Raw genomic sequence first — 111483 nt, forward strand, 5'->3', positions numbered from 1 at the left:
CTCCAACGCGGGTGGTAAGCCGTTCACCACGGGAACTCAGGTCGGCAAGGACTGGCAGCAGTTCGACAAGGTGATCGCCGCGGACTACAGCGGTGACGGGCACGCCGACCTGGTCGCCGTGAAGCCTGACGGCACGATGCACTACTACCCCAACAACATGGACTCCAACCCGAACCACATGCCCTTCACCACGGGTACGGGCATTGGTTACGGCTGGGAGATCTACAGCAAGATCGCCTGACGACGACTGCACGCCTCACCCGAGCGGGTGTGTGGAGGAGGTGGCTCTCGACGAAGGGCTAGGGTCTCCGGTTGTGGGCGAGGCTGAACGCCGCGCCGGCAACCGGAGGCCCCGTGCTTGTGGGGGAGTCACCTCCGCGGTCGCCGTCAGCTCCGCGTGCACCGTCGAGCAGGCCTCACGGCCGTTCCCGGATCCGCAGGGCCACCCGAGCGTGTGGCCACCCGCCGGCCAGCACCGACCGCCTTGACCACCGAGATCGGCCACCAAATCGACCCTCCCGGCTGAGTACCCCGGAGGTGCTTCCAGCTAGTGTCGTACGAGGTGGCAGATCGAACGGATGAGATGTGCGAGGCTTCGCGTCGCCCCGGGCGGCCTGCTCTGAGCAGCGATTTCGCTCACGGACGTAGACGCCGACACCCGCCCGCGATCAGGGAGGCGACGTTCGGTGGGCAACCGCAGACCGACCATGGCTGATAAGTTGGACCGGTTATTCAAGACGGTCCGCCCAGGAGGTCGTGAGTACTCATACGAGGAAGTCGCGACGAAGATTCGCGCCACCGGTGTCATGATTTCGCACACGTACATCTGGCAGCTCCGTAAGGGGCACCGTGATAACCCCACCATTCGACACATCGAAGCCCTAGCACGTTTTTTCGGGGTCTCCCCGGTCTACTTCCTCGACGATGACGCTGCCCGTCAGATTGACGAGCAGCTCGAGCTGCTCGCGGCGCTCAGCGACAAGTCGGTGCGCCAGGTAGCTCTCCGCGTAGCTGGCCTCTCCGCCCCGAGCCTCGAGGCGATCAACGGCATCATCGAACACGCCCGCCGGATCGATCGGCTGACCGAGTCCGGGGACGACCAGCCTCGCCAACCCCCTGCCCCAGCGCCTGACGACACGCAATGACCTGAGGAGCCTCACATGCGGCTGCGTCGGCTTGAGCGGAGAGCCGCACGCCTCCTCGACGAGCTGTCTCTGCCCCGGGTTATCACCACGTCAGCCCTCTGCGCGCACATCTCCATGGCCAGGCGACGTCCGCTGCACCTGCACCCACTCTCCTTGATGGGGATCCCGGGGACGCCGGGCGGAATGTGGATCGAAACCGAAGCCGCCGACCACATCTTCTACAATGCGGACACCAGGCCACTACACCAGCAACACATCATCCTGCACGAGATCGGGCACATGCTCTGCCGTCATCGCAACACGGATACCGATGCGCTTGCCGTCATCATGCCCGATCTCGATGTTGACATGATTCGTTCCGTTCTCGCGAGGTCGACCTACTCCCTTGTGGCCGAGCAGGAAGCGGAGATGATCGCAACGCTGCTCGCGCAGCGTATGCAAGCACCAGAAATCGCTCTCCAGCCGGCCAACATTCTCGAAGAGTTCAGTAGCCGGGCGTCCCGCGATGTCCGCCGCTGACCTGCTCGAACTCATCGCCATCGGGGCGCTCTGGCTGGTGCTCATCATCCAGCTGAGCCGGAGCAGGCACTGTCCGCGGGACAGACCGGCCTTTCTGCTGCAGGCTGGGCTCACCGTCGCGGCAACCCTCAACCTGGCCCCGGTCAGCCGTGTCATCGATGCGACGACCGGTCTGGTGGACCTGAGCGTGTTGGTGAAGAACCTCGCAGGTCTGACCGTGGCATATCTCGCTTCCAGCCTCGCGGCCGCCATGGCCGCCAGCACGCCTGGGGCGACCTGCCGGTCGAGGGTCGATCTCCTGCTGCCGGGTGGCGCGGCGATCGGCATGTGTTTCCTGTTCGCGGCGGCGCCGCGCCATCCCGGCGACGAGGACTTCGTCACCGAGTCCGCCCAATCGGCGTACACGGTCTGGTACGGGGTTCTCTACCAGTCCGCAATCGTGCTCGCTGTCGCGCGAGCGTCGCTGACAGTGTGGAAACTCGCGTTGAAACGCTCTGGCGGCAGAGGCAACCGGAGCATCGTGGTGACGGCCCTGGGCGGCACGGTCCTGCTGGCCTACATCCTCAATCGAATTGTCTTCATCCTCAGCCACGCGGCTCATCTGGACGTCCTGGAAGGTCCAGGTTACGTCTTCTTCTCGAAGTCGCTCTTCGGCATCGGGTTGACACTGCTCGCGATCGGCGCGGCGGTGCCGGTCAGCAGGCCGGTGCGGCGATACATTCGTGACAGTGTCCGGCTGCACCGCCTCTATCGGTTGTGGCACACCTTGCAACTGGCCGTACCTGGCGTGGTCCTGGGTGCACCGCAAAGCCGAATCGCCGACGTCGCCAACGTCCTGCAGGTGCGACTGCGCCTCTACCGGAGGGTGATCGAGATCCGCGACGCGCAATCCGAGTTGGCCGCTTTCGTCGGTGGGTCAACGATCTCCGCCGCCGAAGCTCTCGTTGGCCAACTTGGGCTCGCCGGGGATTCCGCCGAGGCCGCAGTTGAGGCGTGCTGGACCGCCGCCGGACTGCGTGCCAAGTCCGAACGTTCCGTCGAGGGTGGCGGCACCTTCGCCTTCGCCGGGGGCGCCGCCGTGCCCGATCTGGACGGTGATGTCGAGTCACTTCTCCGAGTGAGGGCCTTCTACTTCTCTCCGGCGATCCAGAAGTTCGTCGGGCCACCGACACCCGCCGAACGTGCGCGGCCCGCGCCGGTTGTCGACGAGCGCGTGTGACCGGCCGGGCGCGGGCGGACGGAATCCCGACGCAGGGAGCTCGCCGGCCCTCGCGTGTCCCACTCTTGTAGTCGGCTCACCGCCGGGGGTGACCGAACACAAGGGACAGTGGAGGTCGGCATGCTGATCATCGCCGCGGACAGGGCGACCTACCCGCCCAACGGCCAGATCCCCAACCTCGAAGACGACGAGAAGGCCTACGCGGAGATCGCCAAACGAATCGCGTCACTTCTGCCGGAGGGATTCGAGGAGAATGCCTTCGGGCAGCTGGTCACCTGGTCGGCGAGCGCCCTGGGACGCCCCCAGAGCTTCGCAACGTGGGCCGAGGCCGTCACGGCCGCGACCGCCTACGCGCGGGGCGAGTTCGCCGGCAACACCGACCAGCGGCAGCGCGACCAGCCCTTGGAGGGCAACGCACTGGACCGGCTCGGCACGGCGTTGCTGAGCGCGGGGCAGACCGACGACCCGCAGATCAAGCTGCGCGAGAAGAGCCGCAGGTGGGCCAACTGCGGGCTGGCCGCGTTCCAGATCCGCGAGCAGTTGCAGGCCAAGGGTGGCAAACTGGCCAGCCAGTCCCGCGAGGCCTACGGCGTCGGCAAAGATGCGGATCTGAAGAGTGACCTGCTCGTCCTGCCCAGCGCGACCACAGTCGTGCTGCTCGACTGTCAGTTCCCGCAGGTGCACAACTTCGTCATCGAGGTACACAACGACGGGTCGCGCTTCCTCGCCCAGGGCTACCAGGGCTTCTACTTCGCGCAGTGGTGGCTCGGATTGGACCAGAGCTATTCCGGCACGCCCAGCGCCGAGATCCTCGCCCTGCGCGAGCGATACGGGTTGGGCCGGCGCATCAACACGCCAAACTACGAGAGCCTGCTCGACGGCCTGGTCGCGGCCATCGCGTCCGGCTGGCCGGAGACCGCGGACCAGTGGAGGACGTTGCCGTTCAACCCGGACTCGCAGGAGATCGACGGGATCCGCCATCGGTCCGGCTCGCCGACGTTTCTCGTGGAGGCGTTCGAGGTGGGCCAGCCGGCGGTGGCTCGCGCGAAGCTCGGTGGTGACGCCCGCGCGTCGCTCAGCGAGCTGGCGACGCGCAGTCTGACCACCGACTGACGGCTGAACCGGCGCCGGAGTCAGCGTGACCCCTCAACGCTGGTGGCTGAGGCGGCGGCGACACCCGGGCGTGTCGTCTTTCTGGCGACGGCCACCATGATGATGGTGCTGACCAGCGCGGCGACGGGGGCGAGGGCCAGGCCGAGGCGGACGCCGTTCGCCACCACCAGACCGGTGACCGCCGAGCCGGCGGCGCTGCCGATGGTGAACGCGGTGGCGACCCAGGCGAACGCCTCGGCCACGGTGCCCGGCGCCGCGAGCTGATCCACCAGAAGGAAGATGGCGGTCAGCGCCGGCGGTAGGGCCAGACCGCTGACCGCAAGCAACACCGCCATCAGGGTGGGGCGCGGTGTCAGCAGCAGCGGCACGAAGCCGACGGTCAGCCCGGCGGTGAGCAGCGGCAGCCGCCATGCTCCCGCCGGCGCGGCCCGGGTGTAGAGCAGGCCGCCGACCAGGGCGCCGGTTGCCTGCGCGGCGAGCAACCAGCCGGCCAGGCGCCGGTCGCCGGCCTCCTCCGCGTACGCGGTGATCGCCACCGCGATGCCGCCGACCGCCATCCCCGTGCCGGCCACCCCCACCAGCAGGGCCGTGAACCGGGGCACCCGCAGCGGTCCGGCCCAGTGCCGTGCCGCCGGCACTCCCCGCCAGGCCCGCACGGCGGGCGCGCGGACGAACGCGGCGGTGCCGGCGAGCTGCAGCAGCGCGGCCACCACCAACCCGGCGACCGGCCCGCCGAGCGCCACCGCGAGCAGCGTCGTGAGCGGGCCCACCACGAAGATCACTTCCTGTACGGCGACATCCAACGCGTACGCGGCCGGCACCGCCGCCGGGGGCAGCAGATCCGGCCACAGCGAGCGAAGGCACGCCTCCAACGGGGGAGCGCCGAGCCCGGCGACCACGGCGCCGACGGCCGCACCTGTCACGCCGAAGGCGCCGCTGGCCACGAAGACGAAGCCGGCGCCGGACAGCACCGCCGCGAGGCACAGCACCGGTGGCTGACGCCAGCGGTCCACCGCGCGGGCGAGCAGCGGCGTACCCACCGCCACCCCGGCGGTGTACGCGGCGACGAGCAACCCGGCCGCGGCCAGGCTGAACGACTCCCGCGCGAACAGCAGGAGGGCGAGCGGCCCGGAGGCCGACGGCAGCCGGCCCACCTGGGCGGCGAGCAGGACCCAGAGCACCTGCGGGGCACGCAGGACCACCCGGATACCGGATGAGGACATGAGACATCGCTCCCGATGCGATGGAAGGAACCACAAGGACCCACGGGCACCTGCCGGCGTGGGTCAGGGAGCGAAGTCGGACCGCTCGTGGTCGTTGCCGTACAACGGCAGAGCGGGCGTGGCCCACCGGGCGTACGACGCCGCGACAGCCTCAACCGGAACCACGAACCGACCGTATCGCACGGCGGCGGTCCACGGGGGGCGCCCTACCCGTCCGCGGCGGCCCGATGTTCCAGGATCTTCTCCACCTCATCGACCCGCCACCGACGCCCATCCGTGGGACTCATCTGGGAACCCGTCTCGCGCAGCACCTCGAGGCCGTGCTGATCCTCGCGTATCGCGAGGCCGATGGCAGCGTTGAGCCTCGCGTACAGGTAGTCGTCGGTCAGGTGCGCGGTCAACAGGGCGAGAACCGCCGGGGTGTCCAGGCCCGATTCCGCCAAGCTGAGCAGGGCGTTGGCGCGGACGCGGCCGTCGCGGTCAGCCGCGAGGTGGATCAGCGCCGCCACCACGCCCGGCGGCGTGTCGAACGGGTGGGGAGGCAGATTCATATACATACCCAGGCGTGGGTGCTCGCCGATGGCGTAGCCGAGCACGCCGGCGACGTGCCCGCGGATGTCCGGGTCAGGATGAACGGCATGGTGCAGGACGTCCGTCAGGTCACCACGACCGGTGTACTCGGCGAATGCGCCGATCACATTGCCCAGCGCGATCGGATCGTCCTCGGCGCGCAAGCGTGGCCTGAGCACCTCCGCCGCCTGCGCCTTCAGGGGTTGCTCATCGCAGCCCAGGTAGTGCAACAACTGGGTCGCGAACCTCCTGGTGTCGACCGAAGGGTGTGCCACCAGGTTGGCAGCCCACCGGAACCGGTCCTCGGCGGACAGGTGATCCGCCATGCCGACCTGAGCCTGGCCCCAGTCGCAGGACTGCGGGTCCGCGTGGAACAGGGCGCGTGCCAACAACTCGTCGGGGGTGACGGGTATGTCGAATTGGTGTTCCAGATAGGTGACGATCGCCCGATGATCGAGCTGCGTCTCGGCCTGCCGCCCGTCGGCCAGGGTCAACCGGATCCTCGTCGCGTGTTCCGGCTCCTGCTCCCTGGTCAGGATCCGTATCCGCTCGACGGCGGCCGGCTCGTCCGGGTGCGCGCCGAGCCGACGACGCAGTTCGACCTCCGGGTCGAGACCCAGCCACAGCCGTGCGATGTCCAGCGCACCGCGCTCCAGATGCTGCGGCACCTGCTTCCGCCAGTACGGGACGTGGTGCACCATCTCCCGCAGGACCTCGTACGCCCCGAAGTCGGCCGCCCAGGACACCGGATCGACACCGTCGTCCCACGGGCGGGCCGGATCGGCTCCGGCCTGGAGCAGGCTGGCGACGACATCGGCGTTACCCCCGAACACCGCCGCACGCAGCAGCCCGCTGCCCTCGTCACCCGCGAGCGCGTCCGCCGACGCCGTCCGTAACAGCCGGTCGAGAGACGACGTGTCACCGGCCCGCACCGCCGCGAGCAACTGCGCATCCACCCGGCCACCCTGCCCGAGCGAACGCCGGCGGTCGAGCGGTTATCGAGGCGCCACCTCATCCACGCCGTTTCGTCTGGCGATCGCCGCGACCGACGTCGGTGATGAGTTTTCGCGCCGGCACCCGTCACACCTACGACAGGACGTGCCGAGGCGGAAGGATGACGCGATGAGTGCGGACACACGGCTGGACGGGTTGGGCGAGGTCGACGAGCTGACGTTCTCGGGGCTGGCGGCTCGGCACCGGCGGGAGCTGCACGTGCACTGCTACCGGATGCTCGGGTCGTTCGAGGACGCCGAGGACGCCGTGCAGGAGACGTTGCTGCGGGCCTGGCGGCGGCGGGAGACCTTCGAGGGGCGGTCGACGTTCCGGGCCTGGCTGTACCGGATCGCCACGAACGCCTGCCTGGACCTGCTGGCCAAACGCAGACCGGAACCCGCGACCGGCGGTGAGGTGCGCTGGCTACAGCCGTACCCGGATCGGTTGCTCGACGAACTGCCCGCCGGTGGCGCGGACGAGCCGGAGGCGCTCGCCGTCGCGCGGGAAACGATCGAGCTGGCGTACGTGGTCGCGGTCCAACACCTCGCGCCGCGTCCACGGGCGGTGCTGATCCTGCGTGACGTGCTCGGTTGGCCGGCGAAGGACGTCGCGGACCTCCTCGGGGACTCCGTCAACTCGGTGAACAGCGCGCTGCAACGGGCCCGTGCCGGCATGCGGGAGCACCTGCCCGCCGAGCGGCAGGACTGGACCGGCGGCGAGGAGGACGCCGACACCCGCGAGTTGGTACGCCGCTTCACCGACGCCGCCGTGGCCACCGACGTCGACGGGCTCGCGGCCATGCTGCGCGACGACGTGCGCTGCTCGATGCCGCCCACGCCGGGCCTGTCCGTCGGCCGCGACGCGGTGGTCGACGGCTGGGTCCAGGACGGGTTCGCCGACCTTCGGGGCATGCGCGCGGTCCCCACCTCGGTCAACCGGCAGCCCGCCGTCGCCTTCTACCTGTGGCGCGCGCAGGAGGACGCGTACCTGCCGCTGACGATCGACGTCCTGCGCGTCACCGGCGGAGCGATCACCGAGATCGTCACCTTCCACGACGACCAGTTCCCGCGGCTCGGGCTGCCCGAGCGCCTGCCGGCCGACGACGCCGAATAGGCACGCCACCCGGCGGCGCACGTGGCGCGCCGGCCGCACCCCTGTCGAAGAGTGGAGGAACGTCGTGCACAGCAGGTATGACTCCGGGGCCATCGCGGTCCCGGTAGCGGGCCAGACCAGCCACACCCGGCGACTCGGCGGGCTCGTCGGCACCGGCGGCGTGGCCGCGCTCGCGGCGACGACGGCCACCACCCTGGCCGCCGCGCTCGCGACGGCCGTCGGCGTCGACTTCGAGATCCCCGATGGTGGGGCGATGATCCCGTTGGCCGGGTTCGCCGTGGTGACGGGCTTCTTCTCGGTCGTGGGCGTCGTCATCGCCGTCGCTCTGCTTCGGTGGAGCGCTCGCCCGGCGCGGCGATTCGTGTGGACCGCCGGGTCGTTGACCGCGATCTTGCTGGTTCCGCCCCTGCTCTGCGGGGCCGCCCCGGCCACCGTCGCCGCGCTGCTCGGGCTGCACCTCGTGCCCGCGACGGTCATGATCACCGTGCTGGCGCGCGGCCTCCACGCCCGGACCGGTTGACGCCACGCACACCCCCGGCGGCTGGCGTCCCGCTCAGAGTTGGGCGGCGACCACCCTGGTGGCCTGGGCGATGAGGGCGTCGTCGGGGGTGGCGTCCCTCGTGCCGCGCGCGGTCAGTCGTGGGGGAGCCGGCGCGGCTCGATCCGCAGCCCTCGGCTGAGCTGCCAGGAGGCGGTGGGCCACGCCGCGATGAAGCCGGCGATCAGCCCCAACTGGCCCGCGAACCAGAAGATGGGGCCGTCGGGACGCAGGGTTGGCTCCGGAAAGACCACCCGGTGCGCGAGCGTCAGCCACACGAACAGCGCCATCTCGAACGCGGTGATCGTCAGCAGTTCGACCTTGGCGACCGTGGACAGGGCGTGCCAGATCTTCGTGACGCCGCGGCCCGGTGCGCCGACGTACCGGAAGAGCACCGCTATCGTCACCGCCGCCAGGTAGTCCCCGGCGTAGTCGACCCAGAGCGTCTCCTGCGCCGGGTCGGACCTGACGACGTACAGGGCGACCTCGGCGACGACGAAACCGAGCGCGCAGTGGGCGCCGCAGCGGGACACGCGGGTGACGACGACGCCGCGCCGGGGCCGTCGCGGCTGGTCCTCCCGCCGCCGTCGGGAGTACGTCTCGGGCCTACCCCAGTTCCAGTAGAGGCGGACGGCGGCCGGGCCGACGTAGAGGACTGTCACCAGCCAGACGATCTCCATGACCCGGACGGGCTGACGGTGCCCACGAAGATAGGTGTCGGCGACGACGACCGCGCAGCTGACGACCCCGACCGTGAGCGACACCCAGGACAGCGTCAGGAGCCAGGTGGGTTGCATCCACGCCCCTTCCGCCGCGCGGGACGCCGACGCGCCTCCCGCTGCCGCATCCGAAGGGGGGCGGCACCGACCGAGGGCACCTCGCAGTGTTCCATGCCCCACCCGCAGGCAGCGGGAGATCGGGTGTTCCCGCCGGCCGCAGGCGGATGGTTGCTGCTGCCCTCGTCCTCAGTGATGCTCGACCCCCCAGCTAGCTGGCGAAGTCGACGCCGCTGAGGGAGACGCCGCGGTGCGCGGCGAGGTGTTCGGCTTGCGCGGCGATGGCCTTGCGGGTGGAGTCCGACAGCCGGTGCCAGGGTTGGACACTGACCGTCATCGTGCGGCCGGACTTGCGGGGACGCCAGGCGCCGACCAGGTTGCCGTCGACCAGGACGCCGCCGGGGCGACCCAACACCGGCCACATCTGCTTGGCGTGGGCGGCGTCCGGCGCCAGCGTCGCCCGGTCCTTGGCCTGGAGGAAGAGGTCGAACGGGCCGAGCAGGCGGGTGCCGCAGCCGTCGGCCGACTCCAGCGCCTCCTCGTCGTCGGCCAGCAGCGAGCGCGCCTCGCCGTCGACCGTCACCTCGATCACGTCGTCGGGCCAGTGTGCCTTCACGTCCTTCACCGGGGCGTCGAGATAGTCCGCCACGTGCTTCGGTGTGGCCGGGCCGAGCAGGCGGAGATAGGCGCGGACGAGGTCGAAGCGCTCGCCCGGGGCGGCGGCCCTCCGGAACCCGGTGATGCGCCGCAGGACCGGAGGTGAGGTGTCGAGCTGCAACTCCAGCCCGGCCCGCGCGGCGGCGAGCCGGAAGGGCATCTCGTAGACGTGCGTGGCGTCGCACGGTCGGCAGAACCGCAGGTACGGCTCGGGCAGCACCGCGGCCAGGCGGCCGGAGACGTCTCCCTTGACCGTCGGCGTGGTGACGATGGCCCGCATGCGGGCGGCCACCTCGTCCAGGGCGGCGAGGTTGTGGATGCCGGCGGCCTTCAACGGCTTGGCGGCGTCGTAGATGCGCTTGCCCGCGTCGGCGTCGGAGAAGGGTTCGACAGCGGCCACCACGGCGCCGGCGTCGGCCCGGCGGTAGAGGTGGGGAGCGCCGCGCACGGTCCACAGCACGATCACCTCCGTGTCGGACAACGCGGTCACGTCGACGCCGCGCGCGGCCAGTGCCCACCGGGCGCCGTCCGGGCCGGTGTTCTGCACTCCGATGTCCAGGATGGCGGTGTCGGCGAGCGTGCCCTGAGCCCGGTCGAGCTGCTGGGCGCGGACGCGGAAGTTGAGCACCTGGCGTCGGTCGACCATTCCCGCACCCTAGACGAGTAGGACCGGACGGCCCCGGAGCCGCGTCGTTCCGCAAGAGTGGCATTACGCAGAGCGTTCACTTTGTCGCGTACAGCAATGATCCTGCCCTGAGTGCGCAGTCGCGAACATTTCGGCTGCGCGAATCGGTTGGTAATGCGCAGGCCTCTTGCGCGATGAGATATCGTCGGGCTTTCTGGCCGACCGAGGCCGTCCGACGCGACGGCCGTCCGACGTGAGGGGTATGCATGTGCGGGATCGCCGCAGCGCTGCCGGACTATGACTGTGACCTGGCAGCGGTTTCCGATCGGCAACTGCTGGACGTGCTGCCGGAACTGCCGCACGTCGACCTGACCGCCGATCGGCCCAGCGGAATGGACCTGCACCCCGCGTTCGACGGCCTGGTCAAGGAACTCGCGGCCGCGTTGGATCTGTACACGGCCCCCACCGCCGTGCACCGCTTGGCGTGCGAGAAGAGCCTGCGCGAGGCTGTCGTGGCGCGGACGTCGGCGCTGGACTCATGGCTCACCGTCGCCGAGCGCGCACTCGACGACCCCGGCGCCGGCTGGGACGCCGACCTCCTGGAGCAGGTCCAGCAGCGCGCGGTGGCCGCTCGGGACCTGCTCTGGTCGATCGAGCAGGACAGGATCGGCGCCGCGGTGCGGATCGCCGAGCTCGCGCGGCAACAGATGATCACCCTGAACCAGGCGCGCAGCTACCTCGCCGTCGACGCGGTCCTGGACGCGATCGATCGGCTGGAGGTGCGCGGCCGGGACTCGGCGGGCATCCAGGTGTGGGTCACGCTCGACGACGCCGACCTCGCGCGGGTGCCGGCCACGCTGCGGGACCGGGTGGACGGCGAGTTCCGCCACTGCGCGGCGGCGCAGTTCCGGGGTGGCATCTCACTCGTGTACAAGCGCGCCTCGGTCATCGGCCGGCTCGGCGACAACGTCGCGTACCTGCGCGCGGCGATGACCGCCGACGACGACCTGCACACGGTCCTCGATCTGCCCAGCGCCCGCGTCGTGATCGTCGCGCACACCCGTTGGGCCAGCGTCGGCCGGATCAGCGAGGCCAACGCCCACCCGCTGGACAGCACCACGCCGGCCGGCGACGATCCGTGCTTCGCGATCGCCGCTCTCAACGGCGACATCGACAACCACGTCGCGCTGCGCGACCAGTTGAACCTGCCGGCCTCGTCCACCGGAATCAGCACCGACGCCAAGCTGATCCCGGTGATGCTCGCCCAGCAGATGGCCGCCGGCCACTCGCCCGAACAGGCGATGGCCGCCTCCGCGCGCAACTATCACGGTTCGTTCGCGATCGCGGCACAGGGCGACCTCGCCGCCGACCAACTGATGCTCGTCGTCAAGGGCAGCGGCCAGGGCCTGTACGTCGGGTTCGCCCTCGGCTGCTTCCTGGTCGCCAGCGAGGTGTACGGCCTGGTCGGCTGGACCGATCGGTACCTGCGGTTGGACGGTAGGCACTCCGACGACGGCGAGGTCGGCACGGTGGTCGTCCTCGACCGGAAGCACGCCGGCACCCTCGCCGGCCTGCGCCGGACGACGATGCGCGGCCGGTCCCTGCCGGTCGCCGAGGCGGACATCGCCACCGCGGAGATCACCACGCGGGACGTCGCGCGCGGCGAGTTCGACCACTACCTGGAGAAGGAGATCACCGAGGCGCCGTCCTCGTTCCGCAAGAGCCTGCGGGGTCGCATCGCCGACGACGGCCAGCGGCTCTCCGTCGCGCTCGGCGAATCCGCACTGCCGCAGAGCATCCGGGAGCGCTTCGTCGACCGGGACATCCGCGAGATCCTCTTCGTCGGTCAGGGCACGGCCGCGGTCGCCTGCGAGGGCATCGCCAAGGTGGCCGACGATCTGCTGCACCCGCACATCACCGTCGCCGCGATGCCGGCCACGGAGCTGTCCGCCTGGAAGCTGCGGGCGGACATGTCGTCGGTCTGTGTCGTCGCGGTCAGCCAGTCCGGCTCGACCACCGACACGAACCGCGCCATCGACATGGCGCGCGCACGGGGCGCTGCCGTGCTCGCCATCGTCAACCGCCGGGACAGCGACCTGAGCCACAAGGCCGACGGTGTGCTGTACACGTCGGACGGCCGCGACGTGGAGATGGCGGTCGCCTCGACGAAGGCGTTCTACTCGCAGGCGGCCACCGGTACGCTGCTCGCGCTGCAGATCGCGAGACTGTGCGAGCTGCTCTCGCCGGAGCTGGAAGACCTGATGCTGCACGCGTTGCAGGAGATGCCGCAACAGCTGCAGACGCTGCGCGACCTCGGCCCGAGGATGGCCGAGATCGCGCAGGTGGCGATCCGGCACCCGCACTGGGCGGTGGTCGGCTCCGGCCCGAACCGCGTCGCGGCCGACGAGACCCGCATCAAACTCTCCGAGCTGTGCTACAAGACCGTCTCCACCGACGCCGTCGAGGACAAGAAGCACGTCGACCTGTCGGCGGAGGCGTTCGTCCTGGTCTGCGCGGCCGGCACCCCGCCGGGGCAGCTGCGCGACCTCACCAAAGAGGTCGACATCTTCGCCGCCCACCGCAACCAACCGGTCGTCATCGTCGACGAGGGCATCGAGCTGCCGTGGGCTACCGACTGGGTGATCCGGGTGCCGGCGGCGCACCCCGCCTTCGCCTGGATCCTCAGCACGGCTGCCGGGCACCTCTTCTCCTACCACGCCGCCCGGGCGATCGACGCCACCGCCGATCCGCTGCGCGAGGCGCTCGCGGGGCTGGAGGCGTCGGTCGACGCCGGTCGCGTCGCGCGTGACGAGCTGGACGCCGCGTGCGGCGGCATCCACCAGTTCCTCGCCGAGGCCGCCCAGGGCAGCGTTCGCGGCGTTCTTCCCAGCGACGTCGCGCTGCGCCTGCACCAGGCCGCGTCGCTGCTGCGGCACGGCGCAGCGGTCGTGCCGGAGCTGCCGGTAGCGGTCGCCGATCCGGTCGACTTCGTGCGTACCCAGCTCACGGCCTCCGCCGACGAGCTGACGCGCTCGATCGACTCGGTCAAGCACCAGGCGAAGACGGTGACCGTCGGCACCTCGCGTGGCGACTCCGACCTGCTGGACAACGCGCTCGCCACGGCCGTCGTCGAGGCCGGTGGCGATCTGTCCGTGCTGAGCTATCCCGTCCTGCTGGCGCTCCGTGCGTTCGCCCGGGTGACCGAGGGCGTCACCGGCACGATCCGGTACCAGCTCAGTCAGTCGCCGGGCCACGCCACCCTGCGCGTCCTGCGCAAGACCGGCGTCGCCGAGGACCTGACCAGCCGCGCGGACAGCGGTGCCGAGCTGAGCGGCTCGAAGCAACTCGCCGTCGCCTCGCGCATGGTGCGGCTGGTCCGCGGCGTACGCGACGGCCGGTTGGTGCTCATGGTCCCGGAGCAGACCGGGGCGCGCGTGCACTCGCTCACGCTCGCGCACGTGACACTTGTCGAGCGGGCCGAGCCCGCGCACCTGACCGAGGTGCTCGAGCTGACCGGCACGCGACTGGCGGAGATCAGGGCTGCGGTCACCGAGACCGACACGCCGTTCGCCGTGGAGAGCCTCACGCACGTACCGGTGGAGACGGTTCTCCTGGGTTCGGTGGACGACGTGGTCCGGCTCCTGAGCCGGTAGCCGGTCGATGGTTTCCGCGGTGCTGCCGGCGTTTGTGTCGCCGGCAGCACCGCTCGCCAGCCCTCCGCGCCGCAGGCTGACACGTGCGGTGCGCGACGCTGCCCAGTGCGGTTCGCCTTGACCTTGACACGGTGACAAGGTCTTCGGTGGGGTCGAGGAGGTGGTCTCGATGACCGGACCGGAAAAGGACGCGAACACCATGCGGGCGCTCCAGGCGCTGGAAAGCGGCGACTCGTCGGTGCGGCTGCGCGCGGCGCTGGCGGTCGGCACAGCCCCGGACCCGCGGTTCGTCGACACGCTCGTCGAACGATGCGCGATCGAGCCCGAGTTCTTCGTACGCGAGATGGTCACCTGGGCGCTGCTCCGTCACCCATCCGCGCTGACCGTCGCGAAGCTCACCGGCCAACTCCGCTCGGAGCGGGCGCAGGCCCGGAGCCAGGCGTTGCACACGTTGTCCAAGATCGGCGATCGGCGGGCCTGGCCGGCGGTGACACGGGCGCTCCTGACCGACCCGGACGAGGAGGTGGCGCGAAGCGCCTGGCGAGCCGCGGTCGCCCTGGTGCCTCCCGGTGACGAGCCCGAGTTGGCCGAGGTGTTGGCGACGCAGCTCGGGCGCGGCACGCGGGACACGCGGTTGAGCCTCAGCCGGGCGTTCGTCGCGCTCGGTGCGGTGGCGATGCCGATCCTGCGCGTCGCGATGACGGCTCTCGACCCACAGGTACGCGCGCACGCGATCGCGACGCAACGGCTGGCGCGGGACCCGGATGTCGGTGTCGAGTCCTCGATCGAGGAGGCGAAGCGTGTGCTGGCCCTCGGCGCGATCGGCGAGGAGGGATGATGCGCAGGTGTTGATCGGTGACGTGGCGCGCCGGTCCGGGGTCAGCGCCCGCATGCTCCGGCACTACGACTCGCTCGGCCTGGTCCGGCCGACCGGCCGTAGCGGCGTCGGCTACCGGGAGTACTCCGACGAGGACATCCGGCTGATCTTCCAGGTCGAGAGCCTGCGGTCCCTGGGCCTGTCGCTGCGTGACGTCCGGCGGGCGCTCGACGATCCCGGCTTCACGCCCTCCGGCCTCGTCGACGACCTGATCCAGCGGACGCGACAACGCATCGCGGATGAGCGGGACCTGCTCACCCGACTGCGTCGGATCGCCGCCGCCGACCCCGCCGACTGGGAGGACGTCCTCCAGGTCGTCGCGCTCCTGCAGGCACTGGGCTCACCGAGCGCGGGCAGGCGTCAGCGCGCCGCCCTGTCCTCGGTCGACGGGGCTCCGCTGCCCGTGGAGGCGCTCGTCGAGGCGGCGCTCGACGAGACCGACCCGAACGTCGCCGGAGCCCTGCGGTGGGCGCTGGCACAGTCGGGGGACGACGGCCTGGCGCTGCTCGCGGACGGCCTACGCTCACCACGGGCCGAGGTACGCGAGCGTGCCGTCCGGACCATCGCCGAGATCCCGCACGACGCGGCGACCGACGTGCTGCGCGACGCCCTCGCGAACTCCGACGTCGTGGTCCGCGGGCACGCGGCGCTGGCGCTCGGGGCGCGGCGGGTGGCGGACGCGGTCCCGACGCTTGTCGACATGGTCGTCGAGGAGACGAAGGACGCCGAGGCAGCCGACGTGTTGGGCGTGCTGGCGACCGAACCCGAGGTGGCGGCACTGATCGCCACCAGGCTCGTCGGCTGCCTCGCCCGGGGGACCGTGGCGCCGTCGGCGCGTCGGCGGCTGACCGAGGCGCTGGCGGACATCCCGGGTGACACCGCGGCACGGGCCCTGGTGGACCTGTCCCGAGACGACGACCGCGCCGTCGCGCTGACGGCGACATCCATCCTCACGCTCCGCGGTGGGGCCGGGAAGCTCCGCACCGGGATCGGGGAGCCGCGCAACGGGACCGGGCCGGACACGATGCCGGACGACCCCCTCGCCTGAGCGAGAGGGTCGTCCGGTGGCAACCGTGGGGGCGTGCCGGTCAGCCGCCGGCGAACGTGACCTCGGTGCCGCACTTGGCGTTCTGGTTGAGGCAGGACTTCACCAGGGCGCCGAGGCGTGCCGGCTCCCAGGCGTTCATGAAGTCGCCGTGCATGGAGGACGGCTTGCCGGAGGAGAGCGTGAGACCGTCACCGCCCAGCGACTGGTAGTTGACCATGAAGGACAGGTCCGGCACGGCCACCGGGTACTTGCCGGTGCAGACGCCGTTCACCGGGTCACCCATGTGCGACTTGTGGTCGGGTGAGTCGATGTTCTTGCCGTCCCAGCAGTCCTTGAACACCAGTTGGAAGATCAGGTTGCCGCCGGGTGCGCAGACCGGCCAGTTGCCGTCGGCGCTGCGGCCGATCTCGGCGCTGCCGGCGCACCAGAACTGGTTGCTACCGGCGTTCTTCGGGGTGTCCACCTGCCGCTTGGCGTCGCCTTCGACCACCCGCAGGCCCGGCGGGAAGGGCTTCACGGTCGACGGGTCCTTGACCCGCGAGCCGTAGTAGACGCGCATGCTCTTGATCGGGACCGGCTGACCGTCCTTGCGCAACTCCGGGGTCCAGTAGGCGCTGTTGTCACCCGGGGCGTTGCAGTTGGTCGTCGCGGAGAGCAGCTTGTCGGTCGTGGTGAAGGCGTCGATCTTCGGACCGAAGAAGGTGTGCATGTGTGAGGCGCCCGGCAGGGCGGGCACGACGATCGGGTCGTCCGGCGCCGAGTTGGCGACCTCGCAGTCGGTGTGGAACTCGGGCACCCGGGTGGTCCCCGGCGTCACCGCCTTCGGCGTGAGGGCGTCGAAGGCGGCCAGTTCCCTGCTCCACCGGGCCTGGTCGACCGGGACCCAACCGCCGGCGGGTGCGCTCGGCGGGACGGACGTGGAGGCGGACGCCGACGGGGTGGGGCTCGGCGCGGACGAGGCGGTGGGCGTCGCCGAGGCGCTCGCCGGCGCGCTCGGCGACGAGCCCGCCGCGGGGCCGAACGTGAACCAGTTCAGGTTCACGAAGTCCGACGTCGAGGTGCTCTTCAGGACGGCGAAGACGGTCTGCGGGCCGGCCGGCACGGCGGACGCCTTCGCCGTGACCGTCGTCCACTTCTGCCAGCCGCCGGTCTGCGCGATCGGGAAGGTGGCGAGCAGGTGACCGTCCGGCGCGGCGAGGCGCAGTTCGACCGTGCCGCCGGTGGCGTTGTGCGAGGAAACCCGGGCCGTGAGGTTGGCCCCGGTGATCGATACGCCGTCGTAGCGCAGCCAGTCGCCGCTGGCCAGCCAGCCGACGTTCCGGCCGCCGTCGGCATCGCCGGTGTCCTCGGTCTGCGCCCCGGAGTGTGCCGCGAAGGCCTCGGCCTGGATTCGGCCGGGCACGGCGACCTCTTCGGCCTGGGCGCCGGCGATGTAGATGCCGCTGGCGCCCAGTGCGGCCACGACGGCGGCGGCGAGCGAGATGCGGGTGCGGCGGCGACGCTTTCGCGCCCGGTCCGCCGGTGCGACGTGCGCGGGGGTGGTCCGCATTACCAGTGTTGTCCTTTGCGTCGGCGACAAAGCTTTTGACGAAAGGAATTATGGGCGTACGCAGAGCTGACAACAACTCGCGGAAGAAGAATTAAGAACAGTGGTCGGAAGGTCTCCTGGTCGCCGTCTTCGCCGTGCCGGATAACGGTTTTTCGGTCGCGCATTCTTAAGTCTTCGTTAAGTGTTCGAGGTGTTGGGCGCGTGTCTTCGGCGATTGCGTGATTACATTTTTTGGAGAAAAATCTTGCTCCGATTTGCCGTGTGGGCCGCGTGGCGTCGCTGGTGGCGGAGCGGTGGCGTGGAGCCGTCGCGCACCGGCGGACACGACACACCGGGCACCGGGCCATCGGAGCGGCCGACGGTTGACCGTGACCCTAGCGGCATACCTCGGGTATTAATACGACTCTGAGGTATACCGCTCACCACCGCATAGGCCCACCCAGGTGAGCGGCGGCCGTCGGCTGCGCCCTCCGCCGCATCCAGGGTGCGGAATTGCGCCTCTAGGGTTGGTCGGGGCGGTGCCGGGCGAAGGCGTCGGCCATGCCCCAGCGGCCGGGGATGTCCAGCAGCGCGACCCGTCCGAAGGCCGACGGCAGCGAGGGGTCGACGGCCAGGTGGTCCTCGTGCGGGTTGAGGCCGAGCATGGTGCGCAGGAGCAGGATGGACGCTCCGCTGGACCAGGCCTGTGGGCTGCCGGCGGTGGGATACCGGACCGGGTAGCGGGTGGTGTTGCGGTCGAACCCGCCGAAGGCCTCGGGCAGCCGACCCTCGAAGTAGGTGGCGGCGGACAGGATGCTCTCCGCGATGCGGCCGGCCTCGCTGGCGAACCCGTACCGGCGCAGACCCCAGGCGATGAACGAGTTGTCGAACGGCCAGACCGTGCCGTTGTGGTAGCCGAGGGGGTTGTAGCGGCGCTGCCCCTCGGCGAAGGTCCGCACGCCCCAACCGGAGAAGAGCGCCCGGCCCATCAGGTGTTCGACGACCTGCGGGGCCCGCTCCGGCGGCACGATGCCACTCCACAGCAGATGCCCGATGTTCGACGACAGGCTGTCGACGGGTGTGCCGTCGTGGTCCAGCGCGAGGGCGTAGTAACCCCGGTCGGCCAACCAGAAGTCCCGGTTGAACCGGTCGTACAGCGCCGCCGCGTCGCGTTCCAGCCGCTCGGCGTAGTCGGGGTCGCCCCAGACGGTACGGGCCAGCCGAGCCCCGCGGATCTTCGCGTCGTAGGCGTACCCCTGGGTTTCGCAGGTGGCCCTCGGGAAGCCCGGCAGCCTGCCGTCGGCGTAGGAGATGCTGTCCCAGGAGTCCTTCCAGCACTGGTTGTCCAGGCCGGTGGCGCGGTTGCGTCGCTCGTACCAGACGTAGCCGGTGGACGTGAGGTCCGCGTAGTTGTCGATCCACGCCAGGGCGGCTCGCGCCTCCTGCTCCAACTCCCGCACCAGCGCGGTGTCGCCGCTCCACCGCTCGTACTCGTCGAGCAGCACCACGAACAGTGGCGAGGCGTCTACGGTGCCGTAGTAGGGGGAGTGCGGCTGTTCCTCGAACGCGGCCGACTCCCCGTAGCGCAGCTCGTGCAGGATCCGGCCGGGATCCTCCTCCAGCACGTCGTCGGTGCGGACGCCCTGCAGAGAGGCGAGGATCCGCAACGTCGGCGGGGTCAACGACGGGGTGACGGGCAGGGTCTGCAGGCAGGTCAGCAGGCTGTCGCGGCCGAACAGCGTCATGAACCAGGGCAGCCCGGCGGCGGGTACGGCCGCGCCGCTGAGCGAGAGCGGGGCGAAGCGCAGCGCCGCCAGGTCCACCAGGCTGCGGTGGTACACCTGTTGCAGCGCGGCGCTCTCGGTGTCCAGGGTCGGTGCCGCCGCGACCCAGGCCCGCAGGCTGGTGGGCAGCGTGGAGTCGTCGGGCCGCTGGGCCCGCAGCGCGGAGCGCAGGTCGACGCCGTCGGGACGCAGCGCCAGCATGGCGACCTGCAATCGTGTCGACCACTGTTGCCCGGGGCCCAGTCGGATCGTGAAGCGCAGGCCGTCCGGGTCGAACTCGGCGGGCTCGCTCGCCGACAGGACGACCTCACGTCGGTAGGTGCCGCGCCGGTAGCCCAGGCGCAACTCGTCGGGGCCCACGTGTGTGTAGTGCGTGCCGGTCTTCTCCCCGATGTCGAACTTGATCTCGAAGATGTCGGCGAAGTCGGCCGCCACCTCCAGCCGGATGTCGAGATCCCTCTCCTGCTCGCCGTAGTTGAAGATCGTCAGGGACTCGGTCAGGTCCGGACCGATGCGCCGGCGCCGGATGGCCGACACGTCGGCCTGCACGTAGTCGACCGCCGCGCCCGGCACCACGAAGAAGGTGACCTCGTAGTACTGGCTGTCGTCCACCGACAGGGCGGTCATGCACTCGCCGTTGACGAAGAGCATCCAGCGGGACAGGAAGCGGGTGTCGGCGGCGAACAGCCCGACCGGCGTGGCGGGGGACGAGTCGACGTCGCCACTGGCGTCGGACACCATGAAGGTGTTCCCGTCGATACACGACACGGTCTCCGCGATGTCCCTCATCGGCTACGTCCCACTGTCCGGGCCGCCCCTCTGCAACGGCCCCGGCTCACGCGGAAACAGCCGTCCGAGCCGCAACGCCAGGCCGAGGTCGCCGTCGACCATGATCTCGCCCCGGGTGATCGCCGCCAGGCCGTTCACCTCACCGCGCGCCATCGCCTCCGCGACAGGCGCCGACACCGTGATCACGGTGGTGGCGGGGTCGGCGCTGCGCCGCACCCGCATCTGGCCATGATCGATCTCCAGGAGCCACTGCTCCAGGTTGCCGCCGTCCCCGATGTCGAACCGCACGCTCCCGCACACCTTGCTGAACCGCGGATCCTGGCCGGCGACTGTCAACCGCTCGAAAAAGGCACTTGTCGCCGTCATCCCACCTCCCCGGGTGCTGGTAGAAGCGGATGCCGGCTACCCGGTGCGGGCCGCCGTTAACTCCCGGCGGCCCGTCTCGTTCAGTCAGCCCAGGTCGAAGTCCACCACCGTCGGCGTCCGCCGGACCCTCGCCGAGGGTGACCGCGCCAACGTCGCGGCCTCCACGACGAGCGGTGCGACGGCGACGGCGGCCGCCCGCAACGGACCTTCTACCGCGAAGCGGGCGCGGGGGCCACGCTCAGGACATAGCGTCAGGGTCGCGGCCTCGCCGCCGCGCCGGCCCGCCGCCGGCTGCGCCGACCGGAGGGGGACCGGACATGGACCGGGTCGACACTGTGCTCCTGCCGGAGCTGGACGGGCCCGTGCCGGCGACGTTGCCGAGCGCGCTCGGCCTGCTGAGCCTGGCCCTGGGCGTCGGCGCCCTGGTCGCGCCGGGCCGTCTCGCGCGACTGGCCGGGGTGGACGACTCCCCGGCCGCGCGCGCGGTGCTCCCGGCCGTCGGGGTACGGGAGTTGGGCAGCGCCGCCGGCCTGCTCGGCGGTCGTCGCCCGGCGGGCTGGGCGTGGAGCCGGGTGGCCGGCGACGCCATGGACCTGACCCTGCTCGTCCGCGCCCTCGCCGACCGCCGCGGTGAACGACGGCGCCGCGTCGCCCTGACCACAGTCGCGATCGCCGGCATCGCGGCCGTCGACGTGGTCAGCGCCGTGCGGATCAGCCGAGCGCGACGCGCACGGGCTCGGATGATCCGGATGGAGATCGCGGTGACCGTGAACCGGTCACCTGCCGAGGCGTACCGGTTCTGGCGCGACGTGGAGAACCTGCCCCGGTTCATGACGCACCTGGAGTCGGTGCGCGCCGACGACCTGCGCCGCTCGCACTGGGTCGCGCGCGGCCCGGCCGGCCATCGCGTCGAGTGGGACGCCGAGATCATCCACGACCAGCCGAACACGTCGATCACCTGGCGATCGCTGGCGGGGACCGGGGTGCCCAACGCCGGCCGGGTCCGCTTCGTGCCCGCACCCGGCGACCGGGGCACCGAGGTCCGGGTGGAGTTGCGCTACGCGCCGCCGGCCGGTGCGCTCGGCCGGGCGGTGGCGAAGCTCTTCGGCGAGGAACCCGAGCAGCAGGTCCGTGACGACCTGCGCCGGTTCAAGCAGGTGCTGGAGACCGGCGAGGTGGTCCGCTCCGAGGGCAGCCCCAACGGCATCTCCGTACGCCAACAGGCCATGCAGCGTCCCGCCCAGCCGCTGCCGCCGTCGCGCCGCTGACCGCCCACTGTCGAAAGGGACCGAGGATGAAGGCCACCGCCTGGATGGGCACCGACACCGTCAAGGTCATCGACGTACCCGATCCGAAGATCATGAACGCCCGGGACGCGATCGTCCGGATCAGCACCACCGCGATCTGCGGCTCCGACCTGCACCTCTACCACGGCTACATCCCCGCGATGCGCAAGGGCGACATCCTCGGCCACGAGTTCATGGGTGAGGTGGTCGAGGTCGGCCCGCAGGTGCGCAACCTCAAGCCCGGCGACCGGGTGGTGGTGCCCTTCCCGATCGCCTGCGGGCACTGCTCGTCGTGCCAACGCGGCCTCTACTCGGTCTGCGAGAACTCCAACCCGAACGCCGGCATCGCCGAGAAGATCATGGGCCACTCGCCGGCCGGCATCTTCGGCTACTCCCACCTCCTCGGCGGGTACGCCGGCGGCCAGGCCGAGTACGCCCGGGTGCCGTTCGCCGACGTCGGCCCGCTCAAGGTGCCCGACGAGGTCCGCGACGACCAGGCGGTCATGCTCGCCGACGTGTTCCCCACCGGCTACATGGGCGCCGAGATGTGCGACATCAAACCCGGGCAGGTGATCGCCGTCTGGGGCGCCGGCCCGGTCGGACTGCTCGCCGCGGCCAGCGCCCGGCTGCTCGGCGCGGAACGGGTGATCGTCATCGACCGGTACCCGTACCGGCTGCGGCTCGCCGAGGAGCACGTCGAGGCCGAGACGATCAACTACGAGGAGGTGGACGTGTTGGACACCCTCAACGAGCTGACCGCCGGCCGGGGGCCCGACGCGTGCATCGACGCGGTCGGCCTGGAGGGCCACCACGGCAACGCCGCCATGTACGCGTACGACCGGGTGAAGCAGGCCGCCCGGGTCGAGACGGAGCGGCCGTTCGCGCTGCGCCAGGCGATCCTCGCCTGCCGCTCGGGTGGGGTGGTCTCGGTCGTCGGCGCGTACGGCGGTTTCGTCGACAAGTTCCCCATGGGCGCGTTCATGAACCGGTCGCTCGTCATGCGGACCGGTCAGTGCCACGTCCAGCGCTACACCCGGCCCCTGCTGGAGCGGATCCAGCGTGGCGAGATCGACCCGAGCTTCATCGTCAGCCACCGGCTGCCGCTGCGCGACGCCCCGAAGGGCTACAAGATCTTCCAGAAGAAGCAGGACGACTGTACGAAGGTGCTGCTGACGGTCTGACCGACGCGCGGGGACCACCGGCTAACGCGGCCGGACCCCGGGCTCCACCGTCAGGGTCCCCGCCTCGGCGTCGATCGTGGCCCGCGCGCCGAGCGGCACGGTGAGCTGCCCGTTGCCGTGCCCCAGCCGCAGACCACCCAGGACCGGCACGCCCAGGTCGTACAGGCGGTCCTTGAGGACCGCTGCCGCGTCCCACTCGCCGGGTTCGCCGACACTGTTGGTGATCTGGCCGATGACCACCCCGGCAACCCTGGACAGGACGCCCACCCGGCGCAGCTCGGTCAGCATCATGTCGATGCTGTACGGGGCCTCGTCCACGTCCTCGAAGAACAGGATCGCGCCGTCGAACCTCGGGGCGTCGCTCGCGCCGAGCGAGGTGGAGAGCAGGGTGAGGCAGCCGCCCAGCAGCGGCCCCGACGCCCGGCCGGGCACCAGCACGGGGGCTGCCGTCTCGGCCGGATCCCGCACGATCGTGACGGGTGCGGTCGTCATCACGGCCCGGCGCAGGGCCTCGGCCGACTCGGGGCCGGTGCGGCTGTCGCTCCAGTTGACCATCGGTCCGTAGAAGGTGACCAGGCCGACCTCGCGCCAGAGCTTGCCGTGGATGCTGGTGATGTCACTGAAGCCGACGACCACCCGCGGGTCCCGGCGCAGACCGGAGACGTCGAGATCGTCGACGATCCGCTGGGTGCCGTAACCGCCACGGGCGGCGAAGACCGCACGGATCCCCGGGTCGTTGAGCGCGGCGTTGAGGTCGGCCAGCCGCTGCGCGTCGGTGCCGGCCAGATAGCCGTACTTGGCGAAGACGTGCGTGCCCAGCTCGACCTCCAGGCCCCAACCGCGCAGGATCTCGATGCCGCGGGCCATGTTCGTGGGGTCGGGGGTGCTGCCGGGCGACACGACCCGGACCCGATCGCCGGGCGCCAGCGCCGGCGCCCGCAGCACACGCTTCGCGGCCTCCGGCGCGGCCTGCGCGGGTCCGGCCTCCAACCCGCCGGCGAGCACCGCGCCGCCGACGGCCGCCGCTCCCGCCCGCAGCATGTGCCGACGGGTCAGGGGCACCCGCGGGGACCTCTGCGTCGAAGCTGGGTCTGGTCCAGAAGTGGCCACCTGCATCCCCCGTCGTGATCAGACGATATGCGAGCCGCCACAGCCTACGACACTCATGAATGCCGCGCAGGGTCCACAGGGGATGCCGTCCACCCCGGCGAATGGTGCCCCGATGCCAGCGGGCGGGCTCCCGCACGGCCCGACCCGGCTCGGCCGGCAACCCGATGGGACTGGGGCTTTCTGAGGCCGCCGCCCGTTCCGGGCAGGAAAGTCCAGATCCGCGCGTGACCCCGTTTGTGGCCAGGGAGCCTGGGAACTCGCCCCGTTCGTCCGCAGGCAGCCCCGACGGAAGTTCGGGGAGAAGCAAAGGAGCGGGTCATGGAGTACGAGCAGATGATTTCCACGGTACGACAGCGAGCGGGCCTCGGTGAGAACGAGGCGGTGCGCTCCGTACAGGCCGTCCTGTCCGTGCTCGGTGAACGGCTCGCCGGGCAGGAGGCCGACAACCTGGCGGCACAGCTACCGGACCGGTTGAACGGGTCGGTCACCCGCAATCCGCAGGGCCGCCGGTGGGACGTCGGCGAGTTCCTGAAGAACGTCGGGGACCGCGAACAGGTCGCGAACGCGGACCACGTGCGTCAACACGCCCAGGCGGTGTTGCGTACCGTCGCCGAGGCGCTCGACGACGACGAGCGACACGACCTGCTCGCCCAGCTCCCCGGCGGCATCACCGATCTCTTCGGTGTGCCCACCCCGCGAGGCTGAGCCCCGGCGGATCACCGGGTCGTCGAGCCCGGCGGTCGGGTCGACCCGGGGCGCCTACGGGATCGGCCACTCGTGCACCGGCCGGTTGCTGTGCATCAGGTCGACGTAGTGGCGGACCACCTCCCGTAGTGCCTCCGGCCGGTCCAGGTGGTCGGCGGACTCCAACCGGTGCAGCGTCTCCACCTGCCAGGTCGCGCCGTTGCGGCTGGTCAGGCAGCGCTGCTCGATGATGCCGAGCAGCCGGTCGCGTTCACCCGGGTCGAGCCCCCACCGGTCCAGGCCGTGGTGTGCCATCGGCAGCAGCCGGCGCAGCACCAGCTCGGTGACGGGCAGATAGCCCAGGCCGGGCCAGAACACCTGCGCGTCGATGCCGTGCCGGGCGCAGTTGGTGAAGTTCTCCTCGGCGGCGCTGAACGACATCTGCGACCACAGTGGCCGGTCGGACTCGGCCAGGGCGCGGACCAGTCCGAAGTAGAACGCGCCGTTGGCGATGGTGTCCAGCACGGTCGGACCGGCGGGCAGCACCCGATTTTCCACCCGAAGATGCGGTCGGCCCCGGGACACGTCGTACACCGGGCGGTTCCACCGGTAGACGGTGCCGTTGTGCAGGCGCAGCTCGGCGAGATTGGGCACCTCACCGGCCGCGAGGGCCTGCGCCGGGTCCTCCTGGTCGCAGACCGGCAGCAGCGCCGGGAAGTAGCGCACGTTCTCCTCGAAAAGGTCGAACACGCTCGTGATCCAGCGTTCGCCGAACCAGACCCGGGGTCGTACCCCCTGGGCTTTGATCTCCTCCGACCGGGTGTCGGTGGCCTGCTGGAACAGGGGGATGCGGGTCTCGCGCCACAGCTCCCGGCCGAAGAACAGCGGCGAGTTCGCGCCGACGGCGACCTGGATGCCGGCGACCGCCTGGGCGGCGTTCCAGTAGTCGGCGAACTGGGGCGGGCTGACCTGTAGGTGGAACTGGGTGCTGGTGCAGGCCGCCTCCGGGGTGATCGTGTCGGCGGTGACCGCCAGGCGTTCGACGCCACTGATGGCGATCGGCAGATCCTCACCGCGCGCCGCGAAGATCTGCTCGTTGAGCAGCTTGTAGCGCGGGTTGGCGGAGAGCGTCTCGGCGGTCAGGTGCTCGGGGCGCAGCGTCGGCAGGATCCCGATCATGACCATGTGCGCGCCGATCGCCCGCGCCTTGACCTCGGCGGCGTTCAGGCTGGCCCGGACGTACTCCTCGAAGTCCGCCGTGCCGGTGCCGGTCAGTCGCCGTGGCGGCACGTTGATCTCGACGTTGAACTGGCCCAGCTCGGTCTGGAAGCTCTCATCGGCGATGGCCGCCAGCACGTCGGCGTTGCGCATCGCCGGGTTCGACGCCTCGTCGACCAGGTTCAGCTCGATCTCCACGCCGGTCATCGGCCGGTCGACGTCGAAGCGCGACTCGCGCAGCATCTCGGCGAAGACATCCAGGCAGCGGCGGACCTTGTCGCGGTAGCGGGCCCGATCCTCTCGACTGAAGGTTCGTACGCCGACGTCCTCGCCCATCGTCACCACCCTGTCACCGCTGGTCCCCCTAACCTCGCACGTCCTCGTCGGGCAGGGGAATACCTGAGGCTCCTTTCCTACCCACTGACGGGTCCGGTGATCCCTGTCCCGGTGAAAGTGGCGGCGTGCCCGCACCGATACCATTGCCGCCCGAGAGGTGGAGGCGTGGCGATGCGCGACAAGGTGACCCGGCTGTTCGTTGCGGCGGCGATCGCCGAGGCCTACTCCTGGCTGGCCCTGCTGATCGGCATGCTCGTCAAGTACGGGCCGCCGGAGAACGAGCTGGGTGTCAAGATCTTCGGGCCGATCCACGGCGGCCTGTTCGTCGCGTACGTCCTGCTGGTGCTCGCGGTGGCCCGCCTGCGCCGGTGGAGCCTGCTGGCCACCGTCGTGGCGCTGGCCTGCGCCGTGCCGCCGTTCGCCACCCTGGTCTTCGAGCGCTGGGCCCGCCGCCGCGGCATGCTCGACACCGTCGCCGCCGGCCGGCCGACCCGCGACGCCGCCCCGGTCGGCTGACCCGCGACGCCGCCTGGGCTGGCCGAACCGCCGACCGGTCCCGAGGGCCCGCCGGCCTCGCGGTCAGGTCAGTGCGGAGCAGGCCGTGACGCCGGCGACCAGCAGCGCGCCCAGGAACGCCTGCAACAGCAGCGGCGGACCGAGGTGCGACCAGAGCGTCGCGGTACGCGGGGTGAGCAACTGCCCGGTGGTGAGGTTGACGATCCGCTCGATGCGCGGCGGCAGCTCCGGGTCGCGTTGCGGGCGCAGGGTGAGCTGCACCTGGTCCGCCGGGTGCAGGGCGCTCTGCGGCAGGTGCCCGTGCAGCTCCACCTCGCAGAGCTGGCCGGCGGTGTCGCGCAGGCGCACCGGGACGACCAGGTACTCCGGGCCCTGCTTCAGCTCCTTCCACCGCCGGCGGGTGCCGCCACCGCCGAAGGAGAACAGCGAGCGCAGCAGCAGGGCGGGTAGCCGGGCGAACGCCGCCGCGGCGAGCACCGCCACCAGCACCGGCTGACCGATGCGCACCTCGCGGGTGTAGCCGTCGAGCAGGCGTACCAACCGCCCGGTGACGATCTTCTCCGTCGGGTGCACGATCCGTCGGCTTTCGAGTCCGCTGTCCATTCCCACCACCGAGAGTCCGCTTGTGTGCACAGATCGTATCGACGTCCTGGGTTGAACGACGTGAATGAAACCTGGTCACGGGCTCACGGCTGCGAGGTGACATCCCGGGCGACAGGGGTAAGCGGGGGGCCGAGCTGGAAAGGGGTCGAGCATGCAGCTGTCCTTCCTGCGCCCGCTCTACGACCGTCCCGGGCCGTGGTGCTCGGTGTACCTGGACGCCTCCGCCGACACGGAGGACGCCCATCCCGCGCTGGACCTGCGCTGGCGTGCCCTGGAACGTCGCCTGACCGAACAGGGCGCGGACGAGGCGAGCATCGCCGCGTTGGACCGGGTGATCCGTGGCCACGACCCGATGGTCGGGGACTACGGTCTCGCGGTCTTCGCGAGTCACGGGCGGGTGGTGCTCTCCGAGTACCTGTCCGCGCCACCACTGCGTGACCTGGCCAGTTTCGCGCCGCTGCCGCACGTGATGCCGCTGCTCGCCCAACGGGGCGAACAGGTGGCCTGGGTACGGGTGATCGCCGACCGCCTGGGCGCGGATGCGATGGCGGTCAGCGCCGGCGGGGTGCCCCGGCGGGCGCACGTCGCCGGGCGGGACGAGTTCCCGCTGCGGCGGACGAAGCCCGGTGGCTGGTCCCAGTCGCGCTACCAGCGGGCCGCCATGGAGGCCTGGCACCAGAATGCCGGTGACGTCACCGCCGCGACGGTGCAGCTGGCCGACCGGGTCGGCGCGGACGTCGTGGTGGTCGCCGGTGACGTCCGGGCCACCGGCATGATCGCCGCCCAGATGCCGGAGCGCTGGCAGGACCTGGTGGTCCGTACCGATGCCGGGTCGCGGGCCGGCGGCGCCGACCAGACGATGCTCGACGACCTCACCGTGCAGACCATCGCCGAGGTCGCCGACCAGCGGATCAGCGCCGCCCTGGACCGGTTCGGGGTGCAGGAGGACGTGGGCGCCGGCCTCGACGCGGTCGTCTCGGCCCTGCAACGCAACCAGGTCGACACCATGATCATCGTGGACGACCCGTCGGCCGACGGCGAGCTGTGGATCGGATCGGAGCCCACCGAGATCGCCGTCGACGCGGGGCAGTTGGCCGCGATGTCGGTGGCCGAACCCCAGCGGGTACGCGCCGACGCCGCGCTGGTCCGCGCCCTGGTCGGCACCGACGCGGCACTGACCGTGCTGGGCCCGGAGGAGGCTCCCGAGCTCACCGACGGCGTCGGCGCGGTGCTGCGCTACGTCGACCCCAGCACACCGGGGCGCGGCAATGGCTGAGCGCCGGGTGGCGGATCTCGTGGTGGAGCGGCTCCTGGCCTGGCGGGTGCCCCGCGCCTTCGGCTATCCGGGCGAGGCGATCGCCCCGCTTGTCGAGGCGTTGGACCGCGCCGGCGGCGAACCGGCGTTCGTCCCGGCCCGGCACGAGGAGACCGCCTCGTTCATGGCCACCGGGCACGCCAAGTTCACCGGCGGCATCGGGGTCTGCCTCGCCACCCAGGGGCCCAGCGCCGTCCAACTGCTCAACGGCCTCTACGACGCCAAGCTGGACAGCAAGCCGGTGGTGGCGATCGTCGGGGAGGACATCTCCGGGCCGCTCGGGGGCGCGCACCAGGAGATCGGGTTGAGCCGGCTCTTCGGCGACGTGTGCAACCAGTTCGTCCGCTACGGCCGCAACCCCGAGGACGTGGCCGCGCTGCTGGACCAGGCGTTCCGGACGGCGGCGGCGACCCGCAGCCCGACCTGCGTCGTGCTGCCCCGGGAGTTGCAGGAGGCGGTGGTGCCCGACGTGCAGGCGTCCGCCGTCGGGGTGGTCTCGGCCACCCCCGGTGAGCCGCTGGCCCGGGTGCTGCCGCACGAGGCGGACCTCGACGCCGCCGCGCAACTGCTCGGTGGCGGCCAGCGCGTCGCGATCCTGGTGGGACAGGGCGGGCGGGACGCGGCCACCGAGATCGTCGAGGTCGCCGACCGGCTCGGCGCCGGGGTGGCCAGCTCACTGCTGGGCAAGCCGGTGCTCGACGAGCGGCTGCCGTTTCACACCGGGGTGCTCGGCGAGGTCGGCACCCCGGCCGCCGCCGAGCTGATGGGTGGCTGCGACACCCTGCTGATGGTCGGCACCAACGACCCGTGGACCGACTACTTCCCGATGCCCGAGCAGGCCCGTACGGTGCAGATCGACATCGACGGCCGCCGGATCGGCACCCGCTACCCGGCCGACGTGCCGCTGGTCGGCGACGCCGCCGAGACGTTGCGGGCGTTGCTGACCCGGCTTCGTGGTCGATCCGACCAGGGGTGGCGCGCCACCGTGGAGAGCTCGGTGGACCGGTGGCGGCAGGTCGCCGCCGAGCGGGTGGCCGCGCCCGCCGACCCGGTCAACCCGCAACTCGTCCTCCAGGAGCTGTCGGCCCGCCTGCCGAGCGCCGGGGCGGTCGCGGTCGACGTCGGCTCGGTCCTCTACTGGTACGCCCGGCACCTCACCCTGCCGCCGGGGGTGAACGCGCAGCTCTGCGGCACCCTGGGCTCGATGGGCTGTGCGCTGCCGTACGCGGTGGCCGCCAAGCTGGCCGCCCCCGACCAACCGGTGATCGCGCTTGTCGGCGACGGGGCGATGCAGCTCAACGGGCTGGCCGAGCTGATCACCGTGTCGCACCACTGGCAGCGGTGGTCCGATCCTCGGCTGGTGGTGCTGGTGCTCAACAACCGCGACCAGAACGGCATGGGTGGCGGGCGGCAGCCGTCGTCCGACCCGGCCCACCGCCGCCCCGACGTGCCGTACGCCGGTTGGGCCCGCCTGCTGGGCCTGCACGGTGTGCGGGTGGACCGTCCGGAGTTGGTCGGCGCGGCCTGGGACGAGGCCCTCGCCGCGGACCGTCCCTGCGTCCTGGAGGCGGTCGTCGACCCGATGGTGTCGCTGGCGCCGCCGGAGCCGGCGTTCGCCGACCTGCGGGGCCTGTACGCCGATGGCGCTCCGGCCCGGAAGGTTCGGGAGCAGGTGGAGGTCACCGCGAACGCCGATGACCTCGTTTAACCGCTCTCGGCCAGGGCATCAGTAGCGGCCCGACGACGCTGGAGGTCCCATGTCCGAGCCCGCTGACCGCCGTTACGGTCCGGCGACCCTGCCCCGGTCGCGCGGCCCGGTCTCCGCCGCGGTGCTCGACGCCTTCCGTCGCCCGCCGCACGACCTGCCGGCGGGCCTCGGCGCCGACCTCGATCCCGTCGACGCGATCACGGACGAGGACCTTCAGCTCACCCTGTTCCTCTGCTACGAGCTGCACTACCGGGGTTGGTGCGGGGTGGACGAGGCGTGGGAGTGGCAGCCGACGCTGCTCGCGCTGCGAGCCGAAGCCGAACGGCCCTTCGAGGCGGCGCTGCGCCGGCTGGTCGGCGCGCCGCGGGTGCCGGCCGCCGGGGTGGCGGCCGGCCTGGCCGAGGTGGTCGCGGCCGACGACGGCCCGCCGCTGGCCGCGACGCTGCAACGCCGCGCCGACCTCTCCCAGTTCCGCGAGTTCGTCACCCACCGCTCCGTCTACCACCTGCGCGAGGCGGACCCACACAGTTGGGCGCTGCCCCGCCTCGGCGGGCCGGCCAAGGCCGCCCTCGTGGAGATCCAGACCGACGAGTACGGCAACGGCCGGCTGGACCGGATGCACGCCGAGCTGTTCCGGAGCACCCTCGAACGACTGGGGCTGGACACCGCGTACGGCGCACACCTGGACGCGGCACCCGCGGTGACGCTGGCGACCAACAACCTGATGTCGCTGTTCGGGCTGCACCGGCGGTGGCGCGGCGCGCTGCTGGGGCACCTGGCCGCGTTCGAGATGACCTCCTCGCTGCCGAACCGCCGCTACGGCAACGGGCTACGCCGGCTCGGCCTCGACGAGGTGGCCACCCGCTTCTACGACGAGCACGTCGAGGCCGACGCGGTCCACGAGCAGATCGCCGCCCACGACATGTGCGGCGGCCTGATCCGCGTCGAACCGGCCCTCGCCCCCGACGTGCTCTTCGGGGCGGCCGCCGGGCTCGCGGTGGACCGGTTGTTCGCCGGACACCTGCTGGACAGCTGGGCCGCCGGCCGCAGCTCCCTGCGGTCACCCGCCCCGCCCACCGTTCCGCCGACCGTCTCGCTCACCGCGTTGCCCGCGGTCGCTCCGCCGGCCCCGCCCGCGCTCGTCTGATCCGACGGGCTCGGCACGTCCGGAAGTCGAAGGGCTCGCCGGACGCGGATGGGGCCGGCGGGGATTGACCGCGGGCGTGTGGGTCGCGGGCCTGCCAGGTGGGTTGCTTGCCCCCTTTGCTCTGCACCCGTCCGCGCGCCAGTCACGGAGCGTGCGTGGTGCGCGGACGGGTGCAAAGCAAAGGGGGCGTGAAGATGGGTACGGCCCGTTCCCGCGCGCTCTCGCTGCGGGACGCGACGGCCTGGGGTCACCCCTCGCGGGTGGTCCCGGCGCGGAAGTTGATCGCCTTGTGGGTGCCGTCGCAGAACGGTTTGAGCGCCGACTTGCCGCACCTGCACAACGCCACGGTGCCCCGGCGCGCGTCGATGTGCTCGCCGTCCGGCGTGACGAGCGCGAAGTCGCCCCGGACCAGCAGCGGTCCGTCCTCGTACGGGGTGATCGTGGCGGCGGCTGATTCGCTCGTGTCGTCGGTGCGCATGGCCCGGAAGTGCCCGCCCTGACCCTACCGAAACCCGTGCCGACCGCCGTCGAAGAGGCGACTCCGGCGGATCGTCGCCGAACGGCGGTGATGACCGGCGCACCCCGCTGACCAGCGGAATGTACTGCCGGGTGGGTGATGCCCCGTTTGAACCCCATCGGTACGGGAAGCCGGGCCGCGTGGTGAGCGAACGAGGCAAGGTGGGGCCGGTGCACAAGGTGCACAAGGGGCTCACGGCCGATGGCGCCGGTCTCGCCGGCGACCGGGTCGTGGCCGAGGGCAGCGCCGCCCGGGTGTTGGTCGCCGCCACCGCCCGGGCGTTGCGCGGGGTGGACTGCGCCGACCTCGGGCACACCGGGCCGACGTCGCGCTTCCCGGGCGCGCCGGAGCCGGTACGCCGCGCCGCGGTCACCCGCGCCGCCGGTCGGGTCGCGCTCACCGTGGCCCAGGTCGACGAGGTGGACGCCGCCCGGGTGGCCCGCTGGTTCGTCGACCAGTATCCCCGCCGGCGCTACCCCGGGGTGCTGATCGGCTCGCCGCACGGCGCGACGGCACACCTCGCGGTGGCCCTCGGCGTGCCGTGGTTGCCGGCCGGCTTCGAGATGTCCGTGCACTGGTCCGACGGCGCGGTGGACCGCCCGGCGGACGCGCTCGAGCACGGCGCGACACTCGCCGCCCGGCTGCTCGCCGGCAACGCCGACCTGCACCTGCGTCAGGTGCACTGCCCGGCCAGCCGGGGCCCGCTGACCGGGGCCACGGTGTCGCTGACCGCCGCGTGGCGGGCCCTGCCGGCCGCGTACGCGCAGTTTCTGGCCGACCGGCTGCTCCCGGGCGCCCCCGTGCTGCTGGTCCGCGACGCGCGCACCTGGCCGGTGCTGGAGCACGGTCCCGGCCACAGTTTCCAGGTCGGCTGCCCGGCCAGCGGGCTGGACCCGGTCGACTTCCACCCGGACAGCCACGCGCTGCGGCAGGTGCTGCGCTCCGTCGGCGGCGACGCGGCCCGCTGGGAGCCACCGGCGGTCTCCGTCCCGTCGGGCTACGCCGAGTACGACGTCGACCCGGCCTTCGAACCGGCCGTGCGGAACTGGACCGCCCAGCACCAACACCCGCTGCACCGGGTGTTGGCGCCCCGGCCGGGTGCGCTGAGCGCGGGCGTGGCCGACCTGTACCGGCGGTGGCTGCGCGGCGCCGGCAAGACCGGTGACCGGTTGGTGGTGGAGTGCGGCCGGCTGCTCGACCCGTGGCAGGTGGTGCGGGCGGGGCTGGTGCCGTACTGGTGTGAGAACGCCACCCGGCGCAGCGTCGACGAGGCCGAGTGGTGGCTGGCCGGCAGCGAGGCGTTCACCTCCGTGGACGTGCTGCCCGAGCCTCCCGGGATGCGCTCACCGGCGCTGGCCGGGCTGCCGCAGTGGCTGGCGGTGGCCGGGTTCGGGCGGCGCCGTCGGGCGTTGGATCGGACCGCCGCCCGGGGCTACCCGGTCACCTCGGTGCCGACCCGTCGGGCCACCGAGGTGCTGCGGGCCCAGCCGTACGACCTGCCCGTGCCGCCCCCGCTGGGGGCCGCAGAGGCGCTGGCCGTGCTCCGCGACAGCGGCGGCCACCAGGGGTTGCTGGTCTCCTGAGGCGGAGCACGCCGAAACTTCCTCGCGAACCCGGGGTCCCGTGATTGAGTACCTACGGAGCGGGAACATCGCTGGCTGCGACGGCCTGATTGCGCTGCGTAGACGCGGTGTTGCCCGCTGGCATCCCAGTCACTTACCCACTTTTCCGGCCCGGTGCGTGGCTCGACCACGCGCACGACCGGTTTCCCGATCCGGGCGGGGGACCTTCCTGAGGGAGGCGCGGATGTTCGGACAGACGAGCACGACCACGACCACACCACCACCACCACCCAACGACCGAGGTCTGGAGGACCTCGACGCGGCGGCACTGGCGTACGCGGCCCGGATCGCCGGGCTTCCGCCGGAGCGGCGGGGGGAGGCCCGCGACGACCTGGTGCGCTTCGCGCTGCCGTTCGCCGGGCGGCTGGCCCGCCGGTACCGGGGTCGTGGGGAGCCGCTGGAGGACCTGGAACAGGTCGCCCGGCTGGGGCTGGTCAACGCCGTCGACAGGTATGACCCGGAACGGGGCTCGTTCACGGCGTACGCCGCGATCACCATCGTGGGGGAGATCAAACGCCATTTCCGGGACCGCACCTGGGGCGTGCACGTGCCCCGCCGACTGCGGGACCTGATCCTCGAGGTCGGACAGGCCACCGCCGCGCTGACGAGCGAACTGTCCCGGGCGCCGTCGGTGGCCGAACTGTCGGCCCGCCTGGAGACGCCGCAGGAGGAGATCCTCGCCGCGCTGGAGTCGGCGGCCGGCTACAGCCCTGCCTCGCTCAACGCCCCGGTGGGTGGTGAGAGCTCCGCGGAGTTCGGCGACCTGGTCGGCGAGTCGGACAACGCCCTGGAGTCGGTCGACGACCGGGTCACGGTGAGCGGCCTTTTGCACCGACTGCCCTGGCGTGAGCGGCGCATCCTGGCGATGCGCTTCTACGGCAACCAGACCCAGGCCGAGATCGCCGCCCGGTTCGGCATCTCGCAGATGCACGTGTCCCGGCTGCTGTCGCGGGCGCTGACCTGGCTGCGTCAGGCGATGCTCGCCGACGCGCCGCCGCCCTGGCAGAACGGCGCCGCCGAACCGGACCCGGGCAAGACCCGGATCTCGGTGAAGCAGAACGGCGACCGCGTGGTGGTCGAGGTCGGCGGCGAGATCGACCGCGACGGCGCGGACCAGTTGCGCCGGGCCATGCTGGAGGCGGTCACCGGCCAGCCCAGCGAGGTGGTCGTCGACCTGGTCGGCGCGGGTGGGTTCGACGCCGGGGGGATCGCCGCGCTGATGGCCGGGCACGAGGCGGCGGAGCGGACCGGCGTACCGCTGCGGCTGACCCGGGTCCAACCCGCGGTACGCCGCTCGCTCACCGCCGCCGGCCTGGCACCCGTGCGGGACTGAGCCACGCCACTGGCGCGGCGGCTCCCTCCCGTCCCGCGAGATCGGGGCGGCACGCGCGCACCGACCGACACGACGAGGGCCGACACCATCGGGTGTCGGCCCTGCGCGCGTACGCCGATCAGTGGTTTTCGGGGTTGCCGTCGCTGTGCGGGTGCCGCCAGCGTTCGTGCGGCTTCGGCGCGTCCTCGGCGTCCTTGGGCGCGTCGCTCTGCTCGAAGCTCGGCCGACGGACGCCCTCGGGCTCCGGCACGTCCACCGGCCGGGCGCCGGACCGCGGCGCCGGCTGGAAGTCGGTCGCGTCCCGGGCGCCGTGCGCGCCCTCGGCGGCCGGCGACTCCGGCGTGTGGTGCTCCGTCCGCAGCTCCTCGGCGAAGTGCTGCGGCGGCTTCGTGGTGCGCTGCGGCAGGTCCCGGCCCAGGTCGGCGACGAGCGGGCCGTACTTCAGGTCGAAGGCGGGGCGCTCGGAGCGGATCCGGGGCATCCGGTCGAAGTTGCGCAGCGGCGGCGGGCAGCTGGTCGCCCATTCGAGGGAGTTGCCGAAGCCCCACGGGTCGTCGACAGTCACCACCGCCCCGTACCGCCAGGACTTCCACGCGTTGTAGATGAAGAACAACGTGGACAGGCCAAGGATGAACGCGAAGATGCTGGAGATCGTGTTCAGCGTGGTGAAGCCGTCGCTGGGCAGGTAGTCGGCGTACCGGCGCGGCATGCCCTCGGCGCCCAGCCAGTGGTGCACCAGGAAGGTGCCGTGGAAGCCGATGAACATCGTCCAGAAGTGCGCCTTGCCGAGCCGCTCGTCGAGCAGCCGCCCGGTCATCTTCGGCCACCAGAAGTAGTAGCCGCCGAAGAGGGCGAAGACCACGGTGCCGAAGACCACGTAGTGGAAGTGCGCCACCACGAAGTAGCTGTCGTGGGTGTGCCAGTCGACCGGCGGGCTGGCCAGCAGCACGCCGGTGAGGCCGCCGAGCAGGAAGGTGACCAGGAAGCCGATGGCGAACAGCATCGGCGTCTCGAAGGTGAGCTGCCCCTTCCACATGGTGCCGATCCAGTTGAAGAACTTCACGCCGGTGGGCACGGCGATCAGGTAGCTCAGGATGCTGAAGAACGGCAGCAGCACCTGGCCGGTGGCGAACATGTGGTGCGCCCAGACCGTCATGGACAGCACGGTGATCGCGATGGTGGCCAGCACGATCCCGGTGTAGCCGAAGAGCGGCTTGCGGGAGAAGACCGGGATGATCTCGGTGATGATGCCGAAGAACGGCAACGCGATGATGTACACCTCGGGGTGGCCGAAGAACCAGAACAGGTGCTGCCAGAGCATCGGGCCGCCGGTGGCCGCGTCGTACACGTGCGCGTTGAGCAGCCGGTCGGCGGACAGCGCCAGCAGCGCGGCGGCCAGCAGCGGGAAGACGAGGATCACCAGCACGCTCGTGAACAGCATGTTCCAGGTGAAGATCGGCATCCGGAACATGGTCATCCCGGGCGCGCGCAGGGTGAGGATCGTGGTGATCAGGTTGACCGCGCCGAGGATGGTGCCGAGCCCGGAGACGACCAGGCCGAGCACCCACATGTTCGCGCCCACCCCGGGGCTGTTCTCGACGCTGCTCAGTGGGTTGTACGCGGTCCACCCGAAGTCCGCCGAGCCGCCGGGGGCGAGGAACCCGCCGACCACCATCAGCCCACCGAACAGGTACAGCCAGTAGGCCAGCGCGTTGAGGCGGGGGAACGACACGTCCGGTGCGCCGATCTGGATCGGCACGATGAAGTTGGCGAACCCGAACGCCGCCGGCGTGGCGAACAGCAGCAGCATCACCGCGCCGTGCGAGGTGAAGAGCTGGTTGTACTGCTCGGAGGAGAGGAACTGCATCCCCGGGCGGGCCAGCTCGGCGCGCATCAGCATCGCCTGCAGCCCGGCCAGCAGGAAGAACCCGAAGGACGTCAGCAGATACAGCAGGCCGATCTGTTTGTGGTCGGTGGTCGCGAGAAATTTGATCAACGAGCTGCCGGGGACCGGTGCTCGTACCGCTCCGGGGAACCCCCCGAAGCGGGCCGGCGCCAGGATCGCCGGGCCCCGATCGCGACCGGGTTCCGTGGTTACCCGCTTGGGCATGGCTGCTCACCCCGTCGTGACGGCAGAAAGGACGGGCGTGCCTACCCGACCCGTGCACCATGTAACCAGCCCAGAGCGGGAATTTCGGTCAGATCGCCAGTACCGGCGCGAGCACCTCGAACGCTCAGGTCGCCGGCAGCATCGCCCAGACGGCCTTGCCCGGACCGGCCGGCACGCTGCCCCAGCGCTGGGTCAGCTCCCGTACCAGCAGCAGGCCCCGCCCACCCTCGGCGTGCAGATCCGTCCCGCCCGCCCGGGCCTGGGCGCTGCTGCCGTCCACCACGGCGAGGTGCAGGTACGGCCGGCGCAGGGTCACCGTCACCTGCATCGGCGTGCCGGCGTGCCGGACCACGTTGCCGACCAGTTCGCTGAGCACCAACGCGGCCGGGCCGGACGCGTCCGGCAGGTTCCACCGCGCGCAGGCGTCGGTCACCAGGTCCCGGGCCCGACGGCAGGCCCCGGCCACCGGCTCCAGCCGGGCCCGCATCCGCAACGTGGACGACGTGCCGGCCACCCGGGTCGCCTCGGCGCAGTCCGGCGACGTCGGGACCACCCGGCAGGTGGTCGACTCGGCCAGCCACCGCGCGGCCAACGGCGTCGGGGAGCAGAGCACGACCGGCACGGACGGCCACTCCTCGGCCCGGCGCGCGGTCGCGGCGAAGACCGACAGCGCCAGCCGGTCGCGAACGTCGACCTCGGCCATGTCGACCACGAGCGCCTCGGTCTGTTCGACGAGAGCGCCGTTGAGCGCCTGGTGCACCGAGCGCATGGTGCCCAGGTCCAGTGCGCCACTGAGCCGGACGACCGCCACCGGTGCCGTGGTGCGCACGTCGCAGGTGATCCGGCTGGACATCGGCGCCCTCGCTTCGCTTCGTGGGTCGGGATCTGCCAACTACCCGACGCCGTCCCGCGCCAAACGGAATCGGCCGCGAGGCGAGCCAGGTCACGCCGCGAAACGGGCAGGTCACGAACGGTGCCGGCCGGTGCCGATCCCCAGCGCGATCAGGCCGGCGCCGAGCCCGAGGTGCAGCCAGCCGTCGGCGTCGTTGACCGGCAGGACGTTCGCCCCGGTGTCGTGGTCCACCGCCAGCCCGTACAACCACAACACCAGGTAGACGGCGCCGCCGCCGATCAGGAACGTCCGGGCGCCGCTGACCGTCCGGGCCAGCACCAGACCGGCCACCCCGAAGGCCAGGTGTACGAGGTTGTGCAGCACCGACACCTGGAAGACGCCGAACAGGTACGCCCCCGAGCCGTGGCCGGCGAAGCGTAGGGCGTCCATGCCGCTGGTGATCCCCGGCACGAAGCCGAGCGCGCCGACAAGCAGGAACAGCACCCCCGCCGAGGCCGCGGCGCGACGCACCGGCGGCCTGCCGTCGGCCGGGTTGGGGCGCGCCCGGGAGTGCGCCATCGGACCGACCATCACCGGCTCCTTGCTGCGCGGCGGGCATGAGGCTGCGGGCCTACCCGCTGCCGCCCCCGCCAAACCGGGTCGCCGGCCGTGCCGGGTCGCTGCGCTGGTCTGGTCTGGTCGGCGGTCAGGCGGGGAGCAGCCTCGGTGCGGTGGCCAGGTGGCGGACCCGCTCGTACAGCTCGACGTAGCGCTGCGCCATCACCGCGGGGGTGAACCGCTGCGCGGCGACCCGCCGGCACTCGTCGGGGTCGAGCAGGTCGGCTCCGAGTACGAGGTCGCCCAGCTCCTCCTCGTCGGTGGTGAGCAGCCCGGTGCGGCCGTGCTCGATCAGCTCCGGCAGGCAGCCCCGGGCGGTGGCCACCACAGGCGTGCCCAGGGCCAGCGACTCGACGACCGCCGTGCCGCCCGGCTCCTCCCAGCGCAGCGGGAACAGCGACGCGCGGGCGCTGGCGAGCAGGTCGTCGCGCTCCTGACCGGCCACGGTGCCGACCCAGCGGACCAGGTCGCCGTCGACGTGGGGCGCCACCTCGTCGAGGAAGAAGCGCACGTCCGGGTTCTGCCGGGCCTCGTCGCCGGCCGCGGCGAGATCGGCGGGCCGGTGATACGGGCCGACCGGCCCCGCCAGGACCAGCGGGAAACCGACGCGGTGCGCGAGTCGGGCACCCACGTCCTGCCCCTTGCCCGGGTTGATCCGGCCCAGGATGAGCAGGTGCTCGCCCTTCTCGGGTCGGGGCCGCCGGTCGGCGTCGACGGCGAGCGGGGTGGACAGGTGCACGTGGCCCACCGAGTGCTCCCGCAACGCCAGCGGCGCGCGGGCCAGCTGCGACGCGGAGACGCCGTTGACCCGGACCCGGTCGCCGCCGTCCAGGGCGCCGTAGAGCGCCGGATGCTTGGCCAGGTCCCAGTGCAGGGTGTGCAGGGTCGGCGGGCCGGCCGGTCCCATCGCCGCGAGAGTGGCCAGCCCGACCGCCTCCACGTGGTCGTGCACCAGGTCGATGTCGTCGCGGGAGTGCAGCTCCCGTACCACCCCGGCCAGGTGCGCCTGGGCGATCCCGCAGACCTGGTTGTACGGCCGCTGCAACGCGGCGAACTGCCCGTCGGCGAAGACCGACACCTGTTCGTCCACCGGCAGGGTGCTGCTGCCCACCGAGGCGAGCACCACCCGTACGCCGAGTCGCCGCAGCTCCGGCACCAGCGTGGCGATCACGTTCTCGATGCCGCCGTAACCGGGCGGCGGCACGGACAGCCACGGGCCGGCGTTCATCAGCACGGTCAGGCTCATCGTGCCCGTCCCTTCCCGGCGGCTGCGCTTCCGGTCCCCGACTGCGGGGCTCGCACGATCGGCTCGCTCCTCGCGCTCACGCGGCGGCCACCCGGCGACGGGGCACCCGGTGGCGCAGCTCGGCCAGTGGTGGGCGCTCCTCGATGGACACGTCGCTGACCACGATCTCGCGGTCGAGGTTGGGCAGCGTGTCGGAGCCACCGCGACGGAACTGCGTCAGCAACGCCTCCGGCGTCAGCCCGGGGGTCGCCCAGCCACGCCGCTGCAAGCGGGACCAGGCGGTCAGCATGATCTGCGCGGACATCCGGCCGAGGGCGGCCGTGTCCTGGTGCCGGTGCTTGCGCTCACCGAGGTCGACCTGCGCCATCGCGTCCAGGCCGACCAGGTCGAGCAGGTCGATCATCATGGCCGTCTCCACCCCGTACCCGGAGACGAACGGCACCCGGGCCAACACGTCCCGGCGGCCCGCGTACTCGCCGGCGAGCGGCTGCACGAAGCCGGCCAGCTCGGGCCAGAACAGGTTGAGCAGCGGCCGGGCCATCAGCTCGGTCACCCGGCCTCCGCCGTCCTGCTCCAGGTTGGCGGCGCCCACCAGTGGGCGGTGATAGAAGCCCTTCACGAAATCGACCGACGGGTCGGTCAGCAGCGGGCCGAGCAGCCCGCTGACGAAGTGCGGGCGAAACTCCCGCAGATCGGCGTCGATAAATGCCACCACGTCACCCTCGGCGGCGGCCAGACCGGCCCAGAGCGCGTCGCCCTTGCCGGCCAGTCGGGGCAGCCCCCGGGTCATCGCGTCCTGGCTGACCACCTCCGCGCCGGCGGCGCGGGCCACCTGCGCGGTCCGGTCGGTCGACCGGGAATCCACCACGATCAACTCGTCGACCAGGGCGACCCGATCCATCAGGTGCTCCCGGATTGTCGACACGATCGCGCCGACGGTGGCCTCCTCGTTGCGGGCCGGCAACACCACACTGACCCGCGTCGCTCCCTTGGCACGCAGCAGCCGACGTGCCGGCCAATCCCCCGCCGACGTCGTCCGGTACGTGGCCCAGGCCTCCACCACCGGTGACACGTTCGCTGTCGTATCCCGCACGGGCACCCCTCCGTTCGTGCGTGGAAAAACCGAAAGTAGTTGTTCCCATTCGGCATCACGCTCTAACCGCTTTCCTGGCAACAGCTTGATCACAAAGGTGACATGTCAGCGTTCCCAGGTGATGAACGTTTGATTGCGCGCACCCCAGGGGACTGCTCCCGGCGCAGGATGAAAGGTCTTCGAAGGGATGTCGAATGCGTGTATGCCGGGTGGGTCTGGTCGGAGCCGGTGGAGTGGCACAACGGCACGCGCGGGTGCTGGCCGGCTTCGACGACGTCGAGCTGGTAGCTGTCACCGACGTCACACCGGAGGCGGCGTCCGCGCTGGTCGGGCGGCACGGCGGGCGAGCCTGCGCCGACGTCGCCGAGGTACTGGCCACCGGCCCGGACGCGGTCTACATCTGTGTGCCGCCGTTCGCGCACGGTCCGGCGGAGGAAGCCGTGATCGAGGCCGGCGTGCCGATGTTCGTGGAAAAACCCGTATCGGTCGACCTGAGTACCGCCGAGCGGATCGCCGACCTGGTCGCCCGCAGCGGGCTGCGTACCGCCGTCGGCCACCACTGGCGTTACCTGACGGTGCTCGACGAGGCCCGCGAACTGCTCGCCGACCGTCCGGTGCGGATGGTCAGCGGCGCCTGGCTGGACAAGGTGCCGCCGGTGGCGTGGTGGTCGCGGCGGGACCGCTCCGGTGGCCCGGTGGTCGAGCAGGCCGCGCACGTGCTCGACCTGATCCGCGTGCTGGCGGGGGAGGTCACCGAGGTCACCGCGTACGGCAACGGCACCCCGCCGCCTGTCGACGGCGCCGACATCGACTCGGTGACCACCGCCGCCCTGCGCTTCGCCGACGGCGCGGTCGGCACACTCAGCGCCGCCTGCGTGCTGGGCTGGAAGCACCGCGCCGGCCTGGAGATCCTCGCCGACGGGCTGGCCCTGGCGCTGAGCGAGGACGGCCTGTCGATCCGGGACGCCGACGGGGAACGACACGTCCCCGCCGACCCGGACGCCGCCCGGGTGGCGGTGGACCGCGCCTTCGTCGACGCCGTCCGGGGCGTCGGCGACGACGTGCGCGTCCCGTACGCCGAGGCCCTGGCCACCCAACGGCTGGCCCTCGCGGTGGCCGACTCGGCCCGTACCGGCGCGACCGTCCGACTCGCCGCCCCGGGCCTGCCGGCGGCCGTCGGCACGGGGGTGACCGTCGATGCGTGACACGGTCGTGGTGGTCACCGGCCCGGGCCGCGTGGAGCTGGTGGAGCAGGACGCCGCCCCGCTGCGCCCCGGCACGTTCCGGGTCGAGACGCTGTTCAGCGGCGTCTCGGCCGGCACCGAGCTGAGCTACGTCAAGGGCACCAACCCCTACCTCAACGTCACCTGGAACGCCGACCTGGGGCTGTTCCAACCGGGAGCGGCGAGCACGCCGTACCCGGTGACCCGACTGGGCTACATGCAGGTCGGCCGGGTGGTGGAGAGCGAAACCCCGGCCGTCGCGGTGGGCACGGTCGGCGCGATGACCTACGGGCACCGCACCGGCTGGCTGGCCGACCCGGTCGCCGAGCGGTTCGTGGAGCTGCCCGACGACCTGGACCCGCTGCTCGGCGTCTACGTCGCGCACATGGGCCCGATCTGCGCCAACGGCCTGCTGCACGCCGCCGCCGACCTGCACGGCGTCGACGTGCGCGCGCTCGGCGACGGGGTCCGCGGCCGGCGCGTCGCCGTGGTCGGCGCGGGAGTGGTGGCGCTGCTGACGGCGCTGTTCGCCCGACGCAACGGCGCTGCCTCGGTGGTGGTGCTCGACCCCACCCCGCACCGCCGGCAGATCGCCGAGGCGCTCGGTCTGGAGACCCTCGACCCGGACGCGGACGACCCGGCGGTCGTGCTCAAGACCCGGTGGGCGCACACCGCCGGCGACCGGGGCGCCGACGTGGTGTTCCAGTGCCGGGGGCAGGCGTGGGCGTTGCAACTCGCCCTGCGGCTGCTGCGGCCCCAGGGCACCGTCATCGACCTCGCCTTCTACCAGGGCGGGGCGGACGCGGTCCGGCTCGGTGAGGAGTTCCACCACAACGGCCTGTCGCTGCGCTGCGCGCAGATCGGCCGGGTGCCGCGCGGACTCGCCCCCACCTGGGACCGGGAGCGGCTCTCCGCCGAGACCGTCGATCTGCTCCGCGCCTACGGAGACGTGATCCGTAAGCACGTCGTCTCCGCGGTGGTGCCGTTCGACGAGGCGCCGACCCTGCTCACCGACCTGGCCGAGCGTCGCCGCCAGGAGCTACAGGTGGTGCTCTCCACCTGAGCGGCCGCGCCGGACCGGGCACCGCGGGGTGACCGGGCCGGTTACCGTTCGCGGGATGAGCGCCTCAACGCACCGGTCGGCCGGTGGCACCTCGACGGACCGGTCGGCCGGTGGCACCGCCGGGGGTCGCCCGGCCGGTCTGACCGCGATGCTGCCGTACCTGCGGGAGCATCGCGGCACCCTGGTCGTGGTGGGTGTGCTGTCGCTCGTCGGCGCGGCGGCGTCGCTGGCCCAACCGCTGCTCACCCGGTCGGTGCTCGACCGGATCAGCGCCGACGAGTCGGTCTCCGACCTGGTGGCGGTGCTGGTGTCCCTCGTGGTGCTCGCCGCGGCGATCGGCGGGCTGCGCGACTATCTCCTGCAACGCACCGCCGAAGGGCTGGTGCTGGGCACCCGGCGGCGGCTGGCCGGGCACCTGCTGCGGTTGCCCATCGCCGAATACGACAGCAGGCGCACCGGTGACCTGCTCTCCCGGGTCGGCTCGGACACCACCCTGCTGCGGGCGGTCGTCACCGCCGGGCTCTTCGAGACGGTCACCGGAACGGTGATGGTGGTCGGTGCCGGCACCGCCATGGTGCTGCTCGACCCGCTGCTGTTCGGCGTCACCCTGCTCGGGGTGGGGCTCGGGTTGGGCTTCGCGGCCACCTTCGCCCGGCGGGTCCGGGCGTTGGCCCGCACCGCCCAGGAGCGGATCGGGGAGATGACCTCGGCGGTGGAGCGGGCCATCTCGGCGGCCCGGACCATCCGGGCCAGCCGGGCCGAGGCCCGGGAGACGGAGGCCGTCACCGGCAGCGCCCGGGAGGCGTACGAGGCGGGGCTGCGGGTGGCCCGGGTGCAGTCGCTGATCGGGCCGATCGGCTCGCTCACCGTGCAGGGCGCGTTCCTGCTGGTGCTCGCCATCGGCGGCGCTCGGGTGGCCGCCGGGGCGATCACCGTGGGTGACCTGGTCGCCTTCGTCATGTACCTGTTCTTCCTGGCCCTGCCGCTGGCCCAGGTGCTGCGGGCGTACACCCAGTTGCAGTCCGGCCTGGGCGCCCTGCAGCGGATCGAGGAGATCCTGGCCGTGCCGGCGGAGGGCGCGGCGGACCAGCCGGCGTCGGCCGTCGTGACGGCGACCCCGCGCGTCCCCGCCCCCATGATCGAGTTCGACCGGGTGGGGTTCGGCTACCCGGGCGGCGAGCCGGTGCTGCGCGAGGTCAGCTTCGCGGTGCCCGCCGGCACCCGTACCGCGCTGGTCGGGCCCTCGGGCGCCGGCAAGTCGACGCTGCTCGCGCTCGTCGAGCGCTTCTACGAGGTGAGCGCCGGGGCGGTCCGGATCGACGGCAGCGACGTGCGGGACCTGCCCCGCGACGCGCTGCGCGCCCGGCTCGGCTACGTGGAGCAGGAGGCCCCCGTGTTGGCCGGCACGCTGCGGGAGAACCTCCTGATCACCACCCCCGACGCCACCGACGACAGGTTGCGCGGGGTCCTCGACGAGGTCAACCTGAGCCACCTGGCGGACCGCACCGCCGAGGGCCTGGACGTCCAGGTGGGCGAGGGTGGGGTGCTGCTCTCCGGGGGTGAGCGGCAGCGGCTGGCCATCGCCCGCGCGCTGCTCGCCAGCCCGCCGGTGCTGCTGCTCGACGAGCCGACGAGCAACCTCGACTCGCGCAACGAGGTCGCGCTGCGCCGCGCCATCGACGCGGTGGCCGTCCGTCGCACCCTGTTGATCGTGGCGCACCGGCTCGCCACGGTGGTCGACGCCGACCAGATCGTCGTCCTCGACGGCGGTCGGGTGGTGGCCGTCGGCACCCACGCCGAGCTGGCCGCCACCGACCCGCTCTACCGGGAATTCGCAGCCCATCAGCTGCTCGTCGGCTGACACCGTCGGATCGGAGTCAACTTGCCGGCGGCCGGGCCGCGCAAGCCGCTTCGAATCGCGTACCGTTGCCGCTCATGGGTGTGTCGCAACGGTTCAAGAGCAAGTTCCGGCGGTTCCTCCAGCGCCCCGGCTCGACCGTGGATCTTGCTCCGCTGGAGAAGCTGCTGCCGACGATCGAGGCGCGCGAGGATGACCTGGCCGCGCTCGACGACGCCGAGTTGACCGAGGCCGCGGGCGCCGCCGTCGGCTACGAGGAGATCTGCGCCGTCGGCCGTGAGGCCGCCCGGCGGGGCCTCGACCAGCGGCCGTACGACGTGCAGCTGCTCGGCGCGATGGCGCTGCTCTCCGGCAAGGTCGCCGAGATGGCCACCGGTGAGGGCAAGACGCTGACCGCCACGATCGCCGCGTACGGGCACGTCCGGCTCGGCAACGGGCCGGTCCACGTGCTCACCATCAACGACTACCTGGCCCGCCGCGACGCCCAGTGGATGGAGCCGGTCTACACCCTGCTCGGCCTGACCGTGGGCTGGGTCAACGAGGCCTCCACCCCGCAGGAGCGGCGCGACGCGTACGCCTGCGACGTCACCTACGTCTCGGTCAGCGAGGCCGGCTTCGACTATCTGCGCGACCAGCTCGTCACCGACGTCGACGACCGGGTGCAGCCGGCGCTGAGCACCGCCATCGTCGACGAGGCCGACTCGATCATGATCGACGAGGCCCGGGTGCCGATGGTCCTCGCCGGCGCGGTGCCGGGCGAGCAGGACCCGGTGCACGCCGCCGCCGCGCTGGTCCGCGGGCTGCGGAAGGGCAAGCACTACACGGTCGCCGAGGACGGGCGCAGCGTGGCGTTCACCTCCGCCGGCCTGGCCGCCGTCGAGGCCAAGCTCGGCATCGACCTGTACGACGAGGAGCACGTCACCCAGCTCTCCGCGGTCCACGTGGCGCTGCACGCGCACGCCCTGCTCAACCGTGACGTGGATTACATCGTCCGGGACGGTTCGGTCGAGCTGGTCGACGAGATGCGCGGCCGGGTGGCCCAGCGCCGCCGCTGGCCGGACGGGCTCCAGGCCGCGGTCGAGGCCAAGGAGGGCCTGGACGCCACCGCCGAGGGCGAGGTGCTCGGCACGATCGCCGTGCAGGCGTACATCGCGCTCTACCCGAAGGTCTGCGGGATGACCGCCACGGCCGTGCTGGTCGGCGACCAGTTGCGGGAGTTCTTCGACCTCGAGGTCGCGGTGATCCCGCCGAACACCCCGTGCATCCGCGAGGACGAGCCGGACCGCATCTACGCCACCCGGGCGGAGCGGGACGAGGCGCTGATCGACGAGATCCAGCGCTGGCACGCCAAGGGGCGTCCGATGCTGATCGGCACGCTCGACGTCAAGGAGTCCGAGAGCCTGGCCGCCGGGCTCAACGCGGCCGGGGTGCCCTGCGTGGTGCTGAACGCCAAGAATGACGACGAGGAAGCGGCGATCATCGCCGAGGCCGGCGCGTACGGTGCGGTGACCGTCTCCACCCAGATGGCCGGCCGCGGCGTCGACATCCGGCTCGGCGGCAGCGACCAGAGCGACCAGGAGCGGGTCACCGAGCTGGGTGGGCTCTACGTGATCGGCAGCGGCCGACACGACAGCCGCCGGGTGGACGACCAGTTGCGCGGTCGGGCCGGCCGGCAGGGCGACCCGGGCGGCTCGGTCTTCCTCGTCAGCCTGGAGGACGACCTGGTCGTCCGGCACGCCGCCGACGCGGTTCCGCCGTCGCCGCGGATGAACGCCGACGGCCTGGTCACCGACGAGCAGGTGGACTACGCGGTGGAGCACGCCCAGCGGGTCGCCGAGGGCGTCAACCACGAGATCCACCGCAACACCTGGCGCTACAGCGTGGTGATCGAGCAGCAGCGCAAGGCCCTCGCCGCACGGCGGGAGCGGCTGCTGACCAGCGACGTGGCCGCGGTGATGCTGCTGGAGAAGGAGCCCGAGAAGGCCGGCGAGATGGACGAGGACCTGCTCGCCAAGGCGGCCCGGTCGATCGCGCTCTACCACCTGGACCGGCTCTGGGCCGAGCACCTGGCCGAGCTGTCGGAGGTCCGCGAGGGCGTGCACCTGCGCGCGCTGGGCCGCCTCGACCCGCTCGACGAGTTCCACCGGGCCGCCGTGCCGGCGTTCAACGACCTCGTTCCGGAGATCGAGGCCCGCACCATCGCCACCTTCAACGAGACCGAATTCGACGAGGACTGGCAGCCCGACGACGGCACCCTGGTCCGGCCCACCGCCACCTGGACCTACCTGGTGCACGACAACCCGTTCGGTTCGGAACTCGACAGGTTGATCGCCTCGATCGGTAGGCGACTCAGCGGCGCCTCGCGCTGACGTCCGCAGTCGGGCCCCTGTCACCGCGCGTCCGGGTGGCAGGGGCTCCGATTTGCGTCGTTTCGACCCTGGTTTCGCCGGGTAGTAGCACTGATCGGTTGAGGCGGAAGAGAGCAGACGATGACACAGGTGACGATGCCCGCTGGGCAGGCGCGAGGGTGCACGGAGGCTGCGAACCGGTGAACCTCGACACGCGGGAACCGGTGGTGCAGAGTCTCGGCGTCCTGGAAACCGCCGCACTGTTGCGGGAACTGACCGCCGGCCTCATCGCGCTTAACGACTTCGACGAGGCGTTGCTGGCGTTGGTCCGGGTCACCCGGGACGCGGTCGCCGGTGTGCGCTGGTGCGGGTTCACCGCCCTGCGTGCCGGCGAACCGGCCGGCGTGGCCGCCTCCGACGAGCGGCTGGCCGGCCTGGACGACCTGCGGCACGGGCCGGATTCGCCGGCGATGAGCGCGATCCACCGCCGGGAGATGATCCTCGCCGTCGACCTGGCCGCTGAGCAGCGCTGGCCGGTCTGGACGGCGCGCGCCCGCGACCTCGGCGTACACGGGGTGATCTCGGCCCCGGTCGACATCGACGACCAGGTGATCGGGGCGATCAACCTCTACGCGGGTTCGCCCCACGTGCTCACTCCGCAGCACCAGTTGACCGCGATGCTGCTCGCCGAACACGCCGGCCTGCTGCTGGCCGCCGTCCGCGACCGCGGCCGACAAACCGCTCTCGCCGGGGAACGCGACGCCGCGCTGCTCCAGGACGGGGTGGTGGGCCAGGCCATCGGCGTGATCATGACGCAGCGCGGGTGCCCATCGGTCGAGGCCCTGGAGGTGCTGCGTACCGCCGCGTCGTCCTTGGACATCCCGCTGCGCGAGGTGGCCGAGCGACTGATCCGAACGGTCTCGCGCCAGCGCGACACCTGACCGCCCACCGCCCGCTTGCTGCGGCCGCCGCCGCCCGCTCGCGTGCGCCGCCCGCCCGCGTGCCGCGGCCGTCCGCCGGGCCATCGTCTGCTTGCGGGCGCTGATCGACTCGGGTTCCTTGATGTCGGGGTGTCCGGGGCTCGCCGATGGGCCGGTTTCCCGGAACCCGAGTCGATCATCCGTTCCGGCCGCGACGGGGTGGGCCAGGGATGCCCGTTCTCCCCGCCAGCGGCGAGTCGGGCGGCATCGTTTCACGGTGAGTGCTCTCGGGTAGCACTCTGGGTCAGGTGCGGTGCGCCGACCCGGGGGAGGACCGATGCAGAGTCGTCTACGGGTGCGGGGCCACCCGATCCAACCGATGCTTGTGACGTTCCCGCTCGGGCTCTTCGTGAGCGCCGCCGTCTTCGACCTCACCGACGTCCTCGGCGGGCCGGCGTTCCTGGGTGAGGTCGGCTACTGGACGGCCGTCGCCGCCCTCGTCGCCGCGGCGCTGACCGCCGTGGCCGGCATGGTCGACCTGTGGGACGTGCCGGGTGACCGCACCCGCCGCATTGCGGTCACCTTCAATCTGGTCAACACCGCGATGGCCGCCATGTTCCTCCTCGCCTGCCTGGTCCGGTCGCACTCCCCGCAGCGCGGCGCGTCAGCCGCGATCCTGATCACCGAGCTGGTCGCGTTGGCTGTCGGCGGGGTCGGCGTGCACCTGGGCGCCCAGCTGATGCGCCAGTTCGACACCGGCCGCGCCGAGGCCGGCGGCCTGGACACGCTCGCCGGCTCCACGGTGGAGATGACCCGCCCACGCCCCTGACCGGACCGGGCCCAAGCTCCTGACCGGATCGGGTCCACCTCCCTGACCGGGATCGGGTCCCGCCGCCCCCTGGCCGGATCCGGCCCGCCGCGGCGCGCCGGTCGTGTCGGAGGTGCTCATTACTATCCGCGAATGACCTCGCCGCTGGACACACTTCCGAAGATCGGCGCGCCCGCGACGCGCGCCCTGCACGGTGCCGGTTACACCACCCTGCGCCAGCTCGCCGGCGTCCCCCGGTCGGACCTGGCCAAGCTGCACGGCATGGGGCCGAAGGCGCTCGGCATCCTCCAGGCCGCCCTCGAAGAGCACAACCTCGGGCTCGGCTGAGACCCGCCCCTGCCAGTCGACACCCGTGACGCCCGCCAACGCCGCGCTACCGCCGGCCCGCCGCGATCGAGAGACGTAGCCCGGGCCGGACCAGCCCCCGTCCGCCCGGCTCCCGCAACGCCGCCATTGCCGTCGCCCGCTGCGGCTGCGTCGTGATCGCTGAACCTGCCCGGCCTCCGTCCGGCTCCCGCAACGCCGCCATTGCCGTCGCCCGCTGCGGCTGCGTCGTGACCGCTGAACCTGCCGGCTCGGCTCGGCCTGCCGCGCTTGCCCGGTCCGGCGAGGCCTGTTCGGCCGGGCCGTGGGCAATTGGGTTGCCGGCTGGGTGGCCGGCCGGCGAGGCTGATCGCCGTGAACGCCAAGGATGATGCCGAGGAGTTGATCGCGCAGGGCGCGGCCGCGCCGGTCGAGGGTTGGGGGTTCGGGTGGCTTGCCGGCCGGGCCACCGAGGAGCGTCCACCCTGGGGGTACGCGCGGCTGGTCGCTGACCGGATGGCGCGCGCCGACGCGGCACTGGACGTGGACACCGGCGGTGGGGAGGTGCTCGCCGAGGTACCGCGTCCGCCGAGGCTGCTGGCGGCCACCGAGGGCTGGCCGCCGAACGTGGAGGTTGCCCGGCGGACGCTGCGCCGGGTGGGCGCCACGGTGGTGGCGGTCGCTCAGGAGGGGCCGTTGCCGTTTCGCGACGCCTCCTTCGACCTGGTGGTCAGCCGGCACCCGGTGCGTACCGACTGGGCGCAGACGGCGCGGGTGCTGCGACCGGGTGGCACGTTCCTGTCGCAGCAGATCGGGGCGGGCACCATGCGGGAGTTGAGTGAGGCGATCCTCGGCCCGCTGCCGCCGCCGGCCCTACGGCACCCCGAGCACGCGGTTGCCGCTGCCGAGGCCGCCGGCCTGCGGGTGGTGGATCTGCGTCGGGCCACCCTGCGCGCGACCTTCGCCGACGTCGGGGCGGTGGTGTGGTTTCTGCGCAAGGTGATCTGGACGGTGCCCGGGTTCACGGTCGACCGCTACCGCGACCAACTGCGCGCCCTGCACGACCGCATGGTCAGCGAGGGCCCTTTCGTGGCTCACGCCCAGCGCTTCCTCATCGAGGCCACCCGCCCCTGACCCCAAAGCCCCGTCGATCATGGAGTTGTGCTGCCGAACGGAAGCCGCGCACCGGGCAAGCCACCCACCACAACTCCGTGATCGACGCCAGGTGAGGGCTGTTAGTGGGGTTGGGTCCGGTGGTGGGTGGCCAGGATGTCGGCGCCGAAGTCGCTGGCGGGGCGGCGCAGCACGGTGTGCGCGTGGTTGCCGTCGGCGCTTGTGTTGTCGTACTCGATCAGCAGGTCGTCGCCCTGTACGCGGTAGTAGTGCCGTTGGCCCGGGGTTGTCGGGCCGGCCCAGGCGAAGTGCAGGTGGCCGGCGTCCAGTCGGGCCGCCTCGCGGATGGCCAGTTCGGGTGGCAACCGGTCCAGGTAGACCGCGACCACCTGGTCGAGCAACGCGCGGCCGGTCGGCCCCAACCGGTCCGCCGGCACGCCGAGCGGTTCCAGCAGCCCGTCGACCCGTCCACGGGTGGCGCTGATGATGTCCGCCGGGGCCTCGTCGGCGATGATCGCGGCGCCCCGCTCGGCCGGCCCCAGGGCGTCGAGCAGTGCCCGGGCCAGATCCTCTTCGACACCCAGCGGCCGGGAGACCGGGCGGCCGGCGTACCGGACCGCGGCCGGGTTGGCGCCGAAGAAGATCGGTGCGGGGGAGACCTGGTCGTCCACCACCGTCATGGTGACCGACAGGTGGTGTCCTTCCAGCCGCCACCCCCAGCGGTCGTCGCGCGCCGGATCGCCGAAGACGGCCACCCAGTAGTCGCCGCTGTGCCGCCCGCGCTGCCAGTCCTCGGCCCGGTCGAGCACCTCCTCCAGGGAGATGATCGCCATCGCCTGCGCGTACGCCGAGGGGCTGAGCGCGGTGGCCAGCAGCCGGTGCGCGGCCTTGCGGCCGGCGACGTCGAGTGCGGCGAGGCAGACACCGGGCCGGGGCCGGGGCCGGTATTCCAGCCAGCGTCGGGCCGACTCGTCGTCGAACGGGTGCACGGCGCTGTCGCGGGCGGCGGGGTCGAGCGCGGCCAGCAGCGCGGTGCCGGCGGTGCGCATCTGCTCGGGCAGAGGATCTTCCACCGACCCTGTATACCGGCCGGCCGGCGTCGCTGTCAGCCGGCGCGCAGCAGCCGCGTCATCTCCGGCAGGTCGAAGAACGCCGCGGTGTCCAGGGCCGACGGGTTACCGTGGGCCGGGTCGGCGCCGGCGGCGAGGAGCGCGCGGACCGCCTCGGTGCTGCTGCGGAAGACCGCGGCGGCCAGCGCGGTCTGACCCCGGTCGTTGGCCCGGGTGTGGTCGGCGCCGCGACTGAGCAGGGCGGCCACCGTGTCCGGGTGGGCGTGGTACGCGGCCAGGATCAGCAGCGTGTCGCCCTTGTCGTTGGTGAGGTTGACGGGCAGGCCGGCGTCCAGTTGCGCGGCCAGCTCCTCGGTGGAGCCGGCCCGGGCCAGGTCGAACATCCGGTGGGCGAACGCGAGCGTCTCGGCGTCGAGGTGGTCGGTCACCGGTCCAGGCTAAGGCATGTTTCATCAGAACTGGCCGGCCTGCGGCGGGCCCGGACGACGACCGGCGGCGTTGCGGTTTCGCCCGGATACAACACCGGTATCCGAACGAAACCGCGCCTTGCCGGATCGCCGCCCGGACTCCGCCTCGGCTCGACCGCCCTCATGAAACAGGCCTTGGTCGCCGTGGTCCTGATAGGTTGCTCGGCCGGCGCGCTGGGGAGGGTCCGATGGCGGAGACGGTGTATGTGGGCAACGCGGGTGTCGACGGCGCCGCCGACGCCGGTTGGCTGCTGGGGTACTTCGTGCCGCCGGGGGAGATCCGGCACAGCACCGAGGTCGAGGTGAAGTGGGGTGTGCATCCGCCCGGGCAGGCCCGGTCGCGGTGGGCCACCGGCGAGCGGCGAACCACTCTGCTCGTCCTCGTCGAGGGGTGTTTCCGGGTGGAGTTGCCGGACCGGACGGTACGGCTGGCCGCGCCCGGCGACTACGTGGTGTGGGCCCGCGGGGTGGACCACTCCTGGTTCGCCGAGCGGGCGTCGGTGGTGCTGACCGTGCGGTGGCCCTCCCTGCCCGGTTACCGGGTGGATCCTCCGGTGCTGCGCTGATCCTCGGAGGTGGACCGGCGTCCCACCAGTCGGTATTACCTACTAAACCTATAGGCTTTACCGTCTAGAGTACGAGGGCACCCCGCCGAACGACCCGCGAGGAACCGCCATGACGCACCGCCGCCCGGAGCCCGACCTGCGCACCGTCGCCGCCCGGTGGGCCGACCCGGCCGGCTGGCCGGTCGCGCTGCGCTTCGACCCCGCCGAGCGCTGGTACGCGCGCCTCGACGTCGGCGACGACCACGAGGTGTGGGCGCTGAGTTGGCTGCCCGGGCAGGGCACCGACCTGCACGACCACGGCGGCTCCGCCGGGGCGTTCCGGGTCGTCGACGGCGCGCTCACCGAGGAGACGATCAGCGACGGTCGGCTGCGCCCACGGCTGCTGCCCGCCGGCACCGGTCGCCGCTTCGGCCCCCGACACGTGCACCAGGTGACCAACCGGGGGTCGGTGCCGGCGGTCAGCGTGCACGTCTACCGGCCGGCGCTGCTGCGGATGACCCGCTATCACCTGATCGACGGACGGCTGCGGGTCGCCGAGGTCGCCGAGGCCGGCCGGTCCTGGTGACCGCCGGCCAGCCACGATCCATACCTGTCACCGGAGGGAACCCATAATGCAGCTAACCGCCGAGCACCGCCCGGCCCCCGTGCCGCCGCCGGGCTCTCGGGGCATCGACGAGATCCTGGGCGCCGCGCGTGCCCGCCTCCACCGGCTGGACCCGGAGCGGGCGCACCTGGCGTACCGGGCCGGAGCGCTGCTCGTCGACATCCGTCCGGCCGCGCAGCGGGCCGCGCACGGCATGGTGCCGGGCTCGCTCGTGGTCGAGCGCAACGTGCTGGAGTGGCGCTTCGACCCGCGCTGTCCGGCCCGCCTGCCAGAGGCTGTCGACTACGACGTGCCGGTGGTGGTCCTCTGCCAGGAGGGCTACACCTCGTCGCTGGCCGCCGCCGCCCTGCAGGACATCGGCCTGCACCGGGCCACCGACGTGGCGGGTGGGTTCGCCGCCTGGCGGATCGCCGGCCTGCCGGCCCTCGGGCCGACCCCGCTGCACCGCACCACCCCTCTCGCGCCCCCGGTCAACACCGGGCGAGCCCGCCACTGACCGCCACGCCGTACCCGGCGTGGCGGGCGTACCGCCACTCAGGAGGCACTATGTCCGTCGTCGCCATCCCCACGCGCCGTCACCCCGGGCTGCGCCCCACGCGGCCGCGCACCGCTCCGACCCTGACCATCACCCTCGACCTCGTCCCCGGGCCGTTGAGCCCGCGGCTGGCCCGGCTCGTGCAGTTGCTCGGTGAGCTGGCCGAGTCGGGGGAGGGGGAGCTGCGTACCGTCGAGAACGTCGCACCGGGGCCGCGACCGGCCCCGAGTCCGGTCATCGCCGAGCCGCCCGCCGAGGCGGACCACGTCGACATCCTGGCCGGCTCGCGGCTGGTCCGCCGCGGCGGCCGGGTGGTCCCGCTGACCCGCATCGAGTACGAGCTGCTGCTGTTCCTTGCCGAGCGCCCGCGCCGGGTCTTCACCCGCCTGCAGTTGTTGTCGAGCGTCTGGGGTTACGAGCACGCGGTGGCCCGGACCGTGGACGTGCACGTCCGCCGGCTGCGCGCCAAGCTGCCCGGATCGGAGCTGATCACCACGGTCTACGGGGTCGGCTACCGGCTGGCCGAAGACGCGCGGATCAACGTGGACCACAACCGCTGAGCCCAACTCCGGCGGTCCGGTGAACGCCCCGTTGAACAGGACGGGGACCCCCGTATCGGGGCATCGCGTGGGCTCTGCTGTAATCATCTGACCTCACACGCAGAGCGAGCACCTGGCTCCTATGTGTAAGTCAATTGTCACAGTCATGCAACGCGGCCGCCTCTTGACCCTCGCCCAAGCGCCGGGAAACATCGATGAAGCGGCGTCCCGGGCCGTGGGGAGATACCCGGATCAGCCCAAGGAGGACCATGTCGGTCAGCCCTGCCTCGTCGCGCGCCGGATGGCATACGTCCCAACCTCCGGTGCCCGGTCGACCTCCCGGCGGCCAGCGTCGCCCGGCGAACACCGCCGCGCCCGTGCTCACCGTGACGCTGTCCATCCCGCTGGCCTGTGAGGAGTCGCTGACCCCGGCGGCACGCCGGCTGCTCGAAGCCGCCCGCGAGATGCTGGAACGGGGCGAGGGCGTGATCATCGGGGCCGTCCCGGCCGAGCGCCGCCCCGACCAGGCCTCCACCAACAGGTCGCCGACCCGGGCGCTCAGCCCGACCATCCCGGCGCTGCACATCCTCGCGTCGTCCCGCTCGGTGCTGCGCGACGACGAGCCGCTGCCGCTGACCCGGCTGGAGTTCGACCTGCTGCTGCACCTGGTCGCCCATCCGCGCCGGGTGTTCACCAGGCTGCAACTGCTCAACGCCGTCTGGGGCTACGAGCACGCCGGCGTGCGTACCGTCGACGTGCACGTGCGTCGGCTGCGCGGCAAGGTCGGGGTGGACGTGCCACTTGTCACCACCGTCTACGGCGTGGGTTACCGGCTGGCCGACGACGCCCGCGTCACCGTCGACCGCACCGGCTGACCGGCGTCACCGACCCGCCCGGCGCGGGGCAGGATGGTCCGGTGCGCATCCGCCCCATCTCGCCCGACCTGCTCGTCGACGAGCTGACCGGCCGGCTGGCCGACGCCGCGACACGCGCCGCGACCGACACCGCCGGGCCCGCGCGCCTGCGGGTGGCGGTGGACGGCGCTCCCGCCGCCGGTGCCGACGACCTGGCCGCCGCGCTCGTCGACCCGCTGCGCGCCCGGGGTCGTCCGGTGCTGCACGTCCGCGCCACCGACTTCCTGCGCCCCGCGTCGCTGCGCTTCGAGTTGGGCCGCACCAACCCGGACTCCTTCTACGAGAACTGGGTCGACGAGGTCGGGCTCCGCCGTGAGGTGCTCGACCCGGCCGGTCCGGGCGGCACCGGCCTGCTGCTCCCGTCGCTCTGGGACGCCGACGCCGACCGGGCCAGCCGCGCCCGCTACGTCCACCTGCCGCCCGGAGGCGTCGTCCTGGTCAGCGGCCCGCTGCTGCTCGGCGGTGGCCTGCCCTTCGACGTCACCGTCCACCTGCAGCTGTCCTCGGCGGCGCTGCGCCGGCGTACCGAAGCCGCACAGGCGTGGGCGCTGCCGGCCTTCGACAGGTACGCCGAGGAGGTCGTTCCGGCGAGCTTCGCCGACGTGGTGGTACGGGCCGACGACCCCCGCCACCCGGCGCTCGTGGAGGCCGACGGCGACGCCTGAGAACCGCCGAGAAATCCTCGGTTTGCGCGGCTCGTCCGGCGGGTACTCGCCCGGCTCACAGAGCGCGGGTGACCGCCCGCGTACCGAGTGCGACCGTGACCGGGGCGCGACGCCGCCGGCATCCGGTTCACCGTGAGCCACAGGACCAGGAGAGGCAGGCAGCGATGCTCGTTCACGACACGGTCGGTACGACCCGTCCGCAGGCGGAGATCGACCAGATCCGGCTCTCCCTGCAGGCGCGCTACGACGAGCTGACCGCCGAGTACGACCAGGCCGTGCTCCAGAGCCACGTGCTGCGGCTGGTGGAGGTCGGTGACACCGCCGGCGACGACCAGGCCGACAGTGGCACCAAGACGGCCGAGCGGGACACCGCGCAGTCGCTGTTGCGCACGATCCTCGACCGCCGCGCCCAGTACGAGCACGCCCTCGGCCGGCTCGAGGAGGGCACCTACGGATGGTGCGAGGGATGCGCGGCGGCGATCCCGGTGGAGCGGCTGGAGATCTTCCCGGCCGCCACCACATGTGTGTCCTGCAAGCAGACCCGTGAACGGCGGGCGGCCTGAGCGACGCCAGCGGTTGCCGGTCGGTCCACAACGCGATGGACTTCACCCATGGGTGACATCCTGGTGGGCACCGCGTCCTGGACCGACCGCACCTTGCTGGACTCGGGTTGGTATCCGCAGACCGCGGACACCCCGGAGAAACGGCTGGCCTACTACGCCCGAACGTTTCCGCTCGTCGAGGTGGACGCCACCTACTACTCCCCGCCCGCCGAGGCGACCGCGAAGCTGTGGGCCGAGCGCACCCCGGAGGGCTTCACCTTCAACATCAAGGCGTTCAGCCTGCTGACCGGGCATCCCACCCGGGTCAGCGCGCTCTACAAGGACCTGCGGCCGGAGACCGACAAGAAGAACGTCTACCCCGACGACCTGCCGGCGCAGGCGTACGAGGAGGTCTGGACGCGGTTCCTCTCCGCGCTGGACCCGCTCGTCGAGGCGGGCAAGTTGGGCGCGCTGCTGTTCCAGTTCCCGCCCTGGTTCACCATCAAGCGAGCCAACAAGGATTACCTGCTGGAGGTGGCGAAGCGCTGCGCCCCGCTGCGCCCGGTGTACGAGTTCCGGCACGCCTCCTGGTTCGACGGCGACAACGCCGACGAGACCCTCACCTTCCTGCGCGAGCACAACCTGCCGTACGTCTGCGTGGACATGCCGCAGGGCCACCGCTCGTCGCTGCCCCCGGTGCTGGCCGCCACCGCGGACCTCGCGGTCGTGCGTTTCCACGGCCACAGCGACAAGTGGACGAGCAAGGACATCCACGAGAAGTTCGGCTACCACTACTCCAAGCGGGAGCTGGCCGAATGGGCGCCGAAGCTGCGTGAGCTGGCCGACCAGGCCGGCCAGACCCACGTGCTCATGAACAACTGCTACCGCGACTACGCGCAGACAAACGCGACGACACTGGCCGGGCTGCTCGGCACCGACTGACCGGCCCGCGGCGTCCGTGGTTCACCCGATCGGGGTGGTGCCGGCTCACCCGCCCCGCCGGCAGTGTGGAGACGGTGGGCGGGCGCCCCGAGGGTGGCCGACGCCGGAGACGACACGGAGGTGACGGGGGATGACGGTTCGAGTGGTGACGGATCGACGGCGGGGAGCCGTCCTGCACGTGGTCGGCACGCCCGACAACGCCCGGAGCGCCCCGCAGGGCAGCCCGGTGCGGGCCCGACGCGGCCCGGTGGGGCCGCCACGTCGCACCGACGACCGACGGTGGGACACCACGGAACGGGGGGCCACCGATGGCTGACGCGATGATCTCAGCGTTCGAATCCTCGCTGGACAAGACCAACCTGATCCTGAAGGACATCGAGAACGCCTACGGCTGGCCCAAGGATCGGCGCAACCAGTCGTACGCGGCGCTGCGTACGGTGTTGCACCTGTTGCGCGACCGGCTGCCGGTGGACGAGAGCGTGGAGTTCGCCCAGCAGTTGCCGGTGCTGGTGCGGGGCATCTACTTCGACGGGTGGGTCCCGTCGGACGTGCCGATCAAGCTCAACCGGGACGACTTCCTCTACGAGGTCCGCCAGGGCTTCCCGTACGACGCGGAGGGCGGCCCGGAACGGGTGACGCAGGTGGTGCTCGACACCCTGCGCCGACACGTCACCCAGGGCGAGTGGCAGGACGTGAAGGACACCATGCCGGCCGACCTGGCCACGATGATGCCCTGACGACCTGATGTGCCGCAGAGCCCGTCCGACGACCCGTCGGGCGGGCTCTCAGCCGTCGGTGGGATCCGCCTCGGCGGCGCTCGGCACCCGGGACACCGGATGCCCGGTCCGGCGGGCCAACGCGGCGAACGCGACGGCATCCACGATCGCGGCGCCACCCGGATCGTTGTTGAAGTAGACGTACGCCGGTTCGTCCGCGCCGAACGTGTCGGCCAGCCGGTGCGCCCAGGACCGCAGCGCCGCCCGACCGTACCGGGGCCAGGGTCGGGCGCGGCCCTCGTGCAGCCGCAGGTAGCCGAAGTCGGTGGTACGCCAGAGCGGGGCGACCGGTCGTCCGAGCCGGTCGGCCCAGACCAGCGCCGCCCGACGCCGTTCCAGCACCGCCCGGGTGGCGTCGGTCCACCAGGAGGGGTGCCGGGGCTCCACCGCGACCCGCACGTCCGCCGGAAACAGCCGCAGCGTCGCGTCGAGCGCCGCCACGTCCACCCGCAGGTTCGGTGGCAGTTGCAGCAGCACCGGGCCGAGCCGGTCACCGAGGGCGGTGGCACGACCGAGGAACCGGGCCACCGGCTCGGCCGGCTCACGCAGTCGCTTGATGTGGGTGAGGTAGCGGCTCATCTTCACCGCCACGCAGAAGTCCGCCGGGGTCCGTGCCCGCCAGGCGGCGAAGGTGTCCCGCTCCGGCAGCCGGTAGAAGGCGTTGTTGACCTCCACCGTGGCGAAGCCCTCCGCGAAGTGCTCCAGCCAGAGCCGCTGCGGCACCTGCCGCGGATAGAAGCGGCCCCGCCAGTCCCGATACTGCCAGCCGGACGTACCCACCAGGATCACCGTCCCATCGTGACACTCTGCGCCACCGCTCGTGAACCGCCCGTGTCGCCGCGCTTCGACGTCTACGGTGAGGGTTAGAGAAGATCGCGCGTGGGGTACCACCCGCAGCACGACGGACCCCGGCGTACGGCGGGGCGGCACACCCGAGGGAGTACCGATGGCACTCAACGACGACGACATGCAGACCACGGGCGGCGGCGGCCTGGAGGGCCCGGCCGACGGTGGCGCGACCCCCGGTCACCAGGACGGTGGCGCGGACGGTGGCGCGGAGGGCCCGGCCGACGGTGGCGCGACCCCCGGTCACCAGGACGGCGGCGCCGATGGTGGCGCGGAGGGCCCGGCCGACGGTGGCGCGACCCCCGGTCACCAGGACGGCGGCGCGGACGGTGGCGCGGAAGGCCCCGCCGACGGCGGCGCGACGCCGGGTCAGCAGGACGGCGGCGCCGACGGCAGCGCGCGGTAGCGGCTCACCATGACGCATCTCGACCCGCCGGGCGGCCACGGCCGCCCGGCGGTCTCGTCCGCATCCGCCGCCGCGGCTCTGGCCCGTTGCGTCTCGGTCGAGCCGGCCAAGTTCGCCGCCGCGCACTGGGGCCACACGCCGCTGCTGTCCCGCGCCGCCGAGCTGCCCGACCCGGCCGGCTTCACCGACCTGCTCAGCCCCGCCGACGCCGACGAGCTGCTGAGCCGGCGCGGTCTGCGTACCCCGTTTTTGCGGGTCGCCAGGGACGGCCAGTTGGTGCCCGCGGCCCGCTGGACCGGCGGCGGCGGCGCCGGCGCCGAGATCGGCGACCAGGTGCTCGACGAGCGGGTCCTGGAGCAGTACGCCGCCGGCGCGACGCTTGTGTTGCAGGGTCTGCACCGGATCTGGCCGCCGCTGGTCGACTTCGCCCGCGATCTGGGCCTCGCGCTCAACCAGCCGCTCCAGATCAACGCCTACCTCACCCCGGCCGGCAGTCAGGGCTTCGCCACCCACTACGACACGCACGACGTGTTCGTCCTCCAGGTCGACGGCCGCAAACACTGGCGGATCCACCCGCCGGTGCTGCCCGACCCGTTGGAGAAGCAGCCGTGGGGTGGCCGGGCCGACGAGGTCGGGGCGACCGCGCAGGGCCCCGCCGCGCTGGACGTGGTGCTCGCCCCCGGCGACGCCCTCTACCTGCCCCGGGGTTGGCTGCACAGCGCGCAGGCCCAGGACGCCAGCTCGCTGCACCTGACCGTGGGCATCCGGGCGCTGACCCGGTACGCCCTGGTCGAGGAGTTGCTCGCGCTTGCCGCCGAGGACCAGCGGCTGCGGGCGAGCCTGCCGTTCGGCACCGACGTCGCCGACCCGGACGCCATCGAGCCGGAGCTGACCGAGACGGTGGAGGCGCTGCGCGACTGGCTGCTGCGCGCCGACCCGGGCGCGGTCGCCGCGCGGCTGCGCCAGCGGGCCTGGCCGGCGGCCCGTCCGGCACCCATCCGGCCGCTCGCCCAGGCCGACGCGGTGGCCGCGCTGGACGCCGACGCCCGGGTCACCCTGCGGCCCGGCCTGCGCTGGCAGCTCGTGTCGCAGGGGTCGGACACGGTGGCGTTGCGGCTGTTCGACCGCACCATCACCCTGCCCGCCGAGTGCGAGGCGGCGGCTCGTGTCCTGCTCAGCGGCGCGGTCGCCCGGGTTGGTGACCTGCCCGGCCTGCCCGACGACGCCGACCGGGTCACCCTGACCCGCCGCCTGCTCCGCGAGGCCGTCCTGGTCCCGGCGAGCTAGCCGGCGGTGGCCGCGACCAGCTCGATCTTGAGCGTGTTCGTGATCTCGTCGGTCAGTTCGCCCTCCGCGCCGACCGAGATCGTGCCCTGATCGGTGACGCCGAAGACGAGTTCCACGGTGCCGGCCCTCAGCACCAGCGGGTCGTCACCGCCGCTGCCGGCGGCGACCACGGCGCGGATCGTGGTGATCGCGTCCACCAGGGTCGCCGCGACCGCGCTGTGGCGAAGCTCGTGCCGATCCTGGAGATCCTCGGCGACGAGCGTGATGTCGATCGTGTGGGTCTTCTGGTGGGAGCGGCTGCCGCCCACCTTCACCTTCCAGCCGATCACCGGCACCCGGAAGTCCAGGCCACCGCCGGCCTTCGTGGTGGCGACCGCGCTCAGGATCAGTTGAACGGAGGCGACCCGCAGGTCCCGGCCCTCGTCGGTCGTGGAGATGCCGGCCTGCTCCACCGCGTCCTTCACCGCCGACACCAGTTCCTCGACGGGCACGCTGTAGTCGCTCACGTCCATGCCGTACCTCTTCTTCCGGGGGAGTTGGGTGGCCGACCGGTCAGACGGCGGCGGTGGCGAACGGGTCGCCGTACACGGTGTAGGCCAGCCAGGTCGGGTCGAGCGGGTCGTCCTGCTGCTCGACCCGTGCCGCGAGGGCCGCCGCGCCGAGCGTGGCGCCGTCGGCGAGGGAACTGTAGAACGCGGTCGCGAAGCGCGCCGAGCTGTCCGAGCGCACCGCCCAGAGCGTGCCGACGAAGGCGCCCGCCCCGGACGACATGAACTGCTGCGCCCAGCCGAGCATCTTGGTGTACGTCGGGGCCACGCCGGCGCTCCGGCACGCGTTGATGAACACCAGGGGACCGGTTTCCGCCAGCAGTTTGCGGATGCTGGCCTCGGCGAGCAGGTTCGGCTTGAACCGGCCGCCGTCCATGTCGATGAACGAGCCGTCCGCCGAGAACGTATTGTGGCAGGCGAAGTGGGTCGCTCCCAGCGTCCCCGAATTGATCAGGGTGAGGAGTTCGTCGGCCCTGGTGATGGGCTCGCTGTGGGCCGCGCCGAGGATCGCGCGGATGGCGGCGATCTCGTCGTGCGCGCCGGTGGGGGCCTTCGGCGGCACCACGAAGCGCGGGTTGCGCAGGCCGACGGTCGCGTTCCGGTGTTGACCGTAGGTGCGGCGGACCACGGGGACCTGCTCGACGAGGAAACCGGCATCGCGTTCGGCGCTGAGCGGGTAGAGCAACTCCCACGGGACCACGTCGTGGTCGGTGGCGATCGTGAAGGCGCTCATGTCGGCGCCGACCTGCCAGAACTGGTCCCGCACGTCGGCCGGCACCAGCTCGGACCACAGGTGGATGCCCGCCGACCGGATGACCTCGCGGATCATCGTGGCCGTGTAGCGGGAACCACCGCCGGCCAACTGCTGCATCTCCCGGATGGCGTTCTCCACCGCCGCGTTCGGCGTGTTCGTGACCGACTCGACGACCGGGGCGAACAGCGCCGCGTCGGAGCGCAACTGGAACGTGTACCGGCTGCCGTCGAACCGGACCTCCATGGTGACCTCGCCCGGCCGAGCCCGCGGGGCACCCATCGGCGCCGTCTTCGGCTGGCCGTCGCGGAACGGCCCACCGTCCGCGACCGAGACCTCCACCGACACCTCGCCGAGGAACGTGCCGCCGGCCCAGGCGGTCACGTCGACGCGATGCAGACCGGGGGTACGCGCCCCGAACCCGAACCGGATCGGATCCGGATCGTCGTCCGGCGTGACCAGCACCGTCTGCTGGAGTGGACCCTCGGCGTGCAGGCCGGCGGGCGCGTGGACGGTCACGGTCACCGGTGTGCCGGCCTCGGCGACGAGAAAGCTCCGCATGCGTGCCGACACGGCGTCGGCAGGAACCGATCGTCCCTCGGAAACCAGCCGGACCTCGACGCTCAGGTCCTGCCCCGCCGGGACCTGGGTGGGCGCGCGCGCCACCAACAGCCGCTCCGGCGCCGGGGTGACACCCCGGGAGGACGTGGCCGGCGACCCGTTGAACGTCGTTGTCAACCTCCTGCTGAGCAACACCGGAAAGTCAGCCTCATCGTCGAGCGGGGCCGGTCGAAGCCGTGCCCCCCGGAACGAGACTTGTTCCTCCAGGTCGTCTCGTTGCCGCTTCAGTTCACGCTCGCGCACGTAGCGAAGGGTGCGTTCGTCGAGGGACAGCCGGGTGCTGCTCCGCTGAAGGGTGATGCCGCCGAGCGCGGAGGTCTGCTCAGCAAGCCGTTGGTCGATGGCGACCTCGGCGTGGAAAACCTCTTCGATGGCGTACCGCGACGTGATCGGCCGGCAGGTGTCCAGCAGGAACTCGCGGACCAGGACCCCGGCGTCCGTGATCGTGTGTCGGACGATCCGCGCCGGGTCGGTCACCCGGAAGCCGACGGTGATCGACGCCTCGAAGTGGTACGCGCCGCTCTTGGTCGGCAGTTGGAGGTTGACGACGACCGAGTGGTCGCTGGTGTCCACCTCGTAGCGCGTCGAGTAGCGGGCCACGAGCCCGGGGTGCCGCCACCACATCGGACGGTCACTGTCGGCGGCCTCCAGACCACCCCGGCGGGTCGAGTAGACGATCGCCGCCGAGGGCCCGTGGCTGGGCGGCGGCATGAGCCATCGCATCGGCTCGACGCTGAGGATCAGGGGGATCGGCGGCCCGGCCGGTGCGGTCTGCGGGCCGAAGGTCGTCGCGAGGTCGTCGACCAGGTGGCCGATGTCCGCCTGGACGCTGTCCGTGTGGATCCGCCGGTAGTGCTGCTGGCGAAGCGATGTGAGCACGTCGGGCAGGTGCCTCTCGCGGGGCAGCTCGGCGTTGTCCACAAGCACCGGGATGATCGGGACGTGCTGTCCGAGGGCGGCGGCGATCGTCCGGCGGTTGAACCCCGGTAGGCGCTCCGCGGGGATCGCCGACTCGCCGGGTGGGTGAGGTTCGATCACGACGATGAGCGCCGCCGAGGCGGACAGGCGGCGTCGAAGCTCGGCGACGGGCAGGATCGCGGGGGGATCGTCGCGAACGACGCTGTCGCCGCCGAATCGCGCGGTCAGCGCGTCATCGAGCAGGCGCGCGACGGCGTGATCGTCGTCGGAGCGGTAACTCATGAGGAAGCTGACCATTTGACGTACCGTATCGAAGATCGCGCGCTGATTTCCGCCGCGCCGACGGTCGGCTTCTCGACAACCCTTTGTGGACGCGCCGACCGGCTCAGCGGCCAAGTGCCAGGAGCAGCGCGGTGGTCAGCAGGCCCGCGCCGAGCACCACGATGATCGGCCGGGGGCCGAGCACCGCGTGTCTCCGGTCGGCAAGCACGCGCGCCGGCGCCAGCCCGACCAACGGCCCGATCAGGGTCACCACAAGCGCCAGCACCGGCATCCCGACCGCCAGGTCGCCGCCGTACCCGACGCCCAACGCCCTTGCCCCGAGCCCCAGCGCGTACGCGAGCACCGCGCCGGCAACCCCGCAGAGCGCCAGCAGAGGGTTGACCGAGCCCGGCAGCTCACCCGGCTGCCCGGCCCGGTCGAGCAGGTCCCGGGCCCGGGTGAGCAGCACCACCGCGTCGGTGCCCCCGCCGCTGGCCGCGGGCGCGGGCGGGCCGCCGAGACGACGGGCGCCGAGGCGGGTACGCACCTGCTGCCACAGGTGCGCCACCTCCGCGTCGACCCGTTCCTGCTGCTCGCGCGCCTCGACGAGTTCCACCTCGGCGTCCTGGACCTGCTCGGTGGCGTCGGCGACGGCCCGCTCGGCGGCCGCGCACTGCCGCTCGTACCAGGTGTGCGCCTCGGCGCGCTGCTCACCCACCCGCGCGGTCAGGTCGGCCAGTCGCCGCAACTGCGCCGCGTACGTCTCACTGGCCACTGGTTCGTTCACCGCGACGGTCCATAGGGGATGATCACCTGTCCGGTGCGGTGGACCGCCCGGTCGAAGAAGAGCCCGCGCCAGGGGCGGGGATACCAGTCCGGGCCGCCGGTGCCCGGGTACAGCGACGAACCCAGCTCGCCGCCGTGCGCGTCCAACGCCACCCAGGCGCCGATCTGGTCGGTGCGGGCGGCCGGCCCACCGAGGTCGGCGCGCATCCGGGCCACGCCCCGCCACCAGGCCAGCACGTGCGTCCGTCGTTCCGGCCCGTCGTGCATGATGCGGCGTAGCTGCTCCAGGCCGGTGCGCCGCCCCGCGCGGGCGGCCAGCGCGCCGGCCGCCGCGTCGACAGCGAACAGCAACAGGTAGTGCGGGCTGCCCGGCCCGGTCAGCCCGTCGGCCGTCTCGGCCATCAGCTCGCCGACGGTCTCCTCGTCGTACCAGGCGGCGTCGTCGGCCAGGTCGTCGTACAGGGCGCGGGCCATCGGGTCGGCGTCCGCGTCGAGGCAGGCGATGGAGAACCGGGCGGTGCCGGGCGGATGCTGGCGGGCCAGTGACCGGGCCGCCGCGTCGAGCACCGCGCACGCCTCGTCCACCCGGGTGCCCAGCACCGCGAGGTTGCGCCCCGGGGCGCGCGGCAGGCGCAGCGCCGCCGAGCGGGACTGCACGTCGATGATCTCGCCGAGCAGGGCCACCGGGCTGCGCGGCACGCTCCCGTCCGGGGGCGCGGTGAGCGACCGGAAGTCCGGGGCGTCCGGCAGCCGGGGGATCGCGTCGCCGTCGAAGAGTCGGGCCGGCGCCGCGTCGGGTGGGCGCATCCGCCACAGCCGGTGCTGCAACCCGCTCCACGTCTCCCAGTCGCTCGCCGACGGGATCCGGGCGACCTCGTTGCCCTCCACCATGCCCGACTCGGCGTTGACCACCGCGTGCCAGCGGGGCAGCGACTGCGCCGCGTCGTTGCGTTCGGCGAGGATCCGCAGCGCCTTGGGCAGCGCGATGCGCAGGGTGAACTGGGCGACGAGCGCGGGGCGGCCCCACAGCGCCTCGATGCCCCGCACGTCCTGCGAGGCGAGCACCAGGTGGATGCCCTGCGACCGGCCGCGCCGGGCCAGGTCCTCCAGCAGGTCGGCCGCCTCCCGGGCGACCACGTCCCGACCGGCCAGCAGCATCTGGAACTCGTCGACCACCGCGACGATGCGGGGCCAGTGCCCGGTCGGGTCGACCGCGCGCAGTTCGGCCAGCTTGGTCACCTCGTGCTTCTTGGCCGCGTCGGCCCGCCGGCGCAGCTCCTCGGCGAGGAACCGCAGCAGCGCCAGCCCGAACTCCCGGTCGGTGTTGACGTTGATGCCGACCAGGCGCATGTGCGGCAACCAGCTCGGGTCACGCCGGCCCTGCGCGAACCGCGCGAAGGACACCCCCTCCTTGAAGTCCAGCAGGTAGAACTCCAGCTCGGCGGGGGAGTAGCGGGCGGCGAGGGCACCGATCCACGCGAAGATCAGGTTGGTCTTGCCGGTGCCGGACGGCCCACCGATGAGCGCGTGCGGCGGGTAGTCGCCCAACGACAGCCGCACCGGCCGGCCCTGCGGCCCCTCACCGATCGGCGCGGTCAACCCGTCGGCGGAGTCCTCGCGCCACATCAGCTCGGGCGGAGGCAGCAGGTCCGCGAACGGGGTCGGCGGCGGGCCGGCGTTCACCTGGGCGGCGATCTCCCGGCAGGTCTCGGTGACAAGCGTCGCCGGTGGCGGTGGGTCCAACCGGATCGGCAGCCCGGCCGACCCGCCGATCCGCGCGCCGGACGTCCCGGCCACCACCCGGGTCACCGTCGGGTCCTCCGGCACCGGCACACCGTGCACCACCAGGTGCACCCCGCAGGCCGCGCCGGCGCGGACCACCCGGTCGAGCTGGCCGCGCTCGTGCCGGCTGAGCTCGTCGCCGCCGAGCAGTACCGCCACCCGCCACGGTTCGGGGCGTCGGCCGGTCGCCGCGGCCAGCTCACGCAGCGAGGCGTACTCGCCGGCGAGCACCGTCTCGTTGATCCGGCGGATCTGCTCCACCAGGTCGTCGAGCAGGGGACCCAGTCCGCCGGGGCCGACGAACGTCAGCAGCCCCGCGGTGCCCAGCGGCGCGAACCCGGCCAGGCCGCCGCCGAGCTGCTCCGGGTCGTACCCGACCAGCCGTACCGCCCCGGGGTCGGCGCGGCCGGCGGCCCGCAGCAGCAACGCGGACACCACCGCGTCGCAGCCGGCCCGGTCGTTCCCGGAGAGGTGGACGTGGCCGGCGTCGAGCAGCGGCACCAGCGCGGGCACCGGGTCGACGCCGTCGATCCGGACCGTGCCGACCCGCAGCGCGCCGGGCGGCTCCGCGCGCCGGGTCGGCGTCGGTGCCCACCCCGCCCAGTCGGCCCCCGCGCAACCGGGCGCCTCCTGCCGGGCCGCCTCGGCGGCACGCCGGGCCAGCTCGGCGATCCGCGCGGAGTAACGGGCGTCGATCTCGGCGATGCGCCGGTCCCGCTGCGCGCCCACCCGCTCCGGGACGGCGGCCGCGGCCCGCTGGACCCGGGCCAACCGTTCCCGCCCGGAGGTCAGCTCCGCCTGGGCGGCGGACAGCCGGGTACGGGTGGCGCCCAACGCCTCGGCCAGGGTGTCCCGGATCCGCCCGGCCAGCTGACCACGCCGGTCAGCCATCGGAGCCCCGACGGATCGGCGCGTCCCGCCACGGGCTGCCCGAACGCGGTGGCAGCCCACCGGAGTGCTGTCCTCCCGCGTCCCCCGGCCGGCGGACCGCACCACCGGGGCGGCCACCCGCCCCGCCTGGCTGGCCCGCTTGGTGACCCGCGCCGCGTTGTTGACCCGCTCCGCCCGGTTGGCCCGCGCCCCGTTGGCCCGTGCCGGCTGGTTGGCCCGCGCCGCGTTGGCCCGTGCCGGCTGGTTGACCCGGGCCCGCTGGTTGGGCCCGGTCGCCGGAGGGCAGGTCCCGGCCGAGGCGGGCGAGCAGCAGCCCGGTCGCCACACCTGCGGTCACCGCGGAGTCGGCGGCGTGCGTGGGTTCGCCGGAGGTGCGCGGCGGCGGCATCCGGCACACCCGGGTCAGCAGCGTCTCCAGCACCGGTGGCGGCAGCCCGGGCAGCAGGTCGCGCACGCGCCCGTCCAACTCTCCGCGCAGTCGAGGAAGGTCTGCGGCGCGCGGCGGGTGCCCCAGCAGCTCACCGGCCAGCTCGCGCAACAGCGGTGGCGCCAGCGCCGCCATTCCCAGCCCCACGTCGGCCGGCGCCCGGCGCAGCTCCTTGCGGAGCCGGTCCCGGTCGCCGGAGCGGACACCACCCACCACTCGGCGCAGCAACTCCTGGGAGTCGTCCACCCGCCCGTCCGGCTCGTCGTCGGTGCCCTCGCGCCCGCCGGTCAGCTCGGCCACCCGCACCGACCACCAGCGGCTCATTCGCACCTTCTCGGCCGACTCCGGGGCGACTGCGGTGGGCCCGGAGGGCGGCGGCGTGTCGTGTCGGGGAGCGCGTTGCTCAGGGCGGGGCGCCGGAGCGCCGTCCGCGCCCAACCCGATCGCCGTCAGGTACGCCGAGAGTTGTTCCTGGGCCACCCGCAACGCGTAGCCGGCGCTCTCGGCGTGCTCGGTCGCGGCGGACAACTCGGGCACCCCCATCGGGTTCGCCGACTCCTGGCGGACCCAACGCAGTCGCTCGGCGGCCAGGCCGAACTTCTCCAGCGCCTGCCCGAGCAGGGCCAGCGGGAACTCCTCGCTGGCGGCGCGGACCTGCCCCCCGACGTCCTCGATGATGGACACGGCGGCCTACAGGGTCGCGACGTAGAGCTGCGCCTGCTCGACCGCGACAAGTGTCGCGGCGAGACACTCCTCCAGCTCCTGGCTGGCCTGTGTCAGCGACGCCTGGGCCGCCTCCACCGTCTCGTGTCCGCTGCCCTCCAGCGCGCCGGCCAGGGTCTGCTGCGCCTCGGCCAGTTTCTCGCCGGCCGCCTGCACGGCTGTCTGCCCGTCACCGATCTGTTGGAGGGCGACATCGATGGCAGCCTTCAGCTCGGCGACGCTCGCCACGGCGGAACCTCCTGGGGGCGGGGAGATCTCCATTAGAGCCTATCGGCCGCCGCGAAAGAACATCCGCCCTGTCGGTGTTCCTGCCCGCCTGTCCGGTAGGCCCCTGGAAGTGCCGGGAGTCCGTTCTGTGGGACTCCCAGTGCGAGAACTTCTCAATTATCTCGGAGCCAGCGGGGCCCGTACACCTCCGCGCCCAGGGCGGTGACCCGCTCGCGCAGCTCCCGGTCCGCGGTGACCACCAACCGGCGTCGCTGCGGAGCGCCCGCGACCAGGTCGACCACGCTGTCGTCGCCGGAGCCGGGGGCGGAGACCACCCGCACGCCGTCGGTCCCGGGCACGTCCCGCGCGGCTCCCTCGACCACGAGCACCACCTCCACCGGGGCGGGCAGCCGGGCCGGCAGCCCGACGGTCGCCACCGGCGCGAGCGAGTCGCGCAGGCGGGCCGCCGCCCCGGCACGGTCACGCCACCACCCGTTCGGGCGGGAGCCCACCACGTTGGCGCCATCCACGATCAGCAGCGGGGTCTCATCCATCCGGTCAGCCTGCCACCAACGGCCGGCCCCGACCCCACGCCACTCCCGGGATACCGGTACGCCGTCTCCCGGGGCGTTTGTCGGGGCGCGCGCCGGGTAGCCCCTGCCGACCGTGCCGCGCCCGACTGCGGAGGACAGACATGATGGGACCCGGTGACACCGGCTCCGACCCGTGGGACGAATTCCTGGCCAGGTACTTCGGTCGGGGCGAGGGAGGACGCCGACCGCCGCACCGGGTCGACATCACCCGACTGATGACCGCGGACGCCCGGGAAATGCTTGCCGACGCCGCCCGGCGGGCCGCGCAACGCCACAGCAACGACCTGGACACCGACCACCTGCTCTGGGCGGCGCTGCAACGCGAACAGCTCCGTGACCTGGTACGCCGGGCCGGCGCCGACCCGGACACCCTGCTCAACGCGCTCGGCGGCAAGGGCGACGGGGCGCCCCGCGGAGAGGTGCCGCCCAACCTGTCGCTGACCCCAGCCGCGAAGCGGGCGCTGCTCGACGCCCACCAGCTCTCCCGGGCGATGGGCGCCAACTACATCGGCCCCGAGCACATCCTGATGGCGCTGCCGCTCAACCCGGAGTCGCCGGCCGGTCGGATGCTGGCCGCCGGCCGGATCCAACCCGAGTCGTTGCAGGCCGCCAACGCCGAGCGCGGGCCGATGACCGGACCGAAACCGGATCGCGGCACGCCCACCCTCGACCAGTACGGGCAGGACCTCACCGACCTGGCGCGGATGGACCAGATCGACCCGGTGGTCGGCCGCGCCGACGAGATCGAGCAGGCCATCGAGATCCTGTCGCGGCGTACCAAGAACAACCCGGTGCTGATCGGCGAGGCCGGTGTCGGCAAGACCGCCATCGTCGAGGGGCTCGCCGAACGGATCTGCGACGGTGACGTGCCGCAGACCCTGCTCGGCAAGCGGGTCGTCCAACTCGACCTGGCCGGCCTCGTCGCCGGCACCCGGTACCGGGGGGACTTCGAGGAACGGCTCAAGAAGGTGATCGACGAGATCCGGGCGCACCGGGACGAGCTGATCATCTTCATGGACGAGATCCACACCCTGGTCGGAGCGGGCGGCGCCGGCAGCGAGGGCGGAATGGACGCGTCCAACATGCTCAAACCCGCCCTCGCCCGCGGTGAGCTGCGGGTAATCGGCGCGACCACGCTCGACGAGTACCGCAAGAGCATCGAGAAGGACGCCGCGCTGGCCCGGCGCTTCCAACCGGTGCTGGTGCCCGAGCCCAGCGTCGACGACACCATCGCGATCCTGCGCGGGCTGCGCGACCGCTACGAGGCCCACCACCAGGTGCGCTTCACCGACGAGGCGCTTGTCGCCGCCGCCGAGCTGTCCGACCGGTACGTCACCGACCGGTTCCTGCCCGACAAGGCCATCGACCTGATCGACCAGGCCGGCGCCCGGGTGCGGTTGCGGACCCGCACGCCCGCCGCCGGCGTGCGGGAGCTGGAACAGGAGCTCGACGAGGTACGCCGGGACAAGGAACAGGCCGTCACCGACGAGCAGTACGAGCGCGCGTCCGCGCTGCGTGACCGGATCTCCGAGCTGGAGGAGGAGATCCGGCGGGCCAACGGCGACGACGGCTCGTCCTCGTCGCAGGTGCCCGAGGTGGGTCCGCAGGAGATCGCCGAGGTGGTCTCCCGGGCCACCGGCATCCCGGTCAGCCAGCTCACCGAGGAGGAACGGGACCGGCTGCTGCGCCTGGAGGGGCACCTGCACCAGAAGGTGGTCGGTCAGGACGACGCCGTCACCGCTGTCGCCGAGGCCGTCCGGCGCTCCCGGGCCGGGCTGGCCGACCCGGAACGCCCGATGGGCAGCTTCCTGTTCCTCGGCCCGACCGGCGTCGGCAAGACCGAGTTGGCCCGCGCCCTGGCCGAGGCGTTGTTCGGCGAGGCGGACCGGATGGTCCGGGTGGACATGAGCGAGTTCCAGGAACGGCACACGGTCAGCCGACTCGTCGGCGCGCCACCCGGATACGTCGGGTACGAGGAGGCCGGCCAGCTCACCGAGGCGGTGCGTCGCCGCCCGTACGCGGTGGTGCTGCTCGACGAGATCGAGAAGGCCCACCCGGACGTGTTCAACATCCTGCTCCAGGTACTCGACGACGGGCGGCTGACCGACAGTCAGGGCCGCACGGTGAACTTCAAGAACACCGTACTGATCATGACCAGCAACCTCGGTTCGGAGCTGATCACCGGCGCCCAGCGCTCGGTCGGCTTCGGCAGCGGGGACGTGGGCAGCGAGCAGGAGAACGACGAGCTGCGGGAGCGGCTGATGCGCCGTCTGCAGGAGAACTTCCGTCCGGAGTTCCTCAACCGCATCGACGAGGTCATCATCTTCCGCCGGCTGGAGGCCGAGCAGTTGCGCGACATCACCGCGCTGCTGCTGGAGGAGACCCGCCGCCGCATGCACGCCCAGGATCTCCAGGTGGAGTTCACCACCGCCGGCATCGACTGGCTCGCCGAACACGGCTACCAACCGGAGTTCGGCGCCCGTCCGCTGCGTCGGGTCATCCAACGGGAGGTCGACAACCACCTGTCCCGGATGCTGCTGGAGTCGGCGATCTCACCGGGGCAGAAGGTCACGGTGGACGTCCGGGACGGGGCGCTCACCTTCGACGTGTCCGCGGGCGAGCGGGGGTACACCGCCGCCACGACCACCCACCCGCGATGAGTGGGCCGGCGCGACGAGACGAGCACGAGGACCCGCACGAGTCCGAGAGGTCCCGGGACGAGGACGACCATCCCGACCCGATCCTGGCGCCGCCCACCGCGAACCCCCGCCGGACGCGGGTGCCCGCGGAGGGCCTGCACCCCAAGCCCGACAAGGACGACCCGGAGACGTCCGGGAAACCGCCCGGAGAGGAGACCTGATGGTACGCGAAGCGCGGCTCGACCCCGAGGTGGAAGTGCTCTGGGAGGACTTCCACGCCGAGGTCAACGTCCCGTCGGAGCAGCTACGGACGTGGCTGCTGACCCGGGGTTCCGGGGAGGAGTCGTTCAGCCCGAACCCGAACCTCGACCTGCCCCAGCCGGGCCGGGAGATCCTCAAGGTGCTGAACAAGCGCAAGGTCGACCTCACCGGAGAGGACATCGAGGTGATGCGGGAGGCGGTCGAGCGGATCCGCGAGCTGATGGACGCCAAGCCGTCGCGCGGCAACGCCGACGACGACTGGCGGCACTCGCTGCTCGACCTGGGGCACGACCCGCTCGTCGAACGCTGAACGACGCCACGCGCGAACGGTGCCGTCCCGGACGGGGACGGCACCGTTCGCGTCTGCGCTACTGGCCCTGGTCCGGTTCCAGGCTGGCGATGGTCAGCCCCGCCGCGTCGGCGGCGGCGTCACGGTCGGCACGGGTCTGGTCCTCCCGGGTGAGCAGGTTGGCGTACTCGGTGACGGCGGCCGGGTCGGGCACCTCCGGCAGGCGGCGCAGGAACGCCTCCACCGCACGGGTGGCGGCGGTGTGCGCGGCGGCCGCCGCACGGAGCAACTCGCGGTCGTCGGCGGGCGGGTAGAGGTCGGTCATGTCCGCCAGATACCCGGCCAACGGCGGTTCGCACCGCCACCGGCCGGTTACCTCCCGCTCAGCCCGGTCGGCTGCCGGACGCCGAACGCCGGGTGGCGCAACAGCCAGTCCAGGTACGCGGGATGCGGCGCCAACGAGTCGACGTACGCCGCCTTCGCCGTCTGCACCATCAGGTCGGCCTCCCGGGCGGCGGGGGAGTCCGGGTGCCAGCCGAGAAGGAGCCGCCAGCGCAGCGGTATGCCGGCGAGGCGGCGGGTGACCAGACCGCCCACCGGACGGAACGTCGCCTGGCACAGGGCCACCGCCACGCCGGCCTCCACCAGGTCGACGCAGCCGCGGATGTCGGTCTCGTACACCTTGCGGGGGGTGAAACCGGCGCGGGCGCAGGCGGCGGCGAAGCAGTCGGCGAAGCAGCCGTCGCCCGGGGCGGCCACCCACTGCGCGTGTCGCAGGTCGGCCAGGCGCACCTCGTCCTGCGTCGCGAGGGGGTGAGTCTCGGGCAGCAGCACCAGCACCGGGTCGATGGCCACTTCCTGCCAGCTCAACCCGAACCCGGCCGACGGACTGGCGTCGCCGCACACCCCGGTGAGCGCGAAGTCCAGTCGCCCGCCCGCCACCAACTGCGCCAACTCGTCCACCGACCAGGAGGCGAGCGTGGTGATCTGGGCGGGCGGCTGCCGGGCCGCCAGGCGGTGCACCATCCGGCCCAGGATCGGGCTGTTCACCCCGCCGAACCGGTAGCACGGCGGCGCGTCGCCGGCCCCGGCCAACCGGGCCGCCTCGTCCTGCAACCCCTTCATCGCCGGCAGCAGCACCCGGGCCCGGGCCAGCACCAGCTCACCGAGAGCGGTGGGCCGGGCGCCGCGCCGGTCCCGGTCGAACAACGGGCCGCCCAGGGTCCGCTCGATGCGCTGGAGCTGGGCGGTCAGCGCCGGCTGCGCCAGGCCGAGCGCCGACGCCGCCTTCGTCACACTCCCCGTCTCCGCGATCGCGCAGACCACCCGCAGGTGACGCAGCTCCAGGTTCATACCGTGACGGTAGGACTACGCGTCGGCCGGCGGAATAGCCCGAGCGGATCGGTGATAATGAATGCACTTGGGATCGTCGCCGTCGGTCAGTCCCGCGGCGACTCCGGCAGGTCCGCCAGGTACGTCGGCCGGCGGGTCACCGCGTCGAGCATCTTGTCCACCACCCCGACCGCCGGCTCGACGATCCGGTTCCACGGAGGGGTCGCCGGGGTGCCCGGGTGCGGTCGGGTCGGTGCCGCCTCCTCGGCGATCTCCAACCGGTTACCCAGCCGGATCAGCTCCTCCTCGGTCGCGACCGCGCGCAGCTCGGTGACGAGCGCACCCACCCCGTCGACGTGCCGGCGGACCCGCTCGGCGACCTCGGTCAACGCCTCGTCGGTCAGGCCCTTCAGGGCGCTGAGCAGGCTGGCGTCGGCGCTGATCTCGGCGTCCACCCGCTCGCCGGCGGCCGGCAGTGCGGCGCGTACCGCCGGCAGCAGGTACTGCTCCTCGGCGGAGAGGTGCCGCGACAACGCGGCGGTGAGCACCGGGAACCCCTCCTGCGGCGTGGCGCCCGGGCCGGTCAGCTGGTCCAGCAGCGCCACCAGTTGACGGTGCTCCCGGTCGACGATGTCGGCGATGTTGCGGCCACCGGGTCGGTAGCCCTCCGCGGGCGCGGGTGCGGGCGGCAGCGGCGGCAGGGGAACGGCGGACATGGTGCCCTCCTCGACTGGCGGGCGGAAGCTCCGACAGGGATGTGCGGTCGTGGGCGGCGGTACCCGAACCCGGTCCCGGCGAAACCGGGCCCGTCGATGCGCCGGTCCCCGCGCACCGGTGCGCCGGCGCGTCCGTGCCGGTGCGCCGGCCGGCCGGCCGACGCCGACTGGTATGAAGAGGCGATGACGAGCGATGCGGCCTCCGCCCGACCCGACCCCAGCGCAGAGGTCGTGGACCTCTGCCGCGACCTGCTGCGCATCGACACCACGAACACCGGGGACAACGACACGAGCGTCGGCGAGCGCCGCGCCGCCGAGTACGTGGCGGAGAAGCTCGCCGAGGTGGGCGTGGAGTCCGTCCTGCACGAGTCCGCGCCGGGCCGGGCGAACGTGGTGGCCCGCATCCCCGGCACCGACCCGAGCCGGGGCGCGCTGCTGGTGCACGGCCACCTGGACGTGGTGCCCGCCGACGCCGACGAGTGGTCGGTGCACCCGTTCTCCGGCGAGCTGCGCGACGGTTACCTCTGGGGCCGCGGCGCGATCGACATGAAGGACTTCGACGCGATGGTGCTCGCCGTGGTGCGGCACTGGCAGCGCACCGGCGTACGGCCACCGCGCGACATCGTGCTCGCGTACACCGCCGACGAGGAGGCGGGCAGCGACTACGGCGCGCGGTTCCTGGTGGAGAACCACAGTGGCCTCTTCGACGGCTGCACGGAGGCGATCGGTGAGGTCGGCGGCTTCTCCTACTCGGTGAACGACAGCCAGCGGCTCTACCTCATCGAGACCGCCGAGAAGGGCATCGACTGGCTGCGACTGCACGCCAAGGGCCGCCCCGGGCACGGCTCGATGGTGCACGACGACAACGCGGTCACCGCGCTCGCCGAGGCGGTCGCCCGGATCGGCCGGCACCGCTTCCCGGTGGTGGTCACCGACACCGTGCGGGCCTTCCTGGAGGAGGTCTCCGACCTGCTCGGCGTCGAGCTGGACCCGGAGGACCCGGAGACGGCCATCGCCAAACTCGGCCCGATCGCCAACATCATCGGCGCGACCATCCGCAACACCGCCAACCCGACCCGACTCGACGCCGGTTACAAGGACAACGTCATCCCCGGCCGGGCCACCGCCACCATCGACTGCCGCAGCCTGCCCGGCCAGTCCGAGCTGCTGGAGCGGCAGCTGCGGGAGCTGGTCGGCCCGGACATCGCGATCGAGTACATCCAGCGGCAGCCGGCGCTGGAGACGACCTTCGACGGCGACCTGGTCGAGGCCATGTCGGCGGCGCTGCGCGCCGAGGACCCGGGGGCCCGACCGGTCCCGTACATGCTCTCCGGCGGCACCGACGCCAAGGCGTTCTCCCAGCTCGGCATCCGCTGCTTCGGTTTCGCGCCGCTGCGGCTGCCCGCCGACCTGAACTTCTCGGCGTTGTTCCACGGCATCGACGAGCGCGTTCCGGTCGACGGACTACAGTTCGGCGTGCGGGTTCTCGACCGGTTCCTCCGCACCTGCTAGCCGCGCCCGGCGCTGCATCCGGCGCGCGACCTCCCCAACGTGAAGGGACTGCCCCACATGACCGACCAGCACGGTGAGCTGGACGCCGCTCTCGAGCGGGTGATCGAAGCGGCCCGCCACCACCTGGCCGCCGTTCGCGCCGCGCAGGGCCGCGTCGACGACGACGACGTCTGGCAGGCGTACGTGGCGTTGAACAACGCCTCCTTCGCGTACGACGAGCGGTTGCTCGACGCCTTCGGCGAGGTGACGCCGTGGGATGTCGACTCGATCGACCCGGACGAGGCCGACGAGCGCTTCGGTGCTGGCGAGGGCGCCGAGGCCAGTGACCCGCACCCCCGGGTGATCTCGGTGCGCCAGCGTCGCGACTACCGGGTGCCGAGCGTCGCCGCGCTGCTGCGGGTGGCCGACGCGGCCCGTCGCGAGAGCACCCCGGAGGACGACGAGCCGGCGCCGGTGGAGGGCGTCGGCGAGGCGGTGTTGGAGCTGCTGCAGAGCGGCGACGGCTCGCTCGGCGCGCTGGACGTCCCGGAGTTGGAGCCCCTCGACGGGGTGGTGATGGTCAGCGAGGTGGGCACGCCCGTCGATCTGGAGTCGTTCGACGACGACGACGCGGTCGGCCCGTTCCAGCCGGCGGTCGACGACCGACTGGTCGGCCGACTCGACGAGCACCCGTTCCTGGAGCTCGACGACGACCACGACCACGCCGGGCACCAGCACTGAGGCCTGTGTGACGCCCGGGGCCCAGTGGGGCCCCGGGCGTACGGCCGTCAGTACGACAGGCCCGGCTGCGGCTGGTTGACCCGCCGCCGCCGCAGCACCACCTGCCGTGTGCCGTCGCGGTACAACCGCACCCGGGCCAACTCCCATCCGGAGAACTCCGCCTGGATCGCCAACTGCGCCGCGGCGGTCAACCGGTCGACGTTCGGCGGCAGCCGCAGCGGCGCGTACTCGTAGTCCATGCCTTCCATGCTGCCCAGCCCAGCGGCTGTTCGCCACCCCCTCTGGAGTGACCAACGACGCTGCCGTGGGCGGTTCGTCCCGCCCAGTGCCCGCCCACCCGCTCCCACGCCCACCCCGCCGGGCACCCCACCGCCCCGCCGGGGCGTCAGCCGGTGGGGACGTTCGCCGTCAGCAGTGCGGCCAGGGCGGGCGCGGCCAGGGCGACCCCCCGGGCGCTGCCCGGGTCGACCGCCAGCCCCCACGACGGGTCCGGCCAGTCCTCGAACAACTCGGCGCAGGGCAGCGCGACGAACGGCACCCCGGCCCCGGTGAACGCGGTGAGCGCCCGGGGCGAGGTGAAGACCGGCAGCAGCGGCGCGCCCGTCGCGTCGCCGACCACCGTCCAGGGGAAGTCGGAGTCCGGCTCCGGCTCCCCGGCCAGCGGGACACACACCGTGGCGCCGGCCAGCGCCCCGAGATAGCCGGGCAGGTCACGCCTGTCGACGGCCGCGGCGAGCGCCGCCACCACCGCCGGCTCCGCCACGGTGGGCCCGGGGGCGGACGGCGACACCGTCGGGCCCGGGCGGGCGACCGGCGGTACGACCCGACAGGAGAGCGCGCCGGGCTCGTCGGTCAGCAGCTCGGCAGCGGTACGGGTCACCAACACGCTGAGCCGCTCCACCTGCTCCGGAGTGCGCGCCGACTCGTACCACCAGCTCTCGTCACCGGTCGGGCGGTGCCAGCCGAGCGCGGCCAGGCGTGCCTCGTCGTGGCCCGGGCAGAGCGCCCGGACCACCTCGCGGCGTACCAGCAGCCGGATTCCGCGCGGGCCGGCGGACAGCTCCAGGTCGGTGTCCCGGTCGCAGCGGGCGACCGTGTCCCGCAGCCGCGCGACGATCTCCGGCCAGGTCGGCGAGCTCACGCCGGCGGCAGTCGGTCGGTGAGCCGCCCGAGCCGGGCGACGGTCTCCTCCAGACGCCCCAGCGCGGAGAAGTCGCCGGGCTTGCCGAACAGGTCGGTGAGGTCCGCCCCGATGGCGGCCTGCAACCCCTCGGCGTGGTCCTCGACGTGCTCGGTGGCGACCGTGCGGGCCTTGCGGTACGCGTCGAGCACCAGCTCCGCCAGCCCCTCGGTGCCGGCGCGCAGGGCGGCGGGCGCGAGGGTGAGGCCGGTCAGCGCGCCGGTGGCGTCGACTGTCGCCGAGACCAGCCCGCTGTCGTCGAGCGCGGTGCCGGACAGCTCGGCCAGGTCGTCGCCCAGGCCCGCGTACCGGCCTTCGATGTCGGCGATGCGCCCGGCGAGCGCGTCGAACGCCGACGTCGGGTCAGTCATGAGAATCCTCCCCCGTGGACCGTGCCACGGGGTGGTGCCCGGTGGCCCGGGAATCGTATCGTCGGTGCGCTCGACTCATGGGGGAGGAACGGCATGCCGCCGGATATCGATGTCGACGTGCAGGCGGTGCGTCGACTGCAGACAGTCGCCAAACAGGTCGCCAGCTCGCTCGCCGCGCTGGAGGGTCAGATCGTCTCGGCCGGCGACGTGCCGTCGGGCGCCTTCGGCCACCTGCCGTTCGCCAGCGACCTGCTCCGCGCGAAGTACGCCGAGCAGGTCACCGGCGGCCGCGAGCTGTTCGGCGCCGCGAACGCCGCGTTCGACCGGGTCACCACCGCGCTGGCCGACACGGCCGAGGCGTACGAGCGCAACGAGCAGGACCTCGACGCCGGATTCAAGGCCATCCAGTCGGGGCTGCCCGGATGAGCGGCCCCGCCGGCAGCGCCGTCGAGTTGTGGAACGGCCTCGACAGCGCGCTGTCCGGGGTGGAGGACGCCGTCAACAGCGTCTGCCGGACCCTCGCCTGGCCGCTCATCCAGCTCGTCGACCTGGTCGACGGTGAGCCCGAGATCCTGCGCGCGAAGGCCGCCGAGTGGGACGCGCTGGCCACCCAGGTGCGCGACCTGGCGCAGGGGCACCGCGGGGTCCGCGAGTCCGCGCAGCCCGGGTGGCGCTCACCCGCGGGCCTGGCGTACGGGCAGCGGCTGACCGAGGTCGAGCAGCAGATGCTCGACGTCGCCGACCAGTTCGCGGCGACCGCCGAGTACCTGCGGGGTGTCGCCGACGGCCTGCAGACGGTGCACGACGTGCTCGTCGACCTGTGCGTCGAGTTCGTGAACTGGATGCTGGTGACGCTCGTGACGGCGTTGCTGATGGCCCCGGTGACGATGGGGGCGTCCTGGGCGGTCGGCGTGGGCGTGACCGTGACCCGGGCCCTGACCGTGGCCACCCGGATGCTGAAGGTCATGCGGCCGCTGGCGGCGCACCTGCAGAAGGTCATCCGGCTGCTGCAGCGGGTCATGCTGTACCTGCGCAAGCTGCAGGCACACCTCGACAAGCTGGTCGCGATGCAGGGCAAGCTGCGCACCGGCAAGAAGTACGCCGACAAGCGGCACGCCGCCGGCAAGGCCGACAAGTGGTTCCACAAGCTCGTCGACCCCTCGAAGGGCACCTACAAGCTGGGCAAGTCCGGTTCCCCGTTCGACATGGGCGCCCTCGACCGGGCCGCCGCGCTGCGGACGCACGGCGTCACCGACGGTGCCCGGGTGATCGCCCGGGACTGGGCGACGAACCTGCCGTGGAACGTGCCGAACTCGGTCGTGCACGGCGTCACCTGGGGGACCGTCGCGTTGACGAGCGGGCTGTCCGTTCCCGGCAGCGACCAGGTCGGCGACCAGGTCGACAAGGCGGTGCAGGGCGGGGCGGACTGGATCGACCAGAATGTCTTCGGGCAACCGCCGGCGGGCCAGCCGGCGGGCCGCTAGGGAGGACGCGTGATGTCAGGAGAGCGAGGCCGGCTCGGTCGGTTCACCGACGCGGTGCTCGGTGGCGCGCGGGCCGCCCGGGACAAGGCCCGTGAGCTGCGCGACGAACTCCGCACCAGCGACGAGCCCGAACGCGCTCTCGTCGCGCCGCTGCTGCCCGGGCAGGAGCTGCGCTATGTGGGGCTCGGCCCGGTCCGCGTCCCGTCGACCCACAAGGCCGGTCGGCAGCTCGCCGGCGTGATGGCCGACGAGTTCGTCGACTCGCTCGACCCGAAGGTGCTGTTCGGGCTGCTCAACATCGTCAACCCGGTGGTGTGGGTGGACGCGGTGCTGACGCCGGTCCGGCTGGCCGCGGGCGTCCTGCTGCTGCCCGGCAAGGCCGCTGCCGTCGCCGCGGGGGTGCCGGAGGTGGCCGAACCGGAGCCGGGCCCACCACAGCAGCGGGCGCAGCGGGATCCCATCCCGCTCACCGAGGAGCAGGAGGCGTTCCGCGCCTTGTTCCGGCTCAGCCTGTACCGCCCGCTGGCCGAGCAGCTCGCCGAGATCGCCTACCGTCGCCGGTACGTCTTCAGCGGCGACCTCGCCACCCTCGCCGGCAGTCTGCTGCTCTTCCTGGAACGCTACAACGGCACCCCGCTGGCGGTGACCGACACCCACCTGCACCTGCTGCGGATGGGCCCCCGCCCGGACGCCGACGGACCCGACCGGCGGCAACCGCGGGTGCTGTGGAGTGTGCGCCGCGACCGGGTGGCCCGGGTCGACTCGGAGCGCGGGGCGACCGGGCTCGTGCAGCTGACCTCCACGATCGTCTTCGACGACGGCTCGTGGATCCGGCTCACCCAGCCCGCGGTGCGCGACGACCAGTCGCGCTTCCTGACCGCGATCCACGACCTCCCCGGGCAGCGCCCCCAGCCGTGACCCGGCCGGTGGCTCAGCCGTCGCGTTCGGGGTAGCCGAGCGGCACCGCCGAGACGTCGTCGAGCGCGGTGGTGATCTCCGTCGGCAGGGTGATCCGTTCCACTCCGAGCGCGCCCAGCAACTGCCCGACCGTCCGCGCGCCGAGGATCGGCGCGGTCACCCCCGGCCGGTCCCGGATCCAGGCCAACGCCACCTCCAGCGGCGACACGCCCAGGCCGCCGGCCGCGGTGGCCACCGCCTCCACGATGCTGGAACAGCGCGGCTCCAGGTACGTCGAGACGAACCGCTCGAAGTGCGGCGACGCGGCTCGGGAGTCCGCCGGGCGGCCGTGCCGGTACTTGCCGGTGAGCACGCCCCGGCCCAGCGGCGACCAGGGCAGCAGGCCGAGGCCGAGCGCGTCGCACGCGGGCAGCACCTCCCGCTCCACGCCCCGTTCCAGCAGCGAGTACTCCACCTGGGTGGCGACCACCGGCGCCCGCCCCGGCCAGGCGGTCTGCCAGGCGGCGGCCCGCGCGGTCTGCCAGCCGGAGAAGTTCGACACCCCGACGTAGCGCACCTTGCCGCTGGCCACCGCGTGGTCCAACGCCGCGAGGGTCTCCTCCAGGGGGGTGTCCGGGTCGTACCCGTGCACCTGGAACAGGTCGACGTGGTCGGTGCCGAGCCGGCGCAGCGACGCGTCCAACGTCCGCAGCAGGTGCCCCCGGGAACCGTCGCGGCGTCGGCCGCTGCCCGGCCGCAACCCCGCCTTCGTGGCGATCAGCAGCTCGTCGCGGGGCACGAGGGAGCCCAGCAGCGAGCCGATCACCGACTCGGCGTCGCCGTCGCCGTACACGTCGGCGGTGTCGATCAGGTTGCCCCCCGCGTCCAGGTAACTCTTCAGCTGGGCGGCCGCGTCGTCGGCGTCGGTGTCCCGGCCCCAGGTCATGGTGCCGAGCGCGAGCCGGGAAACCGCCAGCCCGCTTCGGCCGAGCGGTCGCTGTTGCATGGGTGAACCTTATTTCGAACCTGCCGCCACGGATATCCTCGCTCCCGTATCTCTGCCGGTTCTGCCGGTTCCGCCGCCCTGGGCTGCCCCGATGGAGGGGGGAGCAAAGGGGTCGAGCCGGTGATCGAGTCCGTTATCGGCATTGCGTAACCTGGTGCGACCTGTGCCACGGATGGGGGAGGACCAGTGCGACTCGGGCTCAGTCTCGGATACCAGACGGCGTGGAGCACACCGGCCGACCACCTGGCCCTCGCCCAGGAGGCGGACCGGCTGGGCTACTCGGTGGTGTGGGCGGCGGAGGCCTACGGCTCCGACTCGCCCAGCATGCTCGCCTGGATGGCGGGCCAGACCGAACGGATCGACGTCGGCGCCGCGGTGATGCAGATCCCCGCCCGTACGCCGGCCGCCACCGCCATGACCGCCGCGACCATCGACGCGCTCTCCGGCGGGCGGTTCCGCCTCGGCCTGGGCGTCTCCGGCCCGCAGGTCTCCGAGGGCTGGCACGGTGTGCGGTTCGCCAAGCCCCTCGCCCGGACCCGCGAGTTCGTCGACATCGTGAAGTTGGCCATCGCCCGCAAGGAGGTGGCGTACGACGGGCAGCACTACACGCTGCCGCTGCCGGACGGCCCCGGCAAGGCGCTGCGACTGGGCTTCCACCCACCACGCGAGCACATACCGATCTACCTGGCCGCGGTCGGTCCGAAGAACCTGGAGCTGGCCGGCGAGATCGCCGACGGCTGGCTGGCCGTGTTCTACGCCCCGGAGTTCGCCGAGGAGCAGCTCGCCTCGGTCCGGGCCGGGCGGGCCAAGGTCGGCAAGGACCTGGCCGGGTTCGACGTGGTGCCCTCGGTGCCGGTGGTGATCGGCGACGACGTGGCCTCCTGCGCCGAGTTGGTGCGCTGGTACGCGGCGCTGTACGTGGGCGGCATGGGCAGCCGGGAGCAGAACTTCTACAACCAGCTCGCCACCCGGATGGGGTACGGCGACGCCGCCCGCGAGGTGCAGGAGCTGTACCTGGCCAAGCGGCAGCGCGACGCCGCCGCTGCCGTACCCATGGAGTTCATCGACCGCACCTCACTGCTCGGCCCGAAGGAGCGCATCGCCGAGCGGATGCGGGAGTACGCTGCCGCCGGCGTCACCACGCTGTCGGTGACCCTGTTCGTGGCCGACCGGGACAGCGGTGTGCAGACCCTGCGTACCGTCGCCGAGGCACTTGATCTGTCGGGAGTCGGCGAGTGACCTGGGTTGAGGCAATCGTCCTGGGCATCGTCCAGGGACTGACCGAGTTTCTGCCGGTCAGCTCGTCGGGGCATCTGCGGATCACCTCGGCGATCTTCTTCGACCGCGACGCCGGCGCGTCGTTCACCGCGGTCACCCAGCTCGGCACCGAAGCGGCCGTGCTGATCTACTTCGCCAAGGACATCTGGCGGATCACCCGTACCTGGCTGGTCGGCATCCGGGACACGTCGGTCCGGTCCAGCCTCGACTACCGGATGGGCTGGTACGTGATCGTCGGCTCGATTCCGATCGGGCTGTTCGGTTTCCTGTTCAAGGACCAGATCAAGACCGCCGGTCGCAATCTCTGGGTCGTGGCGACCACGCTCATCGTGTTCGCCTTCGTGCTGGCGTTCGCGGAGTACTGGGGGCGGCAGACCCGCACCCTGGAGAACTTCCGGATGAAGGACGGCATCGTCATGGGCTTCGCCCAGGCCATGGCGCTGGTCCCCGGGGTGTCCCGCTCCGGCGGCACGCTCACCGCCGGCCTGCTGCTCAACCTCACCCGGGAGGCGGCGGCCCGGTACTCGTTCCTGCTGGCCATCCCGGCGGTGGTGATGTCCGGCGTGTTCAGCCTCGGGGACGTCTTCGAGCCGTCCGCCCCGGGCACCTCCGTGCCCACGGTGGCCCAGACGATCGTGGCCACCCTCATCGCCTTCGGCATCGGGTACGCGGCCATCGCCTGGTTGCTGCGCTACGTCGCCCACCACACCCTGTACGTCTTCGTGCTGTACCGGGTCGCGTTGGGCACGCTGGTCCTGGCGCTGCTGTTGACCGGCGCGATCGACGCCACCTGACCGACCCGTCGACGGCCCCCGGTCCTGCCTTCGGGCGGGGCCGGGGGCCGCTGTCGTCCTCCCCGCCCGCCGCCCACCCGGGTGGTGCCTCCGCGGCCCGCGACGGCCCGGCACGGGACCCAGGTCATAGGGTGGTCCCGTGGCGACCCTTCTGCTTCTGCGACACGGCCGAACCACGGCGAACGCCGACGGCGGCCTCGCCGGCCGGCAACCGGTCGAGCTGGACGACACCGGACGCGCCCAGGCCACCGCGGTCGGCGAGCGGCTGCGGGCGGTGCCGCTGGCCGCCGTGGTGACCAGCCCGCTGATCCGGTGCCGGCAGACCCTGGAGTTGGCGCTCCCGCAGGCCGCCCCGGTGGTCGAGGACGGGCTGATCGAGTGCGACTACGGCAGTTGGGAGGGGCAGCCGCTGAAGAAGCTCGCCAAGGAGCCGCTCTGGCCGGTCGTCCAGCAGCACCCCAGCGCGGCGGTCTTCCCGGGTGGGGAGGCGATGGCGGCGATGGCGGCGCGTGCCGTGGCGGCGGTGCGCGCCTGGGACGCCCGGGTGAGCGCCGAACACGGGCCGGAGGCGGTCTGGCTGGCGTGTAGCCACGGCGACGTGATCAAGGCCATCGTGGCGGACGCGCTCGGCGTACACCTGGATGCCTTTCAGCGGATCGTGGCCGACCCCGCGTCGGTGACGGCGATCCGGTTCACGCCGCTGCGTCCGTTTCTGGTGCGCCTCAACGACACCGGCGGCGACCTGGCGGCGCTGGTGCCGCCGCCGGCCAAGCGGCGTCGGCGCGCGAACCGCGTGGCCGACTCGGACGCGGCCGTCGGCGGTGGGGCGGGTGGGTCGCGGTGAGGCGCGTCACGACACCGCCCCCGATCGGGGCGTCAGCGCACGCCGCAGAGGCCGCCACGCCCGGTAATCACCCCTGCTCCGCCGGGCGCGGCGTGCCTCGGGCGATTCGGGTCGGTGGGGTGCGCGGTGCCATGGCGGGCCGGATAGGGTCGTGGGTATGACCCACCAGGTGCACGCCTTCGAACCGCCGGAGCGGTTCGTCGCCGGGACTGTCGGGCCGCCGGGGGAGCGCGCGTTCTTCCTGCAGGCCCGCGGCGGCGGCAGGCTGGTCAGCGTCGCGCTGGAAAAGGTTCAGGTGTCCCTGCTCGCCGAAAAGCTGGAGGAGCTGCTCACCGAGGCGCAGCGTCGCTTCGGGGTGGACCTGCCCGAGCTGGCGCCGGTGATCGGCGACAACGAGCCACTGGACACGCCCGTCGACGAGGAGTTCCGGGTCGGGACCCTCGGGTTGGCCTTCGACGTGGACACCGCGACCGTGGTGATCGAGGCGATCGCGGCGGGCGAGGTGGAGCCCGAGGTCGAGCTGGACGACGAGGACGACGAGGACCCCGACGACGATGTCGAGGACGACGAGCCGGACGAGGACCTCGACCGTCTCCGGGTCCGACTCACCCCGCAGGCGACCCGCCAGTTCATCGAGCGGGCCCGGCGAGTGGTCAACGCGGGTAGGCCTCCGTGCCCGCTCTGCGGCCAACCGTTGGACCCCGCCGGGCACCTCTGCCCGCGGCACAACGGTTATCACCGGTGACCTCGTCCGGCATCCAGCCTCGCCAGGACGGCGACGCGGCGCTGCGGCTGCTGCGAGACGGCACGCTCGACCTGGAGGGTCGGCTTGTCGACGCGTCGAACACCACGTTGCGCGGCATCCTGACCCTGGACGGGGCCACCGCCCGCTGCGTCTACAAACCGGTCCGGGGTGAGCGTCCGCTCTGGGACTTCCCCGACGGCACCCTGGCCGGCCGGGAGGTCTCGGCGTACCTGGTCTCCCGGGCCACCGGCTGGGGCCTGGTGCCGCCCACGGTGTTGCGCGACGGCCCGTTCGGCCCCGGCTCCTGCCAGCTCTGGATCGACGAGCCGGAGGACGCCGAGCCGCTTGTGGGCTTCCTGCCCGCCGACGAGCTGCCGCCACGCTGGTTCCCGATCGCCGCGGCCCGCGACGACGACGGCGCCGCCTACGCGCTCGCCCACGCCGACGACCCACGGCTGGCCCGTCTCGCGGTGCTCGACGCGGTGCTCAACAACGCCGACCGTAAGGGCGGCCACGTGCTGGTCGGCGCCGACGACCGGATCTACGGGGTGGATCACGGGGTGAGCTTCCACGTGGAGGACAAGCTGCGTACGGTGCTCTGGGGCTGGGCCGGCAAGCAGTTGCCCCCGGATGCCGTGGAGATGCTCGACGGGCTCGCCGGGCAGGTCGCCGGGGCGCTCGGCGCGGAGCTGGCCGACCACCTCACCATCACCGAGGTGACCGAGGTGGCCTCCCGGATCGACAGGTTGCGCGAGACCGGCCGCTTCCCGCAGCCACCGGAGGACTGGCCGGCGATCCCCTGGCCGCCAATGTGAAACGTTGTCATCTTGATCACCCGTGGGGCGCTCCGACGTGGTCGTCTGGCTGGCTAGGCTGATCCCATGGAGTCTTGGGCGGGACACGAGGTGCCACGGCTGCCGGGCAGGGGCGAGCCGCTGGCGTTGTACGACTCGGCACGGCAGGGTGTCCACCCGAGCGAGCCGGCCGACGCGGGCAGCATGTACGTCTGCGGCATCACCCCGTACGACGCCACCCACCTCGGTCACGCCGCCACCATGATGACCTTCGACCTGGTGCAGCGGATGTGGCGGGACGCCGGCCGTCCGGTGCGCTACGTGCAGAACGTCACCGACATCGACGACCCGCTGCTGGAGCGGGCCGCCCGCGACGGCGAGGACTGGGTGGTCCTGGCGATGCGCGAGACGGCGCTGTTCCGGGAGGACATGGAGGCGCTGCGGATCATCCCGCCGGCGCACTACGTGGGTGCCGTCGAGTCGATCCCGGACATCGCCGACAAGGTCGAGGTGCTGGTCAAGGACGGTGCCGCGTACCGGCTCGACGACGGCACCGGCGACGTCTACTTCGACATCTCCGCCACCGGCCGGTTCGGCTACGAATCCAACCTGACCCGCGAGCAGATGCTGGAGATCTTCCCGGAACGCGGCGGTGACCCGGACCGGGCCGGCAAGCGCGACCCGCTCGACCCGCTGCTGTGGCGCGGCGCCCGCGAGGGCGAGCCGTCCTGGCCGGGCGGCGAGCTGGGTCCGGGCCGTCCGGGCTGGCACATCGAGTGCGCGGTGATCGCGCTGAACCTGCTCGGCGACCGGATCGACGTGCAGGGCGGCGGCAACGACCTGCTGTTCCCGCACCACGAGGCGTCCGCCGCGCACGCCGAGCGGCTCACCGGTCAGGCGCCGTTCGCCACGCACTACATGCACGCCGGGATGATCGGCCTCAACGGCGAGAAGATGTCCAAGTCCCGCGGCAACCTGGTCTTCGTGTCCCGGCTGCGCGCCGACAAGGTCGACCCGATGGCGATCCGGCTGGCGCTGATCTCCGGGCACTACCGCAGCGACCGCACCTGGACCGACGAGCTGCTCACGGCCGCGCAGGAGCGCCTGGCCCGCTGGCGTCGGGCCGCCGCCGCGCCCGCCGGGCCGTCCGGGGCCGAGCTGCTGGCCGGGGTACGCGAGCGCCTGGCCGACGACCTGGACACCCCGGGCGCCCTGGCGGTCGCCGACCGCTGGGCCGACGCCACCCTGGCCGGCGCCACGGATGACCCCGAGGCTCCCGCCCTCTTCGCGAAGACGGTGGACGCCCTCCTGGGCATCCGCCTCTAGCCCAGCCCTCCCGGCGGACGGCCGCACGCCACACGCCGCGCGTCCCGTGCGTGCCGCCCCGGGCGGGTGATCGACTCGGTTTCCGGGATGCCGCGGTGTCCCGACGGGTGCGACGCACCGACTTCCAGGAAGCCGAGTCGATCACCGCGTCACGGAATGAACGTCACCTCCGGGAAGGACCGGCTCGGGCCGCTCAACAGGTGGCCGCCCCGGTGCCGGAGGTGCAGGTCGAAGAACGCCAGCGGGTACGCCTGCCCGATGCGGACCGCGCGGGCGGGGTCGAGGGTGCCGACCAAGCCGGCGAGTTCCTCGTCGCTCATCCCGATGATCCGCGCCAGTTGCGGCAGGAGCCACTGGTTGTCGCCGTACGACGAGTGGACCGCTCCGGTGGCCTGGATGTCGAGCCGCCATCCGCGCAGGTGCGTGAAGAACTCGGCGACGGCGGGCTCCGCGGCCCGGGTGAGCTCCGCCGTCATCAGCATGAACGGCCGGTACAGGTCGGTGGCGGGCAGCGGCTGCGACACCATCGGGCCGTCCAGGCTCAGCCCCGCGCGGATCCGCCGGTCGGTGCCCATGGTCAGAGCCGTCGCGGTACCGCCCTTCGACCAGCCGAACATGCCGATCCGGCTCAGGTCGAGGGCGGCGCCCAGCCCGGCCGGCAGCGGAGTGTGGTCCACGTCGGGGTTGCGCCCGTCGGCGAGGTCGGCGATCTGGTCGAGGACGAATCGGACGTCGCGGGTGTAGGTCCACGGGGTGGAATCAACGTTGTCCTCCCGGACGGTGACCCGGCCGTCGGGGAACTCGCTCAACCCGTCGTACGTGTGGTCCACCGTGACGACCACGTAGCCGTGGCTGGCCAGTTCCTGCACCACGATTGTGGTGTCCGAACGGTGGCTGCCGGCGCCGTGCGAGTACACCACCACAGGCAACCGCCGGCCCGAATGCCGTACGGGTGCACCCTCGTGCCCGGCCGTCAGGGGCGCCAGCGCGGCGTCGGGTGCGAACCCGGCGGAGTCCAGCAGCGCGCGCATCGACGCGGGGGTCATCCAGGGGGCACGCGGGTACCGGCGCACGTCTCGGGCGGGATACCAGACGCTGACCATCAGCTCCCGGTACCGGCCCGGGCCGGCCAGCGGATCCGGCTGCGAACGGTCGACCAGGTGCAGCGACACCGTTCCCACGCGGTACGGCCCGGTCGGCTGGGGCAGAGTGAGCCGGACCAGACCCGGATCGGCGGTGGCTGCGGTGGCCCGGCCGGCGATGCCCAGCGGCAGGCTGACCCCGGTCGCCAGCGCCGCTCCGACGAGGCCGCGGCGCGTCATTCCCCGTCCACCCATTGGCTGCACGGTTTTCATTTGTCCTCCCCTGGGTTTCTCGACGCCGCAACGGAGCGCTCCGGCCATCGATACAATCGCAGTGTATACACTGAGGGTGTAGTTGCGGCGGCGTCAGCGCTCTTCGATGAGTAAGACATCAGTGCTCCGATGGTGGAGACACCGGGCCTGCCCGTGGCCGGGCGGACGGACCCGTGCGGCACCGGATCCGGTCCGCGCACGTCGGCTGGCCGTCGGGTCACCGGTCGGCGGTCGGCGCCGTCTCCGCTTGTTCGACCTGATGAATGAGTTGCTTGAGGTGGGCGATCTCATCGCGCAGGGCTGCCTGACCGGCAGCGGTGAGAGTTACCCAGGTGCGTGGGCGCTTGCCCTCGTAGCCCTTCTCGATCTCAATCAGCTCGGCCTTTTCCAGGACGGTCAGGTGCTGCCCGAGGTTGCCGGCGGTCAGCTGCAGGGTGGTGCGCAGGAAGCCGAACTCGACCTGGCGGGCCTCGTGCGCGATGGCCAGGATTCCCAGTCGGACGCGCTGGTGGACCACGTCGTCGAGGCCGTTGGTGGGATGGTCGGTCATCGCCCCGGAACCTCGGTGGTCGGCCGCATCAGGGCGAAGGCGGCACTGCCGAGCAGCAGCAGCGCCGCCGGGACGAGCAGGTACGGCAGGAAGAACCACGGCGAGGTCGAGTGGATGACCTGGCCGCCCTGCACCAGCACGATCGCCAGGTAGACGAGGCTGTACGCCAGCAGCGCCCAGTTGTGTTCGACCCACGCGAGCACCAGCAGCGCCAGCGCGATGACCGCTATGGGACTGGCCAGCCCGTTGATGAGCCACGCCGCCGGCCCGACCTCGATCTCGACCGGGTCGGTGGAAAAGGGGTCGGCGGGGACGGGGATGATCGGGTGGAACGTCAGCCAGATCGACACGGCTGCCATCAGAACGGCCAACGCGACGCCGACGACGACGTAGGGGCGGATCGGGGTGCCCACGCCACGCCGTCGGGACTGCCTGACGTAGAAGCCCGCGATCGCCGCGTAGGCGAGCACCAGCGCGGCCGTCCAGTACCCGAGCTGCGCGGGGTTGGGAGCCGTGCAGACCGTGTGCTGCGGGCGGGATCGGCAGGTGTCGAAGAGGTCGACGTAGGGGGCGTACCGGTAGACGGGTATCGCGACCAGGGTGATCACCGCGAAGACCAGCAGTGGAAACCAGGTGCCGCGCTGGGCGACACGGACCTGGTGTGTCAGGTCGCGCACGGCCGCCAACAGCTCGTGAGGCCCGTCCGCCTGGGAAGCGGATTCGTGTGTCATGCAGTCAGCTTTGCATTACAGACCTATCCGCGCAAGAGAGTTAGTCGCCCTCAATCGCGTCGTGGCCCTGGACGTGGCCACGCGCCATGCCCGGCGGACATGATCGGCGAGCCGGACCTAGCCCAGGACCAGGCCGGGGTCCGGGTCCTGCTCGGGGGTCGGGGCGGGGATCTTGTACTCCTCGGTGAGGGTGGTCATCGGGCCGGGCCAGGTGGCCTGGGCTACCTCGATGGGCTTGCGGCGGGCGTCGTACGCGACGTGCAGCAGGTGCAGCACCGGGGTGTCCGGCCGGATCTGGAGCGTCTCGGCCTCCTCCCGGCTGGGCTGGCGGGCGCTTATCGTGTCGGTGGCCGACACGTAGCGCCGCCCGGTGACCTCCTCGGCCTCCTGGTAGAGAGGGCGGCCGAACGCCTCGGCGCGCTCCAGCGAGGTGCCCGCCGTGTCGGTGGGCAGGAACCAGGAGGCGCCCACCTCGACGGGGGAGTCGTCGGTGCGGACGAGGTGTCGGCGGCAGAGCAGGTCGGTGCCGTCGGGCACGCCGAACGCGTCGGCGACCTCGGCGGGGGCGGGGGCGCGACCGACCGAGACGAGTTGCTGACGGTAGCGGGCGGCCAGATCGGTGTGGTAGCCGCGGAAGCCGCCGTACCGGCCTCGGGAGAGGCGGTTGAGTCGGCGTCGGGTGCCCCGGACGTACGTACCGGAGCCGGGTTTGGTGATCAGGATGCCCTCGACCCGCAGCTGGTCGACGGCGCGTTGCACGGTCTGCTTGGCGACGCCGAACATCTCCGCGATGGCCGGGATGGACGGCAGCCGCTCGCCGGGCCCCCAGTCGCCGCGGCGCACCTGGGCCTTGAGCTGCGCGGCGATCTGTCGGTGTGGGAACTCGGCGGCCCCGGGATTGATCTGCACACCCGCCTCCTTGATCACATCTAGGTTCCTAGGATGCCTTAGAGGGTGTGCCGGCGCTACCCCGGACACGCGAAAACGGGCCCCCGGACCACGAAGGTCCGAGGGCCCGCGATGAGCAGTGCTACCAGGAGCCGGCGGTGGGGCCCGCCGAACCGCCCCGGCGGCGCAGGTACTTCTCGAACTCCTGAGCGATCTCGTCACCGGTCAGCGGGGTGATGCCCTCGTCGCCGACCCGTTCCTCCAGCTCACGGACGTACTCGCCCAGCTCGGCGTCCTGCTCGGCGGCGCTACGGACGCGCTGCTCCCACTCGGCGGACTCCTCGGCCAGGTCGGCCATCGGCACCGGCAGGTCGACGACCTCCTCCACCCGGTGCAGCAGGGCGAGGGTGGCCTTCGGGCAGGGCGGGTTGTTGGCGTAGTGCGGCACGTGCACCCAGAACGAGACGGCGTCCACGTCGGCGCGGGTGCACGCGTCGTGCAGCACGCCGACGATGCCGGTCGGCCCGTCGTAGCGGGTGGGGGTGAGCTGGTAGCGCTCGGCGGCCTGCGCGTCGGAGGCGCTGCCGCTGATCGGCAGCGGCCGCGTGTACGGAACGTCGGCCAGCAACGCGCCGAGCAGCACCACCCGTTCCACCTCGAGGCTGTGGCAGATCTCCAGCACCTGCTCGCAGAACGTGCGCCAGCGCATGCTCGGCTCGATGCCGCGGATCAGCACCACGTCACGGTCGGTGCCCTCCGGGCTGGCCACCATGAACCGGGTCGTCGGCCACTCCACCCGGCGGGTCTCCCCGTCGGCCATCGTGATGGTGGGCCGGCTGACCTGGAAGTCGTAGAAGTCCTCCGGATCCAACTCGGCGATCTGCCGGGCGTTCCAGACCTGCTCGAGGTGCTCCACGGCGGCGGTGGACGCGTCGGCGGCGTCATTCCAGCCCTCGAACGCGGCGATGGCCACCGGGGACCGCAGCACCGGCAGTCCGTCGAACTCGGTCACGCCGTCACCTCACCCTGCTCGTCGCGGCCGGCGCCGGGATGGCGCCCGGTCGTCGTACCGTCGTGCACGGCGGCGTCCCTGTTGTCCTTCACGTCCGTCAGCCTACGTCCCGGGCGGAGGTACGGCCTGTCGGCCGCGCCGGTCGGCCGCTTCCAGGCCCGGTCATACACGAACGGACCGGACAGCGTGATCCCGCTGACACAATGTGGGATCGGGTGTCGAGGGCCGATGAGCCGGGCGGGAGCCGCACTAACCTGGACAGGTGCGGAATTCGTTGATGGATGCGCTGGCCGACCGGATTCTCATCGCCGACGGGGCGATGGGCACGATGTTGCACGCCGCGGACCTCACACTCGACGACTTCGACGGCCTCGAGGGGTGCAACGAGATCCTCAACGTCACCCGGCCGGACGTGGTGCGCGGGGTGCACGACGCCTACCTGGCCGCCGGCGCGGACTGCGTGGAGACCAACACCTTCGGCGCCAACCTCGCCAACCTCGGTGAGTACGACATTCCGCAGCGCATCCGGGAGCTGTCCGAGGCGGGCGCGCGCATCGCCCGGGAGGCCGCCGACGCGGCCAGCACCCCGCAGCGCCCCCGCTTCGTGCTCGGCTCGATCGGGCCCGGCACCAAACTTCCCACCCTCGGGCACGCCGCGTACGCGACCCTGCGCGACGCGTACCAGGAGAACGCCGCCGGTCTGATCGTCGGTGGCGCGGACGCGTTGATCATCGAGACCTGCCAGGACCTGCTGCAGGTCAAGGCGGCGGTGGTCGGGTCGAAGCGGGCGATGGCCGAGCTGGGCCAGTCGGTGCCGATCATCTGTAACGTGGCCGTGGAGACCACCGGCACCATGCTGGTCGGCAGCGAGATCGGTGCGGCCCTGGCGGCGATCGAGCCGCTCGGGGTCGATCTGATCGGGCTCAACTGCTCCACCGGCCCGGCCGAGATGAGCGAGCACCTGCGCTACCTGTCGCAGCACTCCCGCATCCCGCTGTCGGTGATGCCGAACGCCGGCCTGCCGGTGCTGACCGCCGACGGGGCGTACTTCCCGCTGACTCCCGTGGAGCTGGTCGAGGCCCTGGAACGGTTCATCACCGACTACGGCGTGGGTCTGATCGGCGGCTGCTGCGGCACCACCCCGGAGCACATCCGGGTGCTGTCCGAGCGGCTGCACGGGGTCGCCGCCCCGGCCCGTGAGCCGCGGCACGAGGCGGGCGTCTCCTCGGTCTACCACCCGGTGCCGTTCGCCCAGGACGCGTCGGTGCTGATGGTGGGGGAGCGGACCAACGCCAACGGCTCGAAGGCGTTCCGGGAGGCGATGCTCGCCGGCGACTGGCGGGCCTGTGTGGAGATCGCCCGCAGTCAGGCCCGGGACGGCTCGCACCTGCTCGACCTGTGCGTGGACTACGTGGGCCGCGACGGCACGCAGGACATGCGCGAGCTGGCCGGCCGGTTCGCCACCGCGTCCACCCTGCCGATCATGTTGGACTCCACCGAGCCGAACGTGGTGGAGGCCGGCTTGGAGATGCTCGGCGGTCGCTGCGTGGTCAACTCGGTGAACTTCGAGGACGGTGACGGCCCCGAGTCCCGGTACGCGCGGGTGATGCCTATCGTCCGTGAGCACGGCGCGGCGGTGGTGGCGCTGCTCATCGACGAGGAGGGCCAGGCCCGTACCCAGGAGTGGAAGGTCCGGGTCGCGGCGCGGTTGATCGACGACCTGACCGGCCGCTGGGGCGTGGACCGCTCCGACATCCTGATCGACGCGCTGACCTTCCCGATCGCCACCGGCCAGGAGGAGACCCGCCGCGACGGCATCGAGACGATCGAGGCGATCCGGGAGATCTCCCGCCGCTACCCGGGTGTCAATTTCACCCTGGGCATCTCGAACATCTCGTTCGGGCTCAACCCGGCGGCCCGGCAGGTGCTCAACTCGGTGTTCCTGCACGAGTGTGTGCAGGCCGGTTTGACCTCGGCGATCGTGCACGCCAGCAAGATCCTGCCGATGTCGAAGATCCCCGACGAGCAGCGCGAGGTCGCCCTGGACCTGGTGTACGACAGGCGTCGCGAGGGCTACGACCCGGTGCAACGTTTCCTGGAGCTCTTCGAGGGTGTCGACGTGACAAGCGCCCGGGCCAGCCGGGCCCAGGAGTTGGCGGCGCTGCCGCTGGACGAGCGGCTCAAGCGGCGGATCGTCGACGGTGAGCGCAACGGCCTGGAGGCCGACCTGGACGAGGCGATGGCCGGCGGCCGGTCCCCGTTGTCGATCATCAACGACATCCTGCTGGACGGCATGAAGGTGGTCGGCGAGCTGTTCGGCTCCGGCCAGATGCAGTTGCCGTTCGTGCTCCAGTCCGCCGAGGTGATGAAGACCGCGGTGGCCTACCTGGAACCGCACATGGAGGCGGTCGAGGACGGCGGCAAGGGCCGCATCGTGCTCGCCACCGTGCGCGGCGACGTGCACGACATCGGCAAGAACCTGGTCGACATCATCCTGTCCAACAACGGCTACGAGGTCGTCAACATCGGCATCAAGCAGCCGATCAGCGCCATCCTGGACGCCGCCGAGCAGCACCGCGCCGACGCGATCGGCATGTCCGGGCTGCTGGTGAAGAGCACCGTCATCATGAAGGAAAACCTGGCCGAGATGGCCACCCGCGGGGTCGCGGAGCGCTGGCCGGTCCTGCTGGGCGGGGCTGCGCTGACCCGCGCGTACGTCGAGGACGACCTGCGGTCGATGTTCCCCGGCCAGGTGCACTACGCGCGGGACGCCTTCGAGGGGCTGTCCCTGATGGACAAGGTGATGACCGCGAAGCGCGGTGGCGCGCCGGTGATCGACCCGGAGCGGGAGGCTGCCCTGGCGGCGCGGCGGGCCCGCCGGGAACGGCAGCGGTCCATGGTGACCGAGTCCCTGCCGGAGCTGCACGACTCCTCGATCCGCTCCAACGTGGCCGTGGACGTGCCCGTGCCCACCCCGCCGTTCTTCGGCACCCGGGTCGTCAAGGGCGTGCCGATGGCCGAGTACGCGGCGTTGCTCGACGAGCGGGCCACGTTCCGCGGGCAGTGGGGGTTGAACGGCGCCCGCGGCGGCAACGGTCCGTCCTACGAGGAGCTGGTGGAGACCGAAGGTCGGCCGCGTCTGCGCTACTGGCTGGACCGGCTGATCGCCGACCAGGTCCTTGAGGCAGCCGTGGTGTACGGCTACTTTCCCGCGTACTCCGAAGGCAATGACCTGGTGGTGCTCGACGAGAACGGGCACGCGGAGCGCGCCCGGTTCTCGTTCCCCCGGCAGCGGCAGGAGCGGCGGCTCTGCCTGGCGGACTTCTTCAAGCCCAAGGGCGACCAGCTCGACGTGGTCGCGCTGCAACTGGTCACCGTCGGGCAACCCGTGAGCGAGTACGCGGCGAAGCTGTTCGCCCGCAACGAATACCGCGACTACCTGGAGGTGCACGGGTTGTCCGTGCAGCTCACCGAGGCGCTCGCCGAGTACTGGCACCGGCGCATCCGGGCCGAGTTGACGCTGCCCGACGGCCGTCCGCTGAGCAACGACGACCCCGCGGACCTGGCCGGGATCCTGCGCAACGACTACCGGGGCTGCCGGTACGCGTTCGGCTACCCGGCCTGCCCGGATCTGGAGGACCGGGCGAAGATCGTGGACCTGCTCGGGTCGGAGCGGATCGGCGTGGAGTTGTCCGAGGAGTTCCAGTTGATGCCGGAGCAGGCCACCGACGCGATCGTGGTCCACCACCCGGAAGCGAGCTACTTCAACGCCAAGTAGGCCCGGGTGACCCGGTCAGCTGGCTGCTCAACCTCACCGATGGCAAGTCCGGCTGAATCACCCTGGTTCGTTCCGCTCTCCCGCGCGGGCCGGGGCGGCGTCGGCGATGACCATCCTCAGTGGGTCCGTGTGTCCGGGCTCCACCCAAACGGCCGATCCACCGCAGTGATGAGCCACCTATGATCGTCAATCAGGCTCGCCAACTGTCACGGGGGACGGTGTGGTCATGGAGTTTCGCCTGCTCGGTCCCGTCGAGGCCACCATCGCCGACCATCCGGTCCAGCTTGGCGGCGTCAAGCCGCGGACGCTGCTCGCCGCCCTGCTGGTCGAGCACGGGCACGTCGTGCCGGCGGAGCGGCTGGTCGACGTCATCTGGGGCGACGGGCCGCCGGGCACCGCCCGCGCCGTGCTCCAGACCTACGTCGCCACCCTACGCCGGTCGCTGGGCAGCGGCGGAGTCGGCACCGCGATCGTCACCCGGTCGCCCGGGTACCTGATCCAGATCGGCGCGGCCACCCTCGACCGGGACCTCTTCGAGGAGCTGCTTACCCAGGGCCGTCGGGCCGCCGCCGACGGCCATCCCGAGGAGGCCGTCGAGCTGATCCGCCGTGCCGGTGGGCAGTGGCGGGGTGCCGCCCTCGGGGGCGTGGAGAGCGAGCTGCTCGCCGGCGAGGCCGCCCGGCTGGAGGAACTGCGGTTGACCGCGGCCGAGGAGCGCACCGGGATCGAGCTGCAGCTGGGGCGGACCAACCAGGTGGCCGCGGAGCTGGCTGACCTGGTCCGCCGACACCCGTTCCGGGAGCGGATGCGGGGGCAGCTGATGCGGGCGTTGAGCGCGCTGGGGCGGCGCTCGGACGCGCTCGCCGTCTACCGCGCCGGCCGCGAATCGATGATCGACGAGCTAGGCATCGAGCCCGGCCCGGAGATCCAGGCGATCCACGAGGCGATCCTCCGCGACGAGCCGGAACAGCACCGGCCGCCCCCATCCGCCGGTCCGGCTGCACGGGCCCTTCCGTCCGCCCCGGTCTCACCCGCGCTCGCCACCCCGCCGGCCAGGACGGTACCGGCGCAGCTTCCGCCGGTGCCGGCCGACTTCACCGGCCGCTCTGCCGAGCGGGGCCGGCTGGCGCAGGCGCTCACCGCCGCCACCGCCGACCGGCCCGCCCCGATCCAGGTGATCGTCGGGCCGGGCGGGGTCGGCAAGTCCACGCTGGCCGCGCAGGTGGCGCACGACGTCACCGCCAGCTTCCCCGACGGTCAGCTCTACGCGGAGCTGCGCGGGATGAGTGGTAGCCCGGTCGAGCCGCGGGAGGTGCTCGGACGGTTCCTGCTGGCGCTCGGTACGGCGGTCGACCGCCTCCCCGACGGCGTCGAGGAACGGGTGGAGCTCTACCGCACCCGGATGGCGGGTCGACGCAGCCTTATCCTGCTGGACGACGCCGCCACCGAGCAGCAGATCCGGCCGCTGCTGCCCTGCACGGTCGGCTGCGTCGTCGTGGTTACCTCGCGTAGCCCGCTCGGCGGGCTGGCCGGCAGGGTCCTCACCGAGCTGTCGGTTCTGCCCGAGGAGGAGTCCGTCGAACTGCTCGTCCGGCTGATCGGCGAGCAGCGGGCCGCCGCCGAGGACGCCGCCACCAGCCGCATCGTCCGGCAGTGCGGCGGCCTTCCGCTGGCCATCCGGGTTGCCGGGGCGCGGTTGGCCAACCGGCAGCGGTGGCCGCTCACGCTGCTGGCCGACCGGCTCGCCGACGAGCGGCGCCGGCTGGACGAACTGGCTGTCGGCGACCAGGAGGTGCGCGCCAGCATCGGGCTGAGCTACCGCGGCCTGGAGGCCGGGGAAGCCGCCGTGCTGCGGGTGCTGGGTCTGTTGGGCCTGCCCGAGTTTCCGGCCTGGGTAGCCGCGATCGCCCTCGAACTGAGCGAGGAGGAGGCCGAGCAGGCCATCGAGCGGTTGATGGACGCCCAGCTGACCGAATTCGTCCAGGTCGACTGCACGGGTCACCTGCGCTACCGGCTGCACGACCTGGTCCGGCTCTACGCCCGCGAGCGCGCGGAGGCCGAGCATCCGGAACCGGAGCTTCGGGAGCTGGTGAGCCGGGTGACCACCAGTTGGCTCTGGTTGATCGACGCGGTGCGGCGGGGCGCGCCGACCGGCCCGCCACCCGCAGGAGTCGGCCCGGCGCTGGACGATCTCATCGAGCGGGTGCTCGACCAGCCGCGCAGCTGGTTCGCCGCGGAACACGACTCGCTGGTCCGGGCGGTGGAGGTCGCCGCCGAGCGGGGACTGGACCAACAGGCCTGCGACCTGGCCTCGCTGCTTTCCACCTTCCCATACGCGACCGCGAGCCGGTTCGAGAGCTGGACGCGTACCCACGACGTGGCATTGGCCGCGGCCCGCCGAAGCGGCAACCGGTACGGCGAGGCCGTCCTGCTCTCCGGCTTCGGCCAGCTCCGCTGCGCCCAGGACCGGTACGCCGAGTCGGCGCAGTACCTGACCCAGGCGCTGGAGGCGTTCCGCGAGGGCGGGCACCGGCGCGAGGAGGCGCTCACCCTGACCGCGCTCGGAGCGACGTGCCGGGACCAGTGCCGGTTCGCTGAGGCGCTGTACTTCCTCGGCTGCGCCGAGCCGATCGTCCGGGACCTCGGCGACCAGGCGGCGCTGGCCGAAGTCCGGCGGCTGGCCGGGGCGGTCCAACTGGAGCAGGGCGACCTGGTCGGCGCCCGAACTGACCTGGAACTGGCGCTGCGCGACTACGAGACCCTCGGCGACCGGCGTGGCGTGGCATTGACCTGGCGGATGTTGTCGCTGCACCACCGGGCCGGGGGTGAGCTGCGCGAGGCGCTGGCGTTGGCGGTGCTGGCCCGGGACACGTTCCTGGAGCTGGATGAGAGCCTGTTGGCGGCGTACGGGGACCGCGCGGTCGCCAAGGTGCTGATCCGGTTGGACCGCGGCGCCGAGGCCGCCGGCCTGCTGGAACGGTCGCTGGCGACCAGCCGGCGAGCCGGTGACCGTTGGGGCGAGGCGGTCACCCTGCGGGTCGTGGGTGAGCTACACCTGGCCCGGCGGGAACTCGCCGACGCCGAGCGCTACCTGCGCGCCTCGCTGCGGCTCTGGGACGAGCTGAAGCTTGCGCTGCCCCGGGCCCGGGTGCTGCGCGATCTGGCCCGGCTGGCTGCGCTGCGGGGTCACGACGACGCGGATCAGCTCGCCTTGCAGGCGCTGCGGGTGTTTGAGGACCACGGCGCCCGGGAGCACGCGGAGCTGGCGGCGGAGCTGGCCGGGACCTCGTCGCCCGGCGCACGAGCTTCGCTGTAATCCGCTGTAGACGGCGTTACAGCGGCCCTGTCGGAAATCTCCAGCCCGTCCGGCGAACCTTCTCCCATCAGCGGCGACGACCGCTGCGGAGAAGGGGAGCACGATGCGCAAGCTGAGGATGCAGGACCGGCTGCTGCGGATGATGGCCGCCGGCCTGGTGCTGGCGGCGACCACCATGGGCACGGTCGCTGTCGGCCTGACCGCCACGACGGCGCCGGCGCAGGCGTCCGTGGTAGCCGGTTCGATCACGCGGACGGAGGTGCTGGCCCGGGCGCAGTGGTGGATGAACACCTACGGCGTCGTCTACAGCCAGAGCCAGTCCAACCAGAAACCGGACGGGGACGGGCACAGCTACCGGCCGGACTGCTCCGGCTTCGTCTCGATGGCCTGGCACCTGCCGAAGAAGAGTGACGGCTGGGATCGGAACACCGGTGACCTGGCGGACTTCGGCGACACCACGGTGATCGGCCTCGGCTCGCTGCGGCCCGGCGACGCCATCGTCGGCGAGGGCTACGGGCACGTCGCGCTCTTCGACAAGTGGGCGAATGCCGACCGGACCCAGATGTGGATCTACGACGAGTACGGCACCAACAAGGAGGGCCGGCACATCACCCAGAGCCGGTCCTGGTATGCGAGCAACGGCTTCGTCGGGTTGCACTACAACCGCATCCGTGACGGTGCGGTGATGAACAACGACTTCGACGGCGATGGTGACGCGGATGTGCTCGCCCGCCAAGTGTCCACGAAGGATCTGCACCTGTACCGGGGTAACGGTTCGGGTGGGTTCCAGTCGGGCACCGGTGCGGCGTTCAGCAACAACTGGTCGGCCTTCGACCTGGTGTTCAGCGCCGGTGACTTCGACGGTGACGGCGACGGTGACGTGCTGGCCCGCAGCTCCTCGACCAAGGACCTGCATCTGTATCGGGGCAACGGGTCGGGTGGGTTCCAGTCGGGCACCGGCACGGCGATCAGCAACAACTGGGGCAACTTCGACATGGTCTTCCCGGCCGGTGACTTCGACGGCGACGGCGACCCGGACATCCTCGCGCGGCTCGCCACCACCAAGGACCTGCACCTGTACCGGGGCAACGGCTCGGGTGGGTTCCAGTCCGGCACCGGTACGGCGATCAGCAACAACTGGTCGGCCTTCGACCGGATCTTCTCGCCGGGTGACTTCGACGGTGACGGCGACGCCGACCTGCTGGCCCGCAATTCCTCGACCAAGGATCTGCATCTGTATCGGGGCAACGGTTCGGGTGGGTTCCAGTCCGGCACCGGTACGGCGATCAGCAACAACTGGGCCAACTTCGACCTGATCTTCTCCGTCGGCGACTTCGACCGCGACGGCGACGGTGACGTGCTGGCCCGCAATTCCTCGACCAAGGATCTGCACCTGTACCGGGGCAACGGTTCGGGTGGGTTCCAGTCCGGCACCGGCACGGCGGTCAGCAACAACTGGGGCAACTTCGACCGCATCTTCTGACCTACGAGGGGCCGGATCGCATCCCGGCGGTCCGGCCCCCCGATCCCTCGACCCGCCTCGTAACGAAGGGCTTCACGCCATGCAGCAGAACCGTGTCCTGGCCACTATCGGACTCACCGTCGCGCTGGCCGCCTCGGCGCTCGTCGCCACCCCGTCGGCGGCCTCGGCCGCCCCACCCGACGCCCCGGCCCGGGTCACCGACGCCGGCTACACCACTCTCGCCTACAGCCTCGCCCCCTGCTCGTCCGGTGGCACCACCACGGCGGACGCCAACCTCGCCGCGACCCTCAACGCCCGGCTCAGCGGCAAGATGTACGGCTACCTGGACGCCTACCGGATCTCCTGCGCCCGAAAGGTGGTCCAAGCGGTGCAAGCCCGAGGGCTGCCAACGCGGGCCGCGACCATCGCGATCACCACCACCATCGTCGAGACCGGCATCCGCAACATCGACGAGATGGTCGACCACGACAGCCTGGGCCTCTTCCAGCAGCGGGGCTCGTGGGGATCGGTCAGCCAGCGGCTCGACCCGACCTGGGCGACAAACGCGTTCCTCAACAAGATGCTGAGCGCCTATCCGAACGACTCCTGGATGACGACCCAGATCGGTGTGGTCTGCCAGAAGGTGCAGGTCTCCGCCTACCCGGACCGCTACCAGCCGGAGGCCGGCGACGCGCAGCTCATCGTGGACGCGCTGTGGGACACCAACGACTTCGACGGCGATGGTGACGCGGACGTGCTGGCTCGCCAGGTGTCCACCAAGGACCTGCACCTGTACGGGGGTAACGGTTCGGGTGGGTTCCAGTCGGGCACCGGTGCGGCGTTCAGCAACAACTGGTCGGCCTTCGACCTGCTGTTGAACGCCGGTGACTTCGATGGCGATGGCGACGCCGACGTGCTGGCCCGCAACGCCACCACCAAGGATCTGCATCTGTATCGGGGCAACGGTTCGGGTGGGTTCCAGTCGGGCACCGGTACGGCGGTCAGCAACAACTGGGGCAACTTCGACATGGTCTTCCCGGCCGGTGACTTCGACGGCGACGGCGACCCGGACATCCTCGCGCGGCTCGCCACCACCAAGGACCTGCACCTGTACCGGGGCAACGGCTCGGGTGGGTTCCAGTCCGGCACCGGTACGGCGATCAGCAACAACTGGTCGGCCTTCGACCGGATCTTCTCGCCGGGTGACTTCGACGGTGACGGCGACGCCGACCTGCTCGCTCGCAATTCCTCGACCAAGGATCTGCATCTGTATCGGGGCAACGGTTCGGGTGGGTTCCAGTCCGGCACCGGTACGGCGATCAGCAACAACTGGGCCAACTTCGACCTGATCTTCTCCGTCGGCGACTTCGACCGCGACGGCGACGGTGACGTGCTGGCCCGCAGCTCCTCGACCAAGGATCTGCACCTGTATCGGGGCAACGGTTCGGGTGGGTTCCAGTCCGGCACCGGCACGGCGGTCAGCAACAACTGGGGCAACTTCGACCGCCTCTTCTGACCCGCACCGTAGGACGGGCCGCCGGGCTGTCGCCGGGCGGCCCGTCCAGCCGTATCCGAGTGGAGGACCGCTATGCCCCTGTTTCTGTCGGACCCCGCCGGGGGTGCCCGGCCCGTTCGCCTCGCCGAGTGCGGCGATCCGCTGATCGACGTCGCCGCGGTGGGCGCCCTCGCCGGATCGGCCCGGAACGGTCCCGGTCCGTACCTGCGCGGCGCGCTCGTGGACCGGTTGGTCGCCGCGCAGACCCTGCTGCCGCCGGGCCTGCGGCTGACCGTGGTCGGCGGCTGGCGTCCGGCCGGCGCCGGGCCGTGCCGCGTCGGGCGGGACACCCGGCGGCTCCGTCGGGCCGGACTGGTCGACCGGATCTCCCGGCGGGCACCGGTACAGGTCGACCCGCACCTCACCGGCGCAACCGTGGATCTCACCCTGCGTGATATCGCTGGCGTGGAGTTCGAACTGGGCAGCGGGCTCTACGCCCGGCCCGAGGAGTGCGACGGTTGTTGCCACACGGCCTCGCCGCAGGTGCCGCCCGAGCCGCGTGCCCGCCGGTTGCTGCTGGTCCAGGCGCTGACCACGATGAATTTGGTCAACTATCCGTCCGCCTGGTGGCACTGGTCGTACGGCGATCTGCACTGGGCGACGGTCACCGGTTCGGCGGTCGCCCGCTTCGGGCCGGTGCCGGGCCCGGTGCCGCCGACCGATTCCACCGGGGCCGCCGTCCGTGCCACCAGGTAGCCGGTGGCGGAGGGGTTGCCGCGACATCCCCTTTCTGCCCCGGTCCGCCCGCAGCCGCCGGATCTGCCGTACCGCCCGCAACCGCCGGTCCCGGTGTCGCCCGGTGCCGGCTGGCTGCGCGCGGTGGCGCCGACCGCCCATCCCCGGGATCAGTACGACGCCAACTCCAGCAGCGACGGAGGATGACCAACGTTGACCGACTGCGTCGCAGGTCGGGCGGCGTGACGCCCGTTTTGGTCGCCTCTGAACCGGGGCGTAGGTGTGCCGCAGGACGTGCATGTCAGTCAGGGGTTGAGCCAGCCGGCGCGAGGATGACCCGGTGAGTGTGATCTAGGTGCCGCCTGACGGTGTACCTGCCGGTGGCGCCAACCTTCGGGGCCTGGCTGTTCCATTCCAGGGCTGACGAGCAATCTGCGAACCGCACCACGTACTCCCGGTTCGAGGTGAAGACGTGAGTGACGGTCGCGGTGACCACGGAGCCGATGGGGAAGCGCGTCTTGATGCACAGCCACTCCCGGTGGCTCAGGCTACTTGGCAGATAGGTCCGTGAGCGGAACTGTTCGTCGAGAGGAAGAAGACGGACCTGACCTGGCGTGTGCTGGAGAACCTCGAACGTCATCACTGCGCCAACGGGAGGCCAATCGGCCGGCTCGTGCGGTAAGACCACGACGTCGACGAAGCCCTCTGGCTCTTGGCCCAGATCCACCAACAACCCGATCGCTCCGGGCCTCGGTATGCGGACGACCTGACCCACGACGTGCGTGCCGACGGGGAAGCGACGGCGAGCCGTGTTGAATTGGTTCAACTCCACGCGCGGAAACCTCCTCGACCGCCCTGGATCCATGTCCCCGACGGGCAGAGCCTGCAACCGGCTCAGAACTCTATCTGCTGCTCGGCCACCGCTGACGGCCTCACGGCGAGAAGCGGATATCCGACCGGAACCTCATCGCCCTCGCCAACGAAAACAGCCGCAACCGTGCCGGCGGCCGTGGCCGGGATTTCTGTATCGACTTTGTCGGTCGATACCTCCGCTGCCGCGTCACCAACCTGCACCGGCTCGCCCACGTGCTTCATGATCCGGACAACTGTTGCGGTCGTGACCCCGTCGCCCAATTGAGGCATCTCGACCGCCACTGTATCCCTGGGCAGATCTGGCCACGCCGATGCGTCCACGGCGGCTCGCGGGAGGCGACGCCTGCGAGCATCGATTGCTAGGTTGATCACAGCCGCGAGGCCGACCAGTGGCGCGACGACGTTCCACACCTGATGCAGCAACCTCATGCCGCGGATTATCGCTGGTTCCTCGCATCCGCTGACAGTTCAGCGAGGGTGCCCCTGCCCCTGCTTGTGGCCTCCGGGGCCGGGCCGCTCGACGAGGACCAGGTCCAGGCCGTCGAACGCATGCTGGCAATCAGCGCCGGTCTGAGCCCGTCGACCCCACAGGGTGAGTGACCAATCGATGCGACCGGCTGTAGCAGAGATGCCGAAGTCGGCGGGGACGGTCCGATCTGGACCGCCCCCGCCGGGGATCATTCGGGGATGATGAATTGGGCGGTGCTGGTGGTGTCGTAGTTGACACCGTTCTTCTCGGCGTGGTGGATGCAGTTGATCGTGACCGTGCGGGACTGGACGGGAACGCCGGTGACCGGGACGGTCGGAGACCAGAAGGTCACGTCGACGAGGGCGCCGTTGTTCTCGGAGTCGTAGTCGTGGGTGGAGTAGTTGAGCACGGTGGCGGAACACCGGACGTTTATGTAATTGGCGTCCACCCGGTCGTTGCCCCAGGTGGCGAGCCGGGAGTAGCCGCGGACCTTTATGCCACCCTGACGCAGTGGCCAGCTCCCTTCGTGGCCGGTGTCCTCCAGCTGGATGACTCCCTGCAGGTTGTAGGCCGGAGAGGGTGGCGTGCCGCCGCCGCCACCCCCGCCGCCGTCACCGCCGCCGCCACATTCCGAATCGATGGGGCACTCGGGGACCCACGCCTGCGCCGGCACGGCGGCCGCGCCGATGAACGCGAAGCAGGCCAGCAGGGCAACTCCCAGCGTGGAAGCGCGTCTGAGCACGTCATCTCCTGTCAGCAGACGCCCGGGTATGTCACCCAGGGCGAGCGATTGGACGCGTAGAGTATGGCGCGGTATCAGGGAGCGCGATAGGCATTGCGCGCGGCGGCGCCGCAGATTGACCCTTGTGTGTTCATCGGTTGTCGTCGGACTAGCCCTTGCCGGTCAATGGGATCTCGGCACACCCTCGATCGTTGTGCAACATCATCCTTGGCGGGAAACGGCGTCAGCCGAATTACGAATTGACCGATCAGCATGCGTCGCGGAGTGGGCGGAACGGCCTGGGGTGGTGGGATGAGTCGACTCTCTCGGGGAGCGAGTTCCGGGCATGGGTCGGTCGAGCGTCTGGCAACGTCGGCCCGATCGACGAGTCCGGCTCGGTTGATCAGGTGGCGGGCAACCTCGCGGACCGTGGTGATCAGAGCGGTGGCGATGTCTCGGCTCTGGGACGGCGCTCAGTTCGTGGGGGACAGTCGGCCGGTTTCCTTGCCCTGAGCGTCGAGGAGCACGAGAACCTTGCCGTCGTGACCGGCTCGTCTGGCCGTGGTGACCCAATGTCCGATCGGCACGCTGTCGGTGCAGAAGGCCAGCGTGGCTGCTCTCGTGGTGGCGAGCAGGGTGCCGCCGGCAGCGGTGATCCACCGACCGCTCTGGTCGTTGCAGCCGTCGGATCCGTGCCACTCACCGTCCGCCGTGAACTCCACGTACGCCGCCCTGTGCCCGCTTCTGGGTGCCCAACGACCCGCCGGCTGCCGTTGGTCCACGGGTACGAGCGTCGCCGGTAGTGCGACGGCGGGGGCCAGGTTCCGTCGAGCCTCGTCGGTGACCACCGGCGGTGCAAGGACGGAGGCGTCCATGTCGGGCTCGGGGGTCGGTGTAGCCCCGGGGATCAGCCGGGCGACCGGTTGCCGCCGGCGGTCCAGAAGGAGAGGTAGCCCTGTGCCGTCGAAGCGGTAGGCGGTCACGCTCCGCAGCCACCCAGGTGTCTCTCGGCTGGCCTTCTCGCAGCCAGGGGTGCCTTCGACGACGGCGCTGGAAGCCGACCAGACGTCGGCGAGGAAGACACCTTCGCTGTTGGCCCGCCAGTTCCCGCCCAGGGTGCCGCAGTGTGTGCCGAACAGGTGTAGCTCACTGTCTGCGAGCCGCAGGATCGCGCCCGCGCCGGGGTCAGCGACGTCGACGAGTGTCCAGGAGCCGATCAGCCTCTCCGGTGCCAATGGCACCACTGCCCCCGTGGTGCCGGAGATCGGCGGTCCGGGGTCTGGGGAATCCCGCTGGCCCTGCCTCGCGCATCCGGTGAGGAGCACCACCACCGCAACCACCGTCGCGAGGCGTCCTCGGTGTGCCTTGTGGCTTCTCATGGTGAGGTCTCCCGGTTCCTCCGGCCACGATCGGGCCGGGGCTCGACGGCACTCGGCGAACAACAGACGCGCATCTTCTAACAACGGCTGGTACGGAGGAAAGTTGCCGGGACGAGGGCTGCACGCACTGACATCGGCCCCACATCCACCACGATGGCGGTCGGGAGTGTGTGCCCGAATCCGGCCTGCAGGTCGGCTCCGAAGGCGAGCGCGTCGGCTGTCGCGGGGCCGAGGCGCAGGCGCCCCTGCTCGGCGTACTGACTGCCGGCGTGGACCGCGCCGTCGAGCAGGTGCAGCCGGTACTCGGCGACGAAGTCGACGATGTCGCTGACGAGGACGGGCGTCTGTCGGTCGACGGCGTCGGGGCCCGGCAGACGGGAACCGTCGGTATAGGTCATGGCCCGGATGCTCTTGTCGTTCGGCGACTTGACGAATGCGGGTCGACGGAGTCCGTAGGCTTCGTCGATCGTGATCAGGGTGATCTCCCGGCGCGTGAAGTCCCGGGGCAGCCCAGCGAGCCAGTCGTGGGGGGCCTCCAGCGGGGCGATGCCGAGCAGTGGGGCGACGGCGTCGGCGAAGGTCGGCCCGGCGTGCAGGTGGTCGGCGTGCGTACCGGCGGGCACCTCGAAGGTGGGAAGCCGCACGGTGGGCAGCCCTCGCCGATGGGCGGCCTCGCGCAACCGCTGAGCCGACGCCGTCAGTCGCGGTGGCAGGACGAGTGTCACGGACGAGGATCCTGCCGCACCGCGCTCCGGATCAGGGGTTGTGGAGCACGAACGTCCGCATGAGGTGCGCGCATTCGACCGCGTGTGTCTCCAACAGGAAGTGCCCGCCGTCGTAGATGTGAGCGTCCATCCGCTGGAGAGCGCGGTGGTAGGCGAGGACCTCCTCGACGTCGAAGAACGGGTCGTGCCGTCCCCAGAGGACGAGCGCCGGCGGCTGGTGGGCACTGTGGTAGTCGGCCAGCTCGGCGAAGCGGGCGACGTGGTTGGCGTAGTCGGTGAACAGCGCGAACTGGGCGTCGATGTTGCCGGGTCGTCGCATCCGCTCCCAGTCGAGGTGCCACGACTCGGGAGGTTGCAGCGTGCGCACGCCCTCGGGCAGCCCGGCGAGGTACTGGTCGCGGGTCCCGGTGAAGGTCAACCAGTCCGGCAGTGCGGCCCGCCGCTTGTCGGTCGGGTCGGCCCAGTACGCCTTGGCGTCGTTCCACTGCTCGCCGAGGCCGTCGGAGTGCGCGTTGCCGTTCTGGACGATGAGGCCGCGGATGCGGTCCGGGGCGCGGGTGGCCAGGTGGTATCCCACAGGTGCGCCGAAGTCGTGCAGGTAGACGAAGAAACGCTCGACGCCGAGTTGGTCGAGCAGGCTTTCGATCGTCCGGGAGAGGTTCTCGAAGGTGTAGTCGTACTCGTCGACGGTTGGTGACGACGACATGCCGAAGCCCGGGAGGTCGGGTGCGATCACGTGCGCGACGTCGGCCAGCGTGGGCATGACCTCGCGGAAGGTGTGCGACGAGCTCGGAAACCCGTGCAGCAGCAGTACGGTTGGCTGCCCGGTCCGCCCGGCCTCGCGGAAGAACACCTCGAGGCCGTTGACGTCGGCCTGTCGGTGGCGGACCTTCTGGATGGCCTGCATCGCGTCCTCCTCCTGAAACGGGGTGGCGAGGCGTCGATCGGGGTGTGCATCGAGCGGCGGCGACGCCCATCGTGCCCGGCCCGGCCGACACTGCCGATCCAACCCAACCTAGTGATGAGTCGTCGCGTCCGTACCCGTTCCCCGCGACGGAACAGCAGACCGCGGACCGCCACCGGGGGCCGCCGGGTGGGCAGCCGCGAGTGGGCCACTGTGTTCGACCAGTTCGGCGTGCGCGGTCTGCTGATTCCCGGAATTTCTGGTACGGCCAGCCGCCGGACGTCGACAATCGGGCGACGACAATGATCCTGCGGTATTCCACCACCTGTTTCCTTGGGGTCCAACTGTCCCCGATCAGTGGTGTCTGCCCACAACCCCGTCGCGCAGACTCCGGAGGGTGACCACCTATCCTGCGAAGAAGAAGAACGGGAATCTCGGTGCCGTCGGTATCGCCGCCGCCATTTCCGTCTTGTTGTGCTGCGGCGTCGGCACCATTGGCGCGCTCACCGACGACGACAATGACAAGAAGCCCGTTGCGGTGGCCACCGCGACCGCTTCGACGGTCCGCGACCGTATTGTCGACAACGCGACTGTCACCGCCGGTCCGACGCCCAGCGCAGAGGCGTCCACCACCCCGTCGCCCGCACTGATCCCGACCCCGGGTCCGCAGCGCACCATTGGTGCGCCGACATCCCGGCCGGTCGCCAAGCCGACGACGAGCAAGCCGAAGGCCAAGGCGACGACGCCGGCACCGAAGCCGAAATCGACGACGGCAGCGCCGAAGCCGAAGGCGACGACAACAGCGCCGAAGCCGAAGCCGACCACCGCGAAACCGAAGCCGCCCGCCGTGTCGACTGTGCATCCCGGAGCGTTCTGCTCGACCCAGGGGGCGCGTGGCGTGACGAAGACCGGTAAGCCGATGGTGTGCACGACCACCGCGACGGATGCCAAGAAGCGGTGGCGGGCGGCGTAACCGACGGAGGCGACGAGGCCCGGCCGCCGAGAATGGTGCCGGGCCTCGTTGGCGGTATGTTTCCCGCGGAGGGTACGGCCGCAGGCCGTGACGATGCGCGCAAGCCGGATAGCGGGCCGAGAACTCCGGGTGACTCCATCTCCCGGACGTGAGCGGCCGGCACGGCCGCACCACCGAAGGGGAAGATCCGGCATGACGATCCAGCGGATGGACAACGTCCTCATCGTTGTCGACGACCTTGACGCGGTCATCGCGTTCTTCGTCGAACTCGGCATGGAGTTGGAGGGCAGGGGGCCGGTCGAGGGGCGCTGGGTGGAGCGGGTGATCGGGCTCGACGACGTCCGGCAGGAGGTCGCGATGCTGCGGACCCCGGACGGTCACGGCAAGGTCGAGTTGGCGATGTTCCACACGCCGGAGGCGATCAGGGCCGAGCCGACCGACGCGCCCGCGAACACGCTGGGCATTCGCCGGATCATGTTCGCCGTCGACGACGTCGAGGACGTCGTCGCCCGCCTGCGGACACACGGGGCCGAGCTGGTCGGAGAACTGACGGAGTACGAGAACATCTTCCGGCTCTGCTATGTCCGTGGCCCGGAGGGCATCATCGTCGGTTTGGCCGAACACCTCAGCTGAGGGCCAGCACGGCGAGCGTCAGGCGTGGATGTCGGCGACCATCGTGTCCGCGTTCTCGAACGACTCGACCGTGCGGAACCCCTCGGCGGCGTAGAGACGCGCGGCGATGTTCGCACGCTCCACACTCAGCGACACCCGACGGATGCCGCGTGCGCCCGCAGCGTCCAGGACCGCGCGCAGCAGCTTCCGGCCCACACCCCGACCGCGCCACGACTCCACCACGCCGATGGTCAACTCCGGCACGTCGTCGCTCACGTACCCGTAACCGGGGTCAGCGGCGGTCAGGTGCCGAAACCAGGCCGCGCCGACCGGCTGACCGGCCGGCTCCACCGCGACCACCCCGAAGTCGTCCGGCCGCATCCACCCGGTGACATAGTGCGCCAGCGCCGGGTCGGCCAGGATCCGCTCGCGAGACCAGTCGCGCTCCGGCAGCCAGTTGATGGCCTCCACCAGCATGTCGACCAGGAGCGGGAGATCGGTCGGAGTGGCGGCGCGGATACCGACGTTCTGCACCGCCGCATCCTGCCACGCCACACCCGCCGCCGCTGACGGCGCGGGTGGGCGGCCTCCTCCGGTTGGCCCACCCGGCCAAGCGGACGTGACCCGCTGAGCTGAGCGGTCGTACGACCAACTGATGAGGCCTCTTTCGTTCCCGCTGTCGATGGCACGGCCGAATCTCGGCGCCAGAGTGGATGTGGATGTCGCCTCGCTGTCCGCGGTGCCCCGGCCGCCGTCGACGGCCGAGGTCCGACACCCATGTCGAAAGGGGTCTGCTCGTGAGCGGGAAAGAGGAACAGAACGGCAGGTGGGCGCCCTGGTGGGTCTACCTGTGCGTCATTCTCGGCAGCAACTACGTGAAGCAGTATCTGGTTCAGGACCTGCCCGTGGCGGTCAACGCCGCGATCACCGTCGTGCTCGTCGGCACGCTCTTCGTGGTCATCACCGCGGTGTACCGCGGTGTGCGGGGCACCGACCGTTAGCGGCGCCTGCGCGGGCCGGCGCTCCTGGCGTCCTCGTTACGCTCAGGGCATGTTCCGTGCGGCTCGGCCCGATGACTTCGCGCAGATCATCCGTCTCTACCGGCAACTCAACCCCGACGATCCGGTGCTCGACGATGGATCCGACGAGGTGGTGTTCCGACAGATCGTGGCCACACCGGGGCTGCGCCTGTTCGTTCTCGAACTGGACGGGGTCGTCGTCGCCACGACGTACCTCAATCTGATTCCCAACCTCAGCCGGTCGGCGTCGCCGTACGCAGTCATCGAGAACGTGGTCGTCGAGGAGTCGCGGCGCGGCACCGGGCTCGGCCGGCAGATCATGGCCGGCACGCTCCAGGCCGCCTGGGACGCGGGCTGCTACAAGGCGATGCTGATGACGGGCTCGCGTACCCCCGCGACGCACGCCTTCTACCGCGCCTGCGGGTTCTCGGCCGACGTCAAGACCGCGTACCTGGCGCGACCGCCGGCAGCCGAGAGCTAGGACCGCCCTTGTGCGACACGCCCTAGACGGGGAAGGTCTCGCGCAGCGCGGGGTCCAGTGACCGGCCGGTCGTCGGTTCGACGAACAGCTCGGCGAGCAGGAGGTCCGCGAGGTGCGCCACGTTGATGCCCGACTCCTTGCCCGCGAGGCCCTGCAACGCGCCGCCGAGTCGGAACGCGGCCTTCGCCGCGCCGGCCGGCAGTCGGCGCACCCGGCGGCGTCGGCCGACCGCCTCGGCGATGCGCCCGATCATGTCGTCCCAGGTCAGGTTCTCGTCGGCGACCGGAATGTCCGCGCCACTGGCCTGTTCCAGGGCGTCCGCCGCGGTCTCGGCGACGCTGCGCGCCGAGACCGCGGCGCTTCCGCCGGTCGGCACCACCAGGGGGGTACGGGACCGCGCCCACCTGTCCAGCGGCGCGGCCCAGTTCGGCAGCCGGTCGCCGGCCCGACCGAAGACGAAGGGCAGTTCGAGGACGGCGACC

General features: G+C 71.9%; 107 protein-coding genes and 1 pseudogene (1 of these 108 running past the window's edge). 62 read left to right on the forward strand and 46 right to left on the reverse strand.

The window, feature by feature from the left end; all coding sequences use genetic code 11:
• The 5 genes and pseudogenes from ACPXBU_RS03400 to ACPXBU_RS03420 all read left to right on the forward strand — a co-directional run.
• Positions 1 to 241, forward strand: a pseudogene (locus tag ACPXBU_RS03400) (hypothetical protein); the annotation flags it as partial.
• Positions 242 to 686: 445 nt separating this feature from the next.
• On the forward strand, positions 687 to 1145 hold the full coding sequence (locus ACPXBU_RS03405) for a helix-turn-helix domain-containing protein (protein ID WP_425756325.1): 459 nt from the start codon (positions 687 to 689) through the stop codon (positions 1143 to 1145).
• Between the two features lie 15 nt (positions 1146 to 1160).
• A complete protein-coding gene (locus ACPXBU_RS03410; protein WP_425756326.1) occupies positions 1161 to 1664 on the forward strand; it encodes a hypothetical protein in 504 nt (167 codons plus the stop codon).
• Positions 1651 to 2883 carry an MAB_1171c family putative transporter gene (locus ACPXBU_RS03415; protein WP_425756328.1) on the forward strand — a complete coding sequence of 411 codons (1233 nt, stop codon included), beginning with the start codon at positions 1651 to 1653 and terminating at the stop codon, positions 2881 to 2883. The genes ACPXBU_RS03410 and ACPXBU_RS03415 overlap by 14 nt, the downstream gene beginning before the upstream one ends.
• A 120-nt stretch (positions 2884 to 3003) precedes the next feature.
• Complete coding sequence (locus ACPXBU_RS03420) at positions 3004 to 3996, forward strand: hypothetical protein (protein WP_425756329.1); 993 nt, start codon at positions 3004 to 3006, stop codon at positions 3994 to 3996.
• 20 nt (positions 3997 to 4016) lie between these two features.
• Here the strand turns inward: ACPXBU_RS03420 and ACPXBU_RS03425 are convergent, their stop codons facing one another.
• Both ACPXBU_RS03425 and ACPXBU_RS03430 read right to left on the reverse strand, forming a co-directional pair.
• Positions 4017 to 5219 carry an MFS transporter gene (locus ACPXBU_RS03425; RefSeq protein ID WP_425756331.1) on the reverse strand — a complete coding sequence of 401 codons (1203 nt, stop codon included), beginning with the start codon at positions 5217 to 5219 and terminating at the stop codon, positions 4017 to 4019.
• 206 nt (positions 5220 to 5425) lie between these two features.
• Positions 5426 to 6745 carry a HEAT repeat domain-containing protein gene (locus ACPXBU_RS03430; protein ID WP_425756333.1) on the reverse strand — a complete coding sequence of 440 codons (1320 nt, stop codon included), beginning with the start codon at positions 6743 to 6745 and terminating at the stop codon, positions 5426 to 5428.
• Positions 6746 to 6911: 166 nt separating this feature from the next.
• Between ACPXBU_RS03430 and ACPXBU_RS03435 the strand changes: the two genes are divergently transcribed.
• On the forward strand, positions 6912 to 7895 hold the full coding sequence (locus tag ACPXBU_RS03435; RefSeq protein ID WP_393373266.1) for an RNA polymerase subunit sigma-70: 984 nt from the start codon (positions 6912 to 6914) through the stop codon (positions 7893 to 7895).
• Positions 7896 to 7959: 64 nt separating this feature from the next.
• Positions 7960 to 8415: a DUF6069 family protein gene (locus ACPXBU_RS03440; RefSeq protein ID WP_425756335.1), complete on the forward strand. Its 456-nt coding sequence runs from the start codon at positions 7960 to 7962 to the stop codon at positions 8413 to 8415.
• Positions 8416 to 8528: 113 nt separating this feature from the next.
• Here the strand turns inward: ACPXBU_RS03440 and ACPXBU_RS03445 are convergent, their stop codons facing one another.
• Both ACPXBU_RS03445 and ACPXBU_RS03450 read right to left on the reverse strand, forming a co-directional pair.
• Positions 8529 to 9230 carry a DUF4396 domain-containing protein gene (locus tag ACPXBU_RS03445; protein ID WP_393373271.1) on the reverse strand — a complete coding sequence of 234 codons (702 nt, stop codon included), beginning with the start codon at positions 9228 to 9230 and terminating at the stop codon, positions 8529 to 8531.
• Between the two features lie 190 nt (positions 9231 to 9420).
• Positions 9421 to 10512 carry a winged helix DNA-binding domain-containing protein gene (locus ACPXBU_RS03450; protein ID WP_425756337.1) on the reverse strand — a complete coding sequence of 364 codons (1092 nt, stop codon included), beginning with the start codon at positions 10510 to 10512 and terminating at the stop codon, positions 9421 to 9423.
• Between the two features lie 245 nt (positions 10513 to 10757).
• Here ACPXBU_RS03450 and ACPXBU_RS03455 point away from each other — a divergent pair, with 245 nt between their 5' ends.
• From ACPXBU_RS03455 to ACPXBU_RS03465, 3 genes are all read left to right on the forward strand, one after another.
• Entirely contained in the window at positions 10758 to 14144 is a 3387-nt protein-coding gene (locus tag ACPXBU_RS03455) for an SIS domain-containing protein (RefSeq protein WP_425756338.1), read from the forward strand.
• 169 nt (positions 14145 to 14313) lie between these two features.
• Positions 14314 to 14982, forward strand: coding sequence for a HEAT repeat domain-containing protein (locus ACPXBU_RS03460; RefSeq protein WP_425756340.1), 669 nt, complete (start codon positions 14314 to 14316; stop codon positions 14980 to 14982).
• 7 nt (positions 14983 to 14989) lie between these two features.
• Complete coding sequence (locus ACPXBU_RS03465) at positions 14990 to 16069, forward strand: MerR family transcriptional regulator (protein WP_425756342.1); 1080 nt, start codon at positions 14990 to 14992, stop codon at positions 16067 to 16069.
• 40 nt (positions 16070 to 16109) lie between these two features.
• On the opposite strand, the gene ACPXBU_RS03470 is transcribed toward ACPXBU_RS03465, so the two are convergent.
• From ACPXBU_RS03470 to ACPXBU_RS03480, 3 genes are all read right to left on the reverse strand, one after another.
• Positions 16110 to 17618, reverse strand: coding sequence for a DUF1996 domain-containing protein (locus ACPXBU_RS03470; RefSeq protein ID WP_425756344.1), 1509 nt, complete (start codon positions 17616 to 17618; stop codon positions 16110 to 16112).
• Positions 17619 to 18118: 500 nt separating this feature from the next.
• Positions 18119 to 20170, reverse strand: coding sequence for a glycogen debranching N-terminal domain-containing protein (locus tag ACPXBU_RS03475; protein ID WP_425756346.1), 2052 nt, complete (start codon positions 20168 to 20170; stop codon positions 18119 to 18121).
• A 3-nt stretch (positions 20171 to 20173) separates the two neighbouring features.
• Positions 20174 to 20536, reverse strand: coding sequence for an SCP2 sterol-binding domain-containing protein (locus ACPXBU_RS03480; RefSeq protein ID WP_393373294.1), 363 nt, complete (start codon positions 20534 to 20536; stop codon positions 20174 to 20176).
• A 317-nt stretch (positions 20537 to 20853) separates the two neighbouring features.
• Between ACPXBU_RS03480 and ACPXBU_RS03485 the strand changes: the two genes are divergently transcribed.
• Positions 20854 to 21804: an SRPBCC family protein gene (locus tag ACPXBU_RS03485; RefSeq protein WP_425756348.1), complete on the forward strand. Its 951-nt coding sequence runs from the start codon at positions 20854 to 20856 to the stop codon at positions 21802 to 21804.
• A gap of 26 nt (positions 21805 to 21830) precedes the next feature.
• A complete protein-coding gene (locus ACPXBU_RS03490) occupies positions 21831 to 23003 on the forward strand; it encodes a zinc-dependent alcohol dehydrogenase (protein WP_425756350.1) in 1173 nt (390 codons plus the stop codon).
• 21 nt (positions 23004 to 23024) lie between these two features.
• On the opposite strand, the gene ACPXBU_RS03495 is transcribed toward ACPXBU_RS03490, so the two are convergent.
• Positions 23025 to 24065, reverse strand: a complete 1041-nt coding sequence (locus ACPXBU_RS03495) for a S66 peptidase family protein (RefSeq protein ID WP_393373303.1) — start codon at positions 24063 to 24065, stop codon at positions 23025 to 23027.
• A gap of 366 nt (positions 24066 to 24431) precedes the next feature.
• On the opposite strand from ACPXBU_RS03495, the gene ACPXBU_RS03500 reads away from it, so the two are divergent.
• Positions 24432 to 24818 (forward strand): DUF2267 domain-containing protein, encoded by a 387-nt coding sequence (locus ACPXBU_RS03500; protein ID WP_393373306.1) that lies wholly within the window; start codon positions 24432 to 24434, stop codon positions 24816 to 24818.
• Between the two features lie 54 nt (positions 24819 to 24872).
• Here ACPXBU_RS03500 and ACPXBU_RS03505 read toward each other — a convergent pair whose 3' ends face one another.
• Entirely contained in the window at positions 24873 to 26351 is a 1479-nt protein-coding gene (locus ACPXBU_RS03505) for a glutamate--cysteine ligase (RefSeq protein ID WP_425756353.1), read from the reverse strand.
• Positions 26352 to 26522: 171 nt separating this feature from the next.
• On the opposite strand from ACPXBU_RS03505, the gene ACPXBU_RS03510 reads away from it, so the two are divergent.
• On the forward strand, positions 26523 to 26867 hold the full coding sequence (locus tag ACPXBU_RS03510; protein WP_425756697.1) for a DUF3817 domain-containing protein: 345 nt from the start codon (positions 26523 to 26525) through the stop codon (positions 26865 to 26867).
• Between the two features lie 63 nt (positions 26868 to 26930).
• Here ACPXBU_RS03510 and ACPXBU_RS03515 read toward each other — a convergent pair whose 3' ends face one another.
• Positions 26931 to 27479, reverse strand: a complete 549-nt coding sequence (locus tag ACPXBU_RS03515) for a hypothetical protein (protein WP_425756355.1) — start codon at positions 27477 to 27479, stop codon at positions 26931 to 26933.
• A gap of 142 nt (positions 27480 to 27621) precedes the next feature.
• Here ACPXBU_RS03515 and ACPXBU_RS03520 point away from each other — a divergent pair, with 142 nt between their 5' ends.
• The 3 genes from ACPXBU_RS03520 to ACPXBU_RS03530 are packed head-to-tail and all read left to right on the forward strand — an operon-like array spanning position 27622 to position 31640.
• Positions 27622 to 28746 carry a Vms1/Ankzf1 family peptidyl-tRNA hydrolase gene (locus tag ACPXBU_RS03520; protein WP_425756357.1) on the forward strand — a complete coding sequence of 375 codons (1125 nt, stop codon included), beginning with the start codon at positions 27622 to 27624 and terminating at the stop codon, positions 28744 to 28746.
• Positions 28739 to 30493, forward strand: a complete 1755-nt coding sequence (locus tag ACPXBU_RS03525; RefSeq protein WP_425756359.1) for a thiamine pyrophosphate-binding protein — start codon at positions 28739 to 28741, stop codon at positions 30491 to 30493. Before ACPXBU_RS03520 ends, ACPXBU_RS03525 begins: the two co-directional genes overlap by 8 nt.
• 49 nt (positions 30494 to 30542) lie before the next feature.
• On the forward strand, positions 30543 to 31640 hold the full coding sequence (locus ACPXBU_RS03530; protein WP_425756360.1) for an iron-containing redox enzyme family protein: 1098 nt from the start codon (positions 30543 to 30545) through the stop codon (positions 31638 to 31640).
• Positions 31641 to 31887: 247 nt separating this feature from the next.
• On the opposite strand, the gene ACPXBU_RS03535 is transcribed toward ACPXBU_RS03530, so the two are convergent.
• Positions 31888 to 32118 carry a CDGSH iron-sulfur domain-containing protein gene (locus tag ACPXBU_RS03535; RefSeq protein WP_357524679.1) on the reverse strand — a complete coding sequence of 77 codons (231 nt, stop codon included), beginning with the start codon at positions 32116 to 32118 and terminating at the stop codon, positions 31888 to 31890.
• Between the two features lie 179 nt (positions 32119 to 32297).
• Between ACPXBU_RS03535 and ACPXBU_RS03540 the strand changes: the two genes are divergently transcribed.
• Together ACPXBU_RS03540 and ACPXBU_RS03545 are read left to right on the forward strand one after the other, a co-directional pair.
• Positions 32298 to 33740 (forward strand): hypothetical protein, encoded by a 1443-nt coding sequence (locus ACPXBU_RS03540; protein WP_393373319.1) that lies wholly within the window; start codon positions 32298 to 32300, stop codon positions 33738 to 33740.
• A gap of 223 nt (positions 33741 to 33963) precedes the next feature.
• Positions 33964 to 35112 (forward strand): SigB/SigF/SigG family RNA polymerase sigma factor, encoded by a 1149-nt coding sequence (locus tag ACPXBU_RS03545; RefSeq protein ID WP_425756363.1) that lies wholly within the window; start codon positions 33964 to 33966, stop codon positions 35110 to 35112.
• Positions 35113 to 35230: 118 nt separating this feature from the next.
• Here ACPXBU_RS03545 and ctaD read toward each other — a convergent pair whose 3' ends face one another.
• The 5 genes from ctaD to ACPXBU_RS03570 form a co-directional block, all read right to left on the reverse strand.
• The gene (ctaD, locus tag ACPXBU_RS03550; protein WP_393373323.1) at positions 35231 to 37222 is read right to left on the reverse strand and encodes an aa3-type cytochrome oxidase subunit I; all 1992 of its coding nucleotides are present in this window, start codon (positions 37220 to 37222) and stop codon (positions 35231 to 35233) included.
• Between the two features lie 124 nt (positions 37223 to 37346).
• Positions 37347 to 38075 (reverse strand): STAS domain-containing protein, encoded by a 729-nt coding sequence (locus ACPXBU_RS03555; RefSeq protein WP_425756365.1) that lies wholly within the window; start codon positions 38073 to 38075, stop codon positions 37347 to 37349.
• Positions 38076 to 38186: 111 nt separating this feature from the next.
• Complete coding sequence (locus tag ACPXBU_RS03560) at positions 38187 to 38645, reverse strand: DUF4383 domain-containing protein (RefSeq protein ID WP_393373328.1); 459 nt, start codon at positions 38643 to 38645, stop codon at positions 38187 to 38189.
• A gap of 115 nt (positions 38646 to 38760) precedes the next feature.
• Positions 38761 to 39918 carry a glycosyltransferase gene (locus ACPXBU_RS03565; RefSeq protein ID WP_425756367.1) on the reverse strand — a complete coding sequence of 386 codons (1158 nt, stop codon included), beginning with the start codon at positions 39916 to 39918 and terminating at the stop codon, positions 38761 to 38763.
• A 76-nt stretch (positions 39919 to 39994) separates the two neighbouring features.
• Positions 39995 to 40978 (reverse strand): glucosyl-3-phosphoglycerate synthase, encoded by a 984-nt coding sequence (locus tag ACPXBU_RS03570; protein ID WP_425756699.1) that lies wholly within the window; start codon positions 40976 to 40978, stop codon positions 39995 to 39997.
• Positions 40979 to 41205: 227 nt separating this feature from the next.
• Between ACPXBU_RS03570 and ACPXBU_RS03575 the strand changes: the two genes are divergently transcribed.
• The 8 genes from ACPXBU_RS03575 to ACPXBU_RS03610 all read left to right on the forward strand — a co-directional run bounded on the left by ACPXBU_RS03575 (position 41206) and on the right by ACPXBU_RS03610 (position 50689).
• Positions 41206 to 42216, forward strand: a complete 1011-nt coding sequence (locus tag ACPXBU_RS03575; protein WP_425756369.1) for a Gfo/Idh/MocA family protein — start codon at positions 41206 to 41208, stop codon at positions 42214 to 42216.
• Positions 42209 to 43297: a zinc-binding dehydrogenase gene (locus ACPXBU_RS03580; RefSeq protein ID WP_393373336.1), complete on the forward strand. Its 1089-nt coding sequence runs from the start codon at positions 42209 to 42211 to the stop codon at positions 43295 to 43297. The genes ACPXBU_RS03575 and ACPXBU_RS03580 overlap by 8 nt, the downstream gene beginning before the upstream one ends.
• Positions 43298 to 43352: 55 nt before the next feature.
• Positions 43353 to 45158 carry an ABC transporter ATP-binding protein gene (locus ACPXBU_RS03585; RefSeq protein WP_425756371.1) on the forward strand — a complete coding sequence of 602 codons (1806 nt, stop codon included), beginning with the start codon at positions 43353 to 43355 and terminating at the stop codon, positions 45156 to 45158.
• Positions 45159 to 45232: 74 nt separating this feature from the next.
• Complete coding sequence (secA2, locus tag ACPXBU_RS03590) at positions 45233 to 47524, forward strand: accessory Sec system translocase SecA2 (RefSeq protein ID WP_425756373.1); 2292 nt, start codon at positions 45233 to 45235, stop codon at positions 47522 to 47524.
• Between the two features lie 179 nt (positions 47525 to 47703).
• Complete coding sequence (locus ACPXBU_RS03595; RefSeq protein WP_425756375.1) at positions 47704 to 48444, forward strand: GAF and ANTAR domain-containing protein; 741 nt, start codon at positions 47704 to 47706, stop codon at positions 48442 to 48444.
• Positions 48445 to 48760: 316 nt separating this feature from the next.
• On the forward strand, positions 48761 to 49252 hold the full coding sequence (locus tag ACPXBU_RS03600) for a DUF2231 domain-containing protein (protein ID WP_393373346.1): 492 nt from the start codon (positions 48761 to 48763) through the stop codon (positions 49250 to 49252).
• Between the two features lie 132 nt (positions 49253 to 49384).
• Entirely contained in the window at positions 49385 to 49579 is a 195-nt protein-coding gene (locus ACPXBU_RS03605; protein ID WP_357254085.1) for a helix-hairpin-helix domain-containing protein, read from the forward strand.
• A gap of 351 nt (positions 49580 to 49930) precedes the next feature.
• Positions 49931 to 50689, forward strand: a complete 759-nt coding sequence (locus ACPXBU_RS03610) for a class I SAM-dependent methyltransferase (RefSeq protein WP_425756378.1) — start codon at positions 49931 to 49933, stop codon at positions 50687 to 50689.
• Between the two features lie 101 nt (positions 50690 to 50790).
• Here the strand turns inward: ACPXBU_RS03610 and ACPXBU_RS03615 are convergent, their stop codons facing one another.
• On the reverse strand, positions 50791 to 51741 hold the full coding sequence (locus tag ACPXBU_RS03615; protein WP_425756379.1) for a DUF3500 domain-containing protein: 951 nt from the start codon (positions 51739 to 51741) through the stop codon (positions 50791 to 50793).
• 32 nt (positions 51742 to 51773) lie between these two features.
• Positions 51774 to 52166, reverse strand: coding sequence for an ankyrin repeat domain-containing protein (locus tag ACPXBU_RS03620; protein ID WP_393373358.1), 393 nt, complete (start codon positions 52164 to 52166; stop codon positions 51774 to 51776).
• Positions 52167 to 52393: 227 nt separating this feature from the next.
• Between ACPXBU_RS03620 and ACPXBU_RS03625 the strand changes: the two genes are divergently transcribed.
• The 10 genes from ACPXBU_RS03625 (at position 52394) to ACPXBU_RS03670 (ending at position 58249) form a co-directional block, all read left to right on the forward strand.
• On the forward strand, positions 52394 to 52771 hold the full coding sequence (locus ACPXBU_RS03625; RefSeq protein ID WP_425756382.1) for a signal peptidase I: 378 nt from the start codon (positions 52394 to 52396) through the stop codon (positions 52769 to 52771).
• 109 nt (positions 52772 to 52880) lie between these two features.
• Positions 52881 to 53336: a cysteine dioxygenase gene (locus ACPXBU_RS03630; RefSeq protein WP_393373364.1), complete on the forward strand. Its 456-nt coding sequence runs from the start codon at positions 52881 to 52883 to the stop codon at positions 53334 to 53336.
• A 46-nt stretch (positions 53337 to 53382) separates the two neighbouring features.
• Positions 53383 to 53871 (forward strand): rhodanese-like domain-containing protein, encoded by a 489-nt coding sequence (locus ACPXBU_RS03635; RefSeq protein WP_393373367.1) that lies wholly within the window; start codon positions 53383 to 53385, stop codon positions 53869 to 53871.
• Positions 53872 to 53921: 50 nt separating this feature from the next.
• Complete coding sequence (locus ACPXBU_RS03640; protein WP_393373369.1) at positions 53922 to 54470, forward strand: winged helix-turn-helix domain-containing protein; 549 nt, start codon at positions 53922 to 53924, stop codon at positions 54468 to 54470.
• Between the two features lie 248 nt (positions 54471 to 54718).
• Positions 54719 to 55324, forward strand: coding sequence for a winged helix-turn-helix domain-containing protein (locus ACPXBU_RS03645; protein WP_393373372.1), 606 nt, complete (start codon positions 54719 to 54721; stop codon positions 55322 to 55324).
• A 41-nt stretch (positions 55325 to 55365) separates the two neighbouring features.
• The gene (locus ACPXBU_RS03650) at positions 55366 to 56028 is read left to right on the forward strand and encodes a uridine kinase (RefSeq protein WP_425756386.1); all 663 of its coding nucleotides are present in this window, start codon (positions 55366 to 55368) and stop codon (positions 56026 to 56028) included.
• Between the two features lie 164 nt (positions 56029 to 56192).
• Complete coding sequence (locus ACPXBU_RS03655; protein ID WP_425756388.1) at positions 56193 to 56591, forward strand: TraR/DksA family transcriptional regulator; 399 nt, start codon at positions 56193 to 56195, stop codon at positions 56589 to 56591.
• Positions 56592 to 56639: 48 nt separating this feature from the next.
• The gene (locus ACPXBU_RS03660) at positions 56640 to 57512 is read left to right on the forward strand and encodes a DUF72 domain-containing protein (protein ID WP_425756389.1); all 873 of its coding nucleotides are present in this window, start codon (positions 56640 to 56642) and stop codon (positions 57510 to 57512) included.
• A 130-nt stretch (positions 57513 to 57642) separates the two neighbouring features.
• On the forward strand, positions 57643 to 57828 hold the full coding sequence (locus ACPXBU_RS03665) for a hypothetical protein (RefSeq protein WP_425756391.1): 186 nt from the start codon (positions 57643 to 57645) through the stop codon (positions 57826 to 57828).
• Entirely contained in the window at positions 57821 to 58249 is a 429-nt protein-coding gene (locus ACPXBU_RS03670) for a DUF2267 domain-containing protein (RefSeq protein ID WP_355029128.1), read from the forward strand. Before ACPXBU_RS03665 ends, ACPXBU_RS03670 begins: the two co-directional genes overlap by 8 nt.
• 48 nt (positions 58250 to 58297) lie before the next feature.
• On the opposite strand, the gene ACPXBU_RS03675 is transcribed toward ACPXBU_RS03670, so the two are convergent.
• Positions 58298 to 59077, reverse strand: a complete 780-nt coding sequence (locus ACPXBU_RS03675) for a DUF72 domain-containing protein (protein WP_393373386.1) — start codon at positions 59075 to 59077, stop codon at positions 58298 to 58300.
• Positions 59078 to 59234: 157 nt separating this feature from the next.
• On the opposite strand from ACPXBU_RS03675, the gene ACPXBU_RS03680 reads away from it, so the two are divergent.
• Together ACPXBU_RS03680 and ACPXBU_RS03685 are read left to right on the forward strand one after the other, a co-directional pair.
• Entirely contained in the window at positions 59235 to 59540 is a 306-nt protein-coding gene (locus ACPXBU_RS03680; protein ID WP_007459745.1) for a hypothetical protein, read from the forward strand.
• Between the two features lie 9 nt (positions 59541 to 59549).
• Positions 59550 to 60827: a cupin domain-containing protein gene (locus ACPXBU_RS03685; RefSeq protein ID WP_425756394.1), complete on the forward strand. Its 1278-nt coding sequence runs from the start codon at positions 59550 to 59552 to the stop codon at positions 60825 to 60827.
• Here the strand turns inward: ACPXBU_RS03685 and ACPXBU_RS03690 are convergent.
• The 7 genes from ACPXBU_RS03690 to ACPXBU_RS03720 form a co-directional block, all read right to left on the reverse strand.
• The gene (locus ACPXBU_RS03690; RefSeq protein ID WP_425756396.1) at positions 60824 to 61339 is read right to left on the reverse strand and encodes a trypco2 family protein; all 516 of its coding nucleotides are present in this window, start codon (positions 61337 to 61339) and stop codon (positions 60824 to 60826) included. The two genes, ACPXBU_RS03685 and ACPXBU_RS03690, sit on opposite strands and share 4 nt — an antisense overlap.
• A 40-nt stretch (positions 61340 to 61379) precedes the next feature.
• Positions 61380 to 63962, reverse strand: a complete 2583-nt coding sequence (locus ACPXBU_RS03695) for a CHAT domain-containing protein (RefSeq protein ID WP_425756398.1) — start codon at positions 63960 to 63962, stop codon at positions 61380 to 61382.
• Between the two features lie 88 nt (positions 63963 to 64050).
• Complete coding sequence (locus tag ACPXBU_RS03700) at positions 64051 to 64713, reverse strand: hypothetical protein (protein WP_393373396.1); 663 nt, start codon at positions 64711 to 64713, stop codon at positions 64051 to 64053.
• On the reverse strand, positions 64710 to 67385 hold the full coding sequence (locus ACPXBU_RS03705; protein ID WP_425756400.1) for an FtsK/SpoIIIE domain-containing protein: 2676 nt from the start codon (positions 67383 to 67385) through the stop codon (positions 64710 to 64712). Before ACPXBU_RS03705 ends, ACPXBU_RS03700 begins: the two co-directional genes overlap by 4 nt.
• On the reverse strand, positions 67378 to 68496 hold the full coding sequence (locus ACPXBU_RS03710; RefSeq protein WP_393373401.1) for a hypothetical protein: 1119 nt from the start codon (positions 68494 to 68496) through the stop codon (positions 67378 to 67380). The genes ACPXBU_RS03705 and ACPXBU_RS03710 overlap by 8 nt, the downstream gene beginning before the upstream one ends.
• Positions 68497 to 68502: 6 nt before the next feature.
• Positions 68503 to 68763, reverse strand: coding sequence for a hypothetical protein (locus ACPXBU_RS03715; RefSeq protein WP_030504016.1), 261 nt, complete (start codon positions 68761 to 68763; stop codon positions 68503 to 68505).
• Positions 68764 to 68915: 152 nt separating this feature from the next.
• Complete coding sequence (locus tag ACPXBU_RS03720) at positions 68916 to 69296, reverse strand: hypothetical protein (protein WP_393373404.1); 381 nt, start codon at positions 69294 to 69296, stop codon at positions 68916 to 68918.
• Between the two features lie 140 nt (positions 69297 to 69436).
• Here ACPXBU_RS03720 and ACPXBU_RS03725 point away from each other — a divergent pair, with 140 nt between their 5' ends.
• Genes ACPXBU_RS03725 through ACPXBU_RS03735 form a run of 3 tightly spaced genes read left to right on the forward strand, consistent with a single transcriptional unit; the run spans position 69437 to position 72545 of the window.
• The gene (locus ACPXBU_RS03725) at positions 69437 to 71995 is read left to right on the forward strand and encodes an ATP-dependent Clp protease ATP-binding subunit (protein WP_425756403.1); all 2559 of its coding nucleotides are present in this window, start codon (positions 69437 to 69439) and stop codon (positions 71993 to 71995) included.
• The gene (locus ACPXBU_RS03730) at positions 71992 to 72195 is read left to right on the forward strand and encodes a hypothetical protein (RefSeq protein ID WP_393373408.1); all 204 of its coding nucleotides are present in this window, start codon (positions 71992 to 71994) and stop codon (positions 72193 to 72195) included. The genes ACPXBU_RS03725 and ACPXBU_RS03730 overlap by 4 nt, the downstream gene beginning before the upstream one ends.
• Positions 72195 to 72545: a DUF3140 domain-containing protein gene (locus ACPXBU_RS03735; RefSeq protein ID WP_393373411.1), complete on the forward strand. Its 351-nt coding sequence runs from the start codon at positions 72195 to 72197 to the stop codon at positions 72543 to 72545. Before ACPXBU_RS03730 ends, ACPXBU_RS03735 begins: the two co-directional genes overlap by 1 nt.
• Positions 72546 to 72603: 58 nt before the next feature.
• Here the strand turns inward: ACPXBU_RS03735 and ACPXBU_RS03740 are convergent, their stop codons facing one another.
• The 3 genes from ACPXBU_RS03740 to ACPXBU_RS03750 form a co-directional block, all read right to left on the reverse strand.
• Positions 72604 to 72849 (reverse strand): hypothetical protein, encoded by a 246-nt coding sequence (locus ACPXBU_RS03740; protein ID WP_393373414.1) that lies wholly within the window; start codon positions 72847 to 72849, stop codon positions 72604 to 72606.
• Positions 72850 to 72896: 47 nt separating this feature from the next.
• Positions 72897 to 73877: a LysR family transcriptional regulator gene (locus tag ACPXBU_RS03745; protein ID WP_393373417.1), complete on the reverse strand. Its 981-nt coding sequence runs from the start codon at positions 73875 to 73877 to the stop codon at positions 72897 to 72899.
• Between the two features lie 86 nt (positions 73878 to 73963).
• Positions 73964 to 74572 (reverse strand): hemerythrin domain-containing protein, encoded by a 609-nt coding sequence (locus ACPXBU_RS03750; protein WP_425756407.1) that lies wholly within the window; start codon positions 74570 to 74572, stop codon positions 73964 to 73966.
• Positions 74573 to 74755: 183 nt separating this feature from the next.
• Between ACPXBU_RS03750 and ACPXBU_RS03755 the strand changes: the two genes are divergently transcribed.
• Together ACPXBU_RS03755 and ACPXBU_RS03760 are read left to right on the forward strand one after the other, a co-directional pair.
• The gene (locus tag ACPXBU_RS03755; protein ID WP_393373422.1) at positions 74756 to 76084 is read left to right on the forward strand and encodes a M20/M25/M40 family metallo-hydrolase; all 1329 of its coding nucleotides are present in this window, start codon (positions 74756 to 74758) and stop codon (positions 76082 to 76084) included.
• A 57-nt stretch (positions 76085 to 76141) separates the two neighbouring features.
• Positions 76142 to 76804: a hypothetical protein gene (locus ACPXBU_RS03760; RefSeq protein ID WP_393373425.1), complete on the forward strand. Its 663-nt coding sequence runs from the start codon at positions 76142 to 76144 to the stop codon at positions 76802 to 76804.
• Positions 76805 to 76851: 47 nt separating this feature from the next.
• On the opposite strand, the gene ACPXBU_RS03765 is transcribed toward ACPXBU_RS03760, so the two are convergent.
• The 3 genes from ACPXBU_RS03765 to ACPXBU_RS03775 form a co-directional block, all read right to left on the reverse strand.
• On the reverse strand, positions 76852 to 77043 hold the full coding sequence (locus ACPXBU_RS03765) for a DUF5703 family protein (RefSeq protein ID WP_013734349.1): 192 nt from the start codon (positions 77041 to 77043) through the stop codon (positions 76852 to 76854).
• Between the two features lie 146 nt (positions 77044 to 77189).
• A complete protein-coding gene (locus ACPXBU_RS03770; protein ID WP_425756410.1) occupies positions 77190 to 77945 on the reverse strand; it encodes an SseB family protein in 756 nt (251 codons plus the stop codon).
• On the reverse strand, positions 77942 to 78355 hold the full coding sequence (locus ACPXBU_RS03775) for a YbaB/EbfC family nucleoid-associated protein (protein ID WP_393373430.1): 414 nt from the start codon (positions 78353 to 78355) through the stop codon (positions 77942 to 77944). Before ACPXBU_RS03775 ends, ACPXBU_RS03770 begins: the two co-directional genes overlap by 4 nt.
• Before the next feature lie 93 nt (positions 78356 to 78448).
• Between ACPXBU_RS03775 and ACPXBU_RS03780 the strand changes: the two genes are divergently transcribed.
• The 3 genes from ACPXBU_RS03780 to ACPXBU_RS03790 are packed head-to-tail and all read left to right on the forward strand — an operon-like array spanning position 78449 to position 80757.
• Positions 78449 to 78781, forward strand: a complete 333-nt coding sequence (locus tag ACPXBU_RS03780; protein WP_393373433.1) for a hypothetical protein — start codon at positions 78449 to 78451, stop codon at positions 78779 to 78781.
• Positions 78778 to 79839, forward strand: coding sequence for a WXG100 family type VII secretion target (locus tag ACPXBU_RS03785; protein WP_425756413.1), 1062 nt, complete (start codon positions 78778 to 78780; stop codon positions 79837 to 79839). Before ACPXBU_RS03780 ends, ACPXBU_RS03785 begins: the two co-directional genes overlap by 4 nt.
• A gap of 12 nt (positions 79840 to 79851) precedes the next feature.
• The gene (locus ACPXBU_RS03790) at positions 79852 to 80757 is read left to right on the forward strand and encodes a hypothetical protein (RefSeq protein ID WP_425756415.1); all 906 of its coding nucleotides are present in this window, start codon (positions 79852 to 79854) and stop codon (positions 80755 to 80757) included.
• 13 nt (positions 80758 to 80770) lie between these two features.
• Here ACPXBU_RS03790 and ACPXBU_RS03795 read toward each other — a convergent pair whose 3' ends face one another.
• Positions 80771 to 81742: an aldo/keto reductase gene (locus ACPXBU_RS03795; RefSeq protein ID WP_393373441.1), complete on the reverse strand. Its 972-nt coding sequence runs from the start codon at positions 81740 to 81742 to the stop codon at positions 80771 to 80773.
• Positions 81743 to 81928: 186 nt separating this feature from the next.
• Here ACPXBU_RS03795 and ACPXBU_RS03800 point away from each other — a divergent pair, with 186 nt between their 5' ends.
• The 6 genes from ACPXBU_RS03800 (at position 81929) to mshC (ending at position 87523) form a co-directional block, all read left to right on the forward strand.
• A complete protein-coding gene (locus ACPXBU_RS03800; RefSeq protein WP_425756417.1) occupies positions 81929 to 82981 on the forward strand; it encodes an LLM class F420-dependent oxidoreductase in 1053 nt (350 codons plus the stop codon).
• The gene (locus ACPXBU_RS03805; RefSeq protein WP_357254159.1) at positions 82978 to 83814 is read left to right on the forward strand and encodes an undecaprenyl-diphosphate phosphatase; all 837 of its coding nucleotides are present in this window, start codon (positions 82978 to 82980) and stop codon (positions 83812 to 83814) included. The genes ACPXBU_RS03800 and ACPXBU_RS03805 overlap by 4 nt, the downstream gene beginning before the upstream one ends.
• 139 nt (positions 83815 to 83953) lie before the next feature.
• Entirely contained in the window at positions 83954 to 84658 is a 705-nt protein-coding gene (locus ACPXBU_RS03810; RefSeq protein ID WP_393373445.1) for an MSMEG_4193 family putative phosphomutase, read from the forward strand.
• A 157-nt stretch (positions 84659 to 84815) separates the two neighbouring features.
• Positions 84816 to 85403 carry a DUF3090 domain-containing protein gene (locus ACPXBU_RS03815; RefSeq protein WP_393373448.1) on the forward strand — a complete coding sequence of 196 codons (588 nt, stop codon included), beginning with the start codon at positions 84816 to 84818 and terminating at the stop codon, positions 85401 to 85403.
• Positions 85400 to 86218 carry an SCO1664 family protein gene (locus ACPXBU_RS03820; protein WP_393373451.1) on the forward strand — a complete coding sequence of 273 codons (819 nt, stop codon included), beginning with the start codon at positions 85400 to 85402 and terminating at the stop codon, positions 86216 to 86218. The genes ACPXBU_RS03815 and ACPXBU_RS03820 overlap by 4 nt, the downstream gene beginning before the upstream one ends.
• 66 nt (positions 86219 to 86284) lie before the next feature.
• Positions 86285 to 87523 (forward strand): cysteine--1-D-myo-inosityl 2-amino-2-deoxy-alpha-D-glucopyranoside ligase, encoded by a 1239-nt coding sequence (gene mshC, locus ACPXBU_RS03825; RefSeq protein ID WP_425756421.1) that lies wholly within the window; start codon positions 86285 to 86287, stop codon positions 87521 to 87523.
• A 149-nt stretch (positions 87524 to 87672) separates the two neighbouring features.
• Here the strand turns inward: mshC and ACPXBU_RS03830 are convergent, their stop codons facing one another.
• The 5 genes from ACPXBU_RS03830 to ACPXBU_RS03850 all read right to left on the reverse strand — a co-directional run bounded on the left by ACPXBU_RS03830 (position 87673) and on the right by ACPXBU_RS03850 (position 92059).
• A complete protein-coding gene (locus tag ACPXBU_RS03830) occupies positions 87673 to 88845 on the reverse strand; it encodes an alpha/beta hydrolase family protein (RefSeq protein ID WP_425756423.1) in 1173 nt (390 codons plus the stop codon).
• Positions 88846 to 89095: 250 nt separating this feature from the next.
• Positions 89096 to 89428 (reverse strand): winged helix-turn-helix domain-containing protein, encoded by a 333-nt coding sequence (locus ACPXBU_RS03835; RefSeq protein WP_393373459.1) that lies wholly within the window; start codon positions 89426 to 89428, stop codon positions 89096 to 89098.
• A complete protein-coding gene (locus tag ACPXBU_RS03840; protein WP_425756425.1) occupies positions 89425 to 90159 on the reverse strand; it encodes a hypothetical protein in 735 nt (244 codons plus the stop codon). The genes ACPXBU_RS03835 and ACPXBU_RS03840 overlap by 4 nt, the downstream gene beginning before the upstream one ends.
• Positions 90160 to 90276: 117 nt before the next feature.
• Positions 90277 to 91068, reverse strand: coding sequence for a GntR family transcriptional regulator (locus ACPXBU_RS03845; RefSeq protein WP_393373595.1), 792 nt, complete (start codon positions 91066 to 91068; stop codon positions 90277 to 90279).
• A gap of 121 nt (positions 91069 to 91189) precedes the next feature.
• Positions 91190 to 92059: a PAC2 family protein gene (locus ACPXBU_RS03850; RefSeq protein WP_357254177.1), complete on the reverse strand. Its 870-nt coding sequence runs from the start codon at positions 92057 to 92059 to the stop codon at positions 91190 to 91192.
• Between the two features lie 277 nt (positions 92060 to 92336).
• On the opposite strand from ACPXBU_RS03850, the gene metH reads away from it, so the two are divergent.
• The 5 genes from metH (at position 92337) to ACPXBU_RS03875 (ending at position 102866) form a co-directional block, all read left to right on the forward strand.
• Positions 92337 to 95837: a methionine synthase gene (gene metH / locus ACPXBU_RS03855; RefSeq protein ID WP_425756701.1), complete on the forward strand. Its 3501-nt coding sequence runs from the start codon at positions 92337 to 92339 to the stop codon at positions 95835 to 95837.
• Between the two features lie 226 nt (positions 95838 to 96063).
• Positions 96064 to 99153, forward strand: a complete 3090-nt coding sequence (locus ACPXBU_RS03860) for an AfsR/SARP family transcriptional regulator (protein ID WP_425756428.1) — start codon at positions 96064 to 96066, stop codon at positions 99151 to 99153.
• A gap of 103 nt (positions 99154 to 99256) precedes the next feature.
• On the forward strand, positions 99257 to 100636 hold the full coding sequence (locus tag ACPXBU_RS03865; RefSeq protein ID WP_425756429.1) for an FG-GAP-like repeat-containing protein: 1380 nt from the start codon (positions 99257 to 99259) through the stop codon (positions 100634 to 100636).
• Between the two features lie 79 nt (positions 100637 to 100715).
• A complete protein-coding gene (locus ACPXBU_RS03870; RefSeq protein WP_425756431.1) occupies positions 100716 to 102131 on the forward strand; it encodes an FG-GAP-like repeat-containing protein in 1416 nt (471 codons plus the stop codon).
• Between the two features lie 72 nt (positions 102132 to 102203).
• Entirely contained in the window at positions 102204 to 102866 is a 663-nt protein-coding gene (locus tag ACPXBU_RS03875; protein ID WP_425756433.1) for a M15 family metallopeptidase, read from the forward strand.
• 280 nt (positions 102867 to 103146) lie between these two features.
• On the opposite strand, the gene ACPXBU_RS03880 is transcribed toward ACPXBU_RS03875, so the two are convergent.
• From ACPXBU_RS03880 to ACPXBU_RS03905, 6 genes are all read right to left on the reverse strand, one after another.
• Positions 103147 to 103677 (reverse strand): hypothetical protein, encoded by a 531-nt coding sequence (locus ACPXBU_RS03880; RefSeq protein WP_425756435.1) that lies wholly within the window; start codon positions 103675 to 103677, stop codon positions 103147 to 103149.
• A 62-nt stretch (positions 103678 to 103739) separates the two neighbouring features.
• Positions 103740 to 104147, reverse strand: coding sequence for a biotin/lipoyl-containing protein (locus ACPXBU_RS03885; protein ID WP_393373480.1), 408 nt, complete (start codon positions 104145 to 104147; stop codon positions 103740 to 103742).
• Between the two features lie 248 nt (positions 104148 to 104395).
• A complete protein-coding gene (locus ACPXBU_RS03890) occupies positions 104396 to 104929 on the reverse strand; it encodes a hypothetical protein (RefSeq protein ID WP_393373483.1) in 534 nt (177 codons plus the stop codon).
• Between the two features lie 452 nt (positions 104930 to 105381).
• Positions 105382 to 106149 (reverse strand): META domain-containing protein, encoded by a 768-nt coding sequence (locus ACPXBU_RS03895; protein WP_425756438.1) that lies wholly within the window; start codon positions 106147 to 106149, stop codon positions 105382 to 105384.
• Positions 106150 to 106364: 215 nt separating this feature from the next.
• Positions 106365 to 107012 carry an ATP-grasp domain-containing protein gene (locus ACPXBU_RS03900; RefSeq protein ID WP_425756440.1) on the reverse strand — a complete coding sequence of 216 codons (648 nt, stop codon included), beginning with the start codon at positions 107010 to 107012 and terminating at the stop codon, positions 106365 to 106367.
• Between the two features lie 31 nt (positions 107013 to 107043).
• Complete coding sequence (locus tag ACPXBU_RS03905; RefSeq protein WP_425756442.1) at positions 107044 to 107919, reverse strand: alpha/beta fold hydrolase; 876 nt, start codon at positions 107917 to 107919, stop codon at positions 107044 to 107046.
• A 394-nt stretch (positions 107920 to 108313) separates the two neighbouring features.
• Here ACPXBU_RS03905 and ACPXBU_RS03910 point away from each other — a divergent pair, with 394 nt between their 5' ends.
• A complete protein-coding gene (locus tag ACPXBU_RS03910) occupies positions 108314 to 108889 on the forward strand; it encodes a hypothetical protein (RefSeq protein WP_425756444.1) in 576 nt (191 codons plus the stop codon).
• A 192-nt stretch (positions 108890 to 109081) separates the two neighbouring features.
• Positions 109082 to 109522 (forward strand): VOC family protein, encoded by a 441-nt coding sequence (locus ACPXBU_RS03915; protein WP_425756446.1) that lies wholly within the window; start codon positions 109082 to 109084, stop codon positions 109520 to 109522.
• A gap of 18 nt (positions 109523 to 109540) precedes the next feature.
• Here the strand turns inward: ACPXBU_RS03915 and ACPXBU_RS03920 are convergent, their stop codons facing one another.
• Positions 109541 to 110035, reverse strand: coding sequence for a GNAT family N-acetyltransferase (locus ACPXBU_RS03920; protein WP_393373497.1), 495 nt, complete (start codon positions 110033 to 110035; stop codon positions 109541 to 109543).
• A gap of 263 nt (positions 110036 to 110298) precedes the next feature.
• On the opposite strand from ACPXBU_RS03920, the gene ACPXBU_RS03925 reads away from it, so the two are divergent.
• Positions 110299 to 110502, forward strand: coding sequence for a hypothetical protein (locus tag ACPXBU_RS03925; RefSeq protein ID WP_393373499.1), 204 nt, complete (start codon positions 110299 to 110301; stop codon positions 110500 to 110502).
• Positions 110503 to 110551: 49 nt separating this feature from the next.
• Positions 110552 to 111001, forward strand: coding sequence for a GNAT family N-acetyltransferase (locus tag ACPXBU_RS03930; protein ID WP_393373502.1), 450 nt, complete (start codon positions 110552 to 110554; stop codon positions 110999 to 111001).
• 22 nt (positions 111002 to 111023) lie between these two features.
• Here ACPXBU_RS03930 and ACPXBU_RS03935 read toward each other — a convergent pair whose 3' ends face one another.
• On the reverse strand, positions 111024 to 111483 hold the 3' portion of the coding sequence (locus ACPXBU_RS03935; RefSeq protein ID WP_425756449.1) for an NAD-dependent epimerase/dehydratase family protein. Its footprint extends 449 nt past the window's final position; 460 of the gene's 909 nt are visible here — the last part of the coding sequence; the start codon falls outside the window, past its right edge — the gene reads right to left on this strand; its stop codon occupies positions 111024 to 111026.

Source organism: Micromonospora sp. DT231 (genome assembly GCF_049847025.1).
GTDB lineage: Bacteria > Actinomycetota > Actinomycetes > Mycobacteriales > Micromonosporaceae > Micromonospora.

What these genes read in the sequence shown, in the direction of transcription:
- ACPXBU_RS03410 (WP_425756326.1), top strand. Translation starts at nt 1,161, where the DNA reads ATGCGGCTGCGTCGGCTTGAGCGGAGAGCCGCACGCCTCCTCGACGAG.
- ACPXBU_RS03415 (WP_425756328.1), top strand. Translation starts at nt 1,651, where the DNA reads ATGTCCGCCGCTGACCTGCTCGAACTCATCGCCATCGGGGCGCTCTGG.
- ACPXBU_RS03420 (WP_425756329.1), top strand. Translation starts at nt 3,004, where the DNA reads ATGCTGATCATCGCCGCGGACAGGGCGACCTACCCGCCCAACGGCCAG.
- ACPXBU_RS03425 (WP_425756331.1), bottom strand. Translation starts at nt 5,219, where the DNA reads ATGTCCTCATCCGGTATCCGGGTGGTCCTGCGTGCCCCGCAGGTGCTC.
- ACPXBU_RS03435 (WP_393373266.1), top strand. Translation starts at nt 6,912, where the DNA reads ATGAGTGCGGACACACGGCTGGACGGGTTGGGCGAGGTCGACGAGCTG.
- ACPXBU_RS03445 (WP_393373271.1), bottom strand. Translation starts at nt 9,230, where the DNA reads ATGCAACCCACCTGGCTCCTGACGCTGTCCTGGGTGTCGCTCACGGTC.
- ACPXBU_RS03450 (WP_425756337.1), bottom strand. Translation starts at nt 10,512, where the DNA reads ATGGTCGACCGACGCCAGGTGCTCAACTTCCGCGTCCGCGCCCAGCAG.
- ACPXBU_RS03455 (WP_425756338.1), top strand. Translation starts at nt 10,758, where the DNA reads ATGTGCGGGATCGCCGCAGCGCTGCCGGACTATGACTGTGACCTGGCA.
- ACPXBU_RS03460 (WP_425756340.1), top strand. Translation starts at nt 14,314, where the DNA reads ATGACCGGACCGGAAAAGGACGCGAACACCATGCGGGCGCTCCAGGCG.
- ACPXBU_RS03470 (WP_425756344.1), bottom strand. Translation starts at nt 17,618, where the DNA reads ATGCGGACCACCCCCGCGCACGTCGCACCGGCGGACCGGGCGCGAAAG.
- ACPXBU_RS03475 (WP_425756346.1), bottom strand. Translation starts at nt 20,170, where the DNA reads ATGAGGGACATCGCGGAGACCGTGTCGTGTATCGACGGGAACACCTTC.
- ACPXBU_RS03480 (WP_393373294.1), bottom strand. Translation starts at nt 20,536, where the DNA reads ATGACGGCGACAAGTGCCTTTTTCGAGCGGTTGACAGTCGCCGGCCAG.
- ACPXBU_RS03485 (WP_425756348.1), top strand. Translation starts at nt 20,854, where the DNA reads ATGGACCGGGTCGACACTGTGCTCCTGCCGGAGCTGGACGGGCCCGTG.
- ACPXBU_RS03490 (WP_425756350.1), top strand. Translation starts at nt 21,831, where the DNA reads ATGAAGGCCACCGCCTGGATGGGCACCGACACCGTCAAGGTCATCGAC.
- ACPXBU_RS03500 (WP_393373306.1), top strand. Translation starts at nt 24,432, where the DNA reads ATGGAGTACGAGCAGATGATTTCCACGGTACGACAGCGAGCGGGCCTC.
- ACPXBU_RS03505 (WP_425756353.1), bottom strand. Translation starts at nt 26,351, where the DNA reads ATGGGCGAGGACGTCGGCGTACGAACCTTCAGTCGAGAGGATCGGGCC.
- ACPXBU_RS03510 (WP_425756697.1), top strand. Translation starts at nt 26,523, where the DNA reads ATGCGCGACAAGGTGACCCGGCTGTTCGTTGCGGCGGCGATCGCCGAG.
- ACPXBU_RS03520 (WP_425756357.1), top strand. Translation starts at nt 27,622, where the DNA reads ATGCAGCTGTCCTTCCTGCGCCCGCTCTACGACCGTCCCGGGCCGTGG.
- ACPXBU_RS03525 (WP_425756359.1), top strand. Translation starts at nt 28,739, where the DNA reads ATGGCTGAGCGCCGGGTGGCGGATCTCGTGGTGGAGCGGCTCCTGGCC.
- ACPXBU_RS03530 (WP_425756360.1), top strand. Translation starts at nt 30,543, where the DNA reads ATGTCCGAGCCCGCTGACCGCCGTTACGGTCCGGCGACCCTGCCCCGG.
- ACPXBU_RS03535 (WP_357524679.1), bottom strand. Translation starts at nt 32,118, where the DNA reads ATGCGCACCGACGACACGAGCGAATCAGCCGCCGCCACGATCACCCCG.
- ACPXBU_RS03545 (WP_425756363.1), top strand. Translation starts at nt 33,964, where the DNA reads ATGTTCGGACAGACGAGCACGACCACGACCACACCACCACCACCACCC.
- ctaD (WP_393373323.1), bottom strand. Translation starts at nt 37,222, where the DNA reads ATGCCCAAGCGGGTAACCACGGAACCCGGTCGCGATCGGGGCCCGGCG.
- ACPXBU_RS03555 (WP_425756365.1), bottom strand. Translation starts at nt 38,075, where the DNA reads ATGTCCAGCCGGATCACCTGCGACGTGCGCACCACGGCACCGGTGGCG.
- ACPXBU_RS03560 (WP_393373328.1), bottom strand. Translation starts at nt 38,645, where the DNA reads ATGGTCGGTCCGATGGCGCACTCCCGGGCGCGCCCCAACCCGGCCGAC.
- ACPXBU_RS03565 (WP_425756367.1), bottom strand. Translation starts at nt 39,918, where the DNA reads ATGAGCCTGACCGTGCTGATGAACGCCGGCCCGTGGCTGTCCGTGCCG.
- ACPXBU_RS03575 (WP_425756369.1), top strand. Translation starts at nt 41,206, where the DNA reads ATGCGTGTATGCCGGGTGGGTCTGGTCGGAGCCGGTGGAGTGGCACAA.
- ACPXBU_RS03580 (WP_393373336.1), top strand. Translation starts at nt 42,209, where the DNA reads ATGCGTGACACGGTCGTGGTGGTCACCGGCCCGGGCCGCGTGGAGCTG.
- ACPXBU_RS03585 (WP_425756371.1), top strand. Translation starts at nt 43,353, where the DNA reads ATGAGCGCCTCAACGCACCGGTCGGCCGGTGGCACCTCGACGGACCGG.
- secA2 (WP_425756373.1), top strand. Translation starts at nt 45,233, where the DNA reads ATGGGTGTGTCGCAACGGTTCAAGAGCAAGTTCCGGCGGTTCCTCCAG.
- ACPXBU_RS03600 (WP_393373346.1), top strand. Translation starts at nt 48,761, where the DNA reads ATGCAGAGTCGTCTACGGGTGCGGGGCCACCCGATCCAACCGATGCTT.
- ACPXBU_RS03605 (WP_357254085.1), top strand. Translation starts at nt 49,385, where the DNA reads ATGACCTCGCCGCTGGACACACTTCCGAAGATCGGCGCGCCCGCGACG.
- ACPXBU_RS03625 (WP_425756382.1), top strand. Translation starts at nt 52,394, where the DNA reads ATGGCGGAGACGGTGTATGTGGGCAACGCGGGTGTCGACGGCGCCGCC.
- ACPXBU_RS03630 (WP_393373364.1), top strand. Translation starts at nt 52,881, where the DNA reads ATGACGCACCGCCGCCCGGAGCCCGACCTGCGCACCGTCGCCGCCCGG.
- ACPXBU_RS03635 (WP_393373367.1), top strand. Translation starts at nt 53,383, where the DNA reads ATGCAGCTAACCGCCGAGCACCGCCCGGCCCCCGTGCCGCCGCCGGGC.
- ACPXBU_RS03640 (WP_393373369.1), top strand. Translation starts at nt 53,922, where the DNA reads ATGTCCGTCGTCGCCATCCCCACGCGCCGTCACCCCGGGCTGCGCCCC.
- ACPXBU_RS03645 (WP_393373372.1), top strand. Translation starts at nt 54,719, where the DNA reads ATGTCGGTCAGCCCTGCCTCGTCGCGCGCCGGATGGCATACGTCCCAA.
- ACPXBU_RS03655 (WP_425756388.1), top strand. Translation starts at nt 56,193, where the DNA reads ATGCTCGTTCACGACACGGTCGGTACGACCCGTCCGCAGGCGGAGATC.
- ACPXBU_RS03660 (WP_425756389.1), top strand. Translation starts at nt 56,640, where the DNA reads ATGGGTGACATCCTGGTGGGCACCGCGTCCTGGACCGACCGCACCTTG.
- ACPXBU_RS03665 (WP_425756391.1), top strand. Translation starts at nt 57,643, where the DNA reads ATGACGGTTCGAGTGGTGACGGATCGACGGCGGGGAGCCGTCCTGCAC.
- ACPXBU_RS03670 (WP_355029128.1), top strand. Translation starts at nt 57,821, where the DNA reads ATGGCTGACGCGATGATCTCAGCGTTCGAATCCTCGCTGGACAAGACC.
- ACPXBU_RS03680 (WP_007459745.1), top strand. Translation starts at nt 59,235, where the DNA reads ATGGCACTCAACGACGACGACATGCAGACCACGGGCGGCGGCGGCCTG.
- ACPXBU_RS03685 (WP_425756394.1), top strand. Translation starts at nt 59,550, where the DNA reads ATGACGCATCTCGACCCGCCGGGCGGCCACGGCCGCCCGGCGGTCTCG.
- ACPXBU_RS03690 (WP_425756396.1), bottom strand. Translation starts at nt 61,339, where the DNA reads ATGGACGTGAGCGACTACAGCGTGCCCGTCGAGGAACTGGTGTCGGCG.
- ACPXBU_RS03695 (WP_425756398.1), bottom strand. Translation starts at nt 63,962, where the DNA reads ATGGTCAGCTTCCTCATGAGTTACCGCTCCGACGACGATCACGCCGTC.
- ACPXBU_RS03705 (WP_425756400.1), bottom strand. Translation starts at nt 67,385, where the DNA reads ATGGCTGACCGGCGTGGTCAGCTGGCCGGGCGGATCCGGGACACCCTG.
- ACPXBU_RS03720 (WP_393373404.1), bottom strand. Translation starts at nt 69,296, where the DNA reads ATGGATGAGACCCCGCTGCTGATCGTGGATGGCGCCAACGTGGTGGGC.
- ACPXBU_RS03725 (WP_425756403.1), top strand. Translation starts at nt 69,437, where the DNA reads ATGATGGGACCCGGTGACACCGGCTCCGACCCGTGGGACGAATTCCTG.
- ACPXBU_RS03730 (WP_393373408.1), top strand. Translation starts at nt 71,992, where the DNA reads ATGAGTGGGCCGGCGCGACGAGACGAGCACGAGGACCCGCACGAGTCC.
- ACPXBU_RS03735 (WP_393373411.1), top strand. Translation starts at nt 72,195, where the DNA reads ATGGTACGCGAAGCGCGGCTCGACCCCGAGGTGGAAGTGCTCTGGGAG.
- ACPXBU_RS03740 (WP_393373414.1), bottom strand. Translation starts at nt 72,849, where the DNA reads ATGACCGACCTCTACCCGCCCGCCGACGACCGCGAGTTGCTCCGTGCG.
- ACPXBU_RS03745 (WP_393373417.1), bottom strand. Translation starts at nt 73,877, where the DNA reads ATGAACCTGGAGCTGCGTCACCTGCGGGTGGTCTGCGCGATCGCGGAG.
- ACPXBU_RS03750 (WP_425756407.1), bottom strand. Translation starts at nt 74,572, where the DNA reads ATGTCCGCCGTTCCCCTGCCGCCGCTGCCGCCCGCACCCGCGCCCGCG.
- ACPXBU_RS03755 (WP_393373422.1), top strand. Translation starts at nt 74,756, where the DNA reads ATGACGAGCGATGCGGCCTCCGCCCGACCCGACCCCAGCGCAGAGGTC.
- ACPXBU_RS03760 (WP_393373425.1), top strand. Translation starts at nt 76,142, where the DNA reads ATGACCGACCAGCACGGTGAGCTGGACGCCGCTCTCGAGCGGGTGATC.
- ACPXBU_RS03765 (WP_013734349.1), bottom strand. Translation starts at nt 77,043, where the DNA reads ATGGACTACGAGTACGCGCCGCTGCGGCTGCCGCCGAACGTCGACCGG.
- ACPXBU_RS03775 (WP_393373430.1), bottom strand. Translation starts at nt 78,355, where the DNA reads ATGACTGACCCGACGTCGGCGTTCGACGCGCTCGCCGGGCGCATCGCC.
- ACPXBU_RS03780 (WP_393373433.1), top strand. Translation starts at nt 78,449, where the DNA reads ATGCCGCCGGATATCGATGTCGACGTGCAGGCGGTGCGTCGACTGCAG.
- ACPXBU_RS03785 (WP_425756413.1), top strand. Translation starts at nt 78,778, where the DNA reads ATGAGCGGCCCCGCCGGCAGCGCCGTCGAGTTGTGGAACGGCCTCGAC.
- ACPXBU_RS03790 (WP_425756415.1), top strand. Translation starts at nt 79,852, where the DNA reads ATGTCAGGAGAGCGAGGCCGGCTCGGTCGGTTCACCGACGCGGTGCTC.
- ACPXBU_RS03795 (WP_393373441.1), bottom strand. Translation starts at nt 81,742, where the DNA reads ATGCAACAGCGACCGCTCGGCCGAAGCGGGCTGGCGGTTTCCCGGCTC.
- ACPXBU_RS03815 (WP_393373448.1), top strand. Translation starts at nt 84,816, where the DNA reads ATGACCCACCAGGTGCACGCCTTCGAACCGCCGGAGCGGTTCGTCGCC.
- mshC (WP_425756421.1), top strand. Translation starts at nt 86,285, where the DNA reads ATGGAGTCTTGGGCGGGACACGAGGTGCCACGGCTGCCGGGCAGGGGC.
- ACPXBU_RS03830 (WP_425756423.1), bottom strand. Translation starts at nt 88,845, where the DNA reads ATGACGCGCCGCGGCCTCGTCGGAGCGGCGCTGGCGACCGGGGTCAGC.
- ACPXBU_RS03835 (WP_393373459.1), bottom strand. Translation starts at nt 89,428, where the DNA reads ATGACCGACCATCCCACCAACGGCCTCGACGACGTGGTCCACCAGCGC.
- ACPXBU_RS03840 (WP_425756425.1), bottom strand. Translation starts at nt 90,159, where the DNA reads ATGACACACGAATCCGCTTCCCAGGCGGACGGGCCTCACGAGCTGTTG.
- metH (WP_425756701.1), top strand. Translation starts at nt 92,337, where the DNA reads ATGGATGCGCTGGCCGACCGGATTCTCATCGCCGACGGGGCGATGGGC.
- ACPXBU_RS03860 (WP_425756428.1), top strand. Translation starts at nt 96,064, where the DNA reads ATGGAGTTTCGCCTGCTCGGTCCCGTCGAGGCCACCATCGCCGACCAT.
- ACPXBU_RS03865 (WP_425756429.1), top strand. Translation starts at nt 99,257, where the DNA reads ATGCGCAAGCTGAGGATGCAGGACCGGCTGCTGCGGATGATGGCCGCC.
- ACPXBU_RS03870 (WP_425756431.1), top strand. Translation starts at nt 100,716, where the DNA reads ATGCAGCAGAACCGTGTCCTGGCCACTATCGGACTCACCGTCGCGCTG.
- ACPXBU_RS03875 (WP_425756433.1), top strand. Translation starts at nt 102,204, where the DNA reads ATGCCCCTGTTTCTGTCGGACCCCGCCGGGGGTGCCCGGCCCGTTCGC.
- ACPXBU_RS03885 (WP_393373480.1), bottom strand. Translation starts at nt 104,147, where the DNA reads ATGAGGTTGCTGCATCAGGTGTGGAACGTCGTCGCGCCACTGGTCGGC.
- ACPXBU_RS03905 (WP_425756442.1), bottom strand. Translation starts at nt 107,919, where the DNA reads ATGCAGGCCATCCAGAAGGTCCGCCACCGACAGGCCGACGTCAACGGC.
- ACPXBU_RS03915 (WP_425756446.1), top strand. Translation starts at nt 109,082, where the DNA reads ATGACGATCCAGCGGATGGACAACGTCCTCATCGTTGTCGACGACCTT.
- ACPXBU_RS03930 (WP_393373502.1), top strand. Translation starts at nt 110,552, where the DNA reads ATGTTCCGTGCGGCTCGGCCCGATGACTTCGCGCAGATCATCCGTCTC.